We start from the raw sequence: 108,984 nt of genomic DNA, 5'->3' as shown, positions 1-108,984 counted from the left end.
AGGAAGGGGACGGCACCGGCCAGGTAGTCGTCCATCCCGTCGTAGGGGAGGACGCGATGGGTGAAGGGTGCGCTGCTCACGATGACCCCACCTGCGTCGGCGGTCGGCTGCGTCGCTCGCCGCGTGCGGGGGAGCGCTCGACGCGGACGGGCGGGACCTGTCAAGCGTAGGCCGCGGGACACCCCTTGCCGAGGGCGATTCTCACCAACTGAGATTTTGCCCTTACGGACGGCCCTGGCCCGGCGATACGGACGGAGAAAGGGATGTCCCGCGGTGTGACGGGAGCGCTAAGCTGTGCTCGCCTTCAAGAATGACCGGGGCGGAGTCCACGGCATCGGGCGGACGTGGCGAAATTCGGCATACGCGACAGGTTTAGGTCCTGTTGGTGGAGACACCGTGGGGGTTCGAGTCCCCCCGTCCGCACAATCCCAGTGCCAGCGCTCCCAGTGGCTAGAGCCCGAGGTCGCGGCGCAGCCTGTCGACGTGGCCGGTGGCCTTCACGTTGTAGTAGGCCTTCTCGACCTTGCCCTCGGCGTCGATGATGAAGGTCGACCGGATCACGCCCACCACGACCCTGCCGTACAGCTTCTTCTCGCCGTACGCGCCGTAGACCTGCAGCACCTTGGCGTCGGGGTCGGAGAGCAGCGGGAAGGTCAGGCCCTCCTTCTCCCGGAACTTGGCGAGCTTGCCGGGCTCGTCCGGGGAGACGCCCACGACGGTGACGCCCGCGGCTTCCAACTCGGCCAGGTTGCTCTGGAAGTCGACCGACTCCTTGGTGCAGCCGGGCGTCATCGCCGCCGGGTAGAAGTAGAGGATCACCCGCCTGCCGCGCAGCGACGCCAGGCTGACCTGGGCGCCGTCCGCGTCGAGCAGCTCGAACTCGGGTGCGACGTCGCCGGGCTCCAACCGATCGGACACCGGTACCGCCTTTCTGTGGATGGACGGCTCCACCGTACCGGCTGGGATGCGACGGGCGTTTCGCCGGAAGACCTGCGACACTGTTCGGATCATGCGTGGCTGAGGCTCGGACGAGAAGGAACAGGCATGGCTGACAGGTCCCGCGACCCGGACGCGCTGGAACGGCGGATCGAGCGCACCCGCCTTGAGCTCGCGCAGACGATCGACGAGCTGGCCGAGCGGGTCAGCCCGCGGAACGTGGCGCAGCGCGGCGCCGAGCGGCTGAAGGACGAGGCGGGCCAGGTCGCCAAGGCGGTCGGCGCGATGGTCCCGCGGTCGTCCGACGGGGGCGGCAAGCACCGCGCGGACGACCCGGACGACGCGGAAGGCGGGCGCGGCGGGGTGGACCCGCGGCTGGTACTGGCCGGGGTCGGCGCGGCGGTCGCGGTCACCGCCCTGGTGGTCTGGAGGCGGCGCAGGCGCCGTTGAGCAGCCTGGACGAGGCGCCGGCGGGCCGCGTGCGAGCGCGGCGGCCGGCGCCTCGCGCCGTCCGGGCCTGGGCCGTGGCCGAGGGGGCCATCGTGGCGGTGAGGATGTCGGCCACCGTGCTCAGCTCGTCCAGCTCCGCCCGGCACATGCCGCATCCGGCCAGGTGCTCGCGCAGCTCGGCGGCCTCATCCCCGGTCAGTTTCCCGATGGCGTAGACGCCGAGGCCGATCCTGTACTCCCCGCAGTCGGTTCCTCCCACGTCCTGAGGTACGCGCCGCGGCTCCCGGGCGTTCAGAACGCGCTGTGCCGCAGCGTCGGCTCGGCCCGGGTGACCGAGTCGGCGCCGCTCTCCAGCTCGGCCTCGGGGATGTAGGGGACGACGAAGGCGTACTGCTCCAGCACCTCGGCCGGCACCTCGCCGCTCTCGCCGAACGCGGCGATCTCGCCCCAGCACGGCGCGCCGAGCGAGCCGCTGTGGTGGCGCACCGACAGCCCGGCGCACAGGTTGGCGAACCGCAGCCGGTTCTCCAGCGGCCATCCGGCCAGGGTGCCGAACACGAAACCGGCGGCGAACACGTCGCCCGCGCCGGTCGGGTCGAGCGCGGCGACGGGCAGCGCGGGCGCGGCGGCGCGCTCGCCGGTGCCGGAGTCGATCGCGATCGCGCCGCGCCCGCCCTGCTTGACCACCACGACGGGGACGCGGTCGGCGAGCGCGGCGAGGGCGTCCTCGGGGGTGCGGGTGCGGGTGTAGGCCATCGCCTCGACGGCGTTGGGCAGGAACACGTCCACCTGCGCCAGCCGGTCGAGCACGTCGGTGGACCAGGTCTCGGTCGGGTCCCAGCCCGCGTCGGCGAAGACCAGCGAGCCGGTCGCGCGCAGCGCCAGCGCCCAGTCCGGCACCGGTTTGTCGATCTCGACGACGCAGGTCGCGGCGTGCGGCGGGGAGGCGACCAGGTCACCAGGGGGCAGCGGCCGGGCGTAGGTGACCATGCTGCGGTCGGCGGCGTAGGCCATCGACACCGTCACCGGGGTGGACCACCCGGCGACCCGGCGTGCCCAGCGCAGGTCGACGTTCTCCTGCTCGGACAGGGTGCGCCACAGGTAGGCGCCGAACATGTCGTCGCCGAAGGCGGCGGCCAGGCCGGTGCGCAGCCCGAGCCGGCTCATCGCGACGGCGATGTTGGCGATGCCGCCGGGGGCCGAGCCGAGCCCGTCGGTGACCAGCTCGGTGCCGGGCGGGGGCAGCCCGGGCAGCCCGGTGAAGATCATGTCCATGAAGACCTGTCCGGACAGGAACACGTCCAGCGGGCGCGCGGCGGTGTCCGGATGCTGGTGCCTGTGCAGCAGTTCCCCGGCCGGGCCGCGCTCGCTGCAAGGGTCCTGCAAGGACGGCTCCGGCGGCCGCCCCGGTTCGGCCAGCCCCGGCGCCCCCGGTACCGGTGATCTCTCCTGTTCCGCTGCTGTCATCCCAACCTCTCTGCTCCGTCGCGGCGTTCTGCCGGAAACCCCCCGCGAGGCGTCCCGGTTGCGCCGCCTAGGACACCTCCTGCTCCAGGTCTGGAGGTGTGGCGGTGAAGCGGGCCTCGACGGCGGCGCGGACGATCTGCGTGGCGGGCTCCAGGTCGATCGCCTGCGGTTCGTCGGCCCCGCCGCGCGGCGCGGCGCCGTAGCCGGCCATCACGGCCATCGGCTGGGCGGTGGCGCGGGTGTCGCTGGTCAGCCCTTCGTCGGCCAGCTCGACCAGGCCGGTGAGGCGGGCGCCCAGCGCCTCGGCGTAGCTGCGGGCCCGCTCGACCGCCTCGCCGGCCGCCTGCCGCGCCGCCCGCTTGTAGACCTCGCTGTCGCGGCGCAGCCCCCAGTCGGGGCCGTGCACGTAGGTGCGCTCGAGATCGCCGAGCCGGGTCACCAGCTCGCCGAGCGCGGCGAAGTCGACGACCACCAGCCGGATCCAGACCGTGCCCTGGTAGGCGCGGATGTCGCCTTCCTTGCGGCGGTACTTCAGCTGCGGGCTGATCGACAGCCCGCCGGTCTCCAGCTTCTCGATCGCGTCCCCGTACGACTTGATCAGTTCCAGGCAGCGCTGGTTCCGCTCCACCAGCCGGTCCAGCGCCGTACGCCGGTCGCGCTCCTGCGTCTGTACGTGCACCGACAGCCGGGCGATCTCCGGCTCGACCTCCAGGACCGCCTCGCCGCGAACGCTGATCAGTGGTGCGTTGGTCATACCGGCCAACGTAGCCGCTCGGGGTCCGTCCGGGTCAAAGAAATGCGGCGCCCTCGCCGCGATAGGTGGGGACGGTGCGGACGAGCCGCTCGCCGTCCAGCAGGTGCAGGGCGTCGAACCGTTCGCACAGCTCCCCGGCCTTGGTGTGGCGGAACCACACCCGGTCGCCGATCCGCAGCAGGTCGGCGGTGGCGCCCAGCAGCGGGGTCTGCACCTCGCCGGCGCCCTCGTCGGAGTCGTAGGCCAGCCCGGTCGGCAGGTAGGGCTGGGGGAGCCGCAGCTTGTCGGCGGGGCCGGAGGCGAGGTAGCCGCCGCCGAGGCAGGTGACGACGCCGGGGCCGGGACGGCGGACGACCGGCAGCGCGAACAGGCCCGCGGGCCGCCCGGTGAAGTTGGAGTAGTTGTCGAACAGGTGCGGCTGGTAGAGGCCGGACCCGGCGGCGATCTCGGTGATGGCACGTTCCCGCGCGGTCTTCTCGACGCTGCCGGTGCCGCCGCCGTTGACGAACTCCAGGTCGGCCAGTTCCCGCACGGCCCGCACGATCTCGGCCCGGCGCACCGCCAGCTCCAGCCGGGACCGGCGCTGCATCGTGCCGATCGCCTTGGCCAGCGCGGGCTTGCCGGGCGGGCGGTCGCCGACGCCGGCGATCTGCGACTCGTAGGCCATGAGCCCGACCAGGCGCAGGCCGGTCCGCTTGAGGATGTGCTCGGTCAGGGCGCGCACGTCGGCCGGGGTGCGCAGCGGGGAGCGGCGCGCGCCGAACCGCAGCCGCCCGCCCAGCGGCCGGTACGAGGCGTCGATGTCGACGCAGACGCGGACCGGCCGCCCGCCCGCGCTCTCCTCGATCAGGTCGAGGTGCTCGGTGCAGTCGACCATGAGGGTGACGGCGGCGGCGGCGCGCTCGTCGGCGGCCAGTTCGGCGATGGCGGTGCGGTCGGTGGTCGGGTAGGCCACCAGGATGTCGTCGGAGGTGCCGTGCCGGGCCAGCCAGAGCGCCTCGGGCAGGGTGAACGCCATGATCCCGGCGAAGCCGTCCATCGCCAGGACCTCGTCCAGGAGGGCCCGGCAGCGCACCGACTTGCTGGCCACCCGGATGGGTTTCCCGGCGGCGCGGCGGACGAGGCCGGCGGCGTTGGCGCGGAACGCGGCCATGTCGACGGCCGCGAACGGAGCCTCAAGCCCCGCGGTGGCGGTGTCGTAGCGTTCCCGGAGGTTCATGCGGTCGCCCTGAGGTTCATAGGGACAAGACTGCCACAGAACACGGAAGATGAATAACTCTCATGTTTCCGTCGGGGTGGAGGTCACCGCGGTCGCGGATGGTCGGCGAAGAACGTCCACAGCATCCGGCTCGCCCCGGCAGGCCAGCGGTGCGTGCCGCCCTCGATCTTGCAGAAGGCCACCTCGGCCCCGCGCCCGCCCTTGCCCGTCCCGGCGCACGCGGCGCCGTCGCCCAGCCCGCGCAGCGGCCGTTTCGGCTCGGGCAGCCCGCCGGCCTTGCGCCAGAAGTCCACGGCGTCCGAGACGGGCGGGAACGGGCGGCCGTCGTTGAAGTCGCGGCGGCCGCCGCCGCCGAACGGGACGCTGCGGTCCGCGGTGCCGTGCACGATCATCGCCGAGACCGGCCGGTCCGGCTCGCACGGCGTCACCAGCGCGCCCTCGACCACCCCGATCCCGGCCACCTTGCCCGGCCGCTCGCACGCCATCCGGTAGGCCATCCCGGCGCCGTTGGAGAAGCCGGTCACGTACACCCGGCGGGGGTCGGCCAGCCCGGCGCCGGTCAGCTTGTCGATCAGCCTGCTCAGGAAGCCGACGTCGTCGATCTTGCCGACCTTGGCCGGGCCGCAGCAGTCGCCCGCGTTCCAGGTGGTCATGAACCCGTCGGGGTAGGCGACCAGGAAGCCCTTGTCGTCGGCGATGGCGTCGTACCCGGTCAGCGTGCGCATCTGCCGCATGTTGGCCAGCCCGCCGTGCAGCGCCAGCACGAGCGGCGGCGGATCGTCAGGCCTGCCGCCGCGCCAGGCGCCCGCGGCCAGCTTGGGCGGGACGTGCAGCAGGTACTCGCGGTGGCCGAAGGTTCCCACGTCCAGCTTCTGCTTGTGAGTGCCGGCCGCCGTCGGGATCCCGCCGACCTCCGAGGGCGGCCGCTCGGTCGCGGCCGGCCTGCCCTTCCCGCTCTCCCGGCCCTTTCCCCGGTCGCCCTCCTTGCCCCCGCTGCATGCGGTCGCGAGCAATGTGAGGGTCAAGAGAACGGCAAGGAGTCGCCTCATGCGAGCGAATCTAACCCGGGTCGCCCTACTGAAACTACCCGCTGGTAGGAACCGCGGATCAGCGGGCGGTCGCCATTCCGATCACGCCCGCCGCGTAAGCTCGAATGACTCCCTCTCAGCGAAAGTGACGTCGTGTCCGAATATGTACTGACGCTCTCCTGCCCGGACCGTCCCGGCATCGTCGCGGCGGTGTCCGGCCTGCTGGCCGAGCGCGGCTGCAACATCCTCGAGAGCCAGCAGTACAGCGACCGCGGGGCCGGGGACAGCGGGCGGTTCTTCATGCGGGTGCAGTTCGCCGCGCCGCCCGGCACCGACCCCGACGAGCTGCGCGGCGCGTTCGCCGCGCTGGTGCCCGACCTTGGCCTGGACTGGAGCCTGACCGACACCGCCCGCCGCGAACGCGTGCTGATCATGGTGTCCAGGGCCGGCCACTGCCTGAACGACCTGCTCTACCGGCAGCGGTCCGGGCTGCTCGACATCGACGTCGTCGCGGTCGTCTCCAACCACCCCGACCTGCGCCCGCTCACCCAGTCGTACGGGATCGACTACCACCACCTGCCGGTGGCCGAGGGCGGCAGGGCCGCGCAGGAGGCCGAGGTCCGCACGCTCGTCAACCACTACCGGGCCGACCTGGTGGTGCTGGCCCGCTACATGCAGATCCTCTCCGACGACTTCTGCGGCAAGCTGCCGGGACGGATCATCAACATCCACCATTCGTTCCTGCCGGGCTTCAAGGGCGCCCGCCCGTACCACCAGGCGCACGCGCGCGGCGTCAAGCTGATCGGCGCCACCGCGCACTACGTCACCGCCGACCTGGACGAGGGCCCGATCATCGAGCAGGAGGTCGCCCGGGTCGACCACACCCACAGCCCGGAGGACCTGATGGCGGTCGGCCGCGACATGGAGTGCCTGGCCCTGGCCCGCGCGGTGCGCTGGCACGCCGAGCACCGCGTCCTGCCGAACGGCGACCGCACCGTCGTCTTCCGCTGAGCTGAGGCCGCCCCGGCCTGCCGGGTTTCACTCAGCGTGATCTTCCCCCACCATGGGTGACCAGTGGTGAACGCACCTCGGGGGTGGTGATGGGCGACACGCTCGTATCCGGGACGTCCGGCGGCGCGCGGGCCCGGCGGCGGGAACGGCGCCGGGCGCGGCGGCTGGCCGCGCGCGAGTTCCGCTCGGTCCAGGTGACCGGCCTGGTCGCCGCGCCGCTGCTGCTGGCGGCCGGCTTCATCGGGACGCTCGAAGTGGTGACCGCCCTGGTCGGCGAGCCGGCCGGGCTGGTGCCGGCCGACCGCTGGTCGGCCTGGCTGCGCGAGTCGGCCTGGCGGGACGCGCCGGTGCGCGGCGCGGCCGCCGCCGTGGCCGGGCTCGGCGGGCTGGTCCTGCTCGCGCTGCTGCCGCGGCGCCGTCCGCGGACGCTGCCGCTGCGCGCCGCCGACCCGCTGATGGCCGCCGTGATCGGGCGCCGGGAGCTGCAGCGGTCGCTGGCCGCGGCGGCGCTGGCGGTGCCCGGGATCGTCCGGGCCCGGGCGCGGGTGCGCGGCGGCCGGTTCCGGCGCCGCGTGTCGGTCCGGGCCGCTACCTACTACCGCAACCCGGCCAACCTGGACGAGCTGGTCCGGGGTGCGGTGGCGTCGCGGCTCGCGGAGATCGACCTGCTCGACCCGCGGCGCGTGCACGTCCGGTTGAAGTGGCGGAAGGACTGACATGCGGGTCGGGACCGCGGTGATCGGGACGGTGCTGCTGGCCGCCGGGCTGGGCGCGCTGCTGGCGGGGTGCGGGGTGCTGGGCGCCGGGTTCGCGGCCGATCCCGTGCTGCGTCCGGCCATGTCGCGGTTCGCGGCGGGGCAGCAGTGGTTCTGGCCGGTGGCGGGGGCCGTGTGCGAGGGCGTCGCGTTCGGCGGGCTGGTGTGGGCGGGGGTGCAGGTGCAGGCGCTGGTGCGGCTGCGGCGTCCCGCGCTGGACTTCCAGACCCGGAACCTGGCCGACGTCGCGGTGGGCGAGCTGCTGCGGGACGTCCGGCTGATCCAGGGGGTGCGGGAGGCGCGGATCCGGTTCACCGGCAGCGCGTCCAGGCCCCGGGTCCGGGTCCACGTGACGTGCGACGAGGGCGCGGTGCCCGCCCGGATCCACGCCGATCTCGCGAACGGCCCGGTGCAGCGCTACCGCACCGCGATGGAGATGGAGCACCTGATCGTGGTGCTGCGCTTCCACATGGACGATCCCGTGCCGATGGCCCTGCGTCCGGTGCGCGCGTCCGCCTGAGCAAGGGGGCTACGGGGCGGCGGACCGGCGGGACGCAGGGCCATCGGATCTGGGGGGATCGGGGGCGGGGGTTCGGGGGGACGGGGGTTCCGCCCTGCCCCCGGCTCGGGCACGTGGGAGCTCGAGCCCCAGCCGGGGGCGGCGGTTCTGGGGGGTGTTCTAGGGAGAGCGTTTCCCGTCCGCGACCGCCGGTTCCGCCAACCCGTCGGGCTGGGGGATCCCGTCCGTGCGGGTGACCGAAGCGCCGACGGGGGACTTCTCGAGCCGCGGGCCGGAGGAGGCGGGGATGTCGTCGACCATGGTGGCCTCGTTGAACGGGTCGTCGCCGGCGAGCACCCGTTGGGCGCGGGCGGAGTCGAACTCACCGGTCCACTTGCCGACCAGGACGGTCGCGACCGCGTTCCCTGCGAAGTTGGTCAGCGCCCGGGCCTCGGACATGAACCGGTCGATGCCCACGATGAAGCCGACGCCGTCGACCAGTTCGGGCTTGTGCGACTGGAGCCCGCCGGCCAGGGTGGCCAGCCCGGCGCCGCTGACCCCGGCCGCGCCCTTGGACGCGATGATCATGAAGAACAGCAGCGCGATCTGCGATCCCAGCGGCAGCGGCTGGTCCTGCGCCTCGGCGATGAACAGCGTGGCCATGGTCAGGTAGATCGCGGTGCCGTCCAGGTTGAAGGAGTACCCGGTGGGCACGGTGATGCCGACCACCGGCTTGCTGACGCCCAGGTGCTCCATCTTGGCGATCAGCCGGGGCAGCGCGGTCTCCGAGGAGGACGTGGACAGGATCAGCAGGAACTCGCGGCCCAGGTAGCGCAGCAGCGACAGGATGTTGATCTGGGCGCCGGCCCACAGCACCGTGCCCAGCACCCCGAACACGAACAGCGCGCAGGTGATGTAGAAGCCAAGCATGATCACGGCCAGGCTGCGCAGCGCCTCCCAGCCGGTCTCGCCGACCACGGCGGCGATCGCGCCGAACGCGCCGACCGGCGCCGCCCACATGATCATCGAAAGGATCTTGAAGACCCAGCGCTGCGCCATCTCGACCGCGAACCGGATCGGCTCGCCCTTCGGGCCGAGCTGCTGCAGCGCGAACCCGGCCAGCAGCGCGACCAGCAGGGTCTGCAGCACCTCGCCCTCGGTCAGCGCGGACACCAGCGTGGTGGGGATGATGCCGAGCAGGAAGTCGGTGGTGCCCTCGCCGCCCTTGGCCGCCTCCTTGGCCTCGGCGGTGCCCGCGGGGTCGAGGTGCAAGCCGGTGCCCGGCTCCAGCATGTTGCCGACCGCCAGCCCGATGGCCAGCGCGAAGGTCGACATCACCAGGAAGTACGAGAGGGCGATCAGGCCGACCTTGCCGACCTTGGCGGCCCGGGTCACCGAGCCGATGCCGAGTACGATGGTGCAAAAGATGATCGGCGAGATCATCATCTTGATCAGGTTCACGAATCCGGTGCCGAGCGGTTTGAGCTCCTTGGCCAGATCCGGGGCGATGAAGCCGACGAGCACGCCGAGCAGCACCGCGACGATCACCGCGATGTACAGGTAGTGCACACGTTCACGGCGTTGCGGGCGGTCCTGGTCGGCCCGGCCTGGGGATGGGGTGGCGGACTGTGACGCCACGGTCGCCTCCTCGGCTGTCGGGAGCGGGGGTGGCCCGCTCATGATCGTCGGTACGTGAGGGTGGGATCGCGTTCGGTCAAGCGGATCTGCATGCGACTATGCGGGGGTCTGTGATTGCGGTCACGTTTGTGTACATTTCGTTCACGACGCTTGACGTTCCGGCCACGGCCGGACCGATCGGTGCCGTGACCTGGTGTCGAGTGCAGAGGTGGGTGAGGTGTCGGGCAGGGGCTGGAGCCTCGCACGGCAGCTGCTGGCGCTGCAGGCCGTGATCGTCGGGCTGCTGGTGGTCGCCGGCGCGGTGCTGGCGTACCTGGACTCCGAGCGCGCCGCCGTCGACCGGGCCCGGCAGACCGTGACCGTGGTGGCGCTCACGCTGGCGGACGCGCCGAGCGTGCGGTCGGCGCTGGCGCGGCCCGACCCCAGCAGGGCGCTGCAGCCGTACGCCGAGCGGGTGCGCCGCGACACCCGGGTGGACTTCATCACGATCATGAGCACGTCCGGCGTCCGCTACACCCACCCCACCCCGGACAAGATCGGCAAGACCTTCGTCGGGAACACGGCGCCGGCGCTGGCCGGGCGGACGTTCTCCGAGACCTACACCGGCACGCTGGGGCCGTCGGTCCGCACCGTGACCCCGGTGTTCGACGATGCGCACCGGGTGGTGGCGCTGGTCGCGGTCGGGATCACCATCCGGGCGATCTCCGCCGAGCTGCAGGACCGCGCGCTGCCGCTGGCGGCGGTGGCGGCCGGGGTGCTGGCGGCCGGGATCGCGGGCAGCTGGCTGGTGTCCGCCCGGCTGCGGCGGCAGACGCGCGGCGTGGCCCCGGCCGTGCTGCGCGGCATGTTCGACTACTACGAGGCGATCCTGCACGCCGTCCGGGAGGGGCTCGTCCTCCTCGACCGCGACGGCCGGGTCGTGCTGTGCAACGACGCCGCCCGCGACCTGCTGGACCTGGAACGCGATCCGACGGGCGAGCCCGCCGACGGGCTCGGGCTGCCGGCGGAGCTGGTCGGCGCGATGAACTCGGCCGAGCCGCGGTCCGACGAGATCCATGTCGGCGACACCCGGGTGCTGGTCGTCAACACCGCCCCGGTGCGGTCCCGCGACCGGGCCATGGGCAACGTGGTGACCCTGCGCGACCACACCGAGCTGCAGGCGCTGATGGGGGAGCTGGACACCGTCCGGGGGTTCGCCGAGTCGCTGCGCTCGCAGGCGCACGAGGCCGCCAACCGGCTGCACACCGTGGTGTCGCTGGTCGAGATCGGCCGTCCCGCGCAGGCGGTGGAGTTCGCCACCGCGGAGCTGCGCACCGCGCAGCGGCTCACCGACCGGGTGGTGGGCGCGGTGCGGGAGCCGGTGCTGGCGGCGCTGCTGCTCGGCAAGTCGACCGAGGCCGCCGAGCGCGGGGTGGAGCTGGAGGTGGCCGAGGACACCACGATCGAGACCACCGAGGGCGCGATCGAGCCCCGCGACCTGGTCACCATCCTGGGCAACCTGATCGACAACGCGGTGGACGCGGTGATCGAGGGCCCGCCGGACGGCCGCGCGGCCGACGTCCCGCCGCGGGTGCGGGTGTCGGCCCGCACGGAAGAGGACGACCTGGTCATGGAGGTGCGCGACAACGGGCCCGGCATGGACCAGGAGGCGGCGGAGGAGATGTTCCGGCGCGGCTGGACGACCAAGGCCCCCGAGGGCCCCGCCGGGCCGCGCGGGCTGGGCCTGGCGCTGGTCGGGCAGGCGGTGCGGCGCTACGGCGGCCGGATCGAGGTCGAGCGCGCCGCCGGCGCGGTGGTGCGGGTCCGCCTGCCGATGCGGCACCCGGTGGCCGCCGGCGGGGACGCGGGCGCGGGCGCGGCGCGGGAGGCGGGCACTTCGTGATCAGGGTGTTGGTGGTCGAGGACGACCTGGTCGCCGCCGAGGCGCACCGGCAGTACGTGGAGCGGGTCGCGGGCTTCACGGTGGCCGGGGTGGTGCACTCGGGCGCGGACGCGCTGCGGTTCTGCGAGCGCGAGCCGGTGGACGTCGTCCTGCTCGACTTCTACCTGCCGGACACGCACGGGTTGAAGGTGTGCCGGGCGCTGCGCGCGGGCGGCCTGGCGGTGGACGTGATCGCGGTGACCTCGGCGCGCGATCTGACGGTGGTCCGCACGGCGGTGTCGGTCGGGGTGGTGCAGTACCTGCTCAAGCCGTTCACGTTCGCCTCGCTCCGCGACAAGCTGGAGGGGTACGCCCGGTTCCGGCAGCGCGCGGAGCGTCCCGGCGAGGCCAGCGGGCAGGCCGATGTGGACGGGATCCTGGCCGCGCTGCGCACCTCCGACCAGCGGTCGCTGCCGAAGGGGATGAGCGGCGCGACGCTGGAGGCGATCACCGAGGCGCTGACCGAGGCCGCGGACGGGCTGTCGGCCGCGTCGGCGGCGTCGCTGACCGGGGTGTCGCGGGTGACGGCGCGCCGCTATCTGGAGTACCTGGCCGACAACGGGCTGGCGCAGCGCCGGCCGAGCTACGGGCAGGTGGGACGTCCCGAGGTCCGCTTCTACCCGGTCTCCGCATAGCGCCACGGTCCCGCCGCAGGGGGCACAGAGCCCGGTTGACCTGCTTATTGTCACCGCGGGTGGTTTTGCGGCGCGCATGGTGAGCATGAACCTGCACATCACCGACTCATCAGGGGGGATGGGGTCGTGAGTGAGAAAGACGTGCGGACCGCAAAGGACCGCCCGGACACGGGGACGCTGCCGAGCCAGGCGCCGCGTCCGGGTGCCGAGCCGAAGGCGGAGCGGGAGGGCGCGCGACTGGAGAAGCCGGCCGGCCGGACCGCGAGCGAGCTGACCAGCGAGTACGGCCGTACCAAGATCGCCGACACCGTGGTGGCGAAGATCGCGGGGATGGCGGCGCGCGAGGTCGGCGGCGTGTACGACATGGGCGCCGGGATGATGCGCACCTTCGGGTCGGTCAAGGAGCGGCTGCCCGGCGGGATGGGCCGGCAGAGCATGACGCAGGGCGTCTCCGTGCAGGTCGGCGAGCGGCAGGCCGCGGTCGACCTGTCGCTGATCGTGGACTACGGGGTGTCCATCCCGGATCTGTCCGCGGCGGTGCGGGAGAACGTGATCAACGGGATCGAGCACATGTGCGGGCTCGATGTCGTCGAGGTCAACATCGACGTGGCCGACATCCACGTGCCCGGCGAGGAGGAGGAAGCCCCTCCGTCCGAACCGCGCGTGCGATGAGGACCGAGACGGCGCCCACCGCCGCCGGCGCCGCGGCGCCGCCGACGCGGGGGCGGCCGACGCGGGCGCGGCGGGCGGAGCTGATCGGCGCGGCCGTGCGGGAGCTGCCGGACGTGGCGGGCCTGACCGCCGGGCCGCGCGGCTGGGTGGTGACCTACCGTCCCGGCCCGCCGTACACCGGGGTCGCCGTGCGGGACGGCGAGATCGAGGTGGGCGTGGTCGTGCGGCCCGGGCGCGCGCTGGCGGACGTCGCCGAGGCGGTCCGCCGTGCCGTGCTGCCGCTGGCCGACGGCCTCCCGGTGAACGTGCTGATCGCCGACATCGACGACGCGGCGGTCGGGCGGCGCGCATGATGACGGCGGATGAGCGGGCGGTGTTCCGCGCCTGGGTGCGGACGCACCACCCGGACGTGGGCGGCGATCCGGGCGAGTTCGCCGAGGGGCTGCGGCGGATGCGCGCGAGCCGCCAACGCGCGTCCCGTCCGCGCGCACACCCGGCCCCGGTCGTCGTGGGACGGCACCGCCGCGGCCCGATCGGGCGGCTGATCCGGTGGCGGGCGCGCCGCGCGCGGGCGCGCCGGCTGCTCTGAGGGGGAGGTTGAGATGGACGCAAGGATCGCCTGGCCGGCGATCGGGCTCGCCTTCGGGACGGCGCTCGGGTTCGCGGGCGCGTTCGGCGGCTTCGGGGCGTTCGCGATCGTGCTCGTGATCGGCGTGCTGGGCCTGCTGGTCGGGCTCGCCGCCACCGGTGACCTGGACCTGGTCGGGCTGTTCTCCTCGATCGGCGCCAGGAAGGGCCGGTCGTGACGGCGGCCGGGCCGCCGCCGCCCAAGGGACGGCGCGGGCAGACCACGATCGCGGAACGGGCGGTGGCGCGGATCGTCCGGCACGCGCTCGACGAGGACGCGGAAGGCGCCGGCCGCGGGCTCGCCAGGGGCCGCGGCCCGCGCGTGGACGTGAAGGTGAACGGGGAGACGGTCACCGCGCGCGTGCGGATGTCGCTGCTCTACCCCGAGCCGGTGCGCGAGGTGACCAACCGGGTTCGCGATCACGTGCGCGAGCGGGTGCGGGCCCTCACCGGCCTCACGGTGCGGCAGATGGACATCGACGTGGCCGGGCTGGAACGCCGTGAGGCGATCGCCCGCCGGGAGCGGCGGGTGGTCAGGTGACGACGCACGCGCGGCCGCTGCCGGGCGGCGGGACGGGAGAGGCCGACACGCACCCGCCCCGGCGGGCGGCTCCGGCCCGTGCCGCGGACCGGGCGGCGCGCCGCGCCTTCCACTCCCGGCGGGTCGTGCCCGCGCTGGTCGCCGCCCTGCTGGTCACGGCCGCGGGCGTGCTCACCGCGATCGAGGTGATCTCCGCGCTGGCCGGGAGTCCCGCGCGGCTCGTCCCGTACGAGCGGGTGGCGTCGTGGGCGACGGGGGCGCGCTACAAGGACTGGGCACCGCTGCTGATCGCCGCCGGGCTGGCGTTGCTCGGGCTGGTGTTCCTGGTGGCCGGGCTGCGTCCCGGGCGCGGGCGGCTGGTGCCGCTGCACGGCGACGATCCCGACCTGATCGTCGGCATCACCCGGAGCGGCCTGCGGAACGCCGCCGGGGCGGCCGCGCTGGGGGTGGACGGGGTGTTCGACGTCGCCCGGGTGAAGGTGGGCCGGCGCAAGGTGGAGATCGTCCTGACCAGCGCGCTGCGCGATCCCGGTGACCTGGGCGAACGGGTACGCGCCGCCGTGCAGCGCAGGCTCGACGAGCTCGGGCCCATGACGGGTGGCCGCGCGGTCGTGAACGTCCGCCGGAAGTGACGAGGAGCGGCGCATGGACCGGCACGCGTCCCGTGCCAACCACGTGGGTCTCACGCTGGTCGGCCTGATCCTGCTGGCCGCCGGGGCGATCGCGCTCGCCCGCGGGCTGGGCGCGTTCGGCCGGGCCGCCGCGGCGGACCCGCTGATCACCGACGCGATGCGCCGGTACGCCCATGACCAGGGCTGGTTCTGGCCCGCGGTGGCCGCCGCCGGGGTCCTGCTGGCGCTGCTGGGGGTGGCCTGGCTGCTCGCCCAGGCGCGTTCGGAACGGCTTCCGGGCCTGGCGCTGGAGCCCGATCCGTCGGGGGGCGCGACCCGGGTGTCGGGCAAGGCCGTCGCCGCGACGCTGGAGGAGGAGATCGCGGAGTATCCGGGGGTGCGGGGCGTGCAGGTCCGGCTGGTGGGCACCTCCGCGCGGCCCCGCGTGCACCTGAGCGTCGCGTACGGCGAGAACGCCGATCTGGACGAGCTGCGCCGCCGTATCGGCGGGGAGGCCGTCGGCCGGCTCCGAAACGCGCTCGAACTCGGCCCGCTGCCCGCGGTCGTCCGGCTGCGGCTGCTGTCCGGCCCGGAGAAGCGGACCGTCGCCTGATCTTGTCGACGGCGCCGGGCCGTGCAAGTTTCGACGCATGAGCATGAGATCGGAAATGCGGGCGAACGTCGCCGCCTTCGAGCAGACGCTGCGATCCACGATCGCGCTCGCGGAGACCTTCGAGGCCGCCGACTGGGCGCGGCCCACAGAATGCCCTGGCTGGTCCGTCCAGGACGTGACGGCTCACATGGTCGGGACGGAGACGATGCTGCTCGGCGAGGACCCGGCCGGGGGCCACGTGCTGGCGGCGGTGCCCGCGCATGTGCGCAACGACCTGGGCCGCCTGATCGAGACCGTGGTGGACGCCCGGCGCGGCAGGCGCGGTGAAGAGGTCCTGGCGGAACTGCGGGACGTGCTGGACCGGCGGCTGGCGGTGCTCGCGGACCTCGACCCCGAGAAGCCCATCACCGCGCCGACCGGCCGGACCGTCCCGTACGCCGAGTTCATGGTGTTCCGCGTGTTCGACTGCTGGGCGCACGAGCAGGACATCCGGCGCGCGGTGGGACGTCCCGGCAACCTGGACGGTCCGGCGGCCGAGCGCGCGCGGCGGATCCTGGAGCCGGGCCTGCCGATGGTGGTGGCCAAGCGGGCGGGCGCCGCCGCCGGGCAGGTCGTGGTGTTCGAGATCTCCGAGCCGCTGCCGTTCACGTCCCGGATCCGGGTGGGCGACGACGGCCGGGCACGGCTGGTCGACGACCCGGCGGAGGGCGACGCCACGCTGCGGATGGACTGGGAGACGTTCCTGCGGCTGGCGGCGGGACGGTGCGGGCCGGAGGCGGTGAAGGTCGGGACCGAGGGCGACACCGCGCTGGCCGCCCGGATCCTGGCGAACATGGCCCTGACCCCGTGACGGTCGTCCGATTTAGTAAAGTTTGACGGTTTTAATTGCTAAAGGGGCGGGTTGTCGAGTTATGGTGCGAAGGCAACGTCGTCGAGGGGACGGAGGTTCGCTTGCGAAACGATCAAGGAGAACGGCCGGCTCCTGATGGAGCCCTTCGACGTACGAGGTGATATCACGGATGACATCACGGGCCCCTTCCACTGAGCGGCCCGTCGCCTCGGAGGCCGTGACGCCAACGTCCGGCCTCCGAGCTTTGGCCTAGAGGGTTGTGTTTTCCAACCCACTAGGCCTACCCTCGGACCATGCGCGACGCAGTGATCATCGACGCGGTCCGTACCCCCATCGCCAAGGGCAAGCCCGGCGGCGCCCTGCACGGCGAGCACCCCGGCACCCTCCTCGCCCGCACCCTCACCGCCCTCGTCGAGCGCACCGGCATCGACCCCGCGCTCGTCGACGACGTGATCGGCGGCATCGTCACCCAGGCCGGCGACCAGGCCGCCAACCTCACCCGCACCGCCGTCCTGGCCGCCGGATTCCCCGAGACCGTCCCCGCGACGACCGTCGACCGGCAGTGCGGCTCGTCCCAGCAAGCGGTGCACATCGCCGCGCAGGGCGTGCAGAGCGGCGCGTACGACATCGCCATCGCATGCGGCGTGGAATCGATGTCGCGGGCGCCGATGGGCACGGCCGTCCTGCCCGGCACCAACCCCTTCGCCCCCCTCCGGGACCGCTACCCCGACGGCCTGGTCGGCCAGGGCATCAGCGCCGAACTCATCGCCTCCCGCTGGAAGATCGACCGCCAGGAGCTGGACGCCTACGCGGCCGAGTCGCACCGCCGCGCCGCCACCGCCTACGCCAACGGAGAGTTCGACCGCGAACTCGCCTGGAAGGCGCCCGACGAGACCGTCCGGCCCGCCACCACACCCGAGATCCTCGCCGGCCTCAAGCCCGCCTACCACGACCCGTCCATGGCCGAACGCTTCCCCGAGATCGGCTGGCGGATCACGGCGGGCAACGCGTCACCGCTCAACGACGGCGCCGCCGCCGTCCTCATCATGGGCGCCGACACCGCCGAACGCCTCGGCCTGCGCCCCCGCGCCCGCTTCCGCGCGTTCGCCGTCGTCGGCGACGACCCGCTCCTGATGCTCACCGCGATCGTCCCGGCCACCACGAAGGTGCTGGCCAAGGCCGGTCTCGACCTGCCGGACATCGACCTGTTCGAGGTGAACGAGGCGTTCGCGTCCGTCGTCCTGGCCTGGCAGCGCGAGACCGGTGCCGACCCGGCCCGCGTCAACGTCCGCGGCGGCGCCATCGCCATCGGCCACCCACTCGGGGCCAGCGGCGCCCGCCTCATGACCACCCTCCTGCACGCCATGGAGGACCGCGGCGCCCGCTACGGCCTCCAGACCATGTGCGAGGCCGGCGGTCTGGCCAACGCGACGATCATCGAACGTCCCTAGGATGGGGCCATGCCGAAGGACGCCGACCCGCGCCCCTGCTCGATCGCCGACACGCTCGACATCATCGGCGAACGCTGGACGATCCTCGCCGTCCGCGAGCTCTTCCACGGCGTCCGGCGGTTCGACGGCATCGCCCGCAATACCGGCGCGTCCCGCGACATCCTCACCACCCGCCTCCGCAAGCTGGAGGCCGCCGGCATCATCCGCCGCGAACGCTACAACGACCACCCGCCACGCTTCGAATACCACCTGACACCCCCGGGCCGGGAGCTGGGCGAGGTCCTGACCACCCTGATGAAGTGGGGGGACCGGCACATCAACCCGGACGACCCGCCGGTCCGCTGGCACCACACCTGCGGCGAACTCCTGGAGCCGGTGCTGGTGTGCGCGCACTGCGGCCGTCCCGCGATCGAAGGCGCGCACACCCCGGTCGGCCGCGGGGTGCTCGCCTGATGGACGACCTCCTGGCCGCGATCGGCACGGCCCTGGGCCTCGACGGCCCGTACACCGAGACACCCGCGCCGGGCAGCGGCGGGTTCTCACTGAAAACGATGCATGAGTCACCAGCCGGCGCGGGCCGGGCGGTCCTGGACGGAACGACCGACGGCGCCCGGGTCGCCTGGGTCGAGGAGGTCTCCGGAGAACCGCAGAACGGCTACATCCCGGTCGACCTGACGATCAACGTGGCCGGTCCCGGGCTGCCGCACGTCCAGGTGGACGTCGCGACCTACAACCCGTACTTCGGCTGCAACGTGCACGGCATGCGGCTCTTCGACGACAGCCTGGTCGTCGTGTACACCGAGAAGCACAAGACGATCGGCGCCCGCGTCGACCTCCCGTCCGGCGAACAGTCCCTGTTCACCCTGGGCGATCGCTGCGCCCTCGTGGACGACCTGGTGTGCCACATCGCCTACCGCGGCGACCGCATAGAGCTTCTCTCCCTCCCGGACATGACGACCTGCGTCCCGCTGCCGAGCACCGACTTCGCCGATTGGCGCCTCCCCGACCAGGAGCAACGCGGCAGGCCGGACACGCGAATCGTCTGGTCGAAGCTCCGGCACGCCTTCGCCGAGATCGGCATGGGCCACGAGGACGCCGACATCCTCATCGGCACCGCCGCCGTCCCCTTCCTCTATGCAGAACGCCCGTTCGCCAGAACGTACGGCCACCTGTACCGCCCGAAGGAGGGGACGACCCCGTGGTGGTTCCCGGTCGCCTGGCACCACCACCTGACCGCCGAGGGCCATCCGTCCCGCTGGCCCGAATGGCTGGACGCCCTCCCCGGCGAGTTCACCGGCTGGCAAGAACACTGGGACATCGATGAGGGCGCGGCCCGCCTCACCCTCGCCTACCTGGGACTCCACGCGTCCGAGATGGCCGCCGCCTGCCGCGAGGGCCGCCTCCCGTCCGGCGATTGGCGCGACTGGCGAGAGGGCTGGGACCACCCCCAGCCCATAGGCGCCTTCCCCAAGGGCTTCCGCCGCGCCTGGAACCAACTCCCGACCACCTACCGCCCCGCTTGACTGCTGCGCCGAAGACGGGCGCGTACCGCCCGCTGGGCGACCGGCCCCAGTTCCTCCAAGACGCCCACGAGCGCGGAGAGCTGGTCCAGCGCATCCAGTGCCCGCGCGGCGCCGTCGGCGTCCACCCGCTGCTCGGCGCCGTGACGGCAGGCGGCGGAGAGCAGTTCGTCGACGCTGCCGAAGTGGTAGAAGACCAGCGCCTGGTTCACTCCGGCCGCGGCGGCGATGCTGCGCGCGGAGACCTTGGCGATGCCCTGCTCGGTGATGGCGCGCAGCGCGCCGGCCAGCCGTTTCGCGCGTGTCCGCGCTCACGCCCGCGCCGTCCCGCTTGCCGGTCAGGCGAGGGCTGAAGGTCGATGCGCGTCCAAGACCACGTCTCGGAGTTCAGCGTCAGGCTCCGCGCATTCTATCCACGTGAACGAGCTGAGCCTTGCCTTTGACGAATCTGACCATTGATGATTTCCCGGCCTCCGGAAAATTGTCGTACAACCATAGCTCCGCCCCTGGGCGGTCGCTTGCCGAGGTGCACTACCCCTCCGGTGTAGGAGCGGAGCATCTCATCGGTGCTGCGCTTAAGGGCAGGCTCGCCCAGGAGCCGCAGTACTTCCTTTTTTGACATGCCAACCTTGATTACTGCGGCACTATTAGTCGATGCTGACCGCCTGAAGCAAGGCATAACTCGTTCTCCGTTAAAGTAGCCGCCTTGGGGTGCATTCTAACGAGAGGCGTCGGGGCCGGTCCCCGACCCGCACGCTGATTCTCGCCGCCCCGCAACTATCGATACCCGGTCAGGCCGTCCGCGCGCTCCAGGAAATTGCCATGGATGGTGTGCCGGTGGCGCTGGATGACGAATACTTTGTATGAGATGTCACCGGGCATGGGCATGGGTGGCCCCGGTGGCCAAAGCAGGTAAGTCGCTCTTCCTTATCGCGAGATCGCAAGCGTGGAGTGTTTCGCTATCACCGCTGGCCGTTTCTGGACAAAAGAAAGTATTGCCCACGCGGTCGCCGTCGCGTTCCATGAGAACAGAAGTTCGACGGGGAACATCTCGACCGCATGCCTTGGAGGCTGCGCATGCTGACCATCTACGACGAAACGATCACGGTGAGCACCATGAAAACGGCCGCGGCAAAGCTCGCTCCTTCGTTGAATCCGGTTCCCGGGCCGGGCCAGGCCGCCATGGCGCTGCTTTCTGCGATCATCTTTCAAGCACTCAACCACAAGGGGGAGAATTTCACCGAGACTCACGTGGCCGGCGCCTACCAGAAGCTGGTCAAGAGAGCTACTGACAGGGCGGGCGAGAAAGCGGCGGCCAGGAAGGAAGGTAAGGAGTTCTTTCGAAGCAAGAACAACGAGAGCGTAAAGGAGAGGCTGCTCAAGGCGTACGAGGAACTGCAACCCCGCCTGCAGGAACTCGAGAATGGCGACCGAGTCATCATCTTCCGAGGTACAGATCCGCTCCAGACTCTCGCTATCATGCAGAACCAGACTTTTGGGGGCACGCCTCCCGCTTCGAACCAGACGGGTGCCCCCGAGTCCAAGGACGCGGCCCGCCAGAGCGGGTTCGGCGAGAAGGACACTACCGGTGGGCGTATCGAGGAGTGGTCTCTCGCTCCGCAAACGGGGTTTGCGACCGGAGGCTTTATGCTCATTGCCCTCGTCCATCCGAGCAAGGTTAATTTGCCCGATAAAGGGAAGTCTCGAACGGAGGGTGAACGCGGCGTCGTAGGCTATACCGACCATTCGTTGTCCGAAGTGGCGATTATGGACGATGGTCGAGACTTCGAAGGGGTCACGCCAGAGAGCCTCGAAATCGACGCACTGGTGAAAAGAGCAGGTCGGGACCAGTCCTTCCTGATCGAAGCTCTGCGCGGAGCCGCATAGGCGAACCCTCAGCGCACGGCGGTCCAGCACGTCGCGGTACATCTCAAGGCCCCCTCACTTGATCTTCGCCCAGACGATCTTCCCGCCGAGCGCGCACGGGGTGCAGCCCCACTCGTCCGCGCACATCTTCACCAGCAACAGCCCGCGCCCGCCCTCGTCCAGCTCCTCGGGATCGCGCAGCACCGGCAGCTCCGGGTCGGCGTCCCACACCTGCACCACCACCCGGCGCTGGTCGTCCAGAAGCAGCAGCAGGACGATCTCCTGCCCGTACCGGATCGCGTTCCCGACCAACTCGGCCGTGACCAGCGTCGCGTCGTCCTTCAGTTCGGGCAGCGCCCGGAAGCGGAGCATCGCCTTCACCAGCTGCCGCCCCGCCGGAACGGCGGCGGGCACGGTCCTGAGCGTGAGCGCGTACTGCGGCCCGTCTTTGCAGTCCATTCAATTGTCCTGTGCGTTCGGTGACGATTCCGCTGCTCATCGTGCACCTTCCGATTACGCTTTGGAGCGGAACGACCGCCACAACGCGGTTGTCGCGAGCGGAGGGGGAGAGCCATGAGCAACGAACCGCAGATCGACCCGTACAAGAGCCTGTCCGCCTTCTTCGCCTACGAACTCCGCCGCGCCCGCGAGGCCGAGGGCCTCTCCCAGAACGACCTGGCCGCCGAGATCCACACCACCCGCGCCTGCGTCTGCGCGTACGAAACCTGCGCCCGCCGCCCAGACCGAGAGTTCGCCCAAGACGCCGACAAGCGCCTCAACACCGAAGACCGCCTCCAGATCATCCACCACCACGCTCGCAAGGAACACGGTTCGCAGTGGTTGATGGAGTTCTTGGAACACGAGAAGGAAGCAACTTCGGTCAAGATTTATCAGTCGAAGGCGATTCACGCTTTCCTTCAGACGGAGGCGTATGCGATGGCCATGATCGCGGCTGGCCACCCGAAAGATCTCAACGCGGCGGTGGCGGCCAGGCTGGCTCGTCAAGAGTTGCTCACCAGGGAAGAACCACAGGCACCATACGTCTGGATCCTGATGGATCAGTCTGTGCTCTTGCACATGGTCGGCGGTGTGGAAGTGATGCGCGCCCAGTTGGTGCACCTATTGAAGGCGGGAGAATTTCCCAAAGTGACGGTCCAGATCGTCCCCTTCTCCGCGGGTGCCCACTGGGGTATGAACGGCGAGTTCACCATCCTCGGGCTGGACGAGGGAGACATCGCCTACACCGAAGCGCAGATAGGTGGTCGGTTGATCTACGACCCCGCCGAAGTCCAGGAGCTCGGGGTACGTTATGACCAGATCCGGGCAAAGGCGCTGTCTGAGGACGCATCCCGGAAGTTGATCAACAAGACGATGGGGTTCTTCGATGAGGTCTGTGTGGCGAAAGAGCAGCCGCAGCGACGTCGAGGGGAACTCGTGTGTTGAGGTAGCCCGGCTCTCTTCTTCCATCGGTGTACGGGACAGCAAGGCTCCTGACGCTGGGCACTTGGTCTTGGGCTTGTCCGAGTGGCGGGGCTTGGTGGGCGCGGTGAGGGCGGGGAGTCTGGAACTCCCTCGGTGATCATGACCGACCGGTCTTTGTAGCTTGGCTTTGCGTTCGCCGGTTGGGGGCAGACACGGCCGGGGGCCGGCATCAAGGTCGCTGATCGGGAGCTTGCCCTGATGGGCGCGCTGCTTGGCTTCTGGATCCTCGTGACGCTCAAGAGCGCGCGAGCCGGGCGAAGGCGACGGACGGCCTCGTGATCGGGGACGCGACTCACTGCGGCTGGACGGTGCGGTAGGTGATCGAGACTCGGCGGGCGCGGGGGACGCGGCCGGACGGGCCTGGGTCGCTCTTGCGGGCCGCGATGGCGTGCCGCCAGGTGTAGCGGGCCTGGCCCGTCATGACGCACAGGCTTCCCGGCGCCAGGCGTACCGGCACCTTCGTGTTTTCGGGGTGGGTGAAGTCCATGACGCAGGACGAGCCCAGCGAGATCGCGGCGACTACCGGGCCGAAACAGGGAACGCAGTCGACATGTGCGCTGATGCCCTGGCCCGGCTCGTACTCGTTGACGATCGCCTGATCAGGGGCGTGGTCCATGACGCCCTCGTGGACGAGGCGTGCCGCCAGGTCGCGCGCCCACACCGGGAGCGGCGGGGCCTGTACGGCCAGGTTGCGGCGGCCGTAGTCGTAGCGGTGGCCGTAGTGCTGGACGCGTCGCCGCAGCTCCGTGGACCATGGGGCGGCGTCGATGAGGGTAAGCAGCGACTCGCGGTCGTCGGGGGCGAGCCAGTCGGCGACGTACCGCAGTCCGGGAACGGAAGTGATCATGGCTGGACACTAATGAGCTGGTGCGACAGGTTGGAAGTGGCATGGACGGCACGGTGCACGCGTGGCGCATTGAGGTTCGAGAGTACGAGCGGCACGAGCAGAGGCGGGGGCGGCGGTTCGCGTTCACCCGGTTCGAGCCGGCGCGTACGGCGCTGGTCGTGATCGACATGGTGCCGTTCTTCGTGTCCGGCAATCCGTACTGCCGGGGGATCGTGCCCAACATCAGCCGCATCGCGGACGCGCTGCGCGCGGCGGGCGCGACGGTCGCGTGGGTGCTGCCCGGGGCGAGGCCGTGCACGCCGGTGGACGACGAGTTCCACGGCCCCGAGGCGGCCGATCGTTACCGCGCCTCCGGCGGCACGGGGCCGCTGGCAGGGCGTCTCTGGCCGGACTTCGCCGTGGGGCCCGAAGATCTACTCGTGGAGAAGTTCGCGGCCAGCGCATTCTTCCCCGGCCGCTGCGCCCTCCCCGCCCTGCTGAACGAGCGTGGTGTCGACACCGTTCTCATCACGGGAACCGTCACCAACGTGTGCTGCGAGTCGTCGGCCCGGGACGCGTCCACCCTCGGGCTGCGGGTCATCATGGTCGCGGACGCGAACGCGGCGCGCTGCGACCGGGACCACAACGCCACGCTGCACACGATCTACCGGTCCTTCGGCGATGTGCGTCCGACGGCGGACGTGCTCGCCATGATCGAGGCGTGAGATGCGTGGCTGTAACGCCTACTGCCCGCCTGACGGCTTCGGGGTGAGCAAGCCCGGGAACCCGGCGGTCTCGCCCTCGGGACGGTTCCCTGGAGGTGCTGCGGGCGGCTCCCAGGACGTCGGGTGAGAACTGGCGCTGCCAGGTGGTGGACGTGCGGAGCGGTGTCGTCCTCCGCGGCACCGTCTACCACCTCTACGTCGTCCCCGCGCACCACCGTGTCTAGCGGGAGGGTGGTTCGCCGGTGGTCCAGTTCCAGCCGGTGATCGTGGTGCGCATCAGCCGGGCCGCGGTGGACAGGTGGCTGTCGGCGCCCCAGTGGAGGGTCACGGTGCGGCGGGAGCCGGGGTCGTCGACGGGGATCCAGGCGAGGGGGGCGCGCGTGGCGCTGCGGCGGGCGAAGGCGGGGACGAGACCGATGCCCAGGCCCGCGCTGATCAGATCGGCGATCGCGCTGTGTTCGTCGCTCTCACACACGATCTTCGGGGTGAGGTCGTGCGCCGCGAAGAGCCGATCGAGCAGCCGGCGCAGCCAGTGCCCGTTGCGGGCGGTGACGAACGGCTGGTCGGCGAGGTCGCCGATGGTCACGGACGCACGGCCCGCCAGGGGGTGATCGAGGGGAAAGGCCACTCCCACCTCCTCCTCGAACAGTCGCGTCGCCTCCAGCCCCTCGGCGTGGATCGGCTGCGAGGCGACGCACAGATCGATCTCCTGGGCGCGCAGCCGGCGGGCCATGTCCTCGGGCGGCGACCAGTGGAGCTCGATCTCGACGGCGGGATGGGAGCGCTTGAAGGCCGCCAACGGCCCGGTGAGGGTGAGGAAGGTCTCCGACGCCAGCCGCACCGCGCCCAGGCCCTGGCCGGTGGCCTCGGTGACGGCACGCCGTCCCGCCTCGAGCTCGCCGAGGGCGCGTTCGACGTGGTCGCGGAAGAGCCTGCCCGTGTCGTTCAGCCGGAGCCGGCCGCTGCGCTCGAACAGCGGCACGCCCAGTTCGCCCTCCAGCCTGGAGATGGTGCGGCTCAGCGACGGCTGGGCGATGTGAAGCTCTTCGGCGGCCCGGCTGAGGTGCTCCAGCCGCGCGACCGCCAGGAACTGCCGGAGCGAGTTCAGCTCCATCATGACTCCCAGGGTATAACTTCATAGCAATATCGATCTTAGACAAGATAGTCCATGCGTCATAGCTTCGTGGTGCGAGAAGCCGAGAGACCCACCGCGAAGGGAATTCCAGTGACGATGCCCACGCAACGAAAGGCGGACGAAGCCAAGATCCGCCGGCAGATCGACAAGATCGTCGAAGGACTCCGGGACAAGGACCTCGAGGGACTGAAGCGGCTCTACACGAAGGAGGTCGTGTCCTTCGACGTCGAGCCGCCGCTCCAGCACGTCGGGGTCGCGGCGAAGGCCCGGAACTGGGCGAACGTGTTCGCGTTCTTCGAGACCGTGGCATACGAGGTCCGAGACCTGACCCTCGCCGTGGGCGACGACGTGGCCTTCGGGCACGCCTTCGCCCGCCTCAGCGGCACGCTGAAGAACGGGACGGCCACGAGCGGCATGTGGGTCAGGATCACCTACGGCCTGCGGAAGATCGACGGCACTTGGCTGATCGCCCACGACCAGGTCTCGGTGCCCCTCGACATCCCGACCGGCAAGGGAGCCATCGACCTCGAGCCCTGACGAGCCACCCGAACGGTCGAACACCGAGCGACCGTGATCCAGGCCGTCCTCCAGAAGCGACCCGCCCCGGACCGGCGGCCACGCCCCGGACCGGCGGCCACGCCCCGGTTCTACGACGAGTGAGGGGTGACTCATGGTCACCGGAATCGACGGGGTCCGCCGGGCCGTTCTGGCCCGGCCCGGTCCCGTGCATCGAACGAGCCCCGCCGGGTGGGTCCTGCGGGCGGTCGTCAGCGCCCACGCGGTCGCGATCTTCGGCCAGCCGGTGTTCGCCGGTGTCTACCTGAGCGGTGACTACGACGGCCTGCGCCTGCACGCGGCCGGCGCCGACACCGTCACCTCCATCGGCTACCTGCAGCTGATCGCGGCGATCGTGGTCTGGGCCCGGCTGCGTCAGGCCGGGCCGTTCCTCGCCACGCTGGCGCTGGTGGCGGCCGAGACGGTGCAGTACTTCGCCGGGATGGACGGGGCCCTCTGGCTGCACCTGCCGCTGGGAGTGCTGACCATCACGGGGCTCGCCGTGCAGTTCATCGCCGTGTGGCGACGGCCACTCGGGCCGGTCTCACGCGCGGAGGAGGACGACGATGAGTGAGCTGAGCAGGCGCCGGATGCTGGGCATCGGCGGCGCGCTCGGCCTGACCGCGGCCGCCGGGCTGTCGACCGCGGCCGCGCTGTCCCGCCATCCGTCCGCCACCGGCGCGCAGTTGCGCAGTGCTATACCGCTGCCGCCCGCGTTCCGGACGCCGCTGCCGCTTCCCCCGATCCTGAAGCCCGTCGGCACGGCCGGCGGCGTCGACCGGTACGAGGTGACGCAGCGCGAGGCGGTCGTGGAGATCCTGCCCGGCGTCAGGACGCCGATGTGGACCTACGAGGGCGTCTTCCCCGGACCGACGATCGAGGCCCGCCACGGCAGACCGGTCACCGTGACGCACCGCAACGAGCTGCCCGTGCCGACCGTCGTCCACCTCCACGGCGGACACACCACCGCGGCCTCCGACGGGTACCCGACCGACCTCGTCCTGCCCGAAGGCTGGCAGGACGAGGTCCACATGACACACCACACGAATGGCATGCCAGAGGTAGGCGGAATGCGGGGAATGAGCGATCCGCGGGCCGTGGTGACGAGGCTGACGCGGGACTACACGTTCCCGATGAGCCAGCGTCCGACGCTGCTCTGGTACCACGACCACCGGATGGACTTCACCGCCCCCGCGATCTGGCGCGGCCTCGCCGGGCTGCATATCGTCCGCGACGAGGTGGAAGAGGAGCTCGGCCTGCCCGCCGGGCCCCGCGAGCTGCCGCTGGTGATCATGGATCGCGCGTTCGACGGCGAAGGCGGCCTCCTCTACCCCTCCCTCGACCCCGCCCTGCGCGCGCGACCGGGCGTCCACGAGCCCTACCTCGCCGGGGTCCTCGGCGACGTGATCCTCGTCAACGGCGCCCCCTGGCCCGTCCACGAAGTCGACGCGGCCCGTTACCGGCTGCGCGTCCTGAACGCCTCCAACGCCCGGCACTACGAGCTCGAGGCCGTCACCGACGATGGGCGCCGGGTCGACCTCGTCCAGGTCGGCGCCGACCAGGGGCTGCTCGCCGCGCCGGTCACCCATCCGTCCCTGCCGATCGCCCCGGCCGAACGATACGACCTGATCGTCGACTTCTCCGGCGTCCCCGTCGGCGACCGCGTCAGGCTCCTCAACCGGCTGGGCCCGGGACGCACCCGCGACGTGATGGCCTTCCGCGTCGCCCGCAAGGCCGCCGACCCCAGCCGCGTCCCCCCCGTCCTCTCCCACGATCTGCCGACCTGGCGCCGGTCGGACGCGGTCCGCGTGCGTGACTTCTCCTTCCGCGCCGGACGCATGCACGGCGGCCACGGCTGGCTGATCGGCGGCCACCCGTTCGACCCCGCCCGCACCGACGTCACGACCCGCCTCGGCGACGTCGAGGTCTGGCGCCTCATCGCCGACGTCCACCACCCCGTCCACCTCCACCTGGTCGGCTTCCAAGTGCTCTCCCGCGGCGGAAAACGACCCCACCTCCACGACGCGGGCCTCAAGGACACCGTCTCCCTCCGCCCGGGCGAGTCAGTAGAGATCATCACGCGCTTCAACGGCTACCGCGGCCGCTACCTCTTCCACTGCCACAACGCCGAACACGAAGACATGGGAATGATGGCCAACCTCGAGATCATCTGACCCCGGGCGCCGACATCGTCGTCGCCGAGATCCTCGGTCACGCACGACCCGGCGGTACACCTTGCCCACCCACGTGCGGCGCCGCGGCGACGGCAAGGTGAGGGGGCTCAGGGCCGCGGGTTGCGGATCATCGACCAGGTGGTGGGGCCGCCGTCGGGCAGGTCGTACTGGGCGGTGGCCTCGAAGCCGAGCCGCTCGTAGAAGGTGACGTTGCGGGCCTCGGAGGTCTCCAGGAAGGCGGGCACGCCCTCGCGTTCGGCGGCCGCCAGGCCCGGCCGGATCACCGCGCCGCCCAGCCCGGTGCCCTGCCGGTCGGGATCGACGCCGACCACGCCGAGGAACCAGAGCGGCATCGGCGGCCGGTGCGCGCCCATCGTCGCCTCGGCGGCCTCGTACACCGCCAGCCGGTCGCCGGCCAGCCGTGCGAACCGGGGCGCGAGCTCGGCGAAGATCTCTCCACCGGTGCGCGGGACCATGATCGGTTAGCTTGGCGGGATGAAGGATCGGCCCGAAGGGCTCGCGGAGTCCGCTGTACGGGACGCGCTGGGCGCATGGGGAATCGACGCCGTTCCATTGCAGTACGCACCTGTCGGATTCGGCGATTACCACTGGATCGCCGGTGAACGGCAGTGGTTCGTCACGGTCGCCGACATCGGTGAAGGCTTCGCGGGGCTTCGCAGCGCCATGGACACCGCTTGGGCCCTTCGCGGGCTGGAATTCGTCGTGGCGCCCCTGCGGACCGTCCACGGTGAGACGGTCCGCCGCTTGGGAGAGCGCTACGCGATCAGCGTCTTTCCGTTCGTGGACGGCGACTCCGGAGAGTTCGGACAGGTGCTCGCCGCGGAGCAGCGGATTCTCGTGCTGGACATGCTCGCCGAACTGCATCGCACCGCGCCTCCCTCTTCGACCCCGGTGCTCCGACCGGAGTTCCCGGGACGGGACGACCTGGAGCAGGCCCTGCGGGAATCCGACCGTCCCTGGACCGGCGGTCCCTTCTCCGAACCCGCCAGGGCACTGCTCGCCGAGCACCTCACCGGACTCCGCGGCCGCCTGGAGGAATTCGACAGGCGGGCCACGGAACTGCGCGGCAAAGGCCACGAACCCGTCCTGACCCACGGCGAACCGCACCCCGGCAACCTGCTCTGGACGCCGGAACGCTGCCTGCTGATCGACTGGGACACCAACGGCCTGGCCGTCCCCGAACGCGATCTGTGGCTGGTCACCCAGGACCCCGACGAACTCGCCCGCTACGCCGACGCCACCGGCCGCAAACCCGATCCCTCCGCGCTGGCGTTCTACGGTCTGCGCTGGGACCTGAACGACGTGGCCGAGTTCGCCGACTGGTTCCGTTCCCCACATGAACGGACCGCCGACCTGGAGCAGGCCCTGGACGGCCTCGCCGACATCCTGCGCCGCCTTGCCGGGGACACCGAATGACCGCCGACGACCTCGACCACGCGGTAGGGCTCACCCTCGCCGCCCTCCGCCAGGCGCCCGCCGATTCCCAGGCGTGGGAGGCCAACGCGGGCTCCCTGGAATGGACCTGCTGGGAGACCGTCGAGCACCTGAGCGACGACCTCTTCTCGTACGCGGCCCAGCTCGGCCCTCGTTCGGTCGGTGGCCTCGTGCCGTTCGTCTGGGAGAGCCGCCGGCCCGGCGGCCCCTTCAACGCGATTCACGCTGATCGTGAAGCGGGGATCGGGGGACTCCTCCAGGTGCTGGAGGCCAGCGGTGCCCTGCTGATCGCCATGGTGCGCACGACGCCGCCGGACGTACGGGCCTACCACGTCTTCGGTGCCTCCGACGCCGAGGGCTTCGCCGCGATGGGGATCGTGGAGACCCTCGTCCACATGCACGACCTCGCCCAAGGGCTCGGACTGGCGTGGAACCCGCCCGCCGACCTCTGCGCTCGCGCCCTCGCCCGGCTGTTCCCGGACGTCCCCCACGGCACCGCGCCTTGGCCGACCCTGCTCTGGGCCACCGGCCGCGGCGAACTCCCCGGACACCCCCGCCGCCCCGAATGGCGCTGGTACGGGGAACCCCGCGAAGGGGCCGGGCCACCCTTGTAACGGTGAGGGAACGCCCATCAGCGTGCGGACAGAGGCAGCCGGACGGGCGGCGGAAGCGGCGCCGGGACGGGATTCGCCCGGAACGATTGGATCATCAAGGCCGCGAAGCGGCGCGACGCCGCCACTCTCATCTCGGGCGACTCGGCACGGATGCCCTCGTTCGCCATCATCGCCATGATGACGTCCTCCAGGACGAGATCAGCCCGCAGGTCGCCCGCCTGCTTCGCTCGCCGGACGAGTTCGACCAGCAGACGCAGCGTGCGGTCGCGGTCCGCGGTGAAGTAGTCGACCGCAAGGGGGAGCCGCGAGGTGAACGCGCGGGAGAAGCCCCGGTCCAGGGCGTGCACCTCCATGAGCTTCTCGATCACCAGGCAGAACCCGCGCCAAGGGTCGGCCGCCGCCAGGCCCTCCTCGACGACCGCCGAACACAGGGCCATCGGCTCGGCGAAGGCCTCGGCGAACAGCGCTTCCTTGGTCGGGAAGTGCCGGTAGACGGTCGCGGCGCCCACCTGTGCGCGGCGGGCGATCTCCCGGATCGGCACGTCGAGGCCCTCGGTGGCGAAGGCCGCGCGGGCGACCGCGAGGATGCGCTCACGGTTGTCGCGGGCGTCCGAGCGCAGCCTTTGACTCACTTGGGCCGTCACCACTCTCACTTTAGCTAAACGGACGGGGTGTTCCGTTACGGTGCGGTGCATGAGAGCTGTTCAGTTTTCCCAGTACGGCCCGCCCAGCGTTGTGCATGTCGCCGAGGTCGAGGAGCCGCATGCCGGACCGGGGGAGATCCGCATCGCCGTACGGGCGTCCGGGTTGTCGGCGGGAGAAGCCATTATCCGCTCGGGGACGCTGCGTGACGTGGTGCCCACGACGTTCCCGAGCCGGACCGGCGTCGACGCGGCGGGCGTGGTGGACGAGATCGGCGCCGGCGTCACGGGCGTCGGCGTGGGCGAGGAGGTGTTCGGCATGACCACCATCGCAGCGCGCAGCGCCAACGCCGACTACGCGGTCCTGACCGCCTGGGCGCCCAAACCGGCCGCGTGGACCTGGCAGGAAGCCGGCGGCGCCGCGGGCAGCGTCGAAACGGCCACCCGCGTCCTGGACCGGCTCGCGGTCGGCGCGGGGCACACCGTGCTGGTGCAGGGCGCGGCCGGTGGGGTGGGCACCATCGCCGTCCAGCTCGCGGTCGCCCGCGGTGCCACCGCCATCGGTACGGCCGGCGAGCACAACCACGACTTCCTGCGCGCCCTCGGCGCGGAGCCGACGACGTACGGGCCGGGGCTGGTCGAACGGGTCCGCGCGCTGGCACCGGACGGGGTGGACGCGGTCTTCGACTGCGCCGGAGGAGCGCTGTCAGACCTGATCGCCATCGCCGGGGACCGGGCGCGCGTGGTGACGATCGCCGCCGACTTCACCGCGGCGGCCCACGGCGTGCACATGTCGCACGGAGCGCCGGCCGACGAAACGGCCGCGGCCGCCGGAGCCGCCGCGGATCCGCTGGCGCTGCACGGCCTCGACATCGCCGTCAAGCTCGCCGAGGAGGGGCGGTTGCGAGTGCCGGTCGCGGCGGCGTTCCCGCTCGCCGAGGCCGCGGCCGCGCACGAGCTGAGCGAGACCCGCCATGCCCGCGGAAAAATCGTGCTGGTGAACTGATCGGGGCGCCGGTGACCGACGCCGTTTCGACGCGCCCCGCTCGGCGGCACCTGCCCGTATCCCGGTCACTCAGGCGGTGCGCTCGACCACGTTCAGGGCCGTCGCGATCTCCTTGACCTCGATCTCCGAGCACGACGTGGCGATCCGCACCACAAGATCGAACGCCTCGTCATCGGTGAGACCGGAGCGGTGCCCGTTCACCACGAGCATCACCTCCATGGCGGCCCACGCGGTGCGCTTGTTGCCGTCGACGAAGGGGCGATTGCAGATGATCGAGTGGAGCAGCGCCGCCGCCTTGTCGTCGAGTGTCGTGTAAGCCTCGACGCCGAAGGCGATCGTCTGGGGGCGGGCCGCCGCGCTCTGCACGAGCCCGGCGTCGCGGACCGCGGCCTGCCCGCCCAGGTGGCGGGCGTTCAGCGCGATGATCTGCTCGACGGTCAGATAGATCATGCGTCGGCCAGGCGCTCGAACAGCTCCTGACGGCGGGCGAAGACCTCGTCGGCGGCGGCCGTGACGGCGTCCGCCTGCGCGTCCCGGGTCATCATCTCCTCCACCGCCTGGACGAGGGCGCTGTTGACCGAGATGTGCTTGGACTCGGCGAAGGCGACGAGCCTGGCGTCGATGTCGTCGGGGATGCGGACGCTGCGGGTGGTCATGAGGGGGATCATACCAAGATGGTATCGCCACTCTCTGTCAGCATTCGACTACATTTACCGCGAGGCCGCCGCGGGACGTCTCCTTGTACTTGTCGAGCATGTCGCGGCCGGTGTCCTTCATGGTCTTGATGGCGCGGTCGAGTGAGACGAAGTGGCGGCCGTCGCCGCGCAGCGCGAGGCGGGTGGCGCTGATCGCCTTGATGGCGCCGACCGCGTTGCGCTCGATGCACGGCACCTGGACGAGCCCGCCGACCGGGTCGCAGGTGAGGCCCAGGTTGTGCTCGATGCCGATCTCGGCGGCGTTCTCCACCTGCTCGGGCGTGCCGCCGAGGACCTCGGTGAGTCCGGCGGCGGCCATCGAGCAGGCGGAGCCGACCTCGCCCTGGCAGCCGACCTCGGCGCCGGAGATCGACGCGTTCTGCTTGAACAGCACCCCGATGGCGGCCGCGGTGAGCAGGAAGCGGACGGCGCCGTCGTCGGAGGCGTTCGGGACGAACTTCGCGTAGTAGTGCAGCACCGCCGGGATGATGCCCGCGGCGCCGTTGGTGGGGGCGGTGACGATGCGGCCGCCGGCGGCGTTCTCCTCGTTCACGGCCAGGGCGAACAGGGTGACCCAGTCCATCGCGTGCAGGGGGTCGGCGGGACTTTCGGACGTCAGCTGGCGGTGCAGCTGCGGCGCGCGGCGGCGGACCTTCAGGCCGCCGGGCAGCAGGCCCTCGCGGGTGCAGCCGCGGTCGACGCAGGCGCGCATGACCCGCCAGAGATCGAGCAGGCCGGACCGGATCTCCGCCTCGGTACGGCCGAAGGCCCGCTCGTTCTCCAGCATCAGGGCGGAGATCGACAGCCCGGTCTCCCCGCACCGCTCCAGCAGCTCGGCGGCGGTGTCGAAGCGGTGCGGCAGGACGGTGTCGTCCGGTTTGATGCGGTCGGCCCCGGTGGCGTTCTCGTCCACGACGAAGCCGCCGCCGACCGAGTAGAAGACCTTCGAGCGCAGCTCGCCGCCGCCGGCGCCGTAGGCGGTGAAGCGCATCCCGTTGGGGTGGCCGGGCAGCGACTCCTTGCGCTCGAAGACCAGGTGCTCGTTCACCACGAACGGGACGTCGTGCGAGCCGAACAGGCGCAGCGCGCCGCGGGAGCGGATCGCGGCGAGGCGCTCGTCGACGGTGTCGACGTCGACCGTCTCCGGTTTGTCGCCCTCCAGGCCGAGGATGACGGCCTTGTCGCTGCCGTGCCCCTTGCCGGTGAGACCGAGCGAGCCGTACAGGACGGCCCGCACGGACGCGGTCTCCTCCAGCAGGCCGTCGCCGTGCAGGCCGCGCGCGAACCGGTGCGCGGCCGCCATCGGGCCGCCGGTGTGGGACGAGGACGGCCCGATGCCGATCTTGAAGAGGTCGAAGACGCTGATCGCCATGGTCCGGGACGTCCCGTGACGTCAGAGGTTCGGGTAGAGGGGGTGCTTGGCCGCCAGTGCCCGGACCCTGACCGCGAGCGCCTCCTTGTCGAACGTGGGCTGCAGTGCCAGCGCGATGACGTCGGCCACCTCGGCGAAGTCCGCGGCGGTGAAGCCGCGGGTGGCCAGGGCGGGCGTGCCGATCCGCAGGCCGGAGGTGACCATCGGGGGGCGCGGGTCGTTCGGGACGGCGTTCCGGTTGACGGTGATGCCGATCTCGTGCAGCCGGTCCTCGGCGTCCCGGCCGGTGAGCTCGGAGTCGACCAGGTCGACCAGCACCAGGTGCACGTCGGTGCCGCCGGTGAGGACCTTCACCCCCGCCTTCGCGGAGTCCTCGGCGAGCAGCCGCTCGGCCAGCAGCCGGGCGCCCTCGACGGTGCGCCGCTGCCGGTCCTTGAACTCCTCGGACGCGGCGATCTTCAGCGCCACCGCCTTGGCCGCGATCACGTGCTCCAGCGGGCCGCCCTGCATGCCCGGGAACACCGCCGAGTTGATCTTCTTGCCGTACTCCTCGCGGGCCAGGATCAGCCCGCCGCGCGGGCCGCCCAGCGTCTTGTGCGTGGTGGTCGTCACGATGTCGGCGTACGGGACGGGCGAGGGGTGCAGGCCCGCGGCCACCAGCCCGGCGAAGTGCGCCATGTCGACCATGAGCAGCGCGTCCACCGAGTCCGCCACCTCGCGGAACCGGGCGAAGTCGAGCTGCCGCGGGTAGGCCGACCAGCCCGCGACGATCATCTTGGGCCGGTGCTCGGCCGCCAGCGCGGCGACCTCGTCCATGTCGACCAGGCCGTCCTCGGCGCGGACGTGGTAGGGCACCACGTTCAGCACCTTGCCGGAGTAGTTCAGCCGCATCCCGTGCGTCAGGTGGCCGCCGTGCGCCAGGTCGAGGCCGAGGATCGTGTCACCGTGCTGGAGCAGCGCGAAGTAGACCGCGGTGTTGGCCTGCGCGCCGCTGTGCGGCTGCACGTTGGCGTGCTCGGCGCCGAACAGCTCCTTGGCGCGGTCGATGGCCAGCTGCTCGGTGATGTCGACGAACTCGCAGCCGCCGTAGTAGCGCCTGCCCGGGTAGCCCTCGGCGTACTTGTTGGTGAGGACCGACCCCTGGGCCTCCAGCACCGACGCCGGCGCGAAGTTCTCCGAGGCGATCATCTCCAGCGTGGACTGCTGCCGGTCCAGCTCGGCGGCCACCGCGCGGGCGACCTCCGGGTCGGCCTCGGCCAGGGATTCGTTCAGCGGGTCCTTGAACGACACGGTCAGGACTCCTCGATCAGCTTGTCGTAGGCCTCGGCGTCCAGCAGGTCGCCGGGCTCGTCGGAGATCCGCACCTTGAAGATCCAGCCCTCGCCGTACGGGTCGTCGTTGATCACCTTGGGCTCGTCGATCACCGAGGTGTTGATCGCGGTGATCTCGCCGCTGACCGGGGAGTAGATGTCGCTGACCGACTTGGTGGACTCGACCTCGCCGCACGGCTCGCCGGCCTCGACCTGGTCGCCCTCGCCGGGCTGCAGTTCGAGGAAGACGATCTCGCCGAGGGCGTCGGCGGCGTGCGCGGTGATGCCGACGGTGACGATGCCGTCCTCGGCCGTGCCGAGGCCCGACACCCATTCGTGCTCTTCGCTGTAGCGCAGCTGCTCCGGAACGCTCACGGTGGTTTCTCTCTCCAGGTCTCAGGAACGCTTGTAGAAGGGCAGGGCGACCACGTCGACCGGCTCCCGGCGGCCGCGGACGTCGACGGCGAGCCCGTCCTCGTCCACCCCGATGTCCACGTAGGCCATCGCGATCGGCGTGCCCAGTGTGGGGGACGGGGCGCCGCTCGTCACCACCCCGCACGGCGTGCCGTCGGACATGACGACCTCGTACCCCTTGCGGGGCGCCCGGCGGCCGCGCGCGACCAGCCCTACGAGCCTACGGCCTGGCGGGGTCTGCGCCTGCGCGGCCAACGTGGCCTTTCCCACGAAATCTCCGGGCTTATCCAGCTTGACCACCCTGCCCAGGCCCGCCTCGTACGGATTGGTCTGGACGGTCAGCTCGTTGCCGTACAGCGGCATGCCCGCCTCCAGCCGCAACGTGTCCCGCGCCGACAGCCCGGCCGGGGTCACCCCCTCGACCGCCGCCAGCTCGTTCCACAGCGGCACCGCGTCCGCGGCCGACACGAACAGCTCGAAGCCGTCCTCGCCGGTGTAGCCGGTACGGGCGATCAGCGCGTCGACGCCCGCGACCTCGTCCGCCATGATCGCGTAGTAGCGGAGGTCGGGCAGCGGGGCGGCGGTGAACCGGGACAGGATCCCCTGCGCGTCCGGCCCCTGCAGCGCGATCAGCGCGTACTCGCCGGAGCGGTCGGCCACCCGCGCCCCCGCGAAGCCCGCCGCCCGCTCGGTCAGCGCGGCCAGCACCGTCGCGGCGTTGGCGGCGTTGGCCACCACCATGAACGTCTGCTCGGCCAGCCGGTAGACGATCAGGTCGTCCAGCACCCCGCCGTCGACCCCGCAGATCATCGTGTAGCGGGCCTTGCCGACGGCCATGGGGGACAGGTTGCCGACCAGCGCGTAGTCGAGCGCCGCGGCCGCCTCCGGACCGTCCACGAAGATCTCCCCCATGTGGGACAGATCGAACAGCCCCGCGGCGGACCGCACCGCGCGGTGCTCGGCGGTCTCGCTCGCGTACCGCAGCGGCATCAGGTAGCCGGCGAAGTCGACGAGGTGCGCGCCGAGGGCCCGGTGGACGTCGTACAGCGGCGTCTTCCTGGCGTCCCCCGGGTCTGAGGGCGCTGTGCTGGACATGGGTCGGCTCCTTCGTCGCGGGCGCGTGGAACCAATCGTCCCACCCGCACCGGGCGCGGTCGGTGCCTCCCCCTCTGTCATCGGCCGGTCGCGGCGCCTGAGAGCTTCACCCCGCACGCCCGCGGAGGGCGGAGGGCTTTCACCTTCGGCGGGGGACGGTCGCGTCCCCGCTTTCCAGAGGTCGCCTGGCCCGCGCGGTCCTTGGGCCTGAGAGGTTCCGGGGAGGATTTGCTCCTTCGGCGTCCCTGACCGGCTGCCAGGGCACTCTCCCGCGCGGGATCATCGGCTGGTGGCCAGGCTAGCAGCGGCCGCACCCCGCCGACCAGCCGCCGGCGCCCCGCCCCGCTGAACCGGACGGGGCGCACCCGCCGTACCACCGGCGGGTGCGCAAGGGCCACGCGTGCATAACTCCACGGTCACGAGAGGCCCGGATTCACGTACCCTGAACGGGTCGTTGGAGATCACGGAGGGACGGGGCGAGCATGGGCTGGTTGGCGGGAGTACTGATCCTGTTCTTCGGCCTGCTGGCGTCGATCGCCCTGCATGAACTGGGCCATTTCTCCTTCGCCAAGCTCTTCGGCGTCCGGACCCCGCAGTTCATGGTCGGCTTCGGCCCCACGATGTGGTCCCGGCACAAGGGCGAGACCGAGTACGGCGTCAAGTGGATCCCGGTCGGCGGCTACGTCCGCATGATCGGCATGCTGCCGCCGCGCAAGGGCGACCGGCCCGGCGAGGTCCGGCAGATCAGCACCGGGCCGTGGCAGAGCCTGATCGAGTCCGCCCGCGGCGCGTCGCTGGAGGAGATCCGCCCGGGCGACGAGGACCGCGTCTTCTACGCCAAGAAGTGGTGGCAGAAGCTGCTCATCATGTTCGGCGGGCCCGCGATGAACCTCATCCTCGCGGTGATGTTCTTCGGGATCCTGCTCATGGGCATCGGCACCCCCACCCCGCAGCCGGTGATCGGCTCGGTGGCCAAGTGCGCGATCCCCGCCGGCTCCAAGCTCACCGACTGCCCGCAGGGCTACACCCCGACCCCGGCCGCCTCCGTCGGGCTCAAGGCCGGCGACCGGATCACCACTTACGACGGCCGCAAGATCGGCTCCTACGACCAGTTGCAGGGCCTGATCCGCGACTCCGGCGGCCGCACCGTCGCCGTCACCGTCCAGCGCGACGGCAAGCCCGTCGCACTGCAGGTGCCCGTCACCCGCAACCAGATGTACGACCTCAACGACACCGAAAAGGTGGTCAACGTCGGGTTCCTGGGCATCACCCCGCTCCAGGAACGCGAGCGCCAGGGCCCGGTCGCCGTCGCCGACTACATGGGCGAGCTGACCGCGCACACCGCCGGGGCGCTGCTGCGGATGCCGCAGAAGATGGTCGGCGTCTGGAACGCCGCCTTCGGCGACGAGAAGCGCGACCCCAACGGCCCCATCGGCGTGGTCGGCGTCAGCCGCCTCGGCGGGGAGATCGCCGCCTCCGAGAGCCCCACCGTCGAGAAGGTCGCGATGTTCATCGCCCTGCTCGGCTCCCTCAACCTCGCCGTCGGCATGTTCAACCTCGTCCCGCTGCTGCCGCTGGACGGCGGCCACATGGCCGGGGCCATCCTGGAGGCCGTCAAGAAGGGCTTCGCCCGCCTCTTCCGGCGTCCCGACCCCGGATACGTCGACGTGGCCAAGGCGCTGCCGCTCACCTACGTGATGGCGGCCGTGCTGATCGTGATGGGCGGCCTGCTCATCTACGCCGACCTGGTCAACCCCATCCGCTTCAACGGCTAGGGCATCTCGCCCGTCTTGAGGAAGGCCCGCAGCGTGTCCATGTACGGGCCCACCGCGATGCCCTGCCCGGCGAGCCAGTCGTCCGACCCGTAGGTGCGGGCGTACCGCTCGCCGCCGTCGCAGATCAGCGTGACCACGCTGCCGCGCTCGCCGCGCTCCAGCATCTCCGCGACCAGCAGCGCCACGCCCCACATGTTCGTCCCGGTCGACCCGCCCACGCTCCGGCCGGTCACCTCGCGCGTCCACCGCATCGCCGCGATCGACGCCGCGTCCGGCACCTGGATCATCCGGTCGATCACGGTCGGCAGGAACGACGGCTCCACCCGCGGCCGCCCGATCCCCTCGATCCGCGAACCCGCCGCGGTACGGGCGCTGTCCCCGTCCGCGAACGCGCCGAAGAACGCCGAGCCCTCCGGGTCCACCACCGCGACCCGGGTCTGGAACCGCCGGTACCGCGCGTACCGGCCGATCGTCGCGGACGTCCCGCCGGTCCCCGCGCCGACCACGATCCAGGACGGCTCGGGGAACCGCTCCAGCCGCAGCTGCTCGAAGACGGACTCGGCGATGTTGTTGTTGCCGCGCCAGTCCGTCGCCCGCTCCGCGTAGGTGAACTGGTCCATGAAGTGCCCGCCGCACTCCCGCGCCAGCCGCCGCGACTCGGCGTAGATCGCCGCCGGATCGGCCACCAGATGGCACCGCCCGCCGTAGAACTCGATCAGCTCGATCTTCTCCTGGCTGGTGCGCTCCGGCATCACCGCCACGAACGGCAGCCCGACCAGCCGCGCGAAGTACGCCTCGCTCACCGCCGTCGACCCGCTGGACGCCTCGATGATCGTGGTGCCCTCGCAGATCCACCCGTTCGCCAGCCCGTACAGGAACAGCGACCGCGCCAGCCGGTGCTTCAACGACCCGGTCGGATGCACCGACTCGTCCTTCAGATACAGGTCGATGCCCCACTCCTCCGGAAGCGGGAACACGTGCAGGTGCGTGTCGGCGCTGCGGTTCGCGTCGGCCTCCACCTTCCGGATCGCCTCGGAGATCCATTCCCGGCGGCCCGGGTCGCACCTGTCCACGGAACGGCCCATACCCTCCCCCTTCGTCGCCCATTAACGATATCCCCGCATGTCACAGGGCATCATGGGGCCCAGGGGGGTGCCTTGTCCGATTTCTTCTCAGTTCGCGTGGCCGACACCGGGCGGCTGCCGCTGTTCGCCTTCTTCGTGGCGTTCATCATCACCTTCGTGGCGACGCGGGTGAACGTCCGCCTGATCCGCGCGAACGTCAGCTGGTGGTTCCGCAACGTCAAGGCCGGCGACCTGCACATCCACCATGTCGTGTTCGGCGTCGTCCTCATGCTGGTGGGCGGCGTGATGGGCTTCGCCGTCCCGGAGGACTACCAGGGCTTCGTCGTCACCGCCGCCGTCATCTTCGGCGTGGGCTCCGCCCTGGTGCTGGACGAGTTCGCCCTGATCCTGCACCTCAGCGACGTCTACTGGACGGAGAAGGGCCGCGCGTCCGTCGACGCCGTCTTCGTCGCGATCGCCGTGACCGGCCTCCTCCTGCTCGGCGTCCGCCCGGTCGGTTTCGAAGGCCTCCGGCCCGACCAGGACGGGAGCCCTCCGCTGCCGGGCGCCGTCTACGTCGCGTCCCTGATCGTCAACCTGGCGCTGGCCGTGATCACCGTCTTCAAGGGCAAGATCTGGACCGGCCTGGCCGGCCTCTTCCTGCCGCTCCTGCTGGTGATCGGCGCGATCCGGGTGGCCCGTCCAGGCTCCCCGTGGGCCCGCTGGCAGTACGCCCCGGGCTCACGCAAGGCCCGCTCCGCCGCATGGCATGAGGAACGCTTCCGCCGCCCGCTGATCCGCGTCAAGATCTGGATCCAGGAGTTCATCGCCGGCCGCCACGACCTGATCCCGCCCGAACTCCTCCACCGCAGACCGTCCACCCGCCGCCGCGTCACCCGCGACCGCCCGGCCCGCAGGACCCCGTTCAACCCCGCCCGCCGCAGGACCACCGGCAGGGAACGCGCGCTCCGTTCAGCCGTCCGAGGCCGCTCTCCCCGCCGGGGAACCAGAACCCGGAAGCCCCGGCCCCAGGACGACGACGACTGACCCGTCAGTTGGCCAGGAGGTCGCCGAGGCGCGTCACCGCCGGGCGCGACTCCAGATGGAGGCGGGTGATGTCCAGGCCCTCGTCGCCCAGGACGACCAGGAGCTGGCCGGTGGAGACGGCGTAGACGACGATGTGACCGAGCTGGCAGCGGGTCACGACCTCGCGCAGCTCGCCCATGCCGACCTCCTTCCCGGCGCTCTTCCCCAGCCCCAGGGCCGCCGCGGCGAGCGCGGCCAGGACGTCGGGACGGACCTCCGCGGTGTCGGAGGCGATGAGCATTCCGTCGACCGACGCCACCGCGCTGTCGGTCACCCCGGCCACGTTGTCGCGCAGAGCGTGCAGCTCCGCGAGGACCGTTTCGTTTGACATCCCCGGTGTTCTTCCCTCTATTGAGATCGGTATCGCGCGTGTGCACGAGGGCAGCGCGGAGCGGCCCGGCTGATCGTTCCGGGATCGGCGGCCGGTCGCGGTCGGACGACCGGCGGCGACGTGACGTTCTAGAGGCTCAGGTCGTTGTCGATGCCGCGCAGGGTGTGGCGCGCCAGGGCCAGGTTGGCGCGGGAGCGGTCCATCGCCAGGTACAGGAAGAGCCGGCTGCCGCCCCGGTTGAGCAGCCTGATCACGTGGTACTGGCGGTCCAGCGTGATGAGGACGTCCTCGATGGTGTCGTCGATCCGCAGCGCCTCCAGCGTGCGGGTCTTGGCCCGGATCACCTCGGTGTTGCCCGCCGCGGCGACCTCCAGGTCCAGGTCGCGGCCTCCCCCGGTAGTCCCGAGCGACATGCCGCTCTCGTAGTCGACGAGTGCGGCGCCGAGCGCCCCCTCGATGGTCATGGCTTGCTTGAGCGCGGCTTCGATGTCCACTCAGGCCCCTCATCACGGTCTATCCGCCCGCGGGGGGATGTGCGAGATCCCCTGTCCCCCCGGCGTGAGCAGGTCTTGTTGATCAGCGCCAACATACCGGCGCAAGCCGGACCAAGTTGGACATTTCAACTAGGAAATCGGTTGCTTTCTTACCTGACTTAGGGTCGCCCGGAAGTGATGTAACGAGTGGAGGCCCGTCCCGGCGTCCGGCCGAAACGGGCCCGCGGCGCCTGGCATGATGCCCCTGAGCACACTGGCCCCGTTCTGGACGGACGACGTGACCGCACCTTCCTTTTCAACCGCCGACCCACCCGCGCGGACGGGCATCTTCGACTCCGCGCTCCAGCGCCGCGGCCAGGAGCGCTTCTCCGGGACGCTGCGGATCGAGGGCGGCCAGGCCGGCGCCGTGACGATGCGTGACGGACTCGTCGTCGCGGCCGGCACACCCGCCGCGCCGGGGCCCGAATCCCTGCTTCTGCGCTCGGGCCGGATCTCCGAGGCCGACTGGACCGACGCGTTCGCCGCCGCCGCGCCGCACGGCCGGATGGCCGCCGAACTGGTCGACCGCGGCCTCCTCGGCGCCGCCGGGCTCCAGGTCCTGACCCAGGTCGCCGTCGTCGACGCCGTCTTCGCCATGGCCCTGTGCGGCGTGCGCACCTGCACCGCCGAGCCGTACGGCGAGGACGATCTCGCGCCGCTGCTGCCCGCCGATCCCGGTCTGGACGCCCATCGGCTCGTCCGCGAGACCGCCCGCAGGCTGGCCGCGGCGTCCCAGTGGCGGGAGTTCGGCCTGGAGATCAACAGGCGTCCGCATCCGGCCGTCCCCGAACCCGTGCCCCCGGACGACGGCGCGCCCCGCGGCGACGTCCTGTCAAAGGTCAACGGTCGCCGCACGGTGCGCGACATCGCCTTCTCCCTGGGCCGCGGCCTCTACTCGGTGATGCACGACCTGGCCACGCTCACCCAGGACGGCCTGATCACCTTCGAGCCCCAGCTCCCGGCCGAGCCCGCCACGCCGGAACCGACCCCGGAGGGCGAGTCCGACGACCTGCCCCGGCGCCGCCGCGGCGCCAGCGAGATCAACACCGTCCTCCCCTGGCCGCCCCCCGTCCCAGACCTGCCACCGCCCACCGGAACGTAGCCGCAGAGGGGCTCAGAACGAGACGAGAGACCACACCCACTTGCCATGCGGGTGGGTCTTCCGGACCCCGCACTGAGCGGACAGCGCCTCGATGATCGGCAGACCCCATCCACCCGTGCCGTCGTCGTGCCCGGGGTCCAGCGCCTCAGGATCCGGGGTGATGTCCGTTAGCGAGAGTTCCGCCAAAGGTCTGCTCACCGGGAGGTCATCCGAGCTGCCCCAGACGGCGAGCACGACCCCGCACCGCTCTCGTGTGAACCTCACCCGGATCTCACGGTCGGGTGTGCTCTCCACCGCGTTGGTGATCAGCTCACCGGCGATCACGCACACGTCTTCCGCGGCGCGCAGGAGCCCCCAGTCCGAGAGCCGGAACTTCAGATGGGTGCGGACCTGGGCCGGAGCCGTGGCCGCCGCCACAAAGGTCATGTCCAGGCCCTCCTGGGCCACCGTCTCGGCGTTCACCGAGCGCCTGCTGAGCATGGTTCTGCGAGCGTTGCTGGCGCCGCTTGAGACAGGCTGGTTCTAGCATCTGCCATGGGCCCGGCCTCCTTCGTCGGCTTGCCCACCGGAACACCGGTTTGACGGGTCGTGCCTGACGCATCGGGTAGGTCTTCAAGGTCGAGAATGGACGATCTTCGGCATGATTTGCTTCAACAAATCACGGCCGAAGTTCATGGTGGCGGTAGGGTGCGCCCTCGTCAATAAGCTTCAACAAATAAACCCAACGCGAGGAGTCGGACACGTGGGGTCAGCTCGGTACAACGAGATCGCCGATGATCTGCAACGCCGTATCGACGCTGGTGAGTGGCAGTCGGGCGAGACCCTGCCGCAGATGGAGAAGCTTGCCGAGCAGTACAACGCCAGCCGCAACGCCGTCGCGCGTGCGGTGGGCAAGCTCGCCAAGGAAGGTCGCCTGGTCTCCGTGCCTCGCCGCGGGACGGTCGTCCGCCCCGGACATCGCAAGACGATCTTGAGAAGTGACCTGGTCAAGCGCAACACCAGACATGTGAAGGACGGACAGGAGTTCGCCGGCGGCTACAGCTTCCCCGCCGCCATGGGCAATGAGCTGTGGGTTCACCACGGCAAGCCGGAGGTCGGCAAGGCGCCGATCATGGACGCCCGGCTCGCGCACATGCTGAACGTGTCGGTCGGTGAAATGGTGATGAGACGGCTGCGTGTGACCGGCCCGGCGGGTGAGCCGGCCTTCCAGATCTCCACGACATGGATCCACCCGAGGATCACCGCTGAGACACCCGAAGTCGAAGAGGCCTATGGGACGGGGCCGGGCGCCTGGATCGACGCGATCGAGCGCAACGGGCACGGCCCCTTGGAGTGGCTCGAACGGCGCCGCGTGCGGATGCCGACCGTCGACGAGGCGCGTCTCTTGCTCATCCCTGTCGAACTGCCCGTGTGGGAGATCGTCCGCATCAGCTACAGCGCCAAGGACGAGAACGCCGTGGACGTCACCCAGGTCATCATCCCTGGTGACCGCATGGAGGAGGTCTCCCGTCTGCGGCGCGACGCGTCCGCCCGGTGGCCGCACCGCAGCGACGGTCCGGACGGCCCTCCGGTCGCCCCACGATGACTTGGATCAGTTTGCGAGCCATGCGCGCGCTGACGATCCCGTTGCCCTCGGGTGAGACCTGGACTCGGGCGGACTATGAGGCACTTCCTGAAGACCTCCCGGTACGGGTCGGCCTCGTCCACGGAGAACTCGTCTTGAAGCCGCGGCGCCGCCCGATCCACCAGCGCATCGCGCGGCGTCTGGCGACCCGTGTCGAAGAAGCGGCTCCCGCTGCTTGGCAGGTCGACACCGACGTGGACGTTCTCTTGGACGACGACGAGGTCGAGCCGGTCGAGATCGCACCCGACATCGTCGTGTACTCCTGCGACCACGACCCGTATGAACGTCCCATTTCCGCCGACCTTGTGGCGCTCGTCGCCGAGGTGGTGTCGCCGTCCACCAAGCGCAAGGACCGGCGAATGCATCCGGCCCTGTACGCGGAGGCGGGAATCCGGCACTACTGGCGGGTGGAGACCAGTCAGACGGCACCGGCGTTCGCGATCTACACCTATGAGCTCGACGACGCCACCGGCCGATACGTCGCGACCGGCGTGCAGCACGATCGGATCACCGGCACCTTGCCGTTCGACCTCGATATCGAACTCAAGGCCGTCCGCGAGCCCTGACCTCTCTTGGCCCGGCCCCCGAGTTCTGACGGTGAGGACGAGAAGAGCCCGGTGACGGGAGGCTGTAGCCGGGCCTGCCCTGTCCGTAACCGGCCGCGAAATTCGATACCCCTGCGCAGGCCCGAAAGGGATCCTTGTCCCTGAAGGCGGAACCGGGGGAACAATGGATCTCACCCGTGGACGGACTCTGGCGGTAACACTCATTCTTGCGCTGGCCTGCGGTTGCGGTAGCGGCGCGGTCAGCGGCGGCAGCCCGGACGAACCGGGCGCGAACGCGCCCCAGAACAACAGCGGCAACAACCCAGGCGGCGGTGGCGGCGGTGGACAAGACACCGATTACGGGCCACTCGAACTTCCCGTAGGCAATACCGGTGTGAATGCCTCCTCCGGCCTGGTCTACGAGGCCCTGCAAGCAGGGAACTGTGCCGGGGCCCGTGCGCAACTAGCGAAGGCCCCGAACTCTGTGGCGCCACCCGGCCCGGAGGCGATGCGGTTGCTCCGTGTTGGGATCGCGCTGTGCGAGCGCAGAGGCGCGGATGCCAAGAGCGCGTTCGCTGGGCTGAGCAAGCCCACCGAGCCGCAGTTCATGTGCTTCCTCTATCGGGCGGCGGCGAGTCTCATCAAACGGCGGCCGGTCTCGGCGTTCGGAGATTGCCCAACGGATCCCAGCCCCGGCGGTTCATCACCGGATGTGGAGACCCCCACGCCTGAGCCGTCACCCCCAGAGTCGCCGTCCGAGACCCCCTCCGTGGAGGCCACCGGATGACGACCCCCGACGAACCCGCGGGGGAGTCGCCACATTCCGGGTTGTTGCGGTGGGTCAGCGCCATCTTGGCCAATGCCACCGTCATCACGGCCATGCTGGTCTACTTCGGCTGGCAGCGCAGCGATGTGATGGCCAAGCGCCTGGGCATCAAAGAGAGCATCCTCGGGATGTCGACCAGGGATTACGTGCTCAGGAGCGTCGGGCAGGTCCTGGTGCTCCTCCTGGTCGTCGCGATCGGCGGCTTCTTGTGGATCGCCCTCGACCGGTGGCTGACCCGCGAGCTGGAGACTTCCGGACGTCTCACGGCAGTCGTCCTCCGCCTGCTCTCGCTGGCGTGGCTCGTGTTTCCGGCGGTCATCTACGTGCTGGGCTTCGTCCCGGCCCTGAACGCGTTCGCCTACATCGCCTTCCCGTTCAGCATCGGCGCGGGTGTCCTGCTGGCCTATTACGGAGCGCATGTCGGGGGTTCGCCGCCCGCCCGCGAGACGCTGCTTCGCGGGTTCGTGGCGCTCAGTGTCGCGTTCGCTCTGTTCTGGGGGACGTCCCACTATGCGACCGTGCTCGGCAACAACCTCGCGGACAAGGTGAACCCTCGCGACCTCACCAAGGTGGCGGTCTACAGCCCGCAGCGGCTTCACCTCAGTGCGCCCGGGGTGGCCGAGTCGCCCCTGCCGGACGACAAGAGCACCTACCGCTTCAAGTACACCGGGCTGCGCCTGCTCGACCACACGGGCGGGCGCTACTTCCTGATCTCCGACACCTGGACCCGCAGGACCGGCACGGTCATCGTCCTCGCAGCGAAAGACCCCATCCGCCTGGAGTTCACACACGCCTGAGCTGTCGTCCGGCCGTCCGCGAGCCCTGAGGGTGGTTACAGGCCCTCTGGCGCCTTGAGGGCTCCAAGGCTTAGGACGGTTTGGATGGTGTCGGCTTCGCTCGCCGTCTTGTCTTCGCGGTAGCGGAGGACTCTGGCGAAGCGGAGGGCTATGCCTCCGGGGTAGCGGGGGCTGCGCTGGATGCCGTCGAAGGCGATCTCGACGACCAGCTCGGGTCTGACCTGGACGGTCCAGCCGTCGTCGCTGACGGCCAGGGCGCGGAGGGCTTCGGTCTGCCAGGCGAGGAGCTTGTCGGTGAGGCCCTTGAAGGTCTTGCCGAGCATGACGAAGCCGCCGGTTTCGGGGTCGCGGGCGCCCAGGTGGAGGTTGGACAGGAGGCCGCGGCGGCGGCCGTGGCCCCATTCGACGGCCAGGACGACCAGGTCGAGGGTGTGGCGGGGCTTGACCTTGATCCAGCCGGCGCCGCGGCGGCCCGCGGTGTAGGCGGTGCCGGGGGACTTGACCAGGACGCCCTCGTGGCCGCGGGCCACGGCGTCGGTGAAGAAGGCGGTGGCCTCGGCGGGGTCGGCGGTGACGATGCGGGGCATGCGCAGCTCTTCGGGGACGACGCGGACGAGGGCCGCGTGCCGTTCGGTGCCGGGACGGTCGAGCAGGTCGTCGCCGTCGAGGTGCAGGACGTCGAACAGGAAGAGCGAGAGCGGGATCGACTCGGCGCGCCGGGTGCGGGTGGCGGTGCGCGCGGCGGTCACCTGGAACGGGTGCGGGGAGCCGTCGGGGCGCAGGGCGATCAGCTCGCCGTCGAACACGGCGTCGCGGACCGGGAGGCCGCGGAGGGCCTCGACGACCTCGGGGAGGCGGTCGGTGATGTCGTCGAGGGTGCGGGTGAACACCGAGATGCCGGCGGGGCGCATGTGGATCTGGGCGCGGATGCCGTCGAGCTTCCATTCGACGGCGGCCTCGCCGTCGAGCTTGGCGTAGGCCTCCTCGACGGAGGGGGCGGAGGCGGCGAGCATCGGCTTGATCGGGCGGCCGACCTCCAGGGTGAAGGCGCGCAGGCCCGCGGCGCCGTCGGCCAGGACCGCGGTGGCGACGGGGCCGAGGGAGCCGCGGAGCATGACGGCGCGGCGGACGTCGGCGGCGGGCACCTCGGCGGCCTTGGCGATCGCCTCGGCCATCACCCCGTCGAGGGCGCCCTGGCGCAGCTCGCCGGACAGCAGCCGGATGAGGAATTCCTGCTCGGCGTGCGTGGCGCGGGCCATCAGCGCGGTGACCAGGTCGCGGCGGCGGGTGACCGAGCCCTTGCCGGAGACCGCGCCGATCTCGCTGAAGGCGGCGTGCACCTCGGGGACGGTCAGGCCGGGCTCGGCGGCGGGCGGCGGCAGGTCGCGGAAGGAGGCGTAGCCGACGCCGATCTGGCGCTGGGGGAGCTCGCCGGAGAGGTAGGCGACGACGATGGCGGCCTCGCCGCCGGGGTCGGCGCCGCGCAGGCAGCCGGCCAGCAGGTCGGTCTTGGCCTTGCGGGACGAGGTCGCGGCCACCGCGGCCGAGGTACGGGCGATCTCCGTGAGCTGCACAGTTCCATTGTGATCCCCCGGTCCGACAGTCGGCGTGCTGTCCCCGGGGTTGGGGATTTCGTGCCTTCGGGGGCCCTGGCCAGGTGGCCGCCGGGACGATTACCTTGCGAGTGGTATGGGGCGAACAGGGGAGTCAGGAGTGGGCCTTCCGCGTACGCCGGAACCCTTCCAGAGGGAGTATTCGGCGCCGAGGCCGCCGGCGGTCGGGCGCCGGCCGAGGGTGCTGGCGCTGGTGGTCGCCGGGGTCTCCTTCGTGCTGGCGGCGGGGGCGGTGTTCCTGTTCTTCCCCGGCGGCGGGGAGGAGCGCGGCGCGCCGCCGCGGCGGGCGGCGGCCCCGCCCGCCAAGGAGTCCCAGGAGCGGACGATCGGCGCGCTGCCGGCGCCGTGCGGGACGGTCGCGGCGGGGACGGTCCAGGGCCTGATCCCGCGGGCGCAGCGGCGGGAGAGTTCGAACCAGACGCTGACCACGTGCACCTACACCTCCGGAGGGGACGGCTTCCGCTGGCTGCGGGTGGAGGCGTACCTGTACGCGCCGGGCAACACCGCGACGCCGGTGGAGGACGCCAGGCGCTACTTCGGGGCGCAGTGGACGCAGGCGGACAACGCCACGCTGGAGCGGACGGTGAGCCTGGCCCGGCATCCGGGGATGGGGGACGAGGCGTTCCGGGTGTTCAAGGCGGACCGGGGGCAGCCGACGGTGGTCGGGCAGGTGACGGTGCGGGAGCGCAACGTGGTGGTCACGGTGAGCTACAGCGAGCAGACCCGCGGCCGGGCCGAGGATCGCGAGCAGGACTGCCTGAACCGGGCGACCCGGGTAGCGGGTGAAGTGTTGCGGGGCTTCCGCTAAACCATTTCTGACCTGAATTGGCCGATCGCGGCATAGGTGATGTCAATCGCTTCTAGGCTGTTTCGGTAATGGGGAGGGAAGCGCCCGGCTCCCCGGTGGGTGATCGTTATGAGTCGGCGCGCGATGTCTCCTGGGGAGGAGGAGGTCGACGACGTGGCCGTACAGCCGGCAGGAGTGTCCTGGGTCAGGTGACCTCCGAGGTGAGGCCGAGGACCTGGAGTGAAGGCCGCGGGATGGACCCCCATCCCGCGGCCTTTTTCGTTGCCCGGGTGGACCGCCGTGCGGGTCCATTGGCGCACCATTGGCGCTCGCCGGAATAATGCCGAACATGTCATCGTCCAATGGCATGGTCGGGGGCGTTGTGAATGGAGTTGAAAGTGGAACCGGTTACCGTTTGGTGGGCCCCGGTGAGCGCCGCGGCGCCCGGCCTGGCGGCGTTGCTGAACCCGGCCGAACGTGCGCGGCGGGAACGTTATCTCCGCGATGTGGACCGGGACCGGTTCACGCTCGGGGTGGCGATCACCCGGGTGGTGGCCGGACGGCGGTCCGGGCTCGCCCCGGAAAGGGTTCCGATCAGCCGCCGGTGCCCGGACTGCGCCGAGCCGCACGGCCCGCCAGTCATCGCCGGCGGCCCGCATCTGTCGGTGTCGCACTCCGGTGCTCTGGTCGCGGTCGCGGTGTCGCCGTACGGGCCGCTCGGCGTCGACGTCGAGGAGGACAGCGGCCGGATCGGCGACGCCATCGCCCGCCGGCTGCTCGCGGACGACGAGCCGCACACCGGCGCCGCGGGCCTGCTCGTCTACTGGACGCGCAAGGAGGCGCTCTTGAAGGCCACCGGGGACGGTCTGCGCGTCCCGCTCGGCCGCCTGCACGTCTCCGCCCCGCACGAGCCGCCGCGGCTGCGCGCCTGGGACGGCCGCCCCGGCATGCCGGCGCGGATGGACATGCGGACCCTGGGCCCCGCCGCCGGGCATGCCGCCTGCCTCGCGCTGCTCGACCATCCCGCTGGGGTGCCGGTCGAGGAGCGCGACGCCGCCGGGATGCTCGGGGCGGCGGGGCCGGGTTGAGCCCGGGTCAGCGCAGCGCGGCGGGGACCCGGGCGAGCATGCGCAGCGAGCCGGGGGAGACCCGCGACAGCGCGTGGAACAGGTGGCCCTCGAAGTTGACCGGGACGACCGCCTTGTTCTTCACGATGGCCGCCACGATGCGCTCGGCCACCTTCTCCGGCGGGTAGCGGCGCGCCTTGAGCGCCCGGTCGCCGCGCTCGCGCAACCGCCGCGCCTCGTCCGCGGAGACGCCGACGAACGTGGAGTTCCGCACGATGGAGGTCGCGACGAAGCCGGGGCAGACGGCGGTGACGCCGATCCGCGAGCCGGCCAGTTCGGCGCGCAGGCACTCGCTCAGCATCACCACCGCAGCCTTGGTGGTGCAGTAGGCGGGCAGTTCGCGGGACGGGGCGAACCCCGCGGCCGAGGCGATGTTCACGATGTGCCCGCCGAAGTTGGGCTTGTCGGGCTTGGCGGGCAGGGCGTTGACGCGCTCCACCATCTGGCGGCCGAACAGCCGCGAGCCGTGCACGACGCCCCACAGATTGACCCCGATGATGCGCTCCCAGTCGGCCACGCCGGTGTCGAGGAACGAGCCGGTGACCGCGATGCCCGCGTTGTTGACGACGATGTCGGGGACGCGGTGGGACTCGCGCACCTCGGCCGCGAACGCCGCCATCGCGGCGGCGTCGGAGACGTCCACCCGGTGTGCGGTGCCGCCGGAGCCCGCCGCCTTGGCCAGCTCGACGGTGCGTTCGGCGGCGGGCAGGTCGATGTCGGCGGCGACGACGGTGGCGCCGCGTTCGGCCAGTGCCAGCGCGGTGGCGCGGCCCAGGCCGCCGCCGGCTCCGGTGATGACGGCGAGCGCGCCGTCGAAGTGCGCGAGGGGCATCGGCTGCCTCCGAGGTGGGGGGACGTCGGACGCGGGTCTCAGGGGTGACCCGGGCGTGCTTACAGATCGTCGGGGGCGGGGGCGCCGCACGTCAACGCGGCGCCCCGGCCAGGGCCGGGCCCGCGGCCGGATCAGGACGGCGGACGGCGGCCGCGGTGTGGCGGCACTCACAGTGGATTCGGCATTGTTGGACCTATCGTCAATAGCGCTGCCGCCGGTAACTTGCTGGTAGCAGGGCAGCGGTGGAAGGAACGGCATGATGGAGAGCTCCCCCAGAATCGTCATCGTGGGCTCCGGTTTCGCCGGCCTCGGCGCGGGCATCCAGCTCAAGCGCGACGGCTTCGACGACTTCGTCATCCTGGAGAAGAGCCGGGCCCTCGGCGGCACCTGGCATGACAACACCTACCCCGGGTGCGCCTGCGACGTCCCCTCGCACATGTACTCCTTCTCCTTCGAGCTCAACCACGGCTGGACCCGGATGTTCGCGCCGCAGCAGGAGATCCGTGCCTACCTGGAGCGCACCGCCGACAAGTACGGCGTCCGCGGCCACATCCGCTTCGGCGCCGCCGTCGACTCCATGGAGTACGACGAGGATGCGCAGGCGTGGAAGGTGACACTGGCCGGCGGCGACGTACTGACCGCCAGGGCGGTCATCTCAGGCGTCGGAGCCCTGCACATCCCCTCCTACCCCGACCTGCCCGGCATCGAGCGGTTCCAGGGCACCGCCTTCCACTCGGCCGAGTGGGACCATTCCTACGATTTCCGCGGCAAGCGCGTCGCCGTCATCGGCACCGGGGCCTCGGCGATCCAGTTCGTCCCGAAGCTGGCCGAGCAGGTCGACCGCATGGTCGTCTTCCAGCGCACCCCGCCGTGGATCCAGCCCAAGCCCGACGTCGCGATCCCCGAGGCCGTCCGCAGGACGTTCGAGAAGGTCCCCGGCAGCACCCGAGCGTTCCGCGACCTCATCTACTGGACGCTGGAGGCCCGCGCGATCGGGTTCACCGTCGACCCGCGGCTGTCCGCCCCGCAGGACCGGCTGGCCCGCCGCCACCTCGCCCGGCAGATCCCCGACCCCGGGCTGCGCGCCAAGGTCACCCCCGACTACACCATCGGCTGCAAGCGCGTGCTGCTGTCCAACGACTACTACCCCGCCATCGCCCGCCCCCACGTCCAGGTCGAGACCGCCGGCATCGCCGAGGTCCGCGAGCACTCGATCGTCACCGGGGACGGCCGCGAGCACGAGGTCGACGCCATCGTCTACGGCACCGGCTTCAAGGTCGTCGACGCCATGGCCGAATGGCGGGTCGTCGGCCGGAACGGGATGAAGATCCAGGACGCGTGGGCGGACGGCATCGAGGCCCACCACGGCACCACGCTTCCAGGCTTCCCGAACTTCTTCATGATGCTGGGCCCCAACACCGGGCTCGGGCACAACTCCGTGGTCTTCATGATCGAGATCCAGATCCAGCACATGCTCAGCCTGCTCAGGCAGATGCGGCGGCGCGGCGCGCGGACCGTCGAGCCCAGGCCGGAGGCCGTGCGCGCGTTCAACGACAGGATCCAGCGCAGGCTGCGCCGCGCCGTGTGGAACGAGGGCGGCTGCGACAGCTGGTACCTGGACGAGAACGGCGTCAACCGCTCCCTGTGGCCCGGCCACACCTTCGAGTTCTGGGCGGGCAGCCGCAAGGCCAGGCCCGCCGACTACATCTTCGGCTGACCGGCCACCCCGGCCGGCACTACTCGGCCGGCGCGAACATCGGGCGGAAGCCCGCGATCAGCTGGCGGATCACCGGGCGCTGCTCGGCCGGGGTGCGCCCGCGCAGGTCCAGCACCGGGTCCAGGCCGTCGTAGTACGGCGCCAGGGCCAGGAACGGCAGCGTCAGCAGCAGCTGCGTGGCCAGCACGTCCAGGTCGGCGTCGGGGCGGATGTCGCCGCGGTCCCGCCACAGCGCCAGCGAGGGATGGATGACCTGGAGGTAGTGCTGGTTGGCGGTGTCGCGGACCACCGACCGCACGTTGTTGTCGAGCTCGAAGTTGGTGGCCGCCGTCACCGCGCGCTCCAGCGGATGCTCGGCCATGTACTCGGTCCACTCGCAGAACACGTCGAACAGCCACCCCTCGAACGGCTGGTCGAGGTCCAGGCGGGCGATCCGGCGCTCCATCTCCTCGCGGATGCGGCGCGAGCCCTCGTCGCAGACGAACGCGAAGAACTCCAGCTTGTCGCTGAAGTACTGGAACAGCGATCCCTTGGCGATGCCCGCCTCGCGGGCGATGGTGTTCAGGCTGCCGGTCGAGTAACCGTGCTCGCCGAACTCGCGCATCGCAACCTCGAGCACGCGCTCGCGCTTACCGACGTTGAGCCGGAACCACGTGGAGGTCGGCATGGGACGTCTGCTCTCCTGTCAGCGGGTGGGCCCGGGGGCGGGTCCAGGGAGTCTCGGTCCAGGGGATCCAGTCTGCGGTCATGCCGCGTGTCAGGGGTCGGGGGATCAACGGTCAGAGGGTAGCGGTCGCGGCCGGGGAGAGTGGTGGATTCAGCGCGCGAGGCGGATGAGGATCCGGCACACCTCGTCGATGATCTCATGTGCCTCCGCCACGTCCGGTGCCAGCGCGATCTCCCGGCCCGCCTCGCCGATGACCGTCGTGAGCACCAGGCTGAGCACCTCCGTCGCCCGGTCGCCGTCATGGCCGCGCAGCAGTCTGGTGTTCTGCCCGATCCACTGGCGCGCCCGGGTGCGGCGCATCAGCGAGAAACCGGACGGCCCCTCGCCGCCGTGGAACAGCCTCGCCGCGGCCCGGCGTTTCCAGCAGACCTCCAGGTAGGCGCGCGCGCCCTCGATGAACAGCCCGATCGGGTCGCGCTCCCCGGCCGTGCGCGCCGCGGAGACCGCGCTGGCGGCGCGTGCCTCCTGCTCATCGCTCAACTCCTCCCACAGCGCCAGGTAGAGACCGGCCTTGCCGCCGTAGTGGTGGTAGAGGCTGCCGACGCTGATCCCGGAGCTCTCCACGATCTCGGCGATACCGGCGTCGGCGTACCCGCGGTCGGCGAAGACCTGCTGGGCGGCGTCCAGCAGCGCCCGCCGGGTCGCGTCCGCCCGTGCCCACTGGCGGCTGCCGCCCGACTCCCCGACGCCGCTGGTCTGACGGTCCTTACTCGTACGCACCCCCCAATGGTGCCCGATCACTCGCTCGCGGGCGCGGAGCCCCCTAGTACCAGTTGTTCGCCTGCCAGAAGGACCAGGCGCGGCAAGGGTCCTTGTAGCGGGCCTTGATGTAGCCCAGCCCCCACGCGATCTGCGTAGGGGAACTGGTGCGCCAGTCCGACCCGGCGCTGGCCAGTTTGGACGCCGGGAGCGCCTGCGGGATGCCGTACGCCCCGCTGGACGGATTGACCGCGCGCTCGTTCCAGTCGCTCTCGTGGTCCCACAGCGTCTCAAGGGACGACCAGCAGCGGCCCCACCCCTTGAGCTCGCTCATCTTCTTCCCGTACGCCTTGTTCTGCTTGGCGCTCGGGTTGGACTTGGCCAGGCGCTCGCGCTCCTGCTCGGCCTTCAGCTTCTCGCGGGCCTTGGCGTCCCGCTTCGCCTTCACCTTCAGCGCCGCCAGGTCGCGCTGGTGCTGCTCGTACGCCCGCTTCTTGGCGGCCGCGATCGCACCGGCGGAGACCGCGTCCATGTCGGACGAGGTCATCATCGCCAGCATGTCGTTGGCCGACAGCCCCTCGGTGCCGGGCGGCGGCTTGCTCTTGTCCCCGCTCAGCCTCTCCAGGTCGACCAGGACCACGGCGGCCAGGATCAGGCCCAGCGCGACCACGGTGATGGTGACGTTGCTGGTCAGCACCCGGCGCACCCGCCGCTTCTTGCGCGGCCGCTCCGGCGGCGGCTCGGGGGCGCGCGGCCCTTCGGCGAGGGACGGGTCGTAGGGCTCGTCCAGGCCGTAGGGGTCCGCGTACGGGTCGTACGGATCGGGGGTGGCCTGGGTATGTCGCGGGGGCGGCGCGGCCATGGTCCTGCGTCTGTCCCGTCGGCGGGAACGCGTGCCCTTGGAAGAGTCGGAGGACCTTCTGCGCGTGCCGTGGCTCTGTGGCATGGGGAATAGAGTGCCTTATCACGGGTGACCTGTCGCCGTCCATCACGCTGTACGCGGGCGGGGTCACGCAGGGTTCAGATTTGGTCCTCTTCAAAGCTCCATATCGCCCGCTGCCCGGCGGGCCGGTTGCAGCGCCTCGAAGACGTCCTGGTGGAACGCGCCGAGCAGCGCCATGGGCCCGTCGGACGACTCCAGCGCCAGGTTCACCGCGCCGGCGCGTTCCCGGCCCGCCTCGGTGATCTCGACCAGGGTGGCGCGGCGGTCGCTCGGGTGGGGGAGCCGGATCGCCAGGCCCGCCGCCTCCAGCTGGTCCACGGTCAGCTTGACCGACGTGGGGTGCATCATCACCAGCCGGCTCAGCTTGCTGAGCAGGGCCTGGCCGTCGCTGGTCAGCGCCAGCGTGGTGAGCAGGAAGTAGCCGGTCCTGGTCAGGTCGAGCCTTTTCAGCTCGGCGTCCAGGGCCTTCTTCAGAAGCTGGTCGAACCGGCTGACCGCGCACATGGTCATGAAGGGCCAGGGATTGCCGGGCAGTCCCTGGCCTTCCCAGCGGTCATAGACGCCCGCCACGAGCGGGTCTACGCAGTTACGAGCGGAAGTGGGCACCGACAAATCGTAACTTCGGACGAATCCTCATGTAAGTACTCGCTTCTTAGAGCTTCGTCCCCTAGAGTGCTCCAGATCACAGCGGTGCCGCGTGAGGAGGCTGGAATGACCCTTGCCCCCGCTCCTCCCAGGGAGGGCCCCGGCTGATGGCCCTGAGCCTGACCAAGGCACCGGACCTGGCCCTCCGGCGCGTCGAGCGGGCGCTCGACGAGACCGGACTGCTGTGCGTCACCCTGCTCGAGGGCCTGCGCCGAACCTGGGACCTGCGCCAGTGGTGGGGCGAGTTCATCGAGCAGTGCTGGTTCCTGGCCAGGGTGACCAGCGTCCCCGTCATGCTGATCGCCGTCCCGCTGGGCGCCACCATCTCGCTCCAGGTCGGCGACATCGCGCGGCAGCTCGGCGCGCAGTCGGGCACCGGCGCGCTGCTGGTCTCCGCGATGATCCAGCAGGTCGCGCCGCTGGCCGCCGCGCTGCTGGTCTCCGGCGTCGGCGGCTCGGCGATCACCTCCGACATGGGCGCCCGCAACATCCGCGACGAGCTGTCCGCCATGGAGGTCATGGGCATCAACCCGGTCCACCGCCTGGTCACCCCCAGGCTGTGGGCGGCCAGCACCGTCTCGATGCTGCTGTGCTCGGTGGTGATCCTCGCCGGGGTGGTCGGCGGCTACTACTTCAACGTCATCCAGCAGGGCGTCAGCCCCGGCGCCTTCTTCGACGGCGCCACCTCCCTGCTGCAGTTCTCGGACCTGCTGATCACCCTGTTCAAGGCGTGGATCTTCGGCTTCATCGCCGCCGCGGTCGCCTGCCACATGGGCATGAACTGCGACTACGGGCCCGTCGGCGTGGGCCGCGCGGTCAACCGCGCGGTGGTGGTCACCTCGATCGTGGTGTTCACGACCAACTACGTGCTGACAATGATCTACCAGGTCCTCTTCCCCCCGAGGTTCTGATGGTCGCGATCTCCCCCGTACGCAGACTCGGCCGGGCGGTGCAGGGCCGCACCGCCGGGCTGGGCGCCTCCCTCAACCTGCCGGTCTTCCTCGGCCGGGTGCTCTACCACCTGCTGTTCGACATCATCCTGCGGCGCAAGTACGGGCGGACGCTGGCCAAGCAGGTCAGCGACATCACTGTCGGCGTCGGCGCGCTGGTGATCGGCGGCGGCATGATCTTCGTGATCGCCACCATGTCGCTGGCCACCGGCGCGATGGTCGGCCTGCAGGGCTACCCGGGCCTGGAGCGGATCGGCGCGGAGGCGTTCACCGGGCTGGTCGCCAGCTACTCCAACGTCCGCGAGGTCACCCCGATCATCGCCGGGGTGGCGCTGGTCGCGCAGGTCGGCACCGGCTTCACCGCCGAGATCGGCGCCATGCGGATCTCCGAGGAGATCGACGCCCTGGAGGTCATGGGCATCAACTCCCTGGCCTACCTGGTGTGCACCCGGGTCGCGGCCGGCGTCATCGCGCTGGTGCCGCTCTACCTGGTGTCGCTGTTCATGGCCTTCTTCGCCACCCGGTTCATCACCATCAACTACTTCGGGCTCTCGCCCGGCATCTACGACTACTACTTCCACCTCTACCTCCCGCCGATCGACGTGTTCTACAGCGTCATCAAGGTGGCGGTGTTCGCGTTCATCGTGATGTTCATCCACTGCTACCGCGGCTACTACGCGGCGGGCGGGCCGGTGGGCGTGGGCGTCGCGGCCGGGCGGGCGATCCGGGAGTCCACCATCCTGATGATCCTGATGAACCTGGTCCTGTCGTACATCTTCTGGGGGCACGGCAGCACAGTGAGGTTGACCGGATGAGCGACGAGCCCCTCTCCAAACGCTCCCGCACCCTGTTCGGCCTGGTGGGCGCGGGCGTCATGGCGGCCGCAGCGATCCTGGTGGCGCTCGGCTCCACCCAGTCCAACGCCGGCTCCACCTACTTCACCGCCTCGTTCGGACGGGCCGGCCAGGGGCTGGACCCGGGCAAGTCCGACGTCAAGATCCGCGGGATCGCGGTCGGCACGGTCGACTCGGTGGAACTGGAGCGCAGCGGCCGGGTGGCGGTGCGGATGCGGCTGGACGAGGGCGTCCAGGTGCCCCGCACCACCAGCGCCACGATCGAGCCGATCTCGGTGTTCGGGCCCAAGGACCTCGCCCTGGACCTCGGCTCCGGCGAGCTGACCGGCCCGTACCTGCCCGACGGCGCCCGCATCGCCCAGACCAGGGATCCGCAGGATCTCGCCGAGACCGCGTGGCCCGCGTACCGGCTCACCAGCGCGATCGACCCCGACGAGGTGACCACGATCCTGCGCACCTTCTCCGCCGGGCTGTCCGGGCAGGGCCCGGCCCTGCGCCGGACGATCGACAACGGCACCCGGGTGATCGACGCGGCGCACGCCAACCGCGCGGTGATCCGGCGACTCATCGACGACATCACCGGGCTGTCGGGCACCCTCGGGACGCGCGGCGGCACCATCAACGCCACCATCCGCGACTTCAACCGGCTCGCCCCGGTCGTCACCGACCGCCCGGACAAGGTCACCGCGCTGCTGGACGAGTCGGCCGAGCTGGCCGGCACGGTGGGCGACACCATGCGCGACCACGGCGCCAACCTCGGCTCGCTCGTGGACGAGGCCGGCAAGGCCGCGTCCGTGCTGGCCGCCGAGCGCCGCAACATCCCGGTGATGATCGACAGCCTCAACGGCTTCTTCGCGCTGCTGTCGGACATCATCCGGACGCCGGGCCCGGACGGCACGATGCTCGCCTCGGTCGTCGACACGCTCCCGCTCGACCTCTGCCAGACCTTCGTGGACATCTGCCCGGCGCCGCCGAAGCGGACCGCGTTCGGCTCGTCGGCGGGCCCGCGGGCGGTGATCCAGCCGTGAGCCGCACCGGACGCGGGCCGGACACCGCCACCACCCTCAAGTTCGTCGTGTTCGTCGCGCTGACCGGGCTGCTGACGTTCTTCATCGGGCAGCAGATCCTGGCGGCCAGCTTCAACGCCCGCTACACCCTCACGGCCACCTTCGACGACGTCACCGGGCTGCTGGAGGGCGACCTGGTGAAGGTGGCGGGCACCCCGGTCGGGCAGGTCGGGAGCATCGAGGTGCGGCGCGGCAAGGCCGTGGTCGGCATGGAGGTCGACCGGGAGGTCCGCGTCCCCGACGACTCCACCGCGGCCATCCGCTGGCGCAACGTCATGGGCCAGCGGGTCGTCTACCTGGAGCCCGGCCGCGCCGCGGCGAAGCTGGGCGACGGCGGGCGGGTGCGGCACACCCGGTCGGTGGTCGACCTGGGCGAGATCATCAACAGCCTGGGGCCGCTCACCAAGAACCTGGACCCGAACCAGCTCAACAAGATCCTCTTCGCGTTCACCCAGGCGCTGGACGGCAACGAGCAGAACATCGGGCTGCTGGTGCAGAACTTCGACGTGCTGCTGCAGACCGTCAACACCCGGCGCGCCACCATCGAGCGGATGATCGACGACTACGAGACGGTCAGCGACGCGGTCGCCACCCGCGACAAGCAGATCGCCGCGAGCGTCGACAACCTCCGGGAGCTGACCCAGGTGTTCGCCGGGAACAACCGGCTGCTGGAGAACGCGGTCGTCGAGGTCGCCGGCGTCACCACCAACCTCAACCAGATCCTGGGCGGCAACGACGCCCAGCTCGCCCGCATCATCGACAACCTCGGCAGGTTCAGCGAGACGTTCCGGCTGAACGTCGACCAGCTGGAGAAGATGGTGCAGAACCTGCCGCTCACGCTGCGGCAGCTGTTCTCCGCCGTCAACGGCGGGCACTTCATGCGCACCGACGCGCTGTGCCTCAACCTCGTCCAGGGGCCGTGCCCGTTCCCGATGCAGCTGCCGCGGACGCCGGGCGACAAGCCCCCGACCGAGCAGGAGCTGGACAAGCTCCGCTCGTTGCTGCGGGGTGTCGGGTGATGGCGCTCAAGTCGCTGCGCGACGTCAACCACCGGATCGTCGCCGTCGTCACGCTGACCGCGCTCGGCGCCGCGTGCGTGTTCGCGTTCGCGGTCGGGCAGCTGCACCTGTTCGAACGCGGCTACACGATGAGCGGGGTCTTCTCCGACACCGCCGGGCTGAAGAGCGGCCAGGACGTGCGGCTGGCCGGGGTGAAGGTGGGCCGGGTCACCTCGGTCGAGCCCGACTTCTCCACCGGCACCATCGTGGTCACCTGGCATGTCAACGAGGGCATCGACCTCGGCCCGAAGACCAAGGCGGAGATCCAGACGACGACCCTGCTCGGCGGCCGCTACCTGCGGCTGTCCGGGCCGGTCGCCAGGCCGTACATGGCGCAGGTGCCCGAGTCGCGGCGCCGCATCGCGCTGAAGGACACCAGGGTGCCGTACACGGTGCCCGAGGCGCTGAACAGCGCGCAGAACATCGTCGGACGGCTCGACCAGCGCAGCATCGACAAGCTGCTCGACCAGATCAACCGGATCGAGACGCCGAGCGCCGCCAAGCTCCGCCGCATCCTGGTCAACCTGCGGCAGCTGTCCCAGACGCTGAACGACTCCTTCCCCGAGATCGAGCGGCTGATCCGCAACAGCAGGACCGTCACCGGCACGCTGGCGGCCAAGGACGAGGAGCTCAAGCAGATCATCGACTCCAGCCAGGTGCTGCTGAGCAGCCTGGTGCGGCGGCGCGACGAGCTGGCCGCCGCCATCGGCCAGGGCAGCCGCACGGTCCGGACGCTGTCCAACGTCATCTCGCGGAACCAGCGGGAGCTGGACACCCTGCTGGACAACCTGCACCTGCTGACCACCCGGCTGGCGCCCAACATGGACGCCATCAACACCAACTTCGCGCTGCTGGGGCCGACGTTCAGCCAGGTGGCCAACATCAGGGGCAACGGGGCCTGGGTGGAGGGCCTGCTCACCGGGCTCGGGCCGATCCAGCCGCCCGGCCCGGTCTCGTCCAGGCGGCCGCCCGCGCAGCAGGGAGCGAACTGATGGGAATCACGACGCGCCTCGCCGTCCCCCGCCGGCGCGCCGCCGCCCTGGCCGCCGGGCTGTGCCTGGCCGCGGCGACCGTCATGGGCGGCTGCTCGGCGCTGACCGGCGAGACCGGCGGCAAGCGCACGATGATCGCGGAGTTCGCCAAGGCCCGCTCGTTCTACCCGCAGTCCAAGGTCAAGATCATGGGCGCGGACGTGGGGCTGGTCGACCGGGTCGAGAACGTCGGCGACCGGATCCGGGTCACCTTCCACGTGAAGGACGACGTCCCGCTGCGGCAGGGCGTGGAGGCCTCGATCGTGCCGCTCAACCTGGTCGGCGAGCGCAACCTGGTGCTGCATCCGGCGTGGCAGCCGGGCCAGCCGAAGGAGACCTCCGACCGGATCCCGAAGGAGCGCACGCACGTGCCGGTCGAGGTCGACGACGCGCTCAGCTCGTTCACCAACCTGGCCAGGGCGCTCGACCCGACCAAGATGCAGACCGCGCTGGGCCGTACCGCCGACACCGTCAACGGCAACGGCCGCGAGTTCAACGCGACGCTGGAGCAGAGCGCCCGGCTGGTGGAGAACGTCGCGGGGCAGGACAAGGAACTGGTCGAGGTCGCGCGCAACCTGCAGCGGCTCTCGGGCGTGGTGCGGGGCCGCGAGCAGGTGCTCGGCCAGCTGATCCGCAACTTCGGCGAGGCGACCCGGGTGCTGAGCGCCGAACGCGGTGAACTGCAGGACCTCATCCGCGGCGTCCTGGAGCTGTCGAAGAACGGCGACAAGCTCATCCAGAAGTACAAGGGCCAGTTGCCCTACGACCTGGCGGTCCTGACCCGGGCGGCGCTGGTGCTGAAGGGCAACGCCCAGTCGCTGGCGCAACTGCTGAACGCGCTGCCGGGGGTCAGCGCCGCCTTCATCGGCGGCTACAACCCGGAGAACAAGTCGCTGCAGATCCGGTTCGCGACCGACGCGTTCCTGCGGACCTGGCTCAAGGGCCTGCTGAACAACGACGACGTACCCTGCCCGCTGCCCCCGCCCAACTCCAACTGCCCCTGGATGAAGGGAGGGGGCAACTGATGCGGCGACCGACGCGTCCAGAGGCGTGCACGGACGACCGGGACGACCGTCCGGAGGAGCGCCCGGCGATGAGCACGGCGGCGTTCGCGGCGCTGATCGCGACGCTGCTGGCCGTCCTCACCGGATGCTCGATCCGCACGGCGGGCGGGCCGCAGGGGGCGCTCACCCTGACCGCCACCTTCAACGACGTGCAGGGCCTGGTCGCCGGGCACAGCGTGCAGATGGCCGACGTGAAGGTCGGCACGGTCACGAGCGTCCGGCTGGACCCGCGCACCTACAAGTCCACCGCGACGCTGTCGATCGCCGACGGGCATCCGATCCCGCGGGGCACCCGCGCCGAGATCAAGGTCACCTCGCTGCTCGGCGAGAACTACGTGGACCTGATCCTGCCGCCGGGCGGCCGCATGGACCGCGGCCCGTACCTGGCCAAGGGCGCCGCCATCACCGACACCAGCGTGCAGCCGGCGTTCGAGCAGGTGGTCGGGAAGGCCGGGCCGCTGCTCCAGGCGCTGGGCGAGAACGACCTGGCCACCATCGTCAACACCGGGGCCGGGGCGCTGGACGGCAACGGGCGGGACCTCAACGTCAGCATCGCCAAGTCCGGCGACCTGCTCAAGGTGTTCACCGTCCAGCGCAACCAGCTGGTGCAGGCGGTCGACCAGTTCGCCCGGCTGGGACGGTCGCTGGCGCAGGGCGGCAAGGAGCTGAACCGGGCGCCGGTCGAGCTCGAACGCACCACCCGGCTGCTGAACGACAACAAGGACAAGATCCTGCGCACCGTCGAGCGGCTCACCCACATGGCGCGCCAGCTCAACGACAAGGTGCTGGAGGGCCGGGTGGTGCGCTTCCGGACCCTGCTGCGCGACCTGGACCCCGTGCTGGCCCAGCTCGGCGGCAACCGGGCCAGGCTCACCCGACTGGTCGACGGGCTGGTGACCTTCAGCGCCAAGCTGCCGCGGGCCAGCTACGACGGCCAGCTCCTGCTGTACCCGATCCTGCGGATCACCTGGCCGGACGGCTCACCGGTGCTCCCCACCGGCGGCGGGCAGGGCGCCCAGAGCACCCAAGGCGGCCGCGGCGGCCCGAATCCGCCCAAGCTGCCCGACGATCTGCGCACGGCGCTGCCGGATCTCGACAAGCTCCTGAAGGGGCCGCGCCGATGACCAGCCGAGTGAGGATCAACCTGGTGGCCTTCGCGGCGCTCGCCGTGATCATGGTGGTGTGGGCGTTCAACAACGTCATCAGGTTCGACTTCATCGACCGGCCGTACCAGATCACCGTGGAGTTCCAGTCCTCGCCCGGGCTGCACCCCGGCTTCGAGGTCGACTACCTGGGCCTGCGGATCGGCAAGATCGACTCGGTCCGGCTGAACCGGAACAAGGTGTCGGTCAGGCTGGACATCGAGCGGGGCGTCGACATCCCGCGCGGGGTGACGGCCGCGGCGGCGCGCAAGTCGGCGGTCGGCGAGCCGGTGGTCGAGCTGACCCCGCCCGCGGGCGCCCGTCCGGACGGCCCGCGGATGGAGCCGGGCGCGGTGATCCCTGTGTCCCGGACCAAGGTGCCGCCCAAGTACGGCGACCTGTTCGGCGCCGTCATCGACTCGCTCCGGGCGATCGATCCCGACGACGCCCGGGTGGTGACCCACGAGCTGGCCGAGGGGTGGTCCGGGCGGGAGGGCTCGCTGCGCGAGATCATCAACGGCGGCGACCAGCTCACCGCCACGTTCGCGGAGAACAGCGAGCTGCTGGACGGCCTCACCAAGGACCTCGGCCGGATCACCAGCGTGCTCAACCAGAACCGCGGCGACCTGGGCGCCGGCATCGACAACCTGGCCGCGCTGACCGCCGCGCTGTCGCAGGTGCGCGGCGATCTGAAGCGGCTGCGCGACGACGGCCCCGGCCTGCTGTCGACCGTGAACGGGCTGCTCGAGAAGACCGAACCCGACTTCGAGTGCACGGTCGACACGCTCGGCAACTGGGGGCTGACCAAGTACAACCCCGACATCTACGCCGACCTGCGGAGCACCCTGCGCTACGCACCCGAGCTGGGGGCCGTGCTGGACGAGGTCGTCGGCACGGACCAGGGCAAGCCGGTGCTGAACGTGGTCTTCCTGATCACGCTGCGGAAGCTGGCGGCCGAGGAGTACAGGTACCCGCGGGCGCAGCCCACCGTCGGCAAGCAGCCCGCCTGCCCGGACGGCCGCCGGCCCGCCGAGCAGAAGCAGAAGCCGTACAAGGCCAAGAAGCCCGGCGAGACGATCCCGACGCACGATCCGTCGATCCAAGGGGACACCCGCGCCCAGAACGCGGCGAACCAGTCCGGGGACTCTTCTGGCGGGCCCCCGGCTTGGCTAGTGTACGTTCCCCCGATCCTGGCGCTGCTGGTGCTGATCCGGGTGATGGCGGGCTCGGTTCCCGTGCTGTCCCGCCTGCGCCGGCGCAAGGACTGAACCGACCGAACCCAACCCGAGGAGCCTGTAGTGACTGGCAAGACCACCAAGGACGTCCCCGAGGACGCCGAGGACGTCGACGCCGTCGATGAGGAGGCCGAGGAGGCCGAGGCGAAGCCGGCGCCCAGGCGCAGACGGCGGGTTCGGGTGATCGAGGTCCTCGACGACGAGGATCTCGACGAGGTCCTCGACGCGATCGACGCCGAGGACGAGGACACCGAGCCGCGGCGGCCCCCGGCCAAGGCGAAGACGCCCGCCAAGCGCGTCGTGGAGGAGGCCGAGGAGCTGCCGAAGCCCAAGCCGGCGCCCGCGCGGAAGGCGCCGGTGTCGCTGGACGAGGCCGCCCCGCGCACGTTCCTCGGGCTGCGCCCCAACCAGGCGGTCGTGGTGGTGCTCGTGGTGGCCGTCCTGGCGAGCCTCGCCATCTGGCAGTGGCGGACGGCGAGCGGGCTGTCGGGCGACGCGGACGAGCGCGCGGCCGTGTCCAAGGTCGCCTCCGACTACGGCGACGTGGCCCTGAACTACAACGCGAGCAACTACCAGTCCCAGATGAAGCGGGCCGAGGGCCTGATGGGCGGTGACCTGCTGGAGAGCTTCAAGGCCAACACGCTGCCCAACCTCGGCAACACCTTCAAGGAGAACCCGCAACTGGTGCTGACGTCCAAGACCGACCAGGTCTTCGTCGGCAGCGTCGACCAGCGGTTCGCCAGCGCGACGATCTCGGTCAACGTGGGCGTGCGGACGACCCAGGGCGCGCAGGATTCGCCCGCCACGCTGATCCGGCTGGCCATGGCCAAGATCGACGGCAAGTGGAAGGTCACCAAGATGTACGCCTCGGGCGCCAACGACCAGACCCAGCAGAGCGGGGGCCTGCCGAACGTCCCGACCACCCCGGCACCCAGCAAGTCGGCCACGCCCAAGAACGAGAAGAAGCCGAAGGACTGACCGTTCCCGCACTCGCGTCCCGCCCGGCGAGGCCGGGCGGGACTTCATGGGCCCTCCTCAGTCCCAGCCCAGATACACCGACTTGGACCACGTGTAGAACTCCACCGCGGTCGGCCCTTGCTCCCGGAACGTGTTCGTCGAGGAGTCCTTCGTCCCTCCGAACGGCACGTTCAGGTCCAGGCCGGCCGTGGGCCGGTTCACCTTCACCACTCCCACCTGGGCGCTGTGCGCGAAGTGCTGGGCCGCGCTCAGGCTCCTCGTGCAGATGCCCGCGGTGAGCCCGTACCGGGAGTCGTTGACCAGGTCGATGGCCTCGTCGAGGTCGCCGGCCTCCAGGACGGCGATGACCGGACCGAAGATCTCGTCGCGGGCGGCGGCCGAGTCCGGCCGGACGCCGTCGAGCACCGTGGCGGGGAAGAGAAGGCCGTCGGCCTCCTCTCCGCCGGCGACGATCTCGGCCCCGTCCGCGCGGGCCTTCTGGACCGCGGCCACGTCGGCGGCGAGTTGCTGCTCGGTGACCACGGGGCCCATCAGCACGCCGTCGCCGAGCCCGTCGCCCGGCCGGTAGCGCCCGGCCTGCTCGGCGATCGCGGCCATGAACCTCTCGCGGACGCCCGGGGTGCAGATCACCCGGGACGTCGCCGTGCACGCCTGACCCGTGAGCCCGAACCCGCCGACGGCCGCGACGCGCGCCGCGGCCTCGGCGTCGGCGTCGTCGAGGACGACCAGGGCGTTCTTGCCTCCCATCTCCAGCTGGACCCGGCCGCGCCGGGCACCGACCACGTGGTGGATGCGCATGCCGACCTCAGTGGAGCCGGTGAACGACACGCCGGATACCCGCGTGTCGCCCACGAGCGCCTCGCCCACCGAGCGGCCGGGGCCGTGGACGACGTTCAGCACGCCCGCCGGCAGCCCGGCCTCGACCAGGGCCGCCACCAGATGGTGCAGCGCGACGGGCGTCACGTCGGCCGGCTTGATGACGACCGCGTTGCCGCTGACCAGGGCGGGTGCCATCTTCCAGGCCGGGATGGCGATCGGGAAGTTCCACGGGGTGATGAGGCCGACGACGCCGAGCGGTTCGCGCCGCGTGTAGACCATCGTGTCGGGCGTCGCGCTCGGCAGCACCTGGCCGCCGAGCCGCCAGCCCTCCGAGCCGAAGTACCGCAGCACGTCGATCGCCCGCTGCACCTCGCCCCTCGCCTCGGCGAGAGTCTTTCCCTCCTCCCGCACGAGGTCGCGCGCCACCTCGCCGTGGCGGCGGCGCAGGATGTCGGCCGCGTTCATGAGGATCGCCCCGCGGGCCGGCGCCGGCAGAACCGCCCAGCCGGGCTGTGCCCGCCGCGCCGCGGTGACGGCCTCCTCCACCACCCCTGGATCGGAGACGGGGGTCACCGCCACGACGTCGTCGTCCGCTGCTGGATTGCGCCGCTCCTTGACGGGATCGCCGACCCAGGCCCCGTCGATGAGGTTCTGAATGTGCCGTGTGGTCATGCCGATGTCTCCTCTTCGGTGGTAGGCGGGCGGGGCGGGAGTCACAGGTTGCGGACGAGGCCGCCGTCGCAGCGCACCGCCGTACCCGTCACGTAGGACGCGGGCCCGCCGCAGAGGAATGCCGCGACCGCGCCGAACTCCGCCGGCGCTCCGTACCGTCCCGCCGGGATCGAGGCCCGCGATCGCGCCGCGACCTCCTCGACCGGCCGTCCCACCTTGCGCGCCCGAGCCGCGTCCAGCTGTCCGACCCGTTCTGTGGCGATACGGCCCGGTAGGAGAAGGTTGACCGTCACGCCGTCGCCGGCCACCTCGGCTGCGAGCGTCTTGAGGTACGCCGCGAGCGCGGCCCGGCCGGCGTTGGACAGCGCCAGATCGGGGAGCGGCGCGGCGACGCCGGAGGACCCGATGGCGAGAATGCGTCCCCATCCGCGGTTGCGCATCCCGGGGAGGATCGGCTTGATGAGGCGCTGGTGCGCCACGAGCAGCGTGTCCATCGCCGCGGCGAGCTCCTCGTCGCCGATCTCGTCCGCCCTGGCAGGCCGCGGGCCCGGGCCGTTGAGCACCAGGACGTCCACCTGGCCGAAGGCCGCGACGGCGGCGTCGGTCACGGTGGCCGGACCGGCCGGATCGGTCAGGTCGGCCGCTACGCCGACGGCGCGCGGCAGCCCGGCGGCGATCTCGCGCGCCAGGTCGCCACGGCGTCCCGTCACCACGATGTTCGCTCCCTCGGCGGCCAGTGCCTCGGCCACCGCGCGCCCGAGACCGCCGGTGGACGCGCAGACGATGGCGGTACGGCCGTCGAGTCCGAGGTCCATCACGCGTCCTTCACCGGTGCGGCCGACAGATGGCGCTCCAGTTGCGGTAGGAGCGATTCCGGCATGGCCGGGGCGGGCGGCCGCACTCCGGACTCCAGGACGAGACCGCGACGGCGCAGCGCCTCCTTGCGGATCGCCAGCCCCACTCTCGCCTGCGCCTCGAAGTTGACCAGGGGCAGGTACGGCAGGTACGCGTCGCGCGCCGCGTCGTAGCCGTCCTCTCGCCAGGCATCGACACAGGCCAGCAGTCCTTCCGGACAGGAGAAGCCGGTCATGGCACCGGCCGCGCCGGCGGCGAGCTCGTCCAGCAGGCCGATGCCGCCGAGACCGCCGAACACCGGGACGTCGAGCGCGGCGGCGAGCACCGCGATCGCGGCCGGGGTCGGCGGGGCCTCGGCCTTGACCGCGACGGCCGCCGCGGTGTCGCCGACCGCGGCGGCCAGGTTCGCGGTACTGATCGTCACACCGCTCACCAGGGGGTAGTCCTGCACGACGAGTCCGGCGCCGGTCGCGGCGTGCACGGCCCCCAGGTGCTCGGCGACCACCCGGGGGTCCGGGGAGTTGACCTGGACCATCACGCCCGCGAGCCGGTCGCCGGCGAGCTCGCGTGCCATCCGGGCCTCCTCGATGGCCGGGGCGGTGGCCAGCGCGGTGGCGCCGACGACGAGCGGCAGGTCGACCGCGTCGATGACGACCTCGAGGACCGTCCGGCGCTCTGCGGCCGACAGCGACGCGGCCTCGCCGAAGACACCGAGCACGGTGAGCCCGGCGACGCCGATCCCGGCATAGTGCTCGACGAGCCGCGCCAGGCTCGCCTCGTCGACGTCCAACGTCGAACCCAGGAACGGGGTGGCGACGACCCCCCAGACTCCCTGGGAGAGATGTGCGGTCATGGTGGTGCTTCCTCCAGTGGTGGGTCGGCTCGGTGGCGGGATCATTGGCCGGACCACATCGGGGGGCGCTTGTCCTGGAAGGCGCGCACGCCCTCCCGTGCGTCGTCGCTGTCGAGTGCCTCGACGAGAGCGGGAACGCGCAGCCCGTGCGCCTCGTGCGGCGTCAGCCCCGCCCCATGCGTGACCATCTGCTTGATGGCGCGCAGGGAGGCCGGGGCGCAGGCGAGGACGTCGGCCGTCCACCGGCCGACCGCTTCGTCGAGCCGTTCCGCGGGCACGACCTCGTTGACCAGGCCCATGCGGAACATCTCCGATGCCGGTACCCGCCGCCCGGTGAGCAGCAGTCCCATCGCCTGGGTGTGGGGGACCCGGCGGACGAGCTGGAACACCCCGCCGTCGAGCGGGATCCGTCCGACACGCGGCTCGGTCAGGCCGAACTGGGCGTGCTCGGCGGCGATCACGATGTCGCAGCCGAGCACCATCTCCAGGCCGCCGCCCAGCGCGTAGCCGTTGACCCGGGCGATCACCGGCACGTCGAGCGTCCGGCGCAGGCTGAGCCCGCCGAAGCCGCCCGGGTCGAGCCGGGACCAGTACTCCAGGCCGCTGGTGGTGACGGCGCCGGCGGACATGTCCGCTCCGACGCTGAACGCGCGGTCGCCGCCACCGGTGATCACCACGGCGCGGACGTCGCGGTCGGTCTCGACGTCGGCCCAGATCTCGTTGAGCCGGGCGGTGGTCGCTTCGTCCACCGCGTTGAGCACGTGCGGCCGGTCGATCGTGACCCGGGCGACGTGCCCGTCGCGTTCGTAGCGGACCTCGTCCACGGCGGGCGTCATCGGAGGGCGCCCTTCTCGTGGAGCGCCGCGAGACGTGCGGCGTCGTAACCGAGCTCCCCGAGCACTTCCTCGGAGTGCTCGCCCAGCCGGGGCGGGACCCGGCGGACGGCCGCAGGTGTGGCCGACAGGTGGATGGGAGCCGCGAGCGCCCGGACGCGGCCCGCGGTCGGATGCTCCATCTCCACGATCATGCCGTTGACGAGCGTCTGCTCGTCGGCGAGCGCCTGCTCGAGGCTGCGCACCGGGGCGCAGAGGATGTCCTCGGCCTCAAGCCGTTCGACCCAGTGGGCGGTGGAGTTGGTGGCGAACCGCTCGGCGAAGACGCGCTGCAGTTCGGCGCGGTGGGTGAACTGCCCGTCCAGGGTCGCCAGTTCCGGCCGGTCGGCGAGGTCCTCCTCCAGCGCGAGGGCGAGGCTGATGTGGTGCAGTGGATCCGCCCGGAACCCGCCGACCATGCACACCGCCCCGTCGGTCGTGGCGAAGACGCCCGTCAGCGGCATGGCCGCCCAGTTGATCTCCGACCCCCGATTGAGCTGCTGGCAGGCCTCCTGCATCTGCATGTGCAGCATGGAGTCGTACATCGACACGTCGATCCGCTGCCCCGCCCCGGTGCGTTCCCGGTGCAGCAGGGCGAGCAGGGTGCCCTGGACGAGATGCATCCCGGTGGTGTAGTCGCACAGCGTGGTCGGATAGATACCCACCGGCTGGTCGTCGGAGACCCGGCGGTGCATGACCCCGCTGTACGCCTGGGCGATGACGTCTTGGCCGCCTTTGTGGGCGTACGGGCCGGAGGTGCCGAAACCGGTGCCCGAGGCCCAGATCAGCCTGGGGTTGAGCGCGCTGAGCGCCTCGTAACCGAAGCCGAGCCGGTCCATCACCCCGGCCCGGAAGTTGCTGACGACGACGTCGGCGTGGCGCACCAGGTCGAGCACCACCTCCCGGCCCTCGGGGACACGCAGGTCGACGGCCACGCTCCGCTTGTTGCGGTTGATCGACAGGAAGATCGGGTTGTCCAGCCCGGCCTCGTCCGGGATGGTGGTCCGGCAGAAGTCGCCGGTACCCGGACGCTCGATCTTCACGACGTCGGCGCCGTAGTCGCCGAGCAACTGGGTACAGCTCGGCCCCAGGTACACCTGGGTGAAGTCGACGACGCGGACGCCTGACAGAGGAAGGTCCGGGGTCATTCGAGCACCCCCGCCGGCTCGTCGACGGTGGCGTTCGGCGCGGGCACGTCGCCGGGATCGGCGCCCTGGTCGCGCATCCGGCGCTGGATCGCGGCCGGATCGACGTCCCGCACCAGGACTCCGCCGTCCACCGCCAGCGAGGCCGCGACGCCCGCCGCCTGCCCCATGGCCATGCACGGCGGGATCTCGCGGGAGATCCGCTGCGCCACGGGTGTGGCGGAGTAGTGCCTGCCCGCGACGAGCAGCTGGTCGACGCCGCGCGGCAGCAGCGCGCGGTAGGGCGTGTAGTAGTCGCGGCCGCGCGCCACGCTGTCCCGGAAATGCCGTCGGGTCACGATGTCCTCCTTGGTCACGACGTACTCGCCCTGGAGCAGCCGCGTCTGGCGGACCCCCATCTGCTCGGCGACGTCGACCAGATGGCAGTTCTCGAAGCCGGGCAGGTTCTCCCTGACGTAGTCCACCGCGGCGGCGATCCGCGATCGCGCCTCGAACTCGGCCTCGGTGAGGGAGACCGGGTCGGCTCCGTCGAAGCCGGTGAGATGCGGGCAGTTGCACCACACCACGCCGGGCACCGGGGTCTTGAGCCACCACAGGTCCCACGCACCGCCGAGCAGCCGCTTGACCTTGCGGTTGATGGCGCGCGCCGCCCGGGGGTCGGCCTGCTCGAACCGCTCCGCGGTGGCCGTGTCGACGCCGCCGAGGCGGAACACGAGGGTCACCAGGTACCGGTCGTGCACGTGGTCGGCACCGGAGCGGGAGGCCACGTCGATGTCACCGGTCGTGTCGATGACGACGTCTCCCAGCACCGCCTGGGGACCGGTCTTGGTCTCGCAGACGACGCCCTTGATCGTGCCGTCCTCGACGATCGGCTGGGAGAACCAGCTGTGCAGCCGCAGGTGCACGCCGTTCTCCCGGACCAGGTCGTTGGAGACCCGCTTCCAGCCGTCGGGGTCGAAGGCCACGGCGTAGTTGATCGGTTTGGGGGTCTCATGGGAGTGGAAGTCGAAGGCGCCCCAGCGGCTCCACTTCGCCCACATGTCGGGCGAGGACCGCCGGTCCTCCGGCGGGGGGAAGACGGCCAGGCCGAGCTTGGCGAGCCGGTCGACGTACTCGCCTACGACCCCGGTGACCGAGATCTCCTGCCCGTTGCACATGTCGTCGAGGACGAGCACCATGCCGCCCGAAGCCAGGCCGCCGAGGGCCGGGTAGCGCTCGATGAGGGTGACGTCGACGCCGGAGCGGGCCGCGGCGACCGCTGCGGAGACGCCCGCCGGTCCGCCGCCGACGACGATGACGTCCGAGCGCCGCACGACGGGTGCGGTCAGGCGCGGCAAGGCTATCTGGGAACTGTCGCTGGACAAGGGACTCCTCTCAGCCGGCCGATGCGCAGGCCGGGGACCTGCGGTCGGAAGGGATCAGGTAGGACTCGGGCGGCGGGGTGGAGGTCACTCAGGCCCGCCGACTCGGGCGACAGGGCGGACGTCGTCGGCCGGTTCTGGGCGCCATTGAGCAAAGCGCCCTCACTGTAGATTGAAGATCTTCAACATGTAAAGACTCTAGCGCTCAAATGTTTCATCCATATGAAGATCTTCATTATCTAGCCGGTGGATCGTTGACATGCCGAAGGATTGTTGTTTCAGTGAAGCCGGTAATGCTCCGCCGACCGGGAGATCGGATGAACGACCCCGAGCACGCCGACCAGCACGACAACGGCCGGCCGAACTCCGAGGCCCTCATGGGCGGCATCGGCCGGCTCGTCCGGTCGCTGCGCCGTGACCGCCGGCTCACGCTCGAGGTCTTCGCGCAGAAGTCCGGTCTCAGTACCGGTGTCATCAGCCAGCTCGAGCGTGGCAAGGGCAACCCCTCGTTCAACACGCTCGTCCAGATCGCCCACGCCCTCGACGTCCCGATCGGACGCCTGTTCAACTCCGTCGACGCGACCTCACCGGTCGTGCGCGCCGGTGAACGCAGGGCGCTCGACATCCACCAGGCCGACCCGGGCGACGCGACCCACGAACTGCTCACTCCCAGCCTCAACGGCGCCCTTGAGTCGGTGTGGATAGAGGCCCCGCCCGGCTACGACACCTCCGGCTCGCCGTTCATCCACAACGGTGAGGAGTTCGGCATCGTTCTGGAGGGCCGCCACGAGGTCTACCTCGACGGCGAGCGCTACGAGCTCGGCCCGGGCGACTCGATCACCTATTCCAGCGCGATCCCGCACTGGTACCGCAACCCGGGCCCGGACCCGGTCAAGGCCCTCTGGGTGATCACTCCGCCGACCTTCTAGCGGCCCGGGCGCCCGCCGAGGGTGCCCGCGCCCACCGCACAACGAAATACCGCAGCCCGGCCCCCCCAGGACACGCATCCGCCGCCGGGTAGATCCGACATTGGCCGCCGCGCACCGTCGCGAGGTGGTCCGGCCTGTCCATTCCGCCCGCTGTCAATGGAGACGGCTTTCCCTCACGCCGTCACCGGTGACGGACCGCCCTTCCGCCGGCCGTCGTCGGGCGGCTCGGCATTCCCTGTTCCGCCCGCCGTCAACCGGACGGACGTCCTCCGGAGGTTCACCTTGACGAACCTGTCAGACATGAGCAGACGCAGTTTTCTCCACTACACCGGCCTCGCGGCCGTCTCCACACCTCTCCTCGCAGCATGCGGCGGCCAGGGGGGTGGGGGCGCGGCCGCGGGAGGAAAGGGCCTGTCGATGCAGCTCGGCTTCCTGCTCGACAACGGGCAGCTGGGCGAGGCAGTCGCCCTCGGCAAGGGCTGGTACGCCGACAACGGCATCGACTTCTCCTTCAAACCGGGTGGCCCCAGCATCGACGGGATCGCCATGGTCGCGGGCGGGCAGAGCCAGGTCGGGCAGGTGTCCTCCAGCCCGTCCCTCATGCTCGCGGTCTCCCAGGGAGTGCCGATCAAGGCCTTCGCCGCCGGCGTCCAGCAGCACCCCTACGCCTATTTCTCCCGGCCCGAGAAGCCGGTGCGCACGCCCGCCGATCTCGCCGGCAAGAAGGTCGGCGTCCAGGCGACCGGCAAGGTGCTGATGTCCGCCCTGCTCGCCAAGAACGGCATCCCTGAGAAGGAGGTGGAGGTCGTCGCCGTCGGCGCCGACGTCACACCCCTCACGACCGGCCAGGTCGACGTGTGGACCGGCTGGCTGAGCAACGTCGCGGCCCTGCGGCCGCTCAACGGGCGCTACGTGGCCATGCGGCTGTGGGACGCGGGCATCCGGCTGTACGCCAATCCCTACTACGCCACGACCCGCACCCTTGAGCAGGACTCCGCCAAGCTGCAGAAGTTCGTCAGCGCCACGGCGGCGGGCTGGAAGTACGCCCGCGAAAACGTCGACGAAGCCGTGGCTCTCCTGGTCAAGAATGCACCCACGCTGAAGGCCGCCGACATGAAGGCGCAGGCGGAGGTGCTGCTGAAGTACACCTTCGACCAGACCACCGCCGCTCAGGGGTGGGGCGCCATGGACAAGACGCTCTGGCAGCAGCAGCTCGACATGTGGGCGCAGCTGAAGCAGTTCAAGGGAACGCCCCCCACTGTCGACAAGGTGGCCACCACCGCCGTGCTCGACGCCACGGCGGGCACACGACCGAAACTGGGCTGAACATCATGGACACGATGAACAAGACCGCTTCCCGAACCGGCGAAGGCGCCTTGTCGCTGGGTGAGGTCACCGTCCGGTTCGAATCCGACCGAGGACTTGTCACCGCATTGCAGGACGTGTCCGTCGAACTGCCCGAGCACGGGTTCACCTCGCTTCTCGGACCGTCCGGCTGCGGCAAGTCGACGCTGCTGCGGGTCGTCGCCGATCTGCTGGAGCCGGCCGCCGGAGCGGTCTCGGTGTTCGGCGCCACGCCCCGGGAGGTACGGCGCCGCCGGGAGATCGGCTTCGTGTTCCAGGACGCCGCGCTGCTGCCCTGGCAGTCGGTGATCGACAACGTCCGGCTGCCCCTGCGGGTCGGCAAGTCGGCCGGCCGCGGTCCCGCCGAGTCACCAGAGGAGATGCTGGAGCTCGTCGGTCTCAAGGGAAGGGAGCGGGCCTATCCGCACGAGCTGTCTGGCGGCATGCGCCAGCGGGTGGCGATCGCCCGCGCCCTGGTGTGCCGGCCCCGCGTGCTGCTGATGGACGAGCCGTTCGGCGCCCTCGACGAGATCACCCGGGACCGGCTCAACGAGGAACTGCTGAACATCTGGGCGGCGACGGGTACCACCGTGCTCTTCGTCACCCACAGCATCCCCGAGGCGGTCTTCCTCTCCCAGCGGGTGCTCGTGCTGTCCTCCCACCCCGGCCGCGTCCGGGAGCTGGTCGAGATCGACCTGCCCTACCCCCGCGACCTCGAACTGCGTGACCGGCCCGAGTTCACCGCGCTGACCTCCCGACTGCGCCGCCTCCTGGAGACGTGCTGATGGCCACGACCACGACACCGGGCGCGACCGCTGCCGACGCGCCCCCCACCACGCCACGCCGATCAGGGAGGTCCCTGCGCAAGGCGGCCCGCCCGATCCTTGCCGCGGTCGTCTTCATCGGGCTCTGGCAGGCGATCTGCAGCGGCCTGAAAGTCCCGACCTACATCGTCCCCTCGCCGCTGGAGGTGGGGCGATCCCTGTCGGAGAACCGGTCCATGCTGGTGAGCAACACCTGGCCGACGGCGATGGAGTCGCTGCTCGGCTTCCTGGCCGGGAACGGCGTCGCCATCCTGCTCGCGGTGCTGTTCGTGCACTGGAAGCCAGCCGAGGACGCGCTGATGCCCGTCGCCGTGTTCATCCGGACGATCCCGATCGTGGCCGTCGCGCCGGTCCTGGTGATCCTGCTGGGCACCGGGTACGCGCCGAAGATCGTCATCGCGGCGCTGATCTCCTTCTTCCCTACGCTGGTCAACATGGTCCGCGGCCTCTCCAGCGTCGACAAGCAGGCGATCGAACTGTTCCGCGTGCTGTCGGCCTCGCAGGCGGAGATCTTCTGGCGGCTGCGCGTCTTCGCGTCGCTGCCGTACCTGTTCTCCGCCTTGAAGATCTCCGCCACGTCCTGCGTGATCGGCGCCATCGTCGCCGAATGGATCGGCGCGCAGAAGGGCCTGGGCTTCGTCATCATCCAGGCCACCTACAACTTCACGACCCCGCTGCTGTACGCCGCGATGATCGTCGCCTCCCTCATGGCCGTGGTGTTCTTCGGCGCCATCGGCCTCATCGAGCGGCTGGTCGTGACCTGGAATCCGGAGCCGGCGCCCTAGGACGCTCCGTCCGCTCACTTTTCCGCCCCGTTTCCCGCCCCGCATCGTGCTCCCTTTTCGCCATGCCGTTTTTCAGTTCTGAAAGGAAGGCTCCGATGAGCCGAATCGTGCGTGCGGCGCTCGTCCAGGCGGCCTGGACCGGCGACACCGAATCCATGATCGCCAAGCATGAGGACCACGCCCGGGCCGCGGCGGCCCGGGGCGCCCAGATCATCGGGTTCCAGGAGGTCTTCAACGCGCCCTACTTCTGCCAGGTCCAGGACGCCGAGCACTACCGCTGGGCCGAGCCCGTCCCGGACGGCCCCACCGTCCAGCGCATGCAAGCCCTCGCCCAGGAGACGGGCATGGTCGTCGTCGTTCCGGTGTACGAGATCGACAAGCCCGGTTTCTACTACAACACCGCCGCCGTCATCGACGCCGACGGAACGTATCTCGGCAAGTACCGCAAGCACCACATCCCGCAGGTCGAGGGCTTCTGGGAGAAGTTCTACTTCAAGCCCGGAAACCTCGGCTGGCCGGTGTTCGACACGGCCGTCGGCCGGATCGGCGTCTACATCTGCTACGACCGGCACTTCCCGGAGGGCTGGCGGGCCCTGGGTTTGGCCGGAGCCGAGCTGGTCTACAACCCGTCGGCCACCCACCGCGGTCTGTCCTCATACCTGTGGCGGCTGGAGCAGCCCGCCGCGGCCGTCGCCAACGAGTACTTCGTCGCCGCCATCAACCGCGTCGGCCAGGAGGAGTACGGCGACAACGACTTCTACGGCACGAGCTACTTCGTCGACCCCCGCGGCCAGTTCGTCGGTGAGGTCGCCTCCGGCAAGGAGGAGCAGCTCGTCGTCCGCGACCTCGACCTCGGACTGATCGACGAGGTTCGGCAGCAGTGGGCGTTCTACCGGGACCGCCGCCCTGACGCCTACGGCCCCCTCACCGAGCAGTGACAGCGCCGAACACCGCCGAGCCGAATCGAGTTGCCCCATGAGTCTCACCGTCATCCGCGGCGGCCTGGTGATCACCGCCGCCGAGGAGACCCCCGCCGACGTCCTGATCGATGGCGGCCGGGTGGCCGCCCTCGCCGCCCATGGCAGCGAGATCGCGAGCGGCTGGTCCGGGTCCGCCGACCGGGTCATCGACGCCACCGGCAAGTACGTGATCCCGGGCGGCGTCGACACCCACACCCATATGGAACTGCCCTTCGGCGGAACCTTCGCGTCCGACACGTTCGAGACGGGCACGCGCGCCGCCGCCTGGGGCGGCACCACCACCATCGTGGACTTCGCCGTCCAGACGGCCGGGAACTCGCTACGCGCGGGGCTGGACGCCTGGCACGCCAAAGCCGATGGCGCCTGCGCCGTCGACTACGCGTTCCACATGATCATGTCGGACGTCAACGAAGACACCCTGAAGGAGATGGACGGCCTCGTCGACGAGGGAGTCACCAGCTTCAAGCTCTTCATGGCCTACCCGGGCGTGTTCTACAGCGACGACGGCCGGATCCTGCGCGCCATGCAGCGCTCGGCGGGCAACGGCGGGCTGATCATGATGCACGCCGAGAACGGCATCGCCATCGACGTTCTCGTCGAACAGGCCCTCGCCGAAGGCCGGACCGACCCGCGCCACCACGGGGAGGTCAGGCACGCCCTGCTGGAGGCCGAGGCCACCCATCGCGCCATCCAGCTGGCGCGCGTGGCCGGGGCGCCGCTCTACGTCGTGCACGTCTCGGCACGTGAGGCCGTCGCCGAACTCGCCCAGGCCCGCGACCTCGGCCTCAACGTCTTCGGCGAGACCTGCCCGCAGTATCTCTTCCTGTCGGCCGACAACCTCGCAGAACCCGGCTTCGAGGGGGCCAAGTACGTCTGCTCCACCCCGCTGCGTCCGCGGGAGCACCAGGAGTTCCTGTGGCGCGGGCTGCGCACGAACGATCTGCAGGTGGTCTCCACCGACCACTGCCCCTTCTGCTTCACCGGCCAGAAGGAGCTCGGCCGCGGCGACTTCTCCAAGATCCCCAACGGGCTGCCCGGAGTCGAGGACCGGATGGACCTGCTCCACCAGGCGGTCGTGGAGGGCCGGATCTCGCGCCGCCGCTGGATCGAGATCGCCTGCGCGACACCGGCCCGCATGTTCGGCCTCTACCCGCGCAAGGGCACGATCGCGCCCGGCGCGGACGCCGACATCGTGATCTACAACCCGGACGCCGGCCACGTCATCTCCGCCGAAACCCACCACATGAACGTCGACTACTCGGCGTACGAGGGCCGGACCGTGACCGGCCGGGTCGAGACCGTCCTGTCCCGCGGCGAACTCGTCATCGACGACCGGTCGTACGTCGGCAGGGCGGGGCACGGGCGCTACACCCCGCGCGGCACCTGCCAGTACCTCATCTGAGAAGGAGCGCATTGAGATGGACTTCGGGATCGTCCTGCAGACCGACCCGCCCGCGTCGGATGTCGTCGAGCTGATGCGGTCCGCCGAACGGGCCGGCTTCACCTACGGCTGGACCTTCGACTCCGCGGTGCTGTGGCAGGAACCGTTCGTGATCTACAGCCAGATCCTCGCGCACACCGAGCGCCTGATCGTCGGCCCGATGGTCACCAACCCCGGCACCCGCACCTGGGAGGTCACCGCCTCCACCTTCGCCACGCTCAACGCGATGTTCGGCGACCGCACGGTGTGCGGCATCGGCCGCGGCGACTCGGCCATGCGCGTGGCGGGCCGCCGGCCCAACACGATGGCCGTCCTCGACGAGGCCATGCACGTCATCCGTGAGCTCGCCGAGGGCCGCGAGGCCGACATCGGCGGGACGAGGATCCAGATCCCGTGGGTCGCGCAGGGCTCCCGGCTGCCGGTGTGGATGGCCGCGTACGGGCCCAAGGCGCTCGCCCTGACCGGCGCCAAGGCCGACGGCTTCATCCTCCAGCTCGCCGACACCTACCTCACCGAATGGATGGTCAAGGCGGTCCGGGACGCCGCGGCCGCTGCCGGACGAGACCCCGGCGACGTCACCGTGTGCGTCGCCGCCCCCGCGTACGTGACCGAGGACGACTCGCCCGAGGCGCTCGCCCACGCCCGCGGGCAGTGCCGCTGGTTCGGCGGCATGGTCGGCAACCACGTCGCCGATCTGGTGAGCAAGTACGGCGCGTCCTCCTCCGCCGTCCCCGCAGAGCTCACCGACTACATCAAGGCCCGCCAGGGCTACGACTACGCCCACCACGGCCGCTCCGGCAACCCCGACACCGCTTTCGTGCCGGACGAGATCGTCGATCGTTTCTGCCTGATCGGCACCGCGGAGGCCCACGTCGAGAAGCTGCGGACGCTCCGTTCCCTCGGCGTCGACCAGTTCGCGCTGTACAACATGCACGACGCCAAGGAGACGACGATCGCCGCCTACGGCGAAACGATCATCCCCGCGGTCCTCGACCGGGTCGCCACGGGATGACCACGGAGACCCCCGTCGCCTGGGCGGCGCTGCCGAAGGCGGAGCTGCACGTCCATCTGGAGGCGGCGATGCGCCCGTCGACGGCGGCCGAGCTCGCCGCCCGGCACGGCCTGCCCGCGGTACGGCAGGGCCCGTACCGCGGGCAGGCCGACTTCGTCGTCGCCTACGAGAGTGCCCGCGATCTCGTAGTCGACCTCGGCGACCTGAACCGGATCGCCGCCGAGGCGGTCGCCGACGCGGCGCCGGCCGGTGTGCGCTGGACCGAGATGCACTGCGTCCCGCACAACTACGGCGGTCGGCTGGGGGCGCCCGAGGCCGTGGTGGAGGCGGTCCTCGACGGTCTCGGCGCCCCCGGCCGCGCCGGTCTCGTCCTGGCGCACAACCGGGCTCGCGGACCGGCCGCGGCGTGGCAGGCCCTCGACCTCGCACTGCGCTACCAGGACCGGGGAGTGGTCGGATTCGGGCTCGTCGGGAACGAGGCGGACCATCCGCCCGAACAGTACGCGGAGGTGTTCGCGGCCGCGCGGCGGGCAGGGCTGCGCAGCGTGCCGCACGCCGGAGAGGGCGCGGGCCCCTGGAGCGTCCGCTCGGCGTGGCGAGCGCTGGGCGCGGACCGCATCGCCCACGGGGTCCGCGCCGTCGAGGACCCGGGCCTGGTGGAAGAGCTCGCCGACGCCGACGTGTGCCTGGACGTGTGCCCGTCGAGCAACGTCGCCCTCGGCGCGAGCCCCAGCCTGCGCGACCACCAGCTGCCGGCCCTGCTTGCCGCGGGGGTGCCGGTGTCGCTCGGCAGTGACGGCCGCCTGTTCTTCGGTGTGGACGTCGCCGACGAGTATCGGTACGCGCACGAGGGGATGGGCGTGGACACGGCCGCCCTCGCGCGGATCGCCCGCGCCTCCCTCGACCACAGCGCCGCCCCCCACCATCTGATCAGGGCCGTCCACCGCGATATCGACACCTGGGTGGCAACGCACGCTCCGTAGGGTGCCAGGGGCTCACGGGTGCCGCGGACGCCGCCGGTCGGCTGACCGGGCCTACAGGTAGCGGGCGGCGGCGGCTTCCGCGGGGGCGTCCTTGCCGGTGACGCCGTCCACGCCCTTGGGCACGCCGTCGTCGATCTCGGCGGGGCAGTTGATGGTGACGCGGTGCATCTTGCGCCGCTGGGTGTAGTCGGCGACGGCGTAGTGCTGGGTGGGGCGGTTGTCCCAGAACGCCAGCGTGCCGACCCTCCACTTGAGCCGTACCTGGAATTGCGGGTCGCGGACGGCGTCGAACAGCAGCGGCAGGATCGCTTCGTTCTCGCGGCGCGACAGGCCGATGAGGCGGGTGACCGAGCTGCGGTTGGCGTACAGGGCCTTGCGGCCGGTCTCCGGGTGGACGCGGACGATGGGGTGGATGACCGGGGGGTTCTTGTCCTGCATCGCGCGCAGGTCCATCCGGTGGCCCTTGTCGATGGCCTTGGTGACGGACATGGTCAGGTCGTGCTCGGCGTACAGCTCGTCGACCAGCCGCTGGAGCCAGGGGGCCAGCGAGTCGTAGGCCATGTACATGTTGGCCCAGAGGGTGTCGCCGCCGACGTCCGGGAGGAGCACCGCGCGCAGCAGCGATCCCATCGGCGGCGTCTTCATGAACGTGTTGTCGCTGTGCCACTGGTCGCCGCCCTCGCCCTTGGGGTCGGTCTGGTCCAGGACGTGGACGGGGCTGCCGGAGGTGTTCATCGGCGGCATGTTGGCGGTGCCGAACTGCTTGGCGAACGCCACGTGCTCCTCGTCGCTGATGTGCTGGTCCCGGAAGAACAGCACCATGTGCTTGAGGAGCCCGCCGCGGATCCGCTGGACCTGCTCCTCGTCGAGGGGCTTGGCCAGGTCGGCACCGGTGACCTCGGCGCCGATGTTCCGGGTCAGGGGATGGAACTCGATCATGTCCTGGGCCTCCATCGGGATCGCCGTCGCGCATGGACCGCTCAGCTTGGCCAAGCAATCGCTAGGTTGATGCTAACCGATGGGGTCGGACGGCTGTCCAGTCCTCCCGGCGTCAGCGCGAGTAGTGCTCCACCACCAGCTGCTCGTCGCAGATGACCGGGATCTCGCTGCGCTCGGGCAGCCGGACCAGCCGCGCGGCCAGGGCGTCGTGCCGCGCCTCGAGGTACGGGGGCACCTTCTCGGGGGCGTTGCCGCCGGCGGCGGCGATCCGGAACGGGTCCATGGAGCGGCTGCGCTCGGCGATCGTGATCACGTCGCCGGGCCGGAGGCGGTACGACGGGCGGTCCACCCGGCGGCCGTTCACCAGCACGTGGCGGTGCACGACGAACTGCCGGGCCTGGTAGATCGTGCGGGCGAGGCCGGAGCGCAGTACCAGGGCGTCCAGCCGGCGCTCCAGGTCGATCAGCAGCGCCTCGCCGGTCTTGCCCTCGACCTTGCCGGCCTTGGCGAAGGCGTTGCGCAGCTGGGCCTCGCGGATGTTGTACTGCGCGCGCAACCGCTGCTTCTCGCGCAGCCGCACCTTGTAGTCGGACTCCTGCTTGCGGCCGCGGCCGTGCACTCCCGGCGGGTACGGCCGCGCCTCGAAGTACTTGACGCTCTTCGGGGTCAGCGGAATCCCCAGGGCCCGGGACAGCCGGACCTTGGGACGGGGGTTGTTCATTGCCCTCCTTCGATGATTAGGTAAGCCTTACTTAGGTGAGCCTAACCTACCTCGTCAAGGAGGTCCCAGGATGAGCGAGGCGAGCGAGGGCGCGACCGAACGTCCCACGGCGGGCGAGCGGGCGAGGACCTTGGCCTACGGGGTCGCGGACGGCGTGCTGGCCGTCCCGGGCGTGCCGTACGCGCCGGTGCCCGCGCACGCGACCGACGAAAACGGCCGGCCGCTGCTGCTTCTGCCCGCGGGGTCGGCCGCGGTCAAGGCGCTGCGCGGCGAGCCCGACCTCCCCGCGACCCTGCGGATCTCCGACGTGGCGCCGATCCCGCTGGCCGACCGGGTGCGCGGCCGGGCCTGGCTGCACGGCTGGGTCACCGAACCGGAGGGGGACGAGCGGCGCGCGGCGGCCGTGCGGCTGTCCCGGCTGCACCCGCGTCCCGAGCTGCTCGACATCGGCCGGGAGTCGGAGAGCGACGCGGCGCGGGCCTGGACGGTGCTGGCCCTGGAGGTCGCCGAGGTGGAGATCCGGGACGGCTGGGGCGCCGCCACCCTCGAACCCGAGGAGTACGAGGCGGCCGTGCCCGACCCGTTCGTGGCGATCGAGGCCGGGATGCTCTCCCACCTCGACGAGTGCCACCGGGGCGAGCTGGTCACGATGCTGCTGCGGCTGAACGAACTCGCGGCCGCGGTCTCCGGGAGCGGTGTGCCGGGCGTGGCCGCGGGGCATGATCCCGTCGTGCGTCCGCTCGCGCTCGACCGGTACGGAATGTGGGTGCGCTGTTTCAGTCCGCGGCCGGACGGCGCGGACCCGGTCGACCTGCGGGTGGTGTTCGGCGAGCCGGTCAGTGATGTCCACGGCCTGCGCCGGGTGTACCGGCGGCTGTTCATGGGCGTGCGCTCGTAGGCGACGCCCGCCCCACCCTCGAAAATGGCGGGTATTTGCCGGTAATTTCCCGGATATCCGGAAGGTGAGGTTCGGGTGATAGTCGGGTCGGACGGGAGCGCCGCGTCCCAGGCCCGTACCGTGCCGTCCGGGTCCCCCTGCGGGGTGGGGACAGCGGACGGCCTGCTCACCGGCGCGGGCCGCGGCGGCGCGGCGCTCCTGGACAGCCGGTGGTCCGGTGCCGCGGTCGCGACAGGGGGGACGCGGCCCGGGCCACTGGTTGGAATTGGACCTGTCCCCGCGCGCGGCATGGTTGCAGCCTGAAGGCATGACCCACGACGGCAGGAACTTCGACGACGTGCCCGGCGCCGCCCGCGCCCAGCATCCCCAGACCAGGGCCGTCCACCCCAGGTTGACCCATCCCACCGGCAGCACGCCGCTGGGCGTCCCCATCTACCAAGGGCACATCTTCGCCTTCGACGGCGCCGACGAGATGGCCGCGGCCTTCGAAGGCCCCCGGTCGGCGTTCTTCTACGGGCGCTTCGGCAACCCCACGGTCCGCGCCCTGGAGGACGCCGTGACCGACCTGGAGGGCGGCGCCGGCGCGCTCGCCGCCGCCTCCGGCATGGGCGCCATCAACGCCGTGCTGATGGCCCTGCTGCGCTCCGGCGACCACGTCATCGCCCAGTCCTGCCTGTACGGCGGCACGTTCGCGCTGCTGGAGGATCTCGCCGCCCGGTGGGGCGTGGAGGTCTCCCACGTCTCCGGGAACGACGCCGCCGAGGTGCGGGACGCGCTGCGCCCCCGCACCCGGCTGCTCATCCTGGAGAGCATCGCCAACCCCACCACCCAGATCGCCGACCTGCCCGCGCTCATCGCCGCCGCCCGCGAGGCCGGGGTGACGACGATGGTCGACAACACCTTCGCGCCGGTGCTGTGCCGTCCGATCGAGCACGGCGCCGACATCGTCGTGCACTCGGCCACCAAGTACCTGGGCGGCCACGCCGACATCCTCGGCGGCGTCGCGGTGTTCGCCGACGAGGTCGTGCACCACAGGGTGTGGAAGCATGCCCTCGAACTGGGCGCGGCCCCCGACCCGTTCGCCGCCTGGCTGGCCGTACGGGGGATCGCGACGCTGCCCCTGCGCATCGCCCGCGCCAGCGAGACCGCCCTGGACCTGGCCCGGCGCCTGGACGCGCATCCGGCCGTCACCCACGTCGCCCATCCGGGACTGCCCGGCCATCCGCAGCACGAACTGGCCCGGCGGCTCATGCCGGACGGCGGCGGCGCGGTGCTGTCCTTCGATCTGGAGGGCGGCCGCGAGGCCGGGCGCACGTTCACCGACTCGATCCGGCTGGCCTCGCTCGCCGCCTCCCTCGGGGACGTGTCGACGCTCGTCATGCACCCGGCCAGCACCTCGCACCGGCAACTGGACGCCGCCGCCCTCGCCGCGGCCGGGATCGGCGAGGGAACGGTCCGGGTCGCCGTCGGCCTGGAACACCCCGACGACCTCTGGGCCGACCTCGAACAGGCCCTCGCCAAGACCTCCTGAAAGAGGGCCAGAGGCCTACAGGTAGAAGCCTGTGCTGGACGAGGGTGGGGTCTGGGTCTCCGGGGACTTCTCGCCCTTGCGCAGCGCCACCAGCTCGGCCAGCGTCGCGCCGTCCGCGCCGATCTCCTTGTCGAGGGTCCCGGCGTCGGTCTCGGGGCGGTCGGTCCCCTCCTCCAGCCAGGCCAGCGACTCGCTTCGGGTGAGCGGCCCCACCTCGATCTGCGCGAGGCAGCGTCCCGGCCGCACCACCGCGGGGTGCAGCCGGGCCAGATCCTCGTTCGTGGTGATGGCCACGAGCACGTCGCGGCCCTGGCCCAGCATCCCGTCGGTGAGGTTGAGCAGCCGCGACAGGCCCTGCCCGGTCGACTGCTTGGCCTCGCCGCGGATCAGCTCGTCGCAGTCCTCCAGGATGAGCAGCCGCCAGCGGCGGTCCTCGTCGTCGTCCTCGCCGACCGCGACCTCCATGAGGTAGCTGGGCGTGCCGAACAGCGCCTCCGGATCGAGCACGCAGTCGGCCTGGCACCAGGACGACCAGGAACGTGCCAGCGCGCGCAGCGCCGTGGTCTTGCCGGTGCCCGGCGGGCCGTGCAGCAGCAGGAGCCGGCCCGCGACGTCCTCCCGGGTGAGACCCATCACCTGGTCGAGCGCCTCGGCGACCGGGGCGGTGTAGTTGCGCCGGATGCCGTCCCAGGTGTCGGCGGAGATGGCCCGCTCGGTACGGACCGGGCCGTGCGTCCCCATGTGCCAGAAGCCCATCTCGACGTTGGCGTCGTCGGTCTTGGGCGGCTCGGTGGCGTCCCGCACGCACTCGTCCATGATCGACTCGGCCAGCTCGTCGCTCACCGCGGACACCGAGACGTAGGCGGCGCGGTTCTTCCACCGGTTGGTGAGCAGCGTCCAGCCCTCACCCTCGGCAAGCACCGACTCCTTGCCGTTCTCGTGCGCGACCCGCAGCAGCTTCGCCGACTCCGGGCGCAGCGGGGCGTCCTCCTTGACGTGCTCCAGCCGGGTCGCCCGCGACCACGGCTGCTCGCCGGACGCGAAAGGGCGCAGCGACAGCACGTCCATCACGTCGGCGAACGAGTTGTTGTCGCTCAGATTGAGCACCACGGGCGGCATCCCGTCGGTGCCGTAGGCGTCGGGTGCCTCCGGCGGTTCGACGAGATGCAGGATCTCCGGAATCTCCTGCGGCCCCTCCCGTGACATGGTCATGCCCCCGATGATCCGGGGCCGCGGCGCGGGCCGTCCACCGAATTAACCGTCGCCCCGCGTGGACTTGCGGGCCTCGAGCTCTTTGAGGTCGAGCGCCGCGGCCTCCTCCGGCGTCGGCGCGGAACCGCCGAGGTAGGCGGGCTGCCACCACTCCTGTCCGGGCTTGGGCAGCTCGGGGTACCCGCGCTGCGCCTTCTCCAGCAGCTCCGACATCTGGGCGCGCAGGTCGCGGGTGGCCTTGTCGTAGTCGTCGCCGCGCTTGGGGTACATCGGCTCGCCGACCGTGATGGCGATCGGGACGCGGCGCTGCAGCAGCTTGCGCGGGTGGCCCTTGGTCCACATCCGCTGCGGCCCCCACAGGGTGATGGGGATCAGCGGCACTTTGCCGGCCACCGCCATCCGCACCGCGCCGTTCTTGATGTCCTTGACCGTGAACGACCGGCTGATCGTGGCCTCGGCGAACACACCGACGATCTCGCCGGACTTCAGCGCGGTCAGCGCCGCCTTGAACGAGGCCGCCCCGGCATCCCGGTCGACCGGGATGTGATGCATGCCGCGCATCAGCGGCCCGCCGATCCGGTGGTCGAAGATCTCCTTCTTGGCCATGAACCGCACCAGCCGCCCGGACGGGTGCGCCGCGAGCCCGGCGAAGATGAAGTCGAGGTAGCTGACGTGGTTGCTGACCAGCACCGCGCCACCGGTGCGCGGGATCCGCTCCGCTCCCTCGAGGCGGAACTTGAGGTCGAGCGCCTTGAACAGGCCCCGGGCCGCCATGATGACCGGTGGGTACACGATTTCGGACATGGGTGCACGCTACTTGAGCGCGCGGTGAACGGCGAGCCCGCCACGGCGCGCGGACGGCCGAGCCAGGGGACGAGCCCTGGAGACGAGGACGGCGAACGATCGCGCGGCGGGCCGCAACTCTGAGATGGTGGAGCCGGACGGTCCGGATCCTCCCGGTGATCCCGGACGGCGCCGCGCGATGATGCTATGAAGTGATCTTGAGTGAGACCGAGTGGATCCGGGTGAAGGGGGATGAGCATGGAACCGCTGGACGCGGCCGCGGACGTGCACGCGCTCATCCGGGACCTGCTGCCGGTGGTGGCGCCGAGCGCCTGGTTCGACTCCGGCACCTCCGAGGTCGTGCTCCCGGTCGGCCGGTCGGAGGCGCGCGCCTCCACCTGGACGGCGCTGGAACGCTGCGCCCGGGAGCCCCGGTCGGCCTGGCCCCGGGTGCTGGACGAGTGGGTGCGCGAGGTGGGCCATCGCGCCTTCCTGGCGGTGGGCGAGATGGAGCTGTTCGGCGACGTGCGCGAGCTGCTGCGGTTGCGCATCGTGCCCAAGCTGGCGCCGCGCGACCGGGAAGGACTGGTCGTGGTCCCGGCGGGCGACCACTTCGACGCGATGGTGATGATCGAGCATCCGCGCTACGGCGGCCCGCTCACCAAGGCGCGGGCCGGCCTGCTCGGGCTCCGGAAGCTCGGTTATGTGATGACCAACACCCATGACCGCGAGCTGGCCGACGTGTCGGTGCGGGACCAGCCGCTGCTGCCCGGCCGCGACGTGCGCGTGGTGACCAAGCCCGGCAGCCGCTACGTCTCCGCGCTGCTCAGCGAGGTGGAGCAGTTCCTGCCGAGCCCGAACGAGCACGGCGCGCTGGTCGGCGTCCCGTCGCACAGCACGCTGCTGCTCTACCCGATCACCTCCACGGCGGTGCTGGAGGTGCTGCCGGTCTTCGCCGACGTGGTCGCGGAGATGCACGCCGACGCCGACGACCCGTGCGCGCCCGGCGTCTACTGGAGCCACGGCGAGCGCCGGCTGACCCCGCTGACCGGCTCCGCCGGCGCCGGTGCGGGGGCGCCCACCGAGTTCTCCGCCCTGCTGCTGCGCCTGCCCGAGGTTCCCTGACCTTCCCGGGGCGGCTCAGCCCGTCAGGGGAGCCTCCATTCGACGGGCGGGGCGCCCTGCTGCTGGAGCATCTGGTTGGCGCGGCTGAACGGCCGCGAGCCGAAGAACCCCCGGTCGGCCGACATGGGGCTGGGGTGCGCCGACTCGATGCAGGGGACGCCGGGCATCATCGGCTTGAGGTCGCGGGCGTTGCGGCCCCACAGGATCGCCACCATCGGCCGGCCGCGCGCCGCGAGCGCCTGGATGGCCTGCGCGGTGACCTCCTCCCACCCCTTGCCGCGGTGCGAGTTGGGCTTTCCGGGCATCACGCTGAGCGACCTGTTGAGCAGCAGCACGCCCTGCTCGGCCCAGGGGGACAGGTCGCCGTTGGACGGCTGGGGGTGGCCGAGGTCGGAGTTGAGCTCCCGGAAGATGTTGATCAGGCTGCCGGGCAGCGGCCGCACGTCCGGGGCGACCGAGAAGCTGAGCCCGACCGGATGCCCCGGGGTCGGGTACGGGTCCTGGCCGACGATCAGCACCCGCACGTCGTCGAAGGGCTGGGTGAAGGCCCGCAGGATGCGGTCGCCGGCGGGCAGGTAGCGGCGCCCGGCGGCGACCTCGGCGCGCAGGAAGTCGCCCATGGCCGTGATCCGTCCCGCCACCGGGTCCAGGGCCTTGGCCCAGCCGGCCTCGACGATGTCGGAGAGTGGTCGTCCCGTCATGGCGAAAAGCCTAACGGCGTGATCACCGCACATGTCGCGGAACAAATCTTGATCAAAGCTGTGAAGTTTTCTGACCACATGAGGTCGGATCGACGGGAAAATTCCCCGAGCCACCAAATCGTGCCTGGTGAACAGGGTGAAACGTCCTGTTAAGTCGGCGTTACTTTATGCCTGACCGCATTGACCTACCATCCGGTACTCCATAACTCCTAGAGGGGTAGGCAGCGCACCAACCAGCAGGCGGCACTCCGCACTCCGCACTCCGCACAGCAGTAGACGGGACGAGCATGAGCCAGCTGAACACCGTTGACGCGACCTTCCTCAACGCCGAGACCAGCACCATGCCCGCGCACGTCGCGGGCCTGGCCATCGTCGACGCCGCCTCCCGTGCCGGCGGGCGGCTGACCGTCGCCGCCATCGCGGACCTGGTCCGCGAACGCGCCCACCTGGCCGCCCTGCCCCTGCGGCAGCGGCTCGTCCAGGTGCCGCTCGGGCTCGACCACCCCTACTGGGAGGACGATCCCGACTTCGACCCCCGCCGCCATGTCTTCGAGATCGGGTTGCCCGCCCCCGGTACCCCCGACCAGCTCGCCGACGCCGTCGCGATGCTGCACGAACGTCCCCTCGACCGGGACCGGCCGCTGTGGGAGATGGTCCTCATCCACGGCCTGCGGAACGGCCTGACCGCCGTGTACGTCAAGGCCCACCATGCCGCGATCGACGGCGTCATGGCCGCCGAGACCCTGGCCGCGCTGCTCGACCTGTCGCCCGAACCGCGCGACCTGCCCGCCGACAAGGCCGAGCCGGAACGCGCCCCCAGCCCGATCGAGATGCTCGGCACCGGCCTGCTCAAGGCCGCGCTGCACCCGCTGCGCAGCGCGATGTCTATGGCCCGCACCGCGCCCTACCTGGACGAGATCCCCGTGGTCTCGCAGGTTCCCGGCGTCGGCCGGATGTCGCAGATGGTGCAGGGGGCGCTGGGCCGCGACGAGCTGCCCAGGGCGCCCCGGGCCACCGCGCCGCCGACCCCGTTCAACGCCCCCATCGGCCGGCACCGCACCGTCGCGTACGGCGAGCTGGACCTGGCCGAGATCAAGGAGGTCCGCCGCGCGCTCGGCGGCAGCGTGAACGACGTGGTGATGGCGCTGTGCGCGACCGCGCTGCGGCAGTGGCTCGACAAGCGCGGCGAGCTGCCGGACCGGCCCCTGGTCGTGGGCGTGCCGGTGTCGCTGCGCCGCAACAACCGCCGGCACGGCCGGGACACCACGCCCGGCAACCAGATCTCCATCATCACCACCCCGCTGGCCACCCACATCGCCGACCCGGCCGAGCGCTACGACGCCGTACGGTGCGACCTCGACCTGGGCAAGCGGCGGTTCGTGGCGTCCTCGGGCAGCTGGGTGCGGGAGCTGAGCGGGCTGGTGCCCGCGCCGATCGCCGGCCCGGTCGCGCGCTGGGCGCTGCAGGTGCTGCCGACGCTCACCGTCCGCCCGATGAACCTGATCATCTCCAACGTGCCGGGCCCGCAGTTCCCGCTCTACATATGCGGGGCCAGGGTGCTGGGCTACTACCCCATCTCGGTCATCACCGACGCCAGCGGCGGCGTCAACATCACCGTGTTCTCCTACGACGGCAAGATGAACATCGGCATCGTCGCCTCCCGCGACCTGGTCCCCAACCCGTCGGAGTTCATCGACCACCTCACCGACGCCATGGACGAGCTCAAGGACCTCGCCCGGGTGTGAGACGTTCAGCGCAGGAGCGCCGCTCGGTGCCGCCACGCAAGCCTCAGCGCGGCGGCGCCGGCAGGCTGCGCCGGGGCCGGGACCGTCCCGTCGAAGGGGGCGAGTGCGACGCGGCCCTCGGCGTTGACGTCGACGAGCCCTTCGAAGAGGTCGTCGAACGCCGCGTCGTCGAAGACCGCGACCGTGAGGACGTCCAAGGCGAGCGTCAGGGGATCGACGCCGAGCCCAAGGCAGTGGACTGCGATCCGGCCCTCGTCGCGGGCGGCACTGAGGGCCTGGTGGAACGGCCAATCCTCCTGGACGAAGCCGGGGCCGTAGTCCTCGTCCGTGCCCAGCAGCTCTTCGCTGAACTCCCGGACCATGCACCGCCATAGGTCCAGGTCCGCGCGCTCGTCCACGAGCGGCTGGAAGACGCCGACGGGCATCACCTGATGGAGGCCGCCCGCGTGCGCGACCTTTTCCGGGTCGCGCCAATGCAGCACGTACGAGCCGGACTTGGTGACGGTGAGCGTGGTGATGGCGGGCAACGCCGTACGGCGGGAGAGGTCGCAAGGGTCGCCCACGCGCTGTCGCAGAGGCAATGCCCCCGTGTTGGAGAGCGCAGTGAAGGCCACAGTGTCTAACGCCACAGTGTTGGAGGCCGCGGCGAGTTCGTGCGCGACGGCTTCCCCCACGTTCACCGCGGCGAAGTAGTGGGACGGGCCAAGGCTGAGCGTGGGGGCCACAGTGGTGAGGTCTGCGTCGAGCAGTCTGTAGCTGGGGCGGTCCTCGAACACCTTGGGCGGTGCAAGGGCCTGCCATGCTTCGGCGTAGGTGCGGAAGCCGTCGGGTAGCCCGTCACGTGGGTCGGCCACGGCGGGCGGCTCGGGATGCTGATTCCACTGGAGCCGCAGGGCGTCCAGCGGGAGCGGTGTATCGGGGAGCCATTCGGGACGGGCCAGCAGCGGCGTCCCTTCCACGGTGGGCACGTCCGGGTAGAGCCTGCTCGCCATCTGACCCAGCTCGTGCCGGTTCCCTGTGAGGAACTCGCGGGCCTGCCGCCACTCCATGCCCCGACCGTATCGGCGGCCGTGTGCCGCCCCGGTGGAACGGACCATAAAGAAGCTCGCATATCGTAAATACACGTGCATGATGATCAGACGTCCCCGGAATCCCCTTCTGAAAACGCCTCCCGACCCGCCCCCCGCCACGCTCCCGGAACCGGCGCCAAGGCCCCGCTGATCGCCTGGATCCTGTGGGGCGTGGGGATCCTGGCCTACGTCGTGGCCATCCTGCACCGCACCTCCTTCGGCGTCGCCGGGCTGGACGCCGCCGACCGGTTCGGCGCCTCCGGCGGCATGCTCGCCTCGTTCACCGTGCTCCAGCTCCTGGTGTACGCCGGCCTCCAGATACCGGTCGGGCTCCTCCTCGACCGGATCGGCCCGCGCTGGATGATCGCCGGCGGCGCGCTGCTCATGGCCGCCGGGCAGGGCCTGCTCGCCGTCTCCACCGGCCTCGGCGCCGCGGTCGTCGCCCGCGTCCTGGTCGGGACGGGCGACGCGATGACGTTCATCAGCGTGCTCGGCCTCGTGACCCGCTGGTTCCCGGCCCGGCGCGTCCCCGTGGTGACCCAGCTCACCGGGCTGCTCGGCCAGCTCGGGCAGGTGCTCAGCGCGGTGCCGCTGGTCGCCCTGCTGCACGGCCCCGGCTGGACGTTCGCGTTCGGCTCGGCCGCCTCGCTCGGCGTGCTGGTCGGCGTGCTCGCCCTGGCCGTGCTGCGGAACGGTCCAACCGGTCCGGCCGGTACCGCCCCGACCCTGGCCGACGTGGGTCGCGACCTCGCCGACTCCTGGCGCCACCCCGGCACCCGGCTCGGCCTGTGGTCGCACTTCACCACCCAGTTCCCGGCCAACACCTTCACGCTGATGTGGGGCTACCCCTACCTGGTCTCCGGCCACGGCCTGTCGCCGGCCACCGCCAGCGCGCTGCTGACCGTCCTGGTGCTCGCCACCATGATCACCGGCCCGCTGGTCGGCGGGCTGGTCGCCCGCTTCCCGCTGCGCCGCTCCTGGCTGGTGCTCGGGATCATCGGCCTCATGATCGGCGCCTGGACGGTCACGCTGGCCGTGCCACCGCCCGCCCCGACCTGGCTGCTGGTGGTGCTGGTGCTGTGCGTGGCGCTGGGCGGCCCCGGCTCGATGATCGGCTTCGACTTCGCCCGCACGTTCAACCCGCCGGGACGGCAGGGCGCCGCGACCGGGATCGTGAACGCCGGGGGCTTCGTCGCCGCCCTCATCACGATCCTGCTGATCGGCGTCGTGCTGGACGTGATGTCGCCGGGCCGCGAATTCACCCCGGAGGCGTTCCGCGCGGCGTGGACGGTGATGTTCCTGTTCTGGGGCGCCGGGCTCGTCGGCGTGCTGCGCACCCGGACACTCGCCCGCCGGCGCATGGCGGAGGAGGGCGTCCGGGTGCCGCCACTACGCGAGTCCCTCCGCCGCCGCGCCGAGGAGCGCGCCCGATGACATGACCGCGGCCGCGCCCGCCGGGCCGTCCACGTGTGCGCCCGGCGCGGCGCGCAACTCCAGCGTGCAGCACTTGGGCCCGCCGCCCGCCTTGCGCAGCTCGGACAGGTCCACCGGGACGGGGTGGTAGCCGTTCCGCTCCAGGGCGTCGATGAGCCCGGCGGCCTCGGCGTTGATCACGACGTTGCGGCCGTCGCAGACCGCGTTGAGGCCCAGCACCTCGGCGTCCCGCGCCCCGGCGAGCACGGCGTCTGGGAACAGCCGCTCCAGCACCGCCCGGCTGCCCGGCGAGAACGCGCCCGGGTGGTAGGCCACGTTCCCGCCGCCGAGCGGGAACAGCGCGGTGTCGAGATGGTAGAAGCGCGCGTCCACCAGCCGCAGCGTGACCACCGGACGGCCGAGGAACTCCTGCGCCTCCTGGTGCGCGGCGAGATCGGTGCGGAAGCCCGTCCCGGCCAGGATCACCTCGTCCAGGACCAGGAAGTCGCCCTCGCCCTCGTTGGTGTGCGTGGCCTCCAGGACGTTCGGGAAGCCGTTGCGGCGCAGCCACTCTGCGTAGACCGGGCCCTCGGCCGCGCGCTCGGGGTGGGCGAACCGAGCCCCGTACACGCGGCCCCCGACCACCAGCGCGCCGTTGGCCGCGAACACCATGTCCGGCAGGCCCTCGATCGGATCGATCAGGCTCACCCGGTGGCCCAGCGCCAGATAGGCCGCGCGCAGCGACTCCCACTGCGCCACGGCCCGTGCCGCGTCCGCGCCCGCGGCGGGGTCCATCCACGGGTTGATCGCGTACGTGACGGCGAAGTGCTCGGGGCGGCACATCAGGTAGTGGCGCCGCAGCGCGACCCGTTCGGGCCGCACCGCCCCCGGAAGGGGCTGCGGGGCCGGGACGCTGCTCGGCTCCATGGCCGGCGACACGGTCATGCGGTCTCCTTGTGGGTCCTGGGCTCTATCGAAAGTCTAGAAAGCCAGGAGGCCGGATCCAATGCGTCGAGGTTGCGCTGATCTGGTGTTTCGTTGCTTTTCGAGGGCCGGTGCCAGCGATTCGTTGCGGTCCCGGAAACGCGAACGGCGGCCGGGACCGCGAGGGTCCGGGCCGCCGGCGTCGTGCGCGTCGCCGCGGGGGCCGCGCTACATGTTGATCATGTGGCCGGCCAGGCCGTGCACGGCCTCCTTCATGGCCTCGCCCAGGGTCGGGTGCGCGTGCACGTTGCGGGCCACCTCGTGCACGGTCAGGTCCCACTGCTGGGCCAGGGTCAGCTCGGGCAGCAGCTCGGTGACCTCCGGGCCGATCATGTGCGCGCCGAGGATCTCGCCGTACTTCGCGTCGCTGATCACCTTGACGAAGCCGTCGCCCTCGCCCATGCCCAGTGCCTTGCCGTTGGCGCTGTAGGGGAACTTGGCGGTCTTGACCTCGAAGCCCTGCTCCTGGGCCTGCGCCTCGGTCCAGCCGAAGCTGGCGATCTGCGGCTGGCAGTAGGTGGCGCGCGGGATCATCACGTAGTCGAGCTCCATCGTCTCGGCGTCGGCGATGGTCTCGGCGGCCACGATCCCCATCGCCTCGGCCGCGTGCGCCAGCATCAGCTTGGCGGTCACGTCGCCGATGGCGAAGATGTGCGGCACCGAGGTGCGGGAGCGGCCGTCGATGTCGATCGCGCCGCGGTCGGTCAGCCTGACCCCGGTCTTCTCCAGCCCGTAGCCCTCGACGTTGGGCTGGAAGCCGATCGCCTGCAGGACCTTGTCGGTCTCCAGGACCTGCTGGTCGCCGTTCTTGCCGGTGACGGTGACCTTGACCTTCGCACCGGAGTCGTCGATCGAGTCGACCCGGGTGGAGGTCAGCACGTCCACGCCCAGCTTGCGGTACCGCTTGGCCAGCTCCTTGGAGACCTCGGCGTCCTCGTTGGGCACCATGCGGTCCAGGAACTCCACGATCGTCACCTTGACGCCGTAGTTGTGCAGCACGTACGCGAACTCGACGCCGATGGCGCCCGCGCCCGCGATCACGATGCTCTCCGGCAGCTCGGAGCTGAGGATCTGCTCCTCGTAGGTGACCACCCGCTCCGACAGGGAGGTGCCCGGCAGCAGCTTGGTGTGCGCGCCCGCGGCGATGATGCAGTGCTCGAAGGTGACGGTGTCGGTGCCGCCCTCGGCCGTCGCCACCTGCAGCGTGTTGGGGTCGGTGAAGGTGCCCCGGCCGTTGAAGGAGGTGATCTTGTTCTTCTTCATGAGGAACTGGACGCCCTTGACCAGCTTCTCCGACACCTCGCGGCTGCGCTGGAACGCCTTGCCGTAGTCGAAGGAGACCGGCCCCTCGGCCTTGATTCCGAACTTCTCCGCCTCGTGGGTGAAGATGTGCGCCAGCTCGGCGTTGCGCAGCAGCGCCTTGGACGGGATGCAGCCCACGTTGAGGCAGACCCCGCCCCAGTACCGCTCCTCGATGATCGCCGTCTTCAACCCGAGTTGTGCCGACCGGATCGCGGCGACATATCCACCCGGGCCCGAGCCCAGGACCACGACGTCGAAATGATTGCTCATTCTTGTGACGATATTCGGCCGCGGCCGGTGCTCGCATCCCGACCCGGCACGTCGCCGCCGGTCCGCGCCGCGGTCCCGGCCGCGCGGACGGCCGCGCGGACGGCGGCGGGCACGTCGGGCGGTCCCCCGGACACGGGCCGTGACCGGATGGGCTCTGTTGAAAGTCTTTCGTCACTTGCTGTTAGTGTTTTCTGGGACCTCATGATGCGGTGTGTGGCGCGGACCTCAGCCGGTTTCAGGAACACGCGCGCCCGGCCGTGTCGTTCATGCGACGTCGGGCAGACCGAGCGGGGGCGGGCCGCGCCGGTGCCGGACGTCGATCCACGAGGCCGGTCCCTTTCCGACGCGGGGACCGCCGCCTGACGCGTCCGCCGGGCCGCACCCCCGCCGGGCCCTGACGAAACGGAGGAGATGGCGAGTGAGGATCCCCAAGCCCGTCAACGTGGTACTCGACTGGGCGGAAGGGCATGCAGGCGCGCTGGCGGCGGTGATCGCCCTGGTGGCCGCGGCGGTGGCCGCGATGTGGGTGCCCGTGCTGGCCGGCTCCATCCTCGGGATCGCCGTCGGAGGCTTCGCCGTCCACCTGCGCATGAGCAAGCGCGTCGCCCGGGTCCGCCGGGACATGGACGACCTGCTGCGGGAGAACGGCGCGCTGCGGCACCGCAACACCGTCCTGGCCAGCGGCGTCATCACCCGCGAGTCGCAGATGACCCAGGCCCTGGTGTCCATCCCGGAGGACGAGCCGCTGGAGGATCCGCAGCGCACGCAGAAGCTCCCCACCCTCGACGACGAGGATGACGATCTCGACGCGGACGCCGATGGCGACGATCCCGGGAACGACCGTCCCGAGATCGACCGTCCCGAGATCGACCGCCCCGAGATCGACCGCCCCGGGAACGGCCGTTTCGAACTGGGCACGCGCTCGTCCGACTCCCGCCGTTCCTGAGCCGCTCCGGGCGCGGTGGGCCGGCCTTGGACGCGCCGGCCCACCGGCCTAGGGGTTGCGGTCCAGGTGCTCTTCGAGCGAGTCGAGCCGGGTGGACCAGGCCCTGCGGTACGGGGCGAGCCAGGCGTCCATCTCGGCCAGCGGTTCCAGGCGCAGCTCGTACACGCGACGCTGCGCGTCCTGCCGGGCGTGGACCAGGCCGGCCTCGCGCAGCACCCGCAGATGCTTGGACGTCCCCGGCTGGGACAGGCCGAGCCGTTCGACCAGCTCGTTCACCGGCCGGGGCCGTTCCAGCAGCAGGTCCAGGATGCGGCGGCGGGCCGGCTCGGCGAGCACGGCGAACGCTGTAGACATGCCCCTAGTATAACTGCTTATTTATATTCAGTCATGGGCATGTAGCGGCCCGGATCAGCGCAGCGGACGGAAGAACGCGCGGATGTCGTCCGAGAGCAGGTCCGGCACCTCGAGGGCGGCGAAGTGATCGCCCTTGCCCAGCTTCGTCCAGTGCACGACATTGTGGTCGCGCTCGGCGAACGCCCGGACCGCGGAATCGCCCGCCGACACCGCCACGCCCAGCGGGACCGGCGACCGCTCCGGTGCGGCCCCCCACGCGTCCCCGCCCTCCTTGTAGATACGGAAGGCCGAGCCGACGGTTCCGGTCAACCAGTAAATGGACACGTTGGTGAGGATGTCGTCCCGGTCGAGCGCGCCGATGGCATCGCCGTGCCCCGCGAACCAGTCCGCGTACCAGGCGAGCTGCCCCACCGGCGAGTCGGCCATCGCGTACGCCAGGGTCTGCGGCCGCGTCGACTGGATCGCCGCGTACCCCGACACCTCCTCCCAGGCCTCCATTCCCGCGAGCGCGGCCTGGTCGTCGGGGGAGAGCCCCTCGAACTCGGCCGGATCGCCGGACGGGAACGTCACGAGCGCGTTGACGTGCACGCCCACCACGTGCTCTGGAGCGACCCGTCCGAGATAGGGCGAGACAAGGGCGCCGGTGTCGGCACCCTGGGCACCGTAACGGTCGTACCCGAGGCGCCCCATCAGCTCCTTCCAGGCCCCCGCGATCCTCCCGACGTTCCAGCCCGTCTCCCCGGTCGGGCCGGAGAACCCGAAGCCGGGGATGGACGGGACGACGACGTGGAAGGCGTCCGCGGGGTCGCCGCCGTGCGCGCGCGGGTCGGTCAGCGGCCCGATCATGTGCCTGAAGTCGGCGAACGTGCTGGGCCAGCCGTGCGTCAGGATCAGCGGCAGCGCGTCCGGCTCCGCCGAGCGGACGTGCGCGAAGTGCACGTTCTGGCCGTCGATCTCCGTCGTGAACTGCGGGAACGCGTTGAGGGCCGCCTCCTGCCGGCGCCAGTCGAAACCCGTGCGCCAGTACTCGGCCAGTTCCCGCACGTAGCCGGGTGCGGTGCCGTACGACCAGCCCACCCCGGGCAGCGCGTCGGGCCAGCGGGTACGGGCCAGCCGATCGAGGAGCTCGTCCAGGTCGGCCTGCGGAACGTCGATTCGGAACGGCGTTATGCCGCCGTGTGTCTCGGTCATGCCCGGCACCGTAGGGACGGTCGAGGCCACCGCCTGACCGCGACTCTCTGGGGGACCAAAGGTAATAATAGTCTCTCATTGTTACCAGGTAAATACGTTCGGTAGCGTGGCCGCGGCGCGTGAGCCCCGGGGGATACAGGGCCCTTCCCGGACCGGCGCCCTGGGCCGCGGCACGCCGTGCGGCGGCCCTTCGCAACGGCAGCAGAGACGGCGTGCGACAGAACGGCGGTGTTTGATCGTGACCGAACAGCAGACCGAACAGCAGACGGCCGAACAGCAGCAGCTCAGCCTCGGCACGGCGGCGGCACGCAATCTCGCCACGACGACCAAGTCCGTACCGCAGATGCAGGGCATCTCCTCCCGGTGGCTGCTGAAGCTGCTGCCCTGGGTGCGCGCGGCCGGCGGCGCGTACCGCGTCAACCGCCGGGTCAGCTACACCGTCGGCGACGGCCGCATCACCTTCATGAACGGCGGCGCCGACCTCCAGGTCGTCCCGCGCGAACTGGGCGAGCTGGCCCCGCTGCGCGGCTTCGACGACGAACCGGTGCTGGAGGCGCTGGCGGGCCGGTTCACCCGGGAGGACTACTCCGCGGGCGAGGTCATCGTGGCGGCCGGCGGCCCGGTCGACCGGGTCGTCCTGATCGCGCACGGCAAGGCCGGCAAGATCGGCGCCGGCGAGTACGGCGACGAGGCGGTCCTCGCCGTGGTGGCCGACGGCGGCTTCTTCGGCGACCGCGCGCTCGCGCACGACGACGAGACCTGGGAGTACTCGGTCAAGGCGCTCACCGCCTGCACCGTGTTCACCCTGAGCCGCGACCAGTTCCAGCAGGTCCTGGCCCTGTCGGACGATCTGCGCGGGCATGTCGAGGAGTTCCTGCGCGGCTCGGGGCGATCGGTCAACCCCTACGGCGAGGCCGCGATCGAGCTGGCCTCCGGGCACTCCGGCGAGCCGGTGCTGCCGGGCACCTTCGTCGACTACGAGCTCAAGCCCCGCGAGTACGAGCTGAGCGTCGCGCAGACCGTGCTGCGCGTGCACTCGCGCGTCGCCGACCTCTACAACGAGCCGATGGACCAGGTCGAGCAGCAGCTCCGGCTGACCATCGAGGCGCTGCGCGAGCGGCAGGAGAACGAGCTGATCAACAACCGCGACTTCGGGCTGCTGCACAACGCCGAGCCGTCCCAGCGCATCCCCACCCGGTCCGGCCCGCCCACCCCCGACGACATGGACGAGCTGCTCACCCTCGTCTGGAAGGAGCCGGCGTTCTTCCTCGCCCACCCCAAGGCGATCGCGGCGTTCGGGCGGGAGTGCAGCCGGCGCGGCGTCTACCCCGACAGCGTGGACGTCAACGGCCACCAGGTCCCGGCCTGGCGCGGCGTCCCGCTGTTCCCGAGCAACAAGATCCCGATCAGCCGGACCAGCACCAGCTCGGTGCTGCTGATGCGCACCGGCGAGGCCGCCCAGGGCGTCATCGGCCTGCACCAGACCGGCCTGCCCGACGAGGTCCAGCCCGGCCTGTCGGTGCGGTTCATGGGCGTCGACGCCCAGGCCCTCATCTCCTACCTGGTCAGCGCCTACTACTCGGCGGCCGTGCTGGTCCCCGACGCGCTGGGGGTCCTGGACAGCGTCGAGATCGCGCACGGCGGCGCGGCCCAGTGATCCCTGCCTTCCCTCCCCGCCCCCCAAGGAATTCGCCCCCAGGAAGGTGTAGCCCATGACCGAACAGCAGCTGAGCCTCAGCACGGCGGCGGCACGGAACCTGGCGACCACCACCAAGTCCGTCCCGCAGATGCAGGGCATCACCCCGCGGTGGCTGCTGCGGCTGCTGCCCTGGGTGGAGGTGTCCGCCGGGACCTACCGGGTGAACCGCCGCCTCACCTACCAGCTGGGCGACGGGCTGGTCAGCTTCGTCAACACCGGCACCGATATCAGCGTCGTGCCGCCGGAGCTGGCCGAGCTGCCGCCGCTGCGCGGGTTCGCCGACCCCGGCGCGCTGGAGGCGCTGGCGCAGCGGTTCGCCCAGCGCGAGTACGCCACGGGCGACACCATCGCGACCGAGGGCGACCCGGTCGACCAGGTCATCCTGATCGCGCACGGCAAGGTGAGCCGGATCGCGACCGGCGAGTACGGCGCGCATGCCGAGCTGGGCGTGCTGGCCGACGGCCGGTTCCTCGGCGACCAGGCGCTGCTCGGATCGGACGCCACCTGGGGATGCACGGTGCGCGCGCTGACCCCGACGACCGTGCTGGTGCTGTCGGCCTCCGACATCGCCGCCTTGACCGGGCTGTCGGCCCCCTTGCGCGACCATCTGGAGGAGTACAGACGCTCCCCGAGCCCGCCGAGCAACCGCGCCGGCGAGGCCGAGATCGACCTGTCGTCCGGGCACTTCGGCGAGCCGGTGCTGCCGGGCACCTTCGTCGACTACGAGCTCAGGCCCCGCGAGTACGAGCTGAGCGTGGCGCAGACCAGGCTGCACGTCCACAGCCGGGTCGCCGACCTCTACAACGAGCCCATGAACCAGGTCGAGCAGCAGCTGCGGCTGACCGTCGAGGCGCTGCTCGAACGCCAGGAGCACGATCTGATCAACAACCCCCGGTACGGGCTGCTGCACAACGCCGACCTGCGGCAGCGCGTCTCCACCCGGTCCGGCCCGCCCACCCCCGACGACATGGACGAGCTGGTCTCCAAGCGGCGCAAGTCGCGGTTCTTCCTCGCCCATCCCAAGGCGATCGCCGCGTTCGGCCGCGAGTGCACCCGCCGGGGCGTCTACCCGCAGGGCACCGTCCACGACGGGGCGCGGGTGCAGGCCTGGCGCGGTGTGCCGATCTTCCCCTGCGACAAGATCCCGATCAGCCCGTCCGGGACCTCCTCGATCCTGTGCATGCGGACCGGCGAGTCCGACGAGGGCGTGGTCGGGCTGCGCCGCACCGGGCTGCCCGACGAGGTCCGGCCCGGCCTGTCGGTGCGGTTCATGGGCGTGGACGACAGGGCGGTCGTGTCGTACCTGGTCAGCACCTACCATTCGGCGGCCGTGCTGGTCCCGGACGCGCTCGGCGTGCTGGAGCATGTCGAGGTCGCCCGGTGACGGGTGACACCGTCACGGGCGGCACCGTGGCGGGCGGACGATCGGGGGTCGAGGTACTGGCCTGGAGCCGGGGGCTGCTCGACCCCGCGCTGCGCGAGGCGATCGACCGGCTGCCCGACGCCATGCGCCGGATCGCGGCCTACCACTTCGGCTGGTGCGACGAGCACGGCCGTCCCGCCGACGCCGCCGGGGGCAAGGCGATCCGTCCCGCACTGGTGCTGCTGATCGCCGAGGCGTCGGGCGGCACCGCGGCGGCGGCGCTGCCCGCCGCCGCCGCGGTCGAGCTCGCGCACAACTTCTCGCTGCTGCACGACGATGTGATGGACGGCGACCTCACCCGGCGGCACCGCGCCACGGTCTGGAGCGTGTTCGGCGAGCCCGCCGCGATCCTGGCCGGCGACGCCCTGCTGGCCCGCGCCTTCGAGCTGATCGCCGACGCGCCGCACGCCGCCGCGCCGCGGGCGGGACGGGTGCTGGCCGGCGCGGTGCTCGACCTGGTGGAGGGGCAGAGCGCCGACATGGCCTTCGAGCTGCGCGAGAACGTCGACCTCGACGAGTGCCTGGCGATGGCGGCCGACAAGACCGCCGCGCTGCTCGCCGGCGCCTGCACGATCGGCGCCGCGCACGGCACCGGCCCGCCCGGCCGGATCGACCACTACCACCGCTTCGGCGAACGGCTCGGGCTGGCCTTCCAGCTGGTGGACGATCTGCTCGGCATCTGGGGCGACCCTGCCGTGACGGGCAAACCGGTGCATTCCGATCTGCGCAGCCGCAAGAAGAGCCTGCCCGTGGTGGCGGCGCTGACGTCCGGCGGCGCGGCGAGCGAGGAACTGGCCGCGCTCTACCGCGCGGACCACACCCTGACCGCCGCCGAGGCCGGCCGCGCCGCGGAGCTGGTCGAGGCGGCCGGCGGCCGGGCCTGGGCCGCCCGCCGTGCCGACGAGTACCTGGAGGAGGCGCTGACCCACCTGGACCTCGCCGAACCCGCCGCCCCGGCGGCGGAGGAGCTGCGCGCCCTGGCCCGCCTGACCACCGTCCGGGACCACTAAGGGGTCGATCAAATGTTCGACTAAGGTGGTGATGTGCAGGAGACCAGCGATCATGTGCCGTTCGTCTGCCCGCGGGGGCACCGGCTGGGGCCGGGCCGGGTCATCGTCGGCTGGTCCCCCTGCGTGTGCCCGCCCTGCGCCCAGCGCGGCCGGGGCCTACGCGGCCACCGCACCTACCTGTGCCTGACCTGCAAGAACGAGAGCATTACCACGATGTGCTACCAGCCGTACCACGTCCCCGACAAGGCCGCCGCCTACCGCTGGCCTTGAGCCGCGTTCGCCGCGGGGTGCGCACGGGAGAACAGGCAGGCCCTCCGGCCTCGAGGCTGGAGGGCCTGCCGCACACAAAGCTACTTCGCGGCCGGTCGCGCGTGCCCGAGAGGGCGCCACAAAACGAAACCCGACCGCCACAGTTAGTCACTGAAGATTGGCGACCAGGCGTTATCTGCAGAGTGCGCGACTTAATTGGCAGCATGAAAGATGAACATCTACGCGGAGCGATGATACGGCTACGCCGTCAACTCGAATTGAGTCGTTTTCTGCCGTCCTCCATGCCTTGCGTGCTTGATCTTCTTTGCTGTATTCATTGGGTGTCTTCTTATCCGCAAGCAGGGGGCATCATGTCCTGGTATTCCATCGCATCCCGGGTTCGTCAAAACCGCCCTGCCTCCGTGCTGGTCGGTGGCCTGACCATGCTCGTGGGGCTGACCGCCTCCGCGACTCCGGCCGTGCAGGCGCAGGAGCCCACGACCAGGGCCGCCGACCCGACATGCAACAACGTCCTGCAACCCCTGCCCAACTACGACATCCGCAACTTCGAGGCGTGCGCGTCGGTGCGATTCACGCCGGATAAATGGTCGTCTGGCAACTTCTACGTCGACGGCGTGGTCACCGTGCGGCGTGCCGAGGCGTCCGAGGGCTCCCCGGACGTCACGATCAATGTGCGGGACATCCAGCTGTATCAGGGCTGGAATGCCGCAAATTCCGAGTGGCAGGTCGTACGGCGCAGCGGTTCGCTCCAGGGCACCAACTCCATCAACTGGTCCGTGACCCATGGATCGGTTTCCCCGAGTGCCGGGCGCGCCTACCGGACCTGTGTGGTGTGGCAGGCCGCCGACCTGGGCGATCAGATTACCTGCACGAAGGCCGTCCCGCTGACCTGAGCCAGGAAGGCGGTGGCTGAGGCAAGCGCCTCGGCCACCGCGCATTGAGGCCCCGTCGAGGCTTATGCAAAAGCCGGTCCGAAGAAATGTGGTCCGATTATCGGTCCCCTTCAGAGGAGGCCGTTCCGGTATAGACCAGTGCGAACCGTCCCGTACCGTCAATGGTGGACCTTGACAGTGCGGGCCCGGCGTCAGGCGGCGCGGTCGGCGGCCGAGGCCATCCCGAGCCAGGTGTGCGGGTTGCCCGCCCAGCACCAGCCGAGCTTGGGCGCGTTCTGGCTGATCCAGATCGCCGGGACGCGGCGGTCGCCGCATCGCGACCCGCCCAGCGAGAAGCACTTGTTCTTGGCCAGGAGCGCGGGGAACTGGGTGACCACCGCGAGGCCCTCCTCGATGGTCAGCAGGGTGCGGCCGCGTCCGGCGATGGCCGCCATCGCGTCGTCGGGCACGGCGCCGCAGAACTCTTCGCCGCGCTCGACGTCGAACAGCAGGTAGGCGCGGGCGTCGGGCAGTTCGACCTCCTTGGTCGGGACGAACCCGGGCAGGTCGTCCTCGGGGAAGTTGCGGTCGATGAAGCCCGGCTTCTTCTTGCCGTCCAGGGTCGTGCGCGCCACCGCCTCCTTGATCGGGACGAGGTCCCGGGTGACGACGAGGACGAAGGGGGTGCGCCCCGCGGCCGAGGGCTCCAGGCCCGTGGCCCGTTCGGTCGCGGTGCGGCGCAGTGGGGCGAGCAGGGCGGCGAGTTCCTCCTCGCTGAGTCCGGCGGCCCGGTGGTGGCCGCGGTCGAGCAGCGTGCGGATCTGGCGGTCGAACTCGCCGCCCGCATCGAACTGGTTGGACGTCAAGGTCTGCCTCCCGGTCGGGACTCCGTTACTCCGTACAACATACAGAGTTTCCGTCCTATTCCGGACGCTACGGAGGGTAGGTAGTAAACGGTCAGAGCGTGACATGCGCGGCGAACAATGCGAGGCTGGGACGAACGGGACCTAATTCAGGGGGATCCCATGGTGACCTTCGATTTCCCGCGCACCGACCGGGCCGCCGCATCGCGCGTCCTGGTCGACCACTCCGACGGCGACACCTCGGTCATCGAGCAGCCGATCCGGATGGTCTCGGTGGACACCCCGGAGAAGGCGGCGTACGCCGGGAAGCCGTCCACCGCACAGCCCAAGCTGGACCGCTGCCGCGCCCGGCTCGCCGACGGCACCTTCGACCAGCTCATCCCGGACGGCCTGCGGGAGCACCTGCTGGACCGGCTCACCCCGGACGCCGCCGCGCGGCACATCGCCGCCGCCGAACGCGCCACCGCGCACTTCCAGATCCTGCGCGAGCGCCGCCTCACCCGGCCGGACGGCAGGATCCGCCGGGTCGCGGTGGTGCCCACCGGCGAGCTCATCGACCGGTACGGGCGGATGCTGGCCTACCTCGCGCCCTGGTTCGCGGGCGGCGACACCGACCCGCTGCCGCCTCGCGACCACCCGGACCGGCGCACCCTCAACCTCGACATGGTGGCCGCCGGCTGGGGCGCGATGTTCCTCATCTACCCGTCCATCCCGCGCGACTCCGACCTGAAGCTGCTGCTGGACGAGGCGGACGCCGCTTGGACGCAGAAGCGCGGCATGTGGGACGAGTTCGGCGAGGACCTGCTGCTCGGCTACGAGTACCGGGCGTGCATCAAGCTCGGTGTGGCCGCTCTCGACGACCCGGAGGCCGCCGTGGAGGACGCCTACCAGCGCATCTGCGTCGACCTCGACGGCCTGCGGGTGCTGGGCCTGTTCGACTACCACCTTGCGTCGCCGTCCCGCCGCCTCTGGATCTGGGAGAAGGATTTCGACCAGGCCCGTGAGGACCTGAAGCTGCCATAGCGCCCTTGCCGGTAGCCTCGCCGCGTGGTGCGTACACGGAGCAGGCTCGCCGACGGGCGTGAGATCGTCTACTTCGACCGCGGGCCGGGGCGCGAACCGGTGCCCGACCCGCGCGACCTCACGGCGTCCGAGCCGCTCTGCGAGGCGCGGCGGGACCCGCTGACCGGCGACTGGGTCACCGTCACCGCCCACCGCAACACCCGCACCTTCCTGCCTCCGCCCGACCAGTGCCCGCTCTGCCCGGGCGGCCCCGCGTCGGAGATCCCGGACGAGGGGTACGAGGTGGTGTCGTTCGAGAACCGGTTCCCGTCCTTCTCCACGCGCTCCCCGGACGTCCCGGGGCTCGTGGACGGGCAGGAGCTCTTCGCGCGGGCGCCCGGCACCGGACGGTGCGAGGTCGTCTGCTTCACCGACGACCACGAGGCGACCCTCGCACGGCTGCCCGTCCACCGGGTGCGGCTGGTGGTAGACGCGTGGGCCGACCGCACGTCCGCGCTGTCCGCCGAACCCGGCATCGCACAGGTCTTCGTGTTCGAGAACCGCGGCGTCGAGATCGGCGTGACGCTGCACCACCCGCACGGGCAGATCTACGGCTACCCGTTCATCACGCCCCGCACCGAGCGGATGCTCGCCATGGCGTCCGCGCACCGCACCGCCACCGGCGGCGACCTGTTCGGCGACGTGCTGGACGCCGAGCGCGCGGCGGGCACGCGGATCATCCAAGCGGGCGAGCACTGGACGGCCTTCGTCCCGGCCGCCGCGCGCTGGCCGGTCGAGGCCCATCTGATGCCGCACCGGCACGTCCCCGACCTCGCCGCGCTGACCGGGCCCGAACGCGAGGAGCTCGCCGTCCTGTACCGCGACGTGCTGCGCCGCTGCGACGCGCTCTACGGCACGCCGCTGCCGTACGTGGCGGGCTGGCAGCAGGCGCCGGTGGGCGAGGGACGCGACCTGCTCCGGCTGCATCTGCAGCTGTTCTCCGTCCGCCGGGCCGCCGACAAGATCAAGTACCTGGCGGGGTCGGAGTCCGGGATGGCCGCCTGGATCAACGACGTCCCGCCGGAGCGCATCGCCGCCCGGCTCCGGGACGCGGACCCCGCCGGCTGAGGGCATGGGGAACAGCTTCACGGCGTACGGCACCCGCGCCGCCGAAGACCACCTCTACCTCAGCAACGGCGGCACCGACGTCTTCTTCGACGTCCTGACGCTGGGCGGCTGCGCGATCGCCGTGTCCACCTGGGAGCGGAACCTCGTCCTGCACTTCGCCGACGGGCACCGCTACTCGCGCGGGTTCTCCGGGTTCGACGTGAGCGAGCTGCCCTGGACGGCGGACTGGCCCTCGGAGAAGGCGTTCCTTCTCGCGGTCGTCGACAAGGCGAGCACCCGGCACGGCTGGGACTCGCTCGCCTACTACCCGCCGTACGCGAGCGACTACCTGCGCCGTTACCGATCGATGGTGGCCGGCCTGCCCGCGCCCGTTCCGGTGCCGCGGCACGGAATCCGGGACGACTGGCGCGAACCGCCGCCGCCGGAGCATCTCGCCCTGTGCCCGTTCCATCGCGTTTACCAAGGTCAGCTGGGCTGCCGCCTCTGCGACCCGGAAATCCAGCCCGTGCCGTAGCGCGCTGTCATTCGCTCACGGTTCCTCCTGAACAGGTAGGGAACCCAGGGCAGTCCGTTTGCCATACCGGGAGTCATCGCTGGTGTTAGGGCAAACCCGACAGGGTGAGGAGATAAGGGAACGGTCGGACACCGCCGTCGAACCTGGCGGAACGCCCGGAACGCTCGACACAAGGGGGCAAGCAGATGGCTCACCACGGCCGCAGGCGCCTGAGTGACTTCCCGTGCCGCGCCACAGCCGTCGACCTCGGCAGCGCCACGGTACGGATGCATTTGCACGGCCGTGGAATCGTGGCCCGGCAGCCGTCCGCCATGGCCCGCTGCGCCCGTACCGGCCGGCTGCTGGCCACCGGGACCCTCGCGCTGACCCTCGCCTCGAACGAGCGCGGCGTCACGCTGGTCCACCCGATCCGCAACGGGGTGCCGGCGGAGACCGACGAGACCGAGAGCCTGCTGCGCTTCCTGCTGCGCTCGCACCACCGGATGCGGCACATGGCCAAGCCGAACATGGTCGTGGCCGTCCCGAGCACCGTCAACCAGGTGCACCTCGCCGCGGTCCGGGAGGCCGCCTACGGGGCCGGCGCCCGGCGCCTCATGATCGTGCCGGCCCCGGTCGCCGCCGCGCACGGCGTGGGCATCCCCGGCTCCGGCGAGGACGTGGCGATCATCGCCGACATCGGCGCGCAGGTGACCGACGTCGGCGTGCTGCTCGGCGGCGAGCTGGTCGGCTCGCACAGCGCGCTGGTCGGCGGCGCCGCCATGGACGAGGCCATCATCGCCCGCGCCCGCTGGAAGTACGGCCTGGTGATCGGGCCGGTGACCGCGGAGGCGGCCAAGCTGGAGCTGGGCACCGCGACCCCGGACCAGGGGCCCGACCGGGTGGCCGTCGTGCACGGCAAGGACCGGCACAGCGACCTGCCGTGCCGGGCGGTGCTGTCGTCCACCGACGTGCACGCCGCGATCGCCCCCGCGCTGGGCGCGATCGTGCGCACGGTGCGGACCGCGGTGTCGGCCGCGCCGCCGGAGATGGCGCGGGACTTCCTGTCGGTGGGGATCACGCTCACCGGCGGCGCCGCGCGCCTGCCCGGGCTGGACGAGCTGATCCGCCGGGAGACCGGCCTGCGCGCGCGGGTGGCGCCGGACGCGGCGGACGCGGTCGTGCTGGGCGCGGCCGAGCTGCTGCGCCCGGACGGCCGGAAGGGCGCCGGCCGCGGCCCCGGCGGCTTCGTCGCCTCCGACGAGCCGCGCATCGCCGTCCACGGGTACGCGAACGCGGAGGAGGCCGCCGCGGCCGAGCAAGAGGCCGCGCTCACCGGCGGGCGCTGACGCCTTAGTCGCAGCCCTCGAACTGGGGGACTTCGATGATTCCGCGGTCCAGGCCCGTGCCGCCGAACCATTTGGCGAACAGCGCGTCGGCGGTGCGGTCCTGGTACATCCGCGTGATGGCCTTGTTGAGCGCCTCGCAGCCGCCGGTGTCGCCGCGCCGGATCCCGATGCCGGTGTTCTGCTCGCTGATCTTGGCGTCGAGCAGCCGGGTGGTGCCGGTCCCGTCCCGTCTGATGAGCCCGGCCAGGATGACGTCGTTGGTGGTGATCGCGTCGATCGCCCGGGTCCGGATCATCGACATGCACTGGTCGTAGCTCGCCGCCCGGACGAGCTGGGCGGTCATCCCGTGCAGGGCCAGCAGCCGCGTGGTCGGGTCGGCGCCCTCGACCGCGCAGAACCTGCGGTCCTTCAGGTCGCGCACCGCTTTGACGTCGCGCTCCTCCGACCGCACCATGACGTCCTGGTAGGAGTTGTAATAGGGCCCGGCGAACGCGATCTGCGTCTTGCGGTCGGGGGTGACCGACAGGGTCGCCAGGACCAGGTCCACCTTTCCGTCCCGCAGCGCCGAGATCCGCTGGGACGCCAGGACGGGCACGAAGGAGACCTTGCTGCCCAGCCGCCGTCCGACGTACCGCGCGACGTCGATGTCGAAGCCCTCGAACGTCCCGTCCGGGCGCCGGAAGCCGAGCGAGGGCAGGTCCGGGCGGACGCCCACGACCAGGGTCTCCTTGCCGAGGATGGATTCCGTCCGGGCGCCGCCGCAGCCCGCCGTCAGCAGCCCGGCAACCATGACGATCAACGCGAGCAGCCGCATCCCGCCATCATCCCGAGCCGCGGATCGCGGGCACAAGAGGCGGTGCCTTGGCCCACTGTGGCCACGGCCGGGCCCGCCGACACACCCCAGGGCAGGAGGACCAGGCCATCGTCAGCCGCGTCGACCAGGCCCGGCTCGACAAGCTGCCGGCCGAGCACGACCCGTTCGCCACCCCGAAGCCGTGAGGCCGGAAAAGGGAGGCGCGCCCCGCCCGGGAGGGTGGCGGGGCGCGCTTGGCTGAGGGCCGGTCAGCGGCGGTACTGGTGGCGCACCTCGGTGGCGGTCGCGGGACGGTCCAGGAAGAGCAGCGTGTCCATCCGGCAGTTGCACGGGTTCTGTTCCCGGGTGTTCTGCGGGAAGCTGCCGCCGATCTTGATCCCGGCCGGGTCGCTGGCCGTGGTCACGTCCGGCTCGGGCGGGCCCTCGATCGCCCACGGGTCGTCGGCGCGGGTGTAGAAGCCCGGCAGCGCCTCGCCGTTCTTGTAAAGCGCCATGGTGCCGGTGTCGAAGTCGAACGTCGCGGCCAGGTGCACCCACTTGTTCATCGGGAGGATGCTCTGCCAGTCCTGGTCGGCGGCGAACGTCTGCGAGTTGCCGCCGTCGACGCGGCGGCCGAGGGCGACCACGCGCAGCTCGCCGTTGACGTTGATGAGCTCCAGCAGCGCCCGTACGTCGTGCCCGTTCGAGGTGCCGGTCAGCACGCCCGCCAGGCCGATCGCGTTGAACATGTCGCTCGGGTCGGGGGTGTTGGAGTTGGGGCTGGGGTTGGTGCCGGTCATCTTGAACCAGCCCATGATGGTGGCGCCCTTGGCGGCGTTGTACGCGCGCAGCGAGGGCACTCCGGTGGGGGAGTAGATCCCGGTCTTCCAGTCGTCGTTTCCGGCGACGGTCGGGTTGACCTGGCCGAGCTGGAGGGCGCGGCCGCTCCCGCGGTGGGCGCGGTCGCGGACGCGCATCGCGGCGCCGCCGTTGATCAGGTCGATGTCGGTGCCGGAGCGGCCGCGGTCGCGTTCCTTGGCCGGGTTCCCCGGGACGGGGCTGTCGAAGTCGTAGGCGGCGACCAGGTTGCGCTTGAGGGTGGGGAAGACGTTCGGGCCGTGGTCGCCGCGGCTCTGCGCCTGGGCCGGGGCGGCGGCCAGCGAGGCGCCGATCGTGGCGGCCAGAAGCGCCGCCGGGACACGACGAACGATCATCGTCGGCTCCTTGGTGGACGGAGGATGGCCTGGCCCGGGTGACGGGGACCGGGGTCGCCCTCGGAGGGTTTTCGGGGTGGGGGGCCGTGGCGGCGC

At 71.1% G+C, this 108,984-nt stretch carries 119 protein-coding genes, 1 tRNA gene and 2 riboswitches (1 of these 122 cut by a window edge); of the genes, 71 read left to right on the top strand and 49 right to left on the bottom strand.

The window, feature by feature from the left end; translation table 11 throughout:
- Positions 1–80 carry the 5' portion of an anti-sigma factor RsbA family regulatory protein gene (locus ABD340_RS28185; RefSeq protein WP_344592939.1) on the bottom strand. The gene continues 916 nt to the left of window position 1, outside the view, so the window shows 80 of its 996 coding nt (coding positions 1–80); its start codon is at positions 78–80; the stop codon falls past the left edge of the window.
- A gap of 258 nt (positions 81–338) precedes the next feature.
- On the opposite strand from ABD340_RS28185, the gene ABD340_RS28180 reads away from it, so the two are divergent.
- A tRNA-Leu gene (locus ABD340_RS28180) sits at positions 339–423 on the top strand.
- A 27-nt stretch (positions 424–450) separates the two neighbouring features.
- Here the strand turns inward: ABD340_RS28180 and bcp are convergent.
- Positions 451–918 (bottom strand): thioredoxin-dependent thiol peroxidase, encoded by a 468-nt coding sequence (gene bcp, locus ABD340_RS28175; RefSeq protein ID WP_344592938.1) that lies wholly within the window; start codon positions 916–918, stop codon positions 451–453.
- Between the two features lie 126 nt (positions 919–1,044).
- On the opposite strand from bcp, the gene ABD340_RS28170 reads away from it, so the two are divergent.
- Positions 1,045–1,386: a DUF3618 domain-containing protein gene (locus tag ABD340_RS28170; RefSeq protein WP_344592937.1), complete on the top strand. Its 342-nt coding sequence runs from the start codon at positions 1,045–1,047 to the stop codon at positions 1,384–1,386.
- Here ABD340_RS28170 and ABD340_RS28165 read toward each other — a convergent pair.
- The 5 genes from ABD340_RS28165 to ABD340_RS28145 form a co-directional block, all read right to left on the bottom strand.
- Positions 1,346–1,645 (bottom strand): anti-sigma factor family protein, encoded by a 300-nt coding sequence (locus ABD340_RS28165; protein ID WP_344592936.1) that lies wholly within the window; start codon positions 1,643–1,645, stop codon positions 1,346–1,348. The genes ABD340_RS28170 and ABD340_RS28165 overlap by 41 nt on opposite strands.
- Before the next feature lie 32 nt (positions 1,646–1,677).
- Positions 1,678–2,853, bottom strand: a complete 1,176-nt coding sequence (locus tag ABD340_RS28160; protein WP_344592935.1) for a PfkB family carbohydrate kinase — start codon at positions 2,851–2,853, stop codon at positions 1,678–1,680.
- A gap of 67 nt (positions 2,854–2,920) precedes the next feature.
- A complete protein-coding gene (locus tag ABD340_RS28155; protein ID WP_344592934.1) occupies positions 2,921–3,607 on the bottom strand; it encodes an SIMPL domain-containing protein in 687 nt (228 codons plus the stop codon).
- A gap of 34 nt (positions 3,608–3,641) precedes the next feature.
- Positions 3,642–4,826: an amino acid deaminase/aldolase gene (locus tag ABD340_RS28150; RefSeq protein ID WP_344592932.1), complete on the bottom strand. Its 1,185-nt coding sequence runs from the start codon at positions 4,824–4,826 to the stop codon at positions 3,642–3,644.
- An 83-nt stretch (positions 4,827–4,909) separates the two neighbouring features.
- Entirely contained in the window at positions 4,910–5,875 is a 966-nt protein-coding gene (locus ABD340_RS28145; RefSeq protein ID WP_344592931.1) for a CE1 family esterase, read from the bottom strand.
- A gap of 132 nt (positions 5,876–6,007) precedes the next feature.
- Here ABD340_RS28145 and purU point away from each other — a divergent pair, with 132 nt between their 5' ends.
- From purU to ABD340_RS28130, 3 genes are read left to right on the top strand one after another with little or no spacing between them, the layout of a single operon-like run.
- Positions 6,008–6,865, top strand: a complete 858-nt coding sequence (gene purU / locus ABD340_RS28140; RefSeq protein WP_344592930.1) for a formyltetrahydrofolate deformylase — start codon at positions 6,008–6,010, stop codon at positions 6,863–6,865.
- A gap of 56 nt (positions 6,866–6,921) precedes the next feature.
- Positions 6,922–7,581, top strand: a complete 660-nt coding sequence (locus ABD340_RS28135) for a DUF6286 domain-containing protein (protein WP_344592929.1) — start codon at positions 6,922–6,924, stop codon at positions 7,579–7,581.
- Between the two features lies 1 nt (position 7,582).
- Complete coding sequence (locus ABD340_RS28130) at positions 7,583–8,140, top strand: hypothetical protein (protein WP_344592926.1); 558 nt, start codon at positions 7,583–7,585, stop codon at positions 8,138–8,140.
- A gap of 159 nt (positions 8,141–8,299) precedes the next feature.
- Here the strand turns inward: ABD340_RS28130 and ABD340_RS28125 are convergent, their stop codons facing one another.
- Complete coding sequence (locus ABD340_RS28125; protein ID WP_344592925.1) at positions 8,300–9,757, bottom strand: cation:dicarboxylate symporter family transporter; 1,458 nt, start codon at positions 9,755–9,757, stop codon at positions 8,300–8,302.
- Between the two features lie 193 nt (positions 9,758–9,950).
- Between ABD340_RS28125 and ABD340_RS28120 the strand changes: the two genes are divergently transcribed.
- From ABD340_RS28120 to ABD340_RS28060, 13 genes are all read left to right on the top strand, one after another.
- A complete protein-coding gene (locus ABD340_RS28120; protein ID WP_344592923.1) occupies positions 9,951–11,639 on the top strand; it encodes a sensor histidine kinase in 1,689 nt (562 codons plus the stop codon).
- Positions 11,636–12,313 carry a response regulator gene (locus tag ABD340_RS28115; RefSeq protein WP_344592921.1) on the top strand — a complete coding sequence of 226 codons (678 nt, stop codon included), beginning with the start codon at positions 11,636–11,638 and terminating at the stop codon, positions 12,311–12,313. The genes ABD340_RS28120 and ABD340_RS28115 overlap by 4 nt, the downstream gene beginning before the upstream one ends.
- A gap of 126 nt (positions 12,314–12,439) precedes the next feature.
- Entirely contained in the window at positions 12,440–12,985 is a 546-nt protein-coding gene (locus ABD340_RS28110; RefSeq protein ID WP_344592920.1) for an Asp23/Gls24 family envelope stress response protein, read from the top strand.
- Positions 12,982–13,338, top strand: coding sequence for an Asp23/Gls24 family envelope stress response protein (locus tag ABD340_RS28105; protein WP_344592919.1), 357 nt, complete (start codon positions 12,982–12,984; stop codon positions 13,336–13,338). The genes ABD340_RS28110 and ABD340_RS28105 overlap by 4 nt, the downstream gene beginning before the upstream one ends.
- Complete coding sequence (locus ABD340_RS28100; RefSeq protein ID WP_344592918.1) at positions 13,335–13,574, top strand: hypothetical protein; 240 nt, start codon at positions 13,335–13,337, stop codon at positions 13,572–13,574. Before ABD340_RS28105 ends, ABD340_RS28100 begins: the two co-directional genes overlap by 4 nt.
- A gap of 13 nt (positions 13,575–13,587) precedes the next feature.
- Positions 13,588–13,791 (top strand): hypothetical protein, encoded by a 204-nt coding sequence (locus ABD340_RS28095; protein ID WP_344592916.1) that lies wholly within the window; start codon positions 13,588–13,590, stop codon positions 13,789–13,791.
- Complete coding sequence (locus tag ABD340_RS28090; protein WP_344592915.1) at positions 13,788–14,153, top strand: Asp23/Gls24 family envelope stress response protein; 366 nt, start codon at positions 13,788–13,790, stop codon at positions 14,151–14,153. Before ABD340_RS28095 ends, ABD340_RS28090 begins: the two co-directional genes overlap by 4 nt.
- Positions 14,150–14,785 (top strand): DUF6286 domain-containing protein, encoded by a 636-nt coding sequence (locus tag ABD340_RS28085; RefSeq protein ID WP_344592914.1) that lies wholly within the window; start codon positions 14,150–14,152, stop codon positions 14,783–14,785. The genes ABD340_RS28090 and ABD340_RS28085 overlap by 4 nt, the downstream gene beginning before the upstream one ends.
- 13 nt (positions 14,786–14,798) lie before the next feature.
- Positions 14,799–15,377: an alkaline shock response membrane anchor protein AmaP gene (gene amaP, locus ABD340_RS28080; protein WP_344592913.1), complete on the top strand. Its 579-nt coding sequence runs from the start codon at positions 14,799–14,801 to the stop codon at positions 15,375–15,377.
- A gap of 37 nt (positions 15,378–15,414) precedes the next feature.
- Positions 15,415–16,227 carry a maleylpyruvate isomerase family mycothiol-dependent enzyme gene (locus ABD340_RS28075; RefSeq protein WP_344592911.1) on the top strand — a complete coding sequence of 271 codons (813 nt, stop codon included), beginning with the start codon at positions 15,415–15,417 and terminating at the stop codon, positions 16,225–16,227.
- Between the two features lie 293 nt (positions 16,228–16,520).
- Positions 16,521–17,678 (top strand): thiolase family protein, encoded by a 1,158-nt coding sequence (locus ABD340_RS28070; protein WP_344592910.1) that lies wholly within the window; start codon positions 16,521–16,523, stop codon positions 17,676–17,678.
- 9 nt (positions 17,679–17,687) lie between these two features.
- Positions 17,688–18,131: a winged helix-turn-helix transcriptional regulator gene (locus ABD340_RS28065; RefSeq protein ID WP_344592908.1), complete on the top strand. Its 444-nt coding sequence runs from the start codon at positions 17,688–17,690 to the stop codon at positions 18,129–18,131.
- On the top strand, positions 18,131–19,201 hold the full coding sequence (locus tag ABD340_RS28060) for a hypothetical protein (RefSeq protein ID WP_344592907.1): 1,071 nt from the start codon (positions 18,131–18,133) through the stop codon (positions 19,199–19,201). The genes ABD340_RS28065 and ABD340_RS28060 overlap by 1 nt, the downstream gene beginning before the upstream one ends.
- On the opposite strand, the gene ABD340_RS28055 is transcribed toward ABD340_RS28060, so the two are convergent.
- Positions 19,186–19,410 carry a hypothetical protein gene (locus tag ABD340_RS28055; RefSeq protein WP_425547448.1) on the bottom strand — a complete coding sequence of 75 codons (225 nt, stop codon included), beginning with the start codon at positions 19,408–19,410 and terminating at the stop codon, positions 19,186–19,188. The genes ABD340_RS28060 and ABD340_RS28055 overlap by 16 nt on opposite strands.
- A gap of 865 nt (positions 19,411–20,275) precedes the next feature.
- On the opposite strand from ABD340_RS28055, the gene ABD340_RS28050 reads away from it, so the two are divergent.
- Positions 20,276–21,085 carry a hypothetical protein gene (locus tag ABD340_RS28050; RefSeq protein ID WP_344592905.1) on the top strand — a complete coding sequence of 270 codons (810 nt, stop codon included), beginning with the start codon at positions 20,276–20,278 and terminating at the stop codon, positions 21,083–21,085.
- 54 nt (positions 21,086–21,139) lie between these two features.
- Here the strand turns inward: ABD340_RS28050 and ABD340_RS28045 are convergent, their stop codons facing one another.
- Positions 21,140–21,523 carry an ATP-binding protein gene (locus ABD340_RS28045; protein WP_344592904.1) on the bottom strand — a complete coding sequence of 128 codons (384 nt, stop codon included), beginning with the start codon at positions 21,521–21,523 and terminating at the stop codon, positions 21,140–21,142.
- A gap of 114 nt (positions 21,524–21,637) precedes the next feature.
- Here ABD340_RS28045 and ABD340_RS28040 point away from each other — a divergent pair, with 114 nt between their 5' ends.
- Together ABD340_RS28040 and ABD340_RS28035 are read left to right on the top strand one after the other, a co-directional pair.
- The gene (locus ABD340_RS28040) at positions 21,638–22,507 is read left to right on the top strand and encodes a helix-turn-helix domain-containing protein (RefSeq protein ID WP_344592903.1); all 870 of its coding nucleotides are present in this window, start codon (positions 21,638–21,640) and stop codon (positions 22,505–22,507) included.
- Positions 22,449–22,643: a DUF397 domain-containing protein gene (locus ABD340_RS28035; RefSeq protein ID WP_344592901.1), complete on the top strand. Its 195-nt coding sequence runs from the start codon at positions 22,449–22,451 to the stop codon at positions 22,641–22,643. Before ABD340_RS28040 ends, ABD340_RS28035 begins: the two co-directional genes overlap by 59 nt.
- Positions 22,644–22,838: 195 nt before the next feature.
- Here the strand turns inward: ABD340_RS28035 and ABD340_RS28030 are convergent, their stop codons facing one another.
- Positions 22,839–23,393, bottom strand: a complete 555-nt coding sequence (locus tag ABD340_RS28030) for an alpha-ketoglutarate-dependent dioxygenase AlkB (protein ID WP_344592899.1) — start codon at positions 23,391–23,393, stop codon at positions 22,839–22,841.
- Positions 23,394–23,434: 41 nt separating this feature from the next.
- Here ABD340_RS28030 and ABD340_RS28025 point away from each other — a divergent pair, with 41 nt between their 5' ends.
- Complete coding sequence (locus ABD340_RS28025; protein WP_344592898.1) at positions 23,435–24,097, top strand: isochorismatase family protein; 663 nt, start codon at positions 23,435–23,437, stop codon at positions 24,095–24,097.
- A 95-nt stretch (positions 24,098–24,192) separates the two neighbouring features.
- A complete protein-coding gene (locus ABD340_RS28020; RefSeq protein WP_344592897.1) occupies positions 24,193–24,321 on the top strand; it encodes a hypothetical protein in 129 nt (42 codons plus the stop codon).
- Here ABD340_RS28020 and ABD340_RS28015 read toward each other — a convergent pair.
- Positions 24,318–25,214 carry a LysR family transcriptional regulator gene (locus ABD340_RS28015; RefSeq protein ID WP_344592896.1) on the bottom strand — a complete coding sequence of 299 codons (897 nt, stop codon included), beginning with the start codon at positions 25,212–25,214 and terminating at the stop codon, positions 24,318–24,320. The two genes, ABD340_RS28020 and ABD340_RS28015, sit on opposite strands and share 4 nt — an antisense overlap.
- 114 nt (positions 25,215–25,328) lie before the next feature.
- On the opposite strand from ABD340_RS28015, the gene ABD340_RS28010 reads away from it, so the two are divergent.
- The 3 genes from ABD340_RS28010 to ABD340_RS28000 all read left to right on the top strand — a co-directional run bounded on the left by ABD340_RS28010 (position 25,329) and on the right by ABD340_RS28000 (position 27,961).
- Complete coding sequence (locus ABD340_RS28010) at positions 25,329–25,769, top strand: YybH family protein (RefSeq protein WP_344592894.1); 441 nt, start codon at positions 25,329–25,331, stop codon at positions 25,767–25,769.
- A gap of 133 nt (positions 25,770–25,902) precedes the next feature.
- Complete coding sequence (locus ABD340_RS28005; protein WP_344592892.1) at positions 25,903–26,361, top strand: hypothetical protein; 459 nt, start codon at positions 25,903–25,905, stop codon at positions 26,359–26,361.
- Entirely contained in the window at positions 26,354–27,961 is a 1,608-nt protein-coding gene (locus ABD340_RS28000; RefSeq protein WP_344592891.1) for a multicopper oxidase family protein, read from the top strand. Before ABD340_RS28005 ends, ABD340_RS28000 begins: the two co-directional genes overlap by 8 nt.
- A gap of 107 nt (positions 27,962–28,068) precedes the next feature.
- On the opposite strand, the gene ABD340_RS27995 is transcribed toward ABD340_RS28000, so the two are convergent.
- Entirely contained in the window at positions 28,069–28,437 is a 369-nt protein-coding gene (locus tag ABD340_RS27995) for a GNAT family N-acetyltransferase (protein WP_344592890.1), read from the bottom strand.
- A gap of 19 nt (positions 28,438–28,456) precedes the next feature.
- Here ABD340_RS27995 and ABD340_RS27990 point away from each other — a divergent pair, with 19 nt between their 5' ends.
- Complete coding sequence (locus ABD340_RS27990; protein WP_344592889.1) at positions 28,457–29,398, top strand: phosphotransferase; 942 nt, start codon at positions 28,457–28,459, stop codon at positions 29,396–29,398.
- Positions 29,395–30,030, top strand: coding sequence for a hypothetical protein (locus ABD340_RS27985; RefSeq protein ID WP_344592888.1), 636 nt, complete (start codon positions 29,395–29,397; stop codon positions 30,028–30,030). Before ABD340_RS27990 ends, ABD340_RS27985 begins: the two co-directional genes overlap by 4 nt.
- Before the next feature lie 17 nt (positions 30,031–30,047).
- On the opposite strand, the gene ABD340_RS27980 is transcribed toward ABD340_RS27985, so the two are convergent.
- The gene (locus tag ABD340_RS27980; protein ID WP_344592887.1) at positions 30,048–30,674 is read right to left on the bottom strand and encodes a TetR/AcrR family transcriptional regulator; all 627 of its coding nucleotides are present in this window, start codon (positions 30,672–30,674) and stop codon (positions 30,048–30,050) included.
- 49 nt (positions 30,675–30,723) lie between these two features.
- Here ABD340_RS27980 and ABD340_RS27975 point away from each other — a divergent pair, with 49 nt between their 5' ends.
- Entirely contained in the window at positions 30,724–31,677 is a 954-nt protein-coding gene (locus tag ABD340_RS27975) for an NADP-dependent oxidoreductase (protein ID WP_344592886.1), read from the top strand.
- Positions 31,678–31,746: 69 nt separating this feature from the next.
- Here ABD340_RS27975 and ABD340_RS27970 read toward each other — a convergent pair whose 3' ends face one another.
- Genes ABD340_RS27970 through gcvT form a run of 6 tightly spaced genes read right to left on the bottom strand, consistent with a single transcriptional unit; the run spans position 31,747 to position 36,563 of the window.
- A complete protein-coding gene (locus ABD340_RS27970) occupies positions 31,747–32,127 on the bottom strand; it encodes a type II toxin-antitoxin system death-on-curing family toxin (protein WP_344592884.1) in 381 nt (126 codons plus the stop codon).
- A complete protein-coding gene (locus tag ABD340_RS27965; protein WP_344592883.1) occupies positions 32,124–32,333 on the bottom strand; it encodes an Arc family DNA-binding protein in 210 nt (69 codons plus the stop codon). Before ABD340_RS27965 ends, ABD340_RS27970 begins: the two co-directional genes overlap by 4 nt.
- 37 nt (positions 32,334–32,370) lie before the next feature.
- Positions 32,371–33,744, bottom strand: a complete 1,374-nt coding sequence (locus ABD340_RS27960; protein ID WP_344592882.1) for an L-serine ammonia-lyase — start codon at positions 33,742–33,744, stop codon at positions 32,371–32,373.
- Between the two features lie 21 nt (positions 33,745–33,765).
- A complete protein-coding gene (locus ABD340_RS27955; RefSeq protein ID WP_344592880.1) occupies positions 33,766–35,034 on the bottom strand; it encodes a serine hydroxymethyltransferase in 1,269 nt (422 codons plus the stop codon).
- Between the two features lie 2 nt (positions 35,035–35,036).
- On the bottom strand, positions 35,037–35,429 hold the full coding sequence (gene gcvH / locus ABD340_RS27950; RefSeq protein ID WP_344592879.1) for a glycine cleavage system protein GcvH: 393 nt from the start codon (positions 35,427–35,429) through the stop codon (positions 35,037–35,039).
- A gap of 21 nt (positions 35,430–35,450) precedes the next feature.
- A complete protein-coding gene (gcvT, locus tag ABD340_RS27945; RefSeq protein WP_344592877.1) occupies positions 35,451–36,563 on the bottom strand; it encodes a glycine cleavage system aminomethyltransferase GcvT in 1,113 nt (370 codons plus the stop codon).
- Positions 36,564–36,634: 71 nt separating this feature from the next.
- A riboswitch (glycine riboswitch) is annotated at positions 36,635–36,744 on the bottom strand.
- A gap of 4 nt (positions 36,745–36,748) precedes the next feature.
- A riboswitch (glycine riboswitch) is annotated at positions 36,749–36,845 on the bottom strand.
- A gap of 200 nt (positions 36,846–37,045) precedes the next feature.
- Here gcvT and ABD340_RS27940 point away from each other — a divergent pair.
- The gene (locus ABD340_RS27940; RefSeq protein ID WP_344592876.1) at positions 37,046–38,338 is read left to right on the top strand and encodes a M50 family metallopeptidase; all 1,293 of its coding nucleotides are present in this window, start codon (positions 37,046–37,048) and stop codon (positions 38,336–38,338) included.
- Here the strand turns inward: ABD340_RS27940 and cds1 are convergent.
- On the bottom strand, positions 38,335–39,423 hold the full coding sequence (cds1, locus tag ABD340_RS27935; RefSeq protein WP_344592874.1) for an L-cysteine desulfhydrase Cds1: 1,089 nt from the start codon (positions 39,421–39,423) through the stop codon (positions 38,335–38,337). The genes ABD340_RS27940 and cds1 overlap by 4 nt on opposite strands.
- 96 nt (positions 39,424–39,519) lie before the next feature.
- On the opposite strand from cds1, the gene ABD340_RS27930 reads away from it, so the two are divergent.
- Positions 39,520–40,449, top strand: a complete 930-nt coding sequence (locus ABD340_RS27930) for a hypothetical protein (protein WP_344592872.1) — start codon at positions 39,520–39,522, stop codon at positions 40,447–40,449.
- A gap of 4 nt (positions 40,450–40,453) precedes the next feature.
- Here the strand turns inward: ABD340_RS27930 and ABD340_RS27925 are convergent, their stop codons facing one another.
- Both ABD340_RS27925 and ABD340_RS27920 read right to left on the bottom strand, forming a co-directional pair.
- The gene (locus tag ABD340_RS27925; protein ID WP_344592870.1) at positions 40,454–40,819 is read right to left on the bottom strand and encodes a roadblock/LC7 domain-containing protein; all 366 of its coding nucleotides are present in this window, start codon (positions 40,817–40,819) and stop codon (positions 40,454–40,456) included.
- Positions 40,820–40,947: 128 nt separating this feature from the next.
- A complete protein-coding gene (locus ABD340_RS27920) occupies positions 40,948–41,283 on the bottom strand; it encodes a hypothetical protein (RefSeq protein WP_344593254.1) in 336 nt (111 codons plus the stop codon).
- A gap of 265 nt (positions 41,284–41,548) precedes the next feature.
- Here ABD340_RS27920 and ABD340_RS27915 point away from each other — a divergent pair, with 265 nt between their 5' ends.
- Positions 41,549–42,454: a hypothetical protein gene (locus ABD340_RS27915; RefSeq protein ID WP_344592868.1), complete on the top strand. Its 906-nt coding sequence runs from the start codon at positions 41,549–41,551 to the stop codon at positions 42,452–42,454.
- Between the two features lie 12 nt (positions 42,455–42,466).
- Here the strand turns inward: ABD340_RS27915 and ABD340_RS27910 are convergent, their stop codons facing one another.
- Positions 42,467–42,934, bottom strand: a complete 468-nt coding sequence (locus ABD340_RS27910) for an ATP-binding protein (protein WP_344592866.1) — start codon at positions 42,932–42,934, stop codon at positions 42,467–42,469.
- 160 nt (positions 42,935–43,094) lie between these two features.
- On the opposite strand from ABD340_RS27910, the gene ABD340_RS27905 reads away from it, so the two are divergent.
- From ABD340_RS27905 to ABD340_RS27895, 3 genes are all read left to right on the top strand, one after another.
- Positions 43,095–44,039 carry a GntR family transcriptional regulator gene (locus ABD340_RS27905; protein ID WP_344592864.1) on the top strand — a complete coding sequence of 315 codons (945 nt, stop codon included), beginning with the start codon at positions 43,095–43,097 and terminating at the stop codon, positions 44,037–44,039.
- Positions 44,040–44,059: 20 nt separating this feature from the next.
- A complete protein-coding gene (locus ABD340_RS27900; protein ID WP_344592862.1) occupies positions 44,060–44,644 on the top strand; it encodes a Uma2 family endonuclease in 585 nt (194 codons plus the stop codon).
- A 762-nt stretch (positions 44,645–45,406) separates the two neighbouring features.
- The gene (locus ABD340_RS27895; RefSeq protein ID WP_344592861.1) at positions 45,407–46,246 is read left to right on the top strand and encodes a hypothetical protein; all 840 of its coding nucleotides are present in this window, start codon (positions 45,407–45,409) and stop codon (positions 46,244–46,246) included.
- 35 nt (positions 46,247–46,281) lie between these two features.
- Here ABD340_RS27895 and ABD340_RS27890 read toward each other — a convergent pair whose 3' ends face one another.
- A complete protein-coding gene (locus ABD340_RS27890; protein ID WP_344592860.1) occupies positions 46,282–47,820 on the bottom strand; it encodes an ATP-dependent DNA ligase in 1,539 nt (512 codons plus the stop codon).
- A gap of 139 nt (positions 47,821–47,959) precedes the next feature.
- Between ABD340_RS27890 and ABD340_RS27885 the strand changes: the two genes are divergently transcribed.
- Both ABD340_RS27885 and ABD340_RS27880 read left to right on the top strand, forming a co-directional pair.
- On the top strand, positions 47,960–48,667 hold the full coding sequence (locus tag ABD340_RS27885) for a hypothetical protein (RefSeq protein ID WP_344592858.1): 708 nt from the start codon (positions 47,960–47,962) through the stop codon (positions 48,665–48,667).
- 377 nt (positions 48,668–49,044) lie between these two features.
- A complete protein-coding gene (locus ABD340_RS27880; RefSeq protein ID WP_344592856.1) occupies positions 49,045–49,734 on the top strand; it encodes a 4'-phosphopantetheinyl transferase family protein in 690 nt (229 codons plus the stop codon).
- A gap of 7 nt (positions 49,735–49,741) precedes the next feature.
- Here the strand turns inward: ABD340_RS27880 and ABD340_RS27875 are convergent, their stop codons facing one another.
- Positions 49,742–50,605, bottom strand: coding sequence for an SDR family NAD(P)-dependent oxidoreductase (locus ABD340_RS27875; RefSeq protein WP_344592854.1), 864 nt, complete (start codon positions 50,603–50,605; stop codon positions 49,742–49,744).
- A 256-nt stretch (positions 50,606–50,861) separates the two neighbouring features.
- Here ABD340_RS27875 and ABD340_RS27870 point away from each other — a divergent pair, with 256 nt between their 5' ends.
- The gene (locus tag ABD340_RS27870) at positions 50,862–52,322 is read left to right on the top strand and encodes a flavin-containing monooxygenase (RefSeq protein ID WP_344592853.1); all 1,461 of its coding nucleotides are present in this window, start codon (positions 50,862–50,864) and stop codon (positions 52,320–52,322) included.
- A gap of 19 nt (positions 52,323–52,341) precedes the next feature.
- Here the strand turns inward: ABD340_RS27870 and ABD340_RS27865 are convergent, their stop codons facing one another.
- The 4 genes from ABD340_RS27865 to ABD340_RS27850 all read right to left on the bottom strand — a co-directional run bounded on the left by ABD340_RS27865 (position 52,342) and on the right by ABD340_RS27850 (position 55,297).
- Complete coding sequence (locus ABD340_RS27865; RefSeq protein WP_344592852.1) at positions 52,342–52,989, bottom strand: TetR/AcrR family transcriptional regulator; 648 nt, start codon at positions 52,987–52,989, stop codon at positions 52,342–52,344.
- A gap of 150 nt (positions 52,990–53,139) precedes the next feature.
- Positions 53,140–53,769, bottom strand: a complete 630-nt coding sequence (locus tag ABD340_RS27860) for a TetR/AcrR family transcriptional regulator (RefSeq protein WP_344592851.1) — start codon at positions 53,767–53,769, stop codon at positions 53,140–53,142.
- Between the two features lie 43 nt (positions 53,770–53,812).
- Entirely contained in the window at positions 53,813–54,610 is a 798-nt protein-coding gene (locus ABD340_RS27855; protein WP_344592850.1) for an aggregation-promoting factor C-terminal-like domain-containing protein, read from the bottom strand.
- Between the two features lie 174 nt (positions 54,611–54,784).
- Entirely contained in the window at positions 54,785–55,297 is a 513-nt protein-coding gene (locus tag ABD340_RS27850; protein ID WP_344592849.1) for a MarR family winged helix-turn-helix transcriptional regulator, read from the bottom strand.
- A gap of 146 nt (positions 55,298–55,443) precedes the next feature.
- Here ABD340_RS27850 and ABD340_RS27845 point away from each other — a divergent pair, with 146 nt between their 5' ends.
- The 9 genes from ABD340_RS27845 to ABD340_RS27805 are packed head-to-tail and all read left to right on the top strand — an operon-like array spanning position 55,444 to position 64,715.
- Complete coding sequence (locus tag ABD340_RS27845; RefSeq protein WP_344592848.1) at positions 55,444–56,247, top strand: MlaE family ABC transporter permease; 804 nt, start codon at positions 55,444–55,446, stop codon at positions 56,245–56,247.
- On the top strand, positions 56,247–57,101 hold the full coding sequence (locus ABD340_RS27840; RefSeq protein ID WP_344592846.1) for an MlaE family ABC transporter permease: 855 nt from the start codon (positions 56,247–56,249) through the stop codon (positions 57,099–57,101). The genes ABD340_RS27845 and ABD340_RS27840 overlap by 1 nt, the downstream gene beginning before the upstream one ends.
- Positions 57,098–58,168 (top strand): MCE family protein, encoded by a 1,071-nt coding sequence (locus ABD340_RS27835; RefSeq protein ID WP_344592845.1) that lies wholly within the window; start codon positions 57,098–57,100, stop codon positions 58,166–58,168. The genes ABD340_RS27840 and ABD340_RS27835 overlap by 4 nt, the downstream gene beginning before the upstream one ends.
- Complete coding sequence (locus tag ABD340_RS27830; RefSeq protein WP_344592844.1) at positions 58,165–59,226, top strand: MCE family protein; 1,062 nt, start codon at positions 58,165–58,167, stop codon at positions 59,224–59,226. The genes ABD340_RS27835 and ABD340_RS27830 overlap by 4 nt, the downstream gene beginning before the upstream one ends.
- Positions 59,226–60,257: an MlaD family protein gene (locus tag ABD340_RS27825; protein WP_344592843.1), complete on the top strand. Its 1,032-nt coding sequence runs from the start codon at positions 59,226–59,228 to the stop codon at positions 60,255–60,257. The genes ABD340_RS27830 and ABD340_RS27825 overlap by 1 nt, the downstream gene beginning before the upstream one ends.
- Positions 60,257–61,321 carry an MCE family protein gene (locus tag ABD340_RS27820; protein ID WP_344592842.1) on the top strand — a complete coding sequence of 355 codons (1,065 nt, stop codon included), beginning with the start codon at positions 60,257–60,259 and terminating at the stop codon, positions 61,319–61,321. The genes ABD340_RS27825 and ABD340_RS27820 overlap by 1 nt, the downstream gene beginning before the upstream one ends.
- On the top strand, positions 61,321–62,484 hold the full coding sequence (locus ABD340_RS27815) for an MlaD family protein (protein ID WP_344592840.1): 1,164 nt from the start codon (positions 61,321–61,323) through the stop codon (positions 62,482–62,484). The genes ABD340_RS27820 and ABD340_RS27815 overlap by 1 nt, the downstream gene beginning before the upstream one ends.
- On the top strand, positions 62,481–63,770 hold the full coding sequence (locus ABD340_RS27810) for an MCE family protein (RefSeq protein ID WP_344592839.1): 1,290 nt from the start codon (positions 62,481–62,483) through the stop codon (positions 63,768–63,770). Before ABD340_RS27815 ends, ABD340_RS27810 begins: the two co-directional genes overlap by 4 nt.
- A gap of 30 nt (positions 63,771–63,800) precedes the next feature.
- Positions 63,801–64,715 (top strand): hypothetical protein, encoded by a 915-nt coding sequence (locus ABD340_RS27805; protein ID WP_344592837.1) that lies wholly within the window; start codon positions 63,801–63,803, stop codon positions 64,713–64,715.
- 57 nt (positions 64,716–64,772) lie between these two features.
- Here ABD340_RS27805 and ABD340_RS27800 read toward each other — a convergent pair whose 3' ends face one another.
- Genes ABD340_RS27800 through ABD340_RS27775 form a run of 6 tightly spaced genes read right to left on the bottom strand, consistent with a single transcriptional unit; the run spans position 64,773 to position 71,295 of the window.
- Positions 64,773–66,206, bottom strand: coding sequence for an aldehyde dehydrogenase family protein (locus ABD340_RS27800; protein ID WP_344592835.1), 1,434 nt, complete (start codon positions 66,204–66,206; stop codon positions 64,773–64,775).
- Between the two features lie 41 nt (positions 66,207–66,247).
- Positions 66,248–67,021 (bottom strand): SDR family oxidoreductase, encoded by a 774-nt coding sequence (locus ABD340_RS27795; RefSeq protein ID WP_344592834.1) that lies wholly within the window; start codon positions 67,019–67,021, stop codon positions 66,248–66,250.
- Entirely contained in the window at positions 67,021–67,914 is an 894-nt protein-coding gene (locus ABD340_RS27790) for a dihydrodipicolinate synthase family protein (RefSeq protein ID WP_344592832.1), read from the bottom strand. The genes ABD340_RS27795 and ABD340_RS27790 overlap by 1 nt, the downstream gene beginning before the upstream one ends.
- A gap of 41 nt (positions 67,915–67,955) precedes the next feature.
- Entirely contained in the window at positions 67,956–68,750 is a 795-nt protein-coding gene (locus ABD340_RS27785; RefSeq protein WP_344592831.1) for an enoyl-CoA hydratase-related protein, read from the bottom strand.
- Positions 68,747–69,934: a CaiB/BaiF CoA transferase family protein gene (locus ABD340_RS27780; RefSeq protein ID WP_344592829.1), complete on the bottom strand. Its 1,188-nt coding sequence runs from the start codon at positions 69,932–69,934 to the stop codon at positions 68,747–68,749. The genes ABD340_RS27785 and ABD340_RS27780 overlap by 4 nt, the downstream gene beginning before the upstream one ends.
- On the bottom strand, positions 69,931–71,295 hold the full coding sequence (locus ABD340_RS27775; RefSeq protein ID WP_344592828.1) for an FAD-dependent oxidoreductase: 1,365 nt from the start codon (positions 71,293–71,295) through the stop codon (positions 69,931–69,933). Before ABD340_RS27775 ends, ABD340_RS27780 begins: the two co-directional genes overlap by 4 nt.
- A 314-nt stretch (positions 71,296–71,609) precedes the next feature.
- Between ABD340_RS27775 and ABD340_RS27770 the strand changes: the two genes are divergently transcribed.
- From ABD340_RS27770 to add, 8 genes are all read left to right on the top strand, one after another.
- Complete coding sequence (locus ABD340_RS27770) at positions 71,610–72,221, top strand: helix-turn-helix domain-containing protein (RefSeq protein ID WP_344592826.1); 612 nt, start codon at positions 71,610–71,612, stop codon at positions 72,219–72,221.
- Between the two features lie 300 nt (positions 72,222–72,521).
- Positions 72,522–73,547 carry an ABC transporter substrate-binding protein gene (locus ABD340_RS27765; protein ID WP_344592824.1) on the top strand — a complete coding sequence of 342 codons (1,026 nt, stop codon included), beginning with the start codon at positions 72,522–72,524 and terminating at the stop codon, positions 73,545–73,547.
- A 14-nt stretch (positions 73,548–73,561) separates the two neighbouring features.
- A complete protein-coding gene (locus ABD340_RS27760; protein WP_344592822.1) occupies positions 73,562–74,350 on the top strand; it encodes an ABC transporter ATP-binding protein in 789 nt (262 codons plus the stop codon).
- Positions 74,350–75,174 (top strand): ABC transporter permease, encoded by an 825-nt coding sequence (locus tag ABD340_RS27755; protein ID WP_344592821.1) that lies wholly within the window; start codon positions 74,350–74,352, stop codon positions 75,172–75,174. The genes ABD340_RS27760 and ABD340_RS27755 overlap by 1 nt, the downstream gene beginning before the upstream one ends.
- 95 nt (positions 75,175–75,269) lie before the next feature.
- Positions 75,270–76,112 carry a nitrilase-related carbon-nitrogen hydrolase gene (locus tag ABD340_RS27750; RefSeq protein WP_344592819.1) on the top strand — a complete coding sequence of 281 codons (843 nt, stop codon included), beginning with the start codon at positions 75,270–75,272 and terminating at the stop codon, positions 76,110–76,112.
- Positions 76,113–76,149: 37 nt separating this feature from the next.
- Positions 76,150–77,556, top strand: a complete 1,407-nt coding sequence (gene hydA, locus ABD340_RS27745; RefSeq protein WP_344592818.1) for a dihydropyrimidinase — start codon at positions 76,150–76,152, stop codon at positions 77,554–77,556.
- Between the two features lie 16 nt (positions 77,557–77,572).
- Positions 77,573–78,607, top strand: coding sequence for a TIGR03842 family LLM class F420-dependent oxidoreductase (locus ABD340_RS27740; RefSeq protein WP_344592817.1), 1,035 nt, complete (start codon positions 77,573–77,575; stop codon positions 78,605–78,607).
- Positions 78,604–79,590 (top strand): adenosine deaminase, encoded by a 987-nt coding sequence (gene add / locus ABD340_RS27735; RefSeq protein ID WP_344592816.1) that lies wholly within the window; start codon positions 78,604–78,606, stop codon positions 79,588–79,590. Before ABD340_RS27740 ends, add begins: the two co-directional genes overlap by 4 nt.
- 51 nt (positions 79,591–79,641) lie before the next feature.
- On the opposite strand, the gene ABD340_RS27730 is transcribed toward add, so the two are convergent.
- Together ABD340_RS27730 and rpsD are read right to left on the bottom strand one after the other, a co-directional pair.
- On the bottom strand, positions 79,642–80,529 hold the full coding sequence (locus tag ABD340_RS27730; protein WP_344592815.1) for a TauD/TfdA dioxygenase family protein: 888 nt from the start codon (positions 80,527–80,529) through the stop codon (positions 79,642–79,644).
- Positions 80,530–80,641: 112 nt separating this feature from the next.
- A complete protein-coding gene (rpsD, locus tag ABD340_RS27725; RefSeq protein WP_344592814.1) occupies positions 80,642–81,250 on the bottom strand; it encodes a 30S ribosomal protein S4 in 609 nt (202 codons plus the stop codon).
- A 70-nt stretch (positions 81,251–81,320) separates the two neighbouring features.
- Here rpsD and ABD340_RS27720 point away from each other — a divergent pair, with 70 nt between their 5' ends.
- Both ABD340_RS27720 and ABD340_RS27715 read left to right on the top strand, forming a co-directional pair.
- Positions 81,321–82,148 carry a DUF2470 domain-containing protein gene (locus tag ABD340_RS27720; RefSeq protein WP_344592813.1) on the top strand — a complete coding sequence of 276 codons (828 nt, stop codon included), beginning with the start codon at positions 81,321–81,323 and terminating at the stop codon, positions 82,146–82,148.
- A gap of 307 nt (positions 82,149–82,455) precedes the next feature.
- A complete protein-coding gene (locus ABD340_RS27715) occupies positions 82,456–83,679 on the top strand; it encodes a trans-sulfuration enzyme family protein (protein ID WP_344592811.1) in 1,224 nt (407 codons plus the stop codon).
- Between the two features lie 15 nt (positions 83,680–83,694).
- Here ABD340_RS27715 and ABD340_RS27710 read toward each other — a convergent pair whose 3' ends face one another.
- Together ABD340_RS27710 and ABD340_RS27705 are read right to left on the bottom strand one after the other, a co-directional pair.
- Positions 83,695–84,891, bottom strand: a complete 1,197-nt coding sequence (locus ABD340_RS27710) for a DUF5925 domain-containing protein (protein WP_344592809.1) — start codon at positions 84,889–84,891, stop codon at positions 83,695–83,697.
- Between the two features lie 42 nt (positions 84,892–84,933).
- Entirely contained in the window at positions 84,934–85,695 is a 762-nt protein-coding gene (locus tag ABD340_RS27705; RefSeq protein WP_344592808.1) for a lysophospholipid acyltransferase family protein, read from the bottom strand.
- Positions 85,696–85,926: 231 nt separating this feature from the next.
- On the opposite strand from ABD340_RS27705, the gene ABD340_RS27700 reads away from it, so the two are divergent.
- Positions 85,927–86,799, top strand: coding sequence for a hypothetical protein (locus ABD340_RS27700; protein ID WP_344592806.1), 873 nt, complete (start codon positions 85,927–85,929; stop codon positions 86,797–86,799).
- Between the two features lie 23 nt (positions 86,800–86,822).
- On the opposite strand, the gene ABD340_RS27695 is transcribed toward ABD340_RS27700, so the two are convergent.
- Positions 86,823–87,500, bottom strand: a complete 678-nt coding sequence (locus ABD340_RS27695) for a uracil-DNA glycosylase (RefSeq protein WP_344592805.1) — start codon at positions 87,498–87,500, stop codon at positions 86,823–86,825.
- A gap of 287 nt (positions 87,501–87,787) precedes the next feature.
- Here ABD340_RS27695 and ABD340_RS27690 point away from each other — a divergent pair, with 287 nt between their 5' ends.
- The gene (locus ABD340_RS27690) at positions 87,788–89,245 is read left to right on the top strand and encodes a WS/DGAT/MGAT family O-acyltransferase (protein ID WP_344592803.1); all 1,458 of its coding nucleotides are present in this window, start codon (positions 87,788–87,790) and stop codon (positions 89,243–89,245) included.
- Between the two features lie 5 nt (positions 89,246–89,250).
- Here the strand turns inward: ABD340_RS27690 and ABD340_RS27685 are convergent, their stop codons facing one another.
- Positions 89,251–90,294 (bottom strand): hypothetical protein, encoded by a 1,044-nt coding sequence (locus ABD340_RS27685; protein WP_344592801.1) that lies wholly within the window; start codon positions 90,292–90,294, stop codon positions 89,251–89,253.
- A gap of 75 nt (positions 90,295–90,369) precedes the next feature.
- On the opposite strand from ABD340_RS27685, the gene ABD340_RS27680 reads away from it, so the two are divergent.
- Positions 90,370–91,749, top strand: coding sequence for an MFS transporter (locus ABD340_RS27680; protein ID WP_344592800.1), 1,380 nt, complete (start codon positions 90,370–90,372; stop codon positions 91,747–91,749).
- On the opposite strand, the gene ddaH is transcribed toward ABD340_RS27680, so the two are convergent.
- Together ddaH and lpdA are read right to left on the bottom strand one after the other, a co-directional pair.
- Positions 91,705–92,673 (bottom strand): dimethylargininase, encoded by a 969-nt coding sequence (gene ddaH, locus ABD340_RS27675; protein WP_344592799.1) that lies wholly within the window; start codon positions 92,671–92,673, stop codon positions 91,705–91,707. The genes ABD340_RS27680 and ddaH overlap by 45 nt on opposite strands.
- Before the next feature lie 207 nt (positions 92,674–92,880).
- Positions 92,881–94,284 (bottom strand): dihydrolipoyl dehydrogenase, encoded by a 1,404-nt coding sequence (gene lpdA, locus ABD340_RS27670; RefSeq protein ID WP_344592798.1) that lies wholly within the window; start codon positions 94,282–94,284, stop codon positions 92,881–92,883.
- Between the two features lie 418 nt (positions 94,285–94,702).
- Between lpdA and ABD340_RS27665 the strand changes: the two genes are divergently transcribed.
- Positions 94,703–95,230: a hypothetical protein gene (locus ABD340_RS27665; RefSeq protein ID WP_344592796.1), complete on the top strand. Its 528-nt coding sequence runs from the start codon at positions 94,703–94,705 to the stop codon at positions 95,228–95,230.
- Between the two features lie 48 nt (positions 95,231–95,278).
- On the opposite strand, the gene ABD340_RS27660 is transcribed toward ABD340_RS27665, so the two are convergent.
- Both ABD340_RS27660 and ABD340_RS27655 read right to left on the bottom strand, forming a co-directional pair.
- Complete coding sequence (locus ABD340_RS27660; protein ID WP_344592795.1) at positions 95,279–95,584, bottom strand: ArsR/SmtB family transcription factor; 306 nt, start codon at positions 95,582–95,584, stop codon at positions 95,279–95,281.
- Between the two features lie 54 nt (positions 95,585–95,638).
- Positions 95,639–96,775, bottom strand: a complete 1,137-nt coding sequence (locus ABD340_RS27655) for an epoxide hydrolase family protein (RefSeq protein WP_344592793.1) — start codon at positions 96,773–96,775, stop codon at positions 95,639–95,641.
- Between the two features lie 238 nt (positions 96,776–97,013).
- Here ABD340_RS27655 and ABD340_RS27650 point away from each other — a divergent pair, with 238 nt between their 5' ends.
- The 5 genes from ABD340_RS27650 to ABD340_RS27630 all read left to right on the top strand — a co-directional run bounded on the left by ABD340_RS27650 (position 97,014) and on the right by ABD340_RS27630 (position 102,070).
- Entirely contained in the window at positions 97,014–98,432 is a 1,419-nt protein-coding gene (locus ABD340_RS27650) for a family 2B encapsulin nanocompartment shell protein (protein WP_344592791.1), read from the top strand.
- A 55-nt stretch (positions 98,433–98,487) separates the two neighbouring features.
- Complete coding sequence (locus tag ABD340_RS27645; protein ID WP_344592789.1) at positions 98,488–99,858, top strand: family 2B encapsulin nanocompartment shell protein; 1,371 nt, start codon at positions 98,488–98,490, stop codon at positions 99,856–99,858.
- Complete coding sequence (locus ABD340_RS27640) at positions 99,855–100,907, top strand: family 2 encapsulin nanocompartment cargo protein polyprenyl transferase (RefSeq protein WP_344592787.1); 1,053 nt, start codon at positions 99,855–99,857, stop codon at positions 100,905–100,907. The genes ABD340_RS27645 and ABD340_RS27640 overlap by 4 nt, the downstream gene beginning before the upstream one ends.
- A gap of 33 nt (positions 100,908–100,940) precedes the next feature.
- Positions 100,941–101,177, top strand: coding sequence for a hypothetical protein (locus tag ABD340_RS27635; protein WP_344592786.1), 237 nt, complete (start codon positions 100,941–100,943; stop codon positions 101,175–101,177).
- Between the two features lie 320 nt (positions 101,178–101,497).
- Entirely contained in the window at positions 101,498–102,070 is a 573-nt protein-coding gene (locus ABD340_RS27630; RefSeq protein ID WP_344592785.1) for a hypothetical protein, read from the top strand.
- Positions 102,071–102,261: 191 nt separating this feature from the next.
- On the opposite strand, the gene ABD340_RS27625 is transcribed toward ABD340_RS27630, so the two are convergent.
- On the bottom strand, positions 102,262–102,915 hold the full coding sequence (locus tag ABD340_RS27625) for a DUF5701 family protein (protein ID WP_344592784.1): 654 nt from the start codon (positions 102,913–102,915) through the stop codon (positions 102,262–102,264).
- A gap of 159 nt (positions 102,916–103,074) precedes the next feature.
- On the opposite strand from ABD340_RS27625, the gene ABD340_RS27620 reads away from it, so the two are divergent.
- From ABD340_RS27620 to ABD340_RS27605, 4 genes are all read left to right on the top strand, one after another.
- A complete protein-coding gene (locus ABD340_RS27620) occupies positions 103,075–103,935 on the top strand; it encodes a thermonuclease family protein (RefSeq protein ID WP_344592783.1) in 861 nt (286 codons plus the stop codon).
- 24 nt (positions 103,936–103,959) lie between these two features.
- Positions 103,960–105,042 carry a galactose-1-phosphate uridylyltransferase gene (galT, locus tag ABD340_RS27615; RefSeq protein ID WP_344592781.1) on the top strand — a complete coding sequence of 361 codons (1,083 nt, stop codon included), beginning with the start codon at positions 103,960–103,962 and terminating at the stop codon, positions 105,040–105,042.
- Positions 105,043–105,046: 4 nt separating this feature from the next.
- Positions 105,047–105,556, top strand: coding sequence for a hypothetical protein (locus ABD340_RS27610; protein ID WP_344592779.1), 510 nt, complete (start codon positions 105,047–105,049; stop codon positions 105,554–105,556).
- Between the two features lie 185 nt (positions 105,557–105,741).
- Positions 105,742–106,881, top strand: coding sequence for a rod shape-determining protein (locus ABD340_RS27605; protein WP_344592778.1), 1,140 nt, complete (start codon positions 105,742–105,744; stop codon positions 106,879–106,881).
- 4 nt (positions 106,882–106,885) lie between these two features.
- Here ABD340_RS27605 and ABD340_RS27600 read toward each other — a convergent pair whose 3' ends face one another.
- Positions 106,886–107,695, bottom strand: coding sequence for a transporter substrate-binding domain-containing protein (locus tag ABD340_RS27600; protein ID WP_344592776.1), 810 nt, complete (start codon positions 107,693–107,695; stop codon positions 106,886–106,888).
- A gap of 47 nt (positions 107,696–107,742) precedes the next feature.
- Here ABD340_RS27600 and ABD340_RS27595 point away from each other — a divergent pair, with 47 nt between their 5' ends.
- A complete protein-coding gene (locus tag ABD340_RS27595) occupies positions 107,743–107,880 on the top strand; it encodes a hypothetical protein (protein WP_344592774.1) in 138 nt (45 codons plus the stop codon).
- 63 nt (positions 107,881–107,943) lie between these two features.
- Here ABD340_RS27595 and ABD340_RS27590 read toward each other — a convergent pair whose 3' ends face one another.
- Positions 107,944–108,888 (bottom strand): LamG-like jellyroll fold domain-containing protein, encoded by a 945-nt coding sequence (locus ABD340_RS27590; RefSeq protein ID WP_344592773.1) that lies wholly within the window; start codon positions 108,886–108,888, stop codon positions 107,944–107,946.
- Positions 108,889–108,984 lie beyond the last annotated feature (96 nt).

The organism is Actinomadura vinacea (assembly GCF_039532545.1).
In the GTDB taxonomy this organism is placed as follows: domain Bacteria; phylum Actinomycetota; class Actinomycetes; order Streptosporangiales; family Streptosporangiaceae; genus Spirillospora; species Spirillospora vinacea.
Note: the sequence above shows the minus strand (reverse complement) of the source record. Positions and strands in the feature narration are given on the sequence as shown.

Excerpts from the sequence above, each read along its gene's own strand:
- ABD340_RS28170 (WP_344592937.1), top strand. The coding sequence starts at position 1,045 with ATGGCTGACAGGTCCCGCGACCCGGACGCGCTGGAACGGCGGATCGAG.
- ABD340_RS28160 (WP_344592935.1), bottom strand. The coding sequence starts at position 2,853 with ATGACAGCAGCGGAACAGGAGAGATCACCGGTACCGGGGGCGCCGGGG.
- ABD340_RS28155 (WP_344592934.1), bottom strand. The coding sequence starts at position 3,607 with ATGACCAACGCACCACTGATCAGCGTTCGCGGCGAGGCGGTCCTGGAG.
- ABD340_RS28150 (WP_344592932.1), bottom strand. The coding sequence starts at position 4,826 with ATGAACCTCCGGGAACGCTACGACACCGCCACCGCGGGGCTTGAGGCT.
- ABD340_RS28145 (WP_344592931.1), bottom strand. The coding sequence starts at position 5,875 with ATGAGGCGACTCCTTGCCGTTCTCTTGACCCTCACATTGCTCGCGACC.
- ABD340_RS28130 (WP_344592926.1), top strand. The coding sequence starts at position 7,583 with ATGCGGGTCGGGACCGCGGTGATCGGGACGGTGCTGCTGGCCGCCGGG.
- ABD340_RS28105 (WP_344592919.1), top strand. The coding sequence starts at position 12,982 with ATGAGGACCGAGACGGCGCCCACCGCCGCCGGCGCCGCGGCGCCGCCG.
- ABD340_RS28100 (WP_344592918.1), top strand. The coding sequence starts at position 13,335 with ATGATGACGGCGGATGAGCGGGCGGTGTTCCGCGCCTGGGTGCGGACG.
- ABD340_RS28095 (WP_344592916.1), top strand. The coding sequence starts at position 13,588 with ATGGACGCAAGGATCGCCTGGCCGGCGATCGGGCTCGCCTTCGGGACG.
- amaP (WP_344592913.1), top strand. The coding sequence starts at position 14,799 with ATGGACCGGCACGCGTCCCGTGCCAACCACGTGGGTCTCACGCTGGTC.
- ABD340_RS28075 (WP_344592911.1), top strand. The coding sequence starts at position 15,415 with ATGAGCATGAGATCGGAAATGCGGGCGAACGTCGCCGCCTTCGAGCAG.
- ABD340_RS28070 (WP_344592910.1), top strand. The coding sequence starts at position 16,521 with ATGCGCGACGCAGTGATCATCGACGCGGTCCGTACCCCCATCGCCAAG.
- ABD340_RS28065 (WP_344592908.1), top strand. The coding sequence starts at position 17,688 with ATGCCGAAGGACGCCGACCCGCGCCCCTGCTCGATCGCCGACACGCTC.
- ABD340_RS28060 (WP_344592907.1), top strand. The coding sequence starts at position 18,131 with ATGGACGACCTCCTGGCCGCGATCGGCACGGCCCTGGGCCTCGACGGC.
- ABD340_RS28050 (WP_344592905.1), top strand. The coding sequence starts at position 20,276 with ATGCTGACCATCTACGACGAAACGATCACGGTGAGCACCATGAAAACG.
- ABD340_RS28045 (WP_344592904.1), bottom strand. The coding sequence starts at position 21,523 with ATGGACTGCAAAGACGGGCCGCAGTACGCGCTCACGCTCAGGACCGTG.
- ABD340_RS28040 (WP_344592903.1), top strand. The coding sequence starts at position 21,638 with ATGAGCAACGAACCGCAGATCGACCCGTACAAGAGCCTGTCCGCCTTC.
- ABD340_RS28035 (WP_344592901.1), top strand. The coding sequence starts at position 22,449 with ATGAGGTCTGTGTGGCGAAAGAGCAGCCGCAGCGACGTCGAGGGGAAC.
- ABD340_RS28030 (WP_344592899.1), bottom strand. The coding sequence starts at position 23,393 with ATGATCACTTCCGTTCCCGGACTGCGGTACGTCGCCGACTGGCTCGCC.
- ABD340_RS28025 (WP_344592898.1), top strand. The coding sequence starts at position 23,435 with ATGGACGGCACGGTGCACGCGTGGCGCATTGAGGTTCGAGAGTACGAG.
- ABD340_RS28015 (WP_344592896.1), bottom strand. The coding sequence starts at position 25,214 with ATGATGGAGCTGAACTCGCTCCGGCAGTTCCTGGCGGTCGCGCGGCTG.
- ABD340_RS28010 (WP_344592894.1), top strand. The coding sequence starts at position 25,329 with ATGCCCACGCAACGAAAGGCGGACGAAGCCAAGATCCGCCGGCAGATC.
- ABD340_RS28005 (WP_344592892.1), top strand. The coding sequence starts at position 25,903 with ATGGTCACCGGAATCGACGGGGTCCGCCGGGCCGTTCTGGCCCGGCCC.
- ABD340_RS28000 (WP_344592891.1), top strand. The coding sequence starts at position 26,354 with ATGAGTGAGCTGAGCAGGCGCCGGATGCTGGGCATCGGCGGCGCGCTC.
- ABD340_RS27995 (WP_344592890.1), bottom strand. The coding sequence starts at position 28,437 with ATGGTCCCGCGCACCGGTGGAGAGATCTTCGCCGAGCTCGCGCCCCGG.
- ABD340_RS27990 (WP_344592889.1), top strand. The coding sequence starts at position 28,457 with ATGAAGGATCGGCCCGAAGGGCTCGCGGAGTCCGCTGTACGGGACGCG.
- ABD340_RS27985 (WP_344592888.1), top strand. The coding sequence starts at position 29,395 with ATGACCGCCGACGACCTCGACCACGCGGTAGGGCTCACCCTCGCCGCC.
- ABD340_RS27975 (WP_344592886.1), top strand. The coding sequence starts at position 30,724 with ATGAGAGCTGTTCAGTTTTCCCAGTACGGCCCGCCCAGCGTTGTGCAT.
- ABD340_RS27970 (WP_344592884.1), bottom strand. The coding sequence starts at position 32,127 with ATGATCTATCTGACCGTCGAGCAGATCATCGCGCTGAACGCCCGCCAC.
- ABD340_RS27965 (WP_344592883.1), bottom strand. The coding sequence starts at position 32,333 with ATGACCACCCGCAGCGTCCGCATCCCCGACGACATCGACGCCAGGCTC.
- ABD340_RS27960 (WP_344592882.1), bottom strand. The coding sequence starts at position 33,744 with ATGGCGATCAGCGTCTTCGACCTCTTCAAGATCGGCATCGGGCCGTCC.
- gcvT (WP_344592877.1), bottom strand. The coding sequence starts at position 36,563 with ATGTCCAGCACAGCGCCCTCAGACCCGGGGGACGCCAGGAAGACGCCG.
- ABD340_RS27940 (WP_344592876.1), top strand. The coding sequence starts at position 37,046 with ATGGGCTGGTTGGCGGGAGTACTGATCCTGTTCTTCGGCCTGCTGGCG.
- cds1 (WP_344592874.1), bottom strand. The coding sequence starts at position 39,423 with ATGGGCCGTTCCGTGGACAGGTGCGACCCGGGCCGCCGGGAATGGATC.
- ABD340_RS27925 (WP_344592870.1), bottom strand. The coding sequence starts at position 40,819 with ATGTCAAACGAAACGGTCCTCGCGGAGCTGCACGCTCTGCGCGACAAC.
- ABD340_RS27920 (WP_344593254.1), bottom strand. The coding sequence starts at position 41,283 with ATGACCATCGAGGGGGCGCTCGGCGCCGCACTCGTCGACTACGAGAGC.
- ABD340_RS27915 (WP_344592868.1), top strand. The coding sequence starts at position 41,549 with ATGATGCCCCTGAGCACACTGGCCCCGTTCTGGACGGACGACGTGACC.
- ABD340_RS27910 (WP_344592866.1), bottom strand. The coding sequence starts at position 42,934 with ATGCTCAGCAGGCGCTCGGTGAACGCCGAGACGGTGGCCCAGGAGGGC.
- ABD340_RS27905 (WP_344592864.1), top strand. The coding sequence starts at position 43,095 with ATGATTTGCTTCAACAAATCACGGCCGAAGTTCATGGTGGCGGTAGGG.
- ABD340_RS27900 (WP_344592862.1), top strand. The coding sequence starts at position 44,060 with ATGCGCGCGCTGACGATCCCGTTGCCCTCGGGTGAGACCTGGACTCGG.
- ABD340_RS27895 (WP_344592861.1), top strand. The coding sequence starts at position 45,407 with ATGACGACCCCCGACGAACCCGCGGGGGAGTCGCCACATTCCGGGTTG.
- ABD340_RS27875 (WP_344592854.1), bottom strand. The coding sequence starts at position 50,605 with ATGCCCCTCGCGCACTTCGACGGCGCGCTCGCCGTCATCACCGGAGCC.
- ABD340_RS27870 (WP_344592853.1), top strand. The coding sequence starts at position 50,862 with ATGATGGAGAGCTCCCCCAGAATCGTCATCGTGGGCTCCGGTTTCGCC.
- ABD340_RS27865 (WP_344592852.1), bottom strand. The coding sequence starts at position 52,989 with ATGCCGACCTCCACGTGGTTCCGGCTCAACGTCGGTAAGCGCGAGCGC.
- ABD340_RS27855 (WP_344592850.1), bottom strand. The coding sequence starts at position 54,610 with ATGGCCGCGCCGCCCCCGCGACATACCCAGGCCACCCCCGATCCGTAC.
- ABD340_RS27845 (WP_344592848.1), top strand. The coding sequence starts at position 55,444 with ATGGCCCTGAGCCTGACCAAGGCACCGGACCTGGCCCTCCGGCGCGTC.
- ABD340_RS27840 (WP_344592846.1), top strand. The coding sequence starts at position 56,247 with ATGGTCGCGATCTCCCCCGTACGCAGACTCGGCCGGGCGGTGCAGGGC.
- ABD340_RS27835 (WP_344592845.1), top strand. The coding sequence starts at position 57,098 with ATGAGCGACGAGCCCCTCTCCAAACGCTCCCGCACCCTGTTCGGCCTG.
- ABD340_RS27825 (WP_344592843.1), top strand. The coding sequence starts at position 59,226 with ATGGCGCTCAAGTCGCTGCGCGACGTCAACCACCGGATCGTCGCCGTC.
- ABD340_RS27820 (WP_344592842.1), top strand. The coding sequence starts at position 60,257 with ATGGGAATCACGACGCGCCTCGCCGTCCCCCGCCGGCGCGCCGCCGCC.
- ABD340_RS27815 (WP_344592840.1), top strand. The coding sequence starts at position 61,321 with ATGCGGCGACCGACGCGTCCAGAGGCGTGCACGGACGACCGGGACGAC.
- ABD340_RS27810 (WP_344592839.1), top strand. The coding sequence starts at position 62,481 with ATGACCAGCCGAGTGAGGATCAACCTGGTGGCCTTCGCGGCGCTCGCC.
- ABD340_RS27800 (WP_344592835.1), bottom strand. The coding sequence starts at position 66,206 with ATGACCACACGGCACATTCAGAACCTCATCGACGGGGCCTGGGTCGGC.
- ABD340_RS27795 (WP_344592834.1), bottom strand. The coding sequence starts at position 67,021 with ATGGACCTCGGACTCGACGGCCGTACCGCCATCGTCTGCGCGTCCACC.
- ABD340_RS27790 (WP_344592832.1), bottom strand. The coding sequence starts at position 67,914 with ATGACCGCACATCTCTCCCAGGGAGTCTGGGGGGTCGTCGCCACCCCG.
- ABD340_RS27785 (WP_344592831.1), bottom strand. The coding sequence starts at position 68,750 with ATGACGCCCGCCGTGGACGAGGTCCGCTACGAACGCGACGGGCACGTC.
- ABD340_RS27780 (WP_344592829.1), bottom strand. The coding sequence starts at position 69,934 with ATGACCCCGGACCTTCCTCTGTCAGGCGTCCGCGTCGTCGACTTCACC.
- ABD340_RS27770 (WP_344592826.1), top strand. The coding sequence starts at position 71,610 with ATGAACGACCCCGAGCACGCCGACCAGCACGACAACGGCCGGCCGAAC.
- ABD340_RS27765 (WP_344592824.1), top strand. The coding sequence starts at position 72,522 with ATGAGCAGACGCAGTTTTCTCCACTACACCGGCCTCGCGGCCGTCTCC.
- ABD340_RS27760 (WP_344592822.1), top strand. The coding sequence starts at position 73,562 with ATGAACAAGACCGCTTCCCGAACCGGCGAAGGCGCCTTGTCGCTGGGT.
- ABD340_RS27755 (WP_344592821.1), top strand. The coding sequence starts at position 74,350 with ATGGCCACGACCACGACACCGGGCGCGACCGCTGCCGACGCGCCCCCC.
- ABD340_RS27750 (WP_344592819.1), top strand. The coding sequence starts at position 75,270 with ATGAGCCGAATCGTGCGTGCGGCGCTCGTCCAGGCGGCCTGGACCGGC.
- hydA (WP_344592818.1), top strand. The coding sequence starts at position 76,150 with ATGAGTCTCACCGTCATCCGCGGCGGCCTGGTGATCACCGCCGCCGAG.
- ABD340_RS27740 (WP_344592817.1), top strand. The coding sequence starts at position 77,573 with ATGGACTTCGGGATCGTCCTGCAGACCGACCCGCCCGCGTCGGATGTC.
- add (WP_344592816.1), top strand. The coding sequence starts at position 78,604 with ATGACCACGGAGACCCCCGTCGCCTGGGCGGCGCTGCCGAAGGCGGAG.
- ABD340_RS27730 (WP_344592815.1), bottom strand. The coding sequence starts at position 80,529 with ATGATCGAGTTCCATCCCCTGACCCGGAACATCGGCGCCGAGGTCACC.
- rpsD (WP_344592814.1), bottom strand. The coding sequence starts at position 81,250 with ATGAACAACCCCCGTCCCAAGGTCCGGCTGTCCCGGGCCCTGGGGATT.
- ABD340_RS27720 (WP_344592813.1), top strand. The coding sequence starts at position 81,321 with ATGAGCGAGGCGAGCGAGGGCGCGACCGAACGTCCCACGGCGGGCGAG.
- ABD340_RS27715 (WP_344592811.1), top strand. The coding sequence starts at position 82,456 with ATGACCCACGACGGCAGGAACTTCGACGACGTGCCCGGCGCCGCCCGC.
- ABD340_RS27710 (WP_344592809.1), bottom strand. The coding sequence starts at position 84,891 with ATGACCATGTCACGGGAGGGGCCGCAGGAGATTCCGGAGATCCTGCAT.
- ABD340_RS27705 (WP_344592808.1), bottom strand. The coding sequence starts at position 85,695 with ATGTCCGAAATCGTGTACCCACCGGTCATCATGGCGGCCCGGGGCCTG.
- ABD340_RS27700 (WP_344592806.1), top strand. The coding sequence starts at position 85,927 with ATGAGCATGGAACCGCTGGACGCGGCCGCGGACGTGCACGCGCTCATC.
- ABD340_RS27695 (WP_344592805.1), bottom strand. The coding sequence starts at position 87,500 with ATGACGGGACGACCACTCTCCGACATCGTCGAGGCCGGCTGGGCCAAG.
- ABD340_RS27690 (WP_344592803.1), top strand. The coding sequence starts at position 87,788 with ATGAGCCAGCTGAACACCGTTGACGCGACCTTCCTCAACGCCGAGACC.
- ABD340_RS27685 (WP_344592801.1), bottom strand. The coding sequence starts at position 90,294 with ATGGAGTGGCGGCAGGCCCGCGAGTTCCTCACAGGGAACCGGCACGAG.
- ddaH (WP_344592799.1), bottom strand. The coding sequence starts at position 92,673 with ATGACCGTGTCGCCGGCCATGGAGCCGAGCAGCGTCCCGGCCCCGCAG.
- lpdA (WP_344592798.1), bottom strand. The coding sequence starts at position 94,284 with ATGAGCAATCATTTCGACGTCGTGGTCCTGGGCTCGGGCCCGGGTGGA.
- ABD340_RS27660 (WP_344592795.1), bottom strand. The coding sequence starts at position 95,584 with ATGTCTACAGCGTTCGCCGTGCTCGCCGAGCCGGCCCGCCGCCGCATC.
- ABD340_RS27655 (WP_344592793.1), bottom strand. The coding sequence starts at position 96,775 with ATGACCGAGACACACGGCGGCATAACGCCGTTCCGAATCGACGTTCCG.
- ABD340_RS27645 (WP_344592789.1), top strand. The coding sequence starts at position 98,488 with ATGACCGAACAGCAGCTGAGCCTCAGCACGGCGGCGGCACGGAACCTG.
- ABD340_RS27620 (WP_344592783.1), top strand. The coding sequence starts at position 103,075 with ATGGTGACCTTCGATTTCCCGCGCACCGACCGGGCCGCCGCATCGCGC.
- ABD340_RS27610 (WP_344592779.1), top strand. The coding sequence starts at position 105,047 with ATGGGGAACAGCTTCACGGCGTACGGCACCCGCGCCGCCGAAGACCAC.
- ABD340_RS27605 (WP_344592778.1), top strand. The coding sequence starts at position 105,742 with ATGGCTCACCACGGCCGCAGGCGCCTGAGTGACTTCCCGTGCCGCGCC.
- ABD340_RS27600 (WP_344592776.1), bottom strand. The coding sequence starts at position 107,695 with ATGCGGCTGCTCGCGTTGATCGTCATGGTTGCCGGGCTGCTGACGGCG.
- ABD340_RS27590 (WP_344592773.1), bottom strand. The coding sequence starts at position 108,888 with ATGATCGTTCGTCGTGTCCCGGCGGCGCTTCTGGCCGCCACGATCGGC.